The organism is Microlunatus endophyticus (assembly GCF_014646195.1).
Taxonomy (GTDB): domain Bacteria; phylum Actinomycetota; class Actinomycetes; order Propionibacteriales; family Propionibacteriaceae; genus Microlunatus; species Microlunatus endophyticus.
In genome coordinates this window covers 230,686-343,683 of the sequence record NZ_BMMZ01000005.1, presented here as the reverse complement: position 1 = coordinate 343,683, position 112,998 = coordinate 230,686, and the positions used below count along the sequence as shown (strand labels likewise).

At 66.8% G+C, this 112,998-nt stretch carries 111 protein-coding genes, 1 tRNA gene and 2 pseudogenes (2 of these 114 cut by a window edge); 59 read left to right on the top strand and 55 right to left on the bottom strand.

From position 1 onward, the window contains the following. Positions 1-1,187, top strand: partial view of a glycoside hydrolase family 10-like protein gene (locus tag IEY07_RS12705; RefSeq protein WP_188895711.1) — the 3' portion only. Its footprint begins 403 nt before the window's first position; the window shows 1,187 of its 1,590 coding nt (coding positions 404-1,590); its start codon lies beyond the left edge, outside the window; it ends in the stop codon at positions 1,185-1,187. Here IEY07_RS12705 and IEY07_RS12700 read toward each other — a convergent pair. The 4 genes from IEY07_RS12700 to IEY07_RS12685 form a co-directional block, all read right to left on the bottom strand. Beyond that, complete coding sequence (locus IEY07_RS12700; RefSeq protein ID WP_188895710.1) at positions 1,129-2,706, bottom strand: outer membrane protein assembly factor BamB family protein; 1,578 nt, start codon at positions 2,704-2,706, stop codon at positions 1,129-1,131. The two genes, IEY07_RS12705 and IEY07_RS12700, sit on opposite strands and share 59 nt — an antisense overlap. A gap of 59 nt (positions 2,707-2,765) precedes the next feature. Further along, entirely contained in the window at positions 2,766-4,136 is a 1,371-nt protein-coding gene (locus IEY07_RS12695; protein ID WP_229670050.1) for a HAMP domain-containing sensor histidine kinase, read from the bottom strand. A 119-nt stretch (positions 4,137-4,255) separates the two neighbouring features. Continuing rightward, positions 4,256-4,951, bottom strand: a complete 696-nt coding sequence (locus IEY07_RS12690; RefSeq protein ID WP_188895782.1) for a response regulator transcription factor — start codon at positions 4,949-4,951, stop codon at positions 4,256-4,258. A gap of 109 nt (positions 4,952-5,060) precedes the next feature. After that, positions 5,061-5,729 carry a TetR/AcrR family transcriptional regulator gene (locus IEY07_RS12685; RefSeq protein ID WP_188895709.1) on the bottom strand — a complete coding sequence of 223 codons (669 nt, stop codon included), beginning with the start codon at positions 5,727-5,729 and terminating at the stop codon, positions 5,061-5,063. Between the two features lie 128 nt (positions 5,730-5,857). Here IEY07_RS12685 and IEY07_RS12680 point away from each other — a divergent pair, with 128 nt between their 5' ends. Genes IEY07_RS12680 through IEY07_RS12665 form a run of 4 tightly spaced genes read left to right on the top strand, consistent with a single transcriptional unit; the run spans position 5,858 to position 12,149 of the window. Then, the gene (locus IEY07_RS12680) at positions 5,858-8,602 is read left to right on the top strand and encodes an MMPL family transporter (protein ID WP_229670030.1); all 2,745 of its coding nucleotides are present in this window, start codon (positions 5,858-5,860) and stop codon (positions 8,600-8,602) included. 34 nt (positions 8,603-8,636) lie between these two features. Further along, positions 8,637-10,904, top strand: coding sequence for a YhgE/Pip domain-containing protein (locus tag IEY07_RS12675; protein WP_188895707.1), 2,268 nt, complete (start codon positions 8,637-8,639; stop codon positions 10,902-10,904). A gap of 52 nt (positions 10,905-10,956) precedes the next feature. After that, complete coding sequence (locus tag IEY07_RS12670; RefSeq protein WP_188895706.1) at positions 10,957-11,319, top strand: BlaI/MecI/CopY family transcriptional regulator; 363 nt, start codon at positions 10,957-10,959, stop codon at positions 11,317-11,319. After that, positions 11,316-12,149, top strand: a complete 834-nt coding sequence (locus tag IEY07_RS12665; RefSeq protein ID WP_188895705.1) for a M56 family metallopeptidase — start codon at positions 11,316-11,318, stop codon at positions 12,147-12,149. The genes IEY07_RS12670 and IEY07_RS12665 overlap by 4 nt, the downstream gene beginning before the upstream one ends. 22 nt (positions 12,150-12,171) lie before the next feature. On the opposite strand, the gene IEY07_RS12660 is transcribed toward IEY07_RS12665, so the two are convergent. The 5 genes from IEY07_RS12660 to IEY07_RS12640 all read right to left on the bottom strand — a co-directional run bounded on the left by IEY07_RS12660 (position 12,172) and on the right by IEY07_RS12640 (position 16,003). Then, positions 12,172-12,861 (bottom strand): hypothetical protein, encoded by a 690-nt coding sequence (locus IEY07_RS12660; RefSeq protein ID WP_188895704.1) that lies wholly within the window; start codon positions 12,859-12,861, stop codon positions 12,172-12,174. Between the two features lie 81 nt (positions 12,862-12,942). Continuing rightward, positions 12,943-13,176 (bottom strand): hypothetical protein, encoded by a 234-nt coding sequence (locus tag IEY07_RS12655; protein WP_188895787.1) that lies wholly within the window; start codon positions 13,174-13,176, stop codon positions 12,943-12,945. Positions 13,177-13,414: 238 nt separating this feature from the next. Beyond that, positions 13,415-14,407: a phosphotransferase family protein gene (locus IEY07_RS12650; protein ID WP_188895703.1), complete on the bottom strand. Its 993-nt coding sequence runs from the start codon at positions 14,405-14,407 to the stop codon at positions 13,415-13,417. A 115-nt stretch (positions 14,408-14,522) separates the two neighbouring features. Continuing rightward, positions 14,523-15,302 (bottom strand): transglutaminase-like domain-containing protein, encoded by a 780-nt coding sequence (locus IEY07_RS12645; RefSeq protein WP_229670029.1) that lies wholly within the window; start codon positions 15,300-15,302, stop codon positions 14,523-14,525. Positions 15,303-15,424: 122 nt separating this feature from the next. Further along, entirely contained in the window at positions 15,425-16,003 is a 579-nt protein-coding gene (locus IEY07_RS12640) for a hypothetical protein (RefSeq protein WP_188895701.1), read from the bottom strand. 237 nt (positions 16,004-16,240) lie between these two features. Between IEY07_RS12640 and IEY07_RS12635 the strand changes: the two genes are divergently transcribed. Together IEY07_RS12635 and IEY07_RS12630 are read left to right on the top strand one after the other, a co-directional pair. Continuing rightward, a complete protein-coding gene (locus tag IEY07_RS12635) occupies positions 16,241-16,999 on the top strand; it encodes an SDR family NAD(P)-dependent oxidoreductase (protein WP_188895700.1) in 759 nt (252 codons plus the stop codon). 11 nt (positions 17,000-17,010) lie between these two features. Beyond that, complete coding sequence (locus IEY07_RS12630; RefSeq protein ID WP_188895699.1) at positions 17,011-17,457, top strand: MarR family winged helix-turn-helix transcriptional regulator; 447 nt, start codon at positions 17,011-17,013, stop codon at positions 17,455-17,457. Positions 17,458-17,711: 254 nt separating this feature from the next. Here IEY07_RS12630 and IEY07_RS12625 read toward each other — a convergent pair whose 3' ends face one another. The 4 genes from IEY07_RS12625 to IEY07_RS12610 are packed head-to-tail and all read right to left on the bottom strand — an operon-like array spanning position 17,712 to position 19,224. Further along, positions 17,712-18,035, bottom strand: a complete 324-nt coding sequence (locus tag IEY07_RS12625; protein ID WP_188895698.1) for a hypothetical protein — start codon at positions 18,033-18,035, stop codon at positions 17,712-17,714. A 34-nt stretch (positions 18,036-18,069) separates the two neighbouring features. Next, the gene (locus IEY07_RS12620; protein WP_229670027.1) at positions 18,070-18,570 is read right to left on the bottom strand and encodes a low molecular weight protein-tyrosine-phosphatase; all 501 of its coding nucleotides are present in this window, start codon (positions 18,568-18,570) and stop codon (positions 18,070-18,072) included. Next, entirely contained in the window at positions 18,567-18,959 is a 393-nt protein-coding gene (locus IEY07_RS12615; RefSeq protein ID WP_229670026.1) for a phage holin family protein, read from the bottom strand. The genes IEY07_RS12620 and IEY07_RS12615 overlap by 4 nt, the downstream gene beginning before the upstream one ends. Positions 18,960-19,011: 52 nt before the next feature. Beyond that, positions 19,012-19,224 carry a hypothetical protein gene (locus tag IEY07_RS12610; protein WP_188895697.1) on the bottom strand — a complete coding sequence of 71 codons (213 nt, stop codon included), beginning with the start codon at positions 19,222-19,224 and terminating at the stop codon, positions 19,012-19,014. 110 nt (positions 19,225-19,334) lie between these two features. On the opposite strand from IEY07_RS12610, the gene IEY07_RS12605 reads away from it, so the two are divergent. Next, positions 19,335-20,312: an aldo/keto reductase gene (locus tag IEY07_RS12605; RefSeq protein WP_308422940.1), complete on the top strand. Its 978-nt coding sequence runs from the start codon at positions 19,335-19,337 to the stop codon at positions 20,310-20,312. A gap of 1 nt (position 20,313) precedes the next feature. Here the strand turns inward: IEY07_RS12605 and IEY07_RS12600 are convergent, their stop codons facing one another. Continuing rightward, positions 20,314-20,913: a TetR/AcrR family transcriptional regulator gene (locus tag IEY07_RS12600; protein WP_188895696.1), complete on the bottom strand. Its 600-nt coding sequence runs from the start codon at positions 20,911-20,913 to the stop codon at positions 20,314-20,316. A gap of 97 nt (positions 20,914-21,010) precedes the next feature. Between IEY07_RS12600 and IEY07_RS12595 the strand changes: the two genes are divergently transcribed. Beyond that, positions 21,011-23,575 (top strand): glycoside hydrolase family 2 protein, encoded by a 2,565-nt coding sequence (locus tag IEY07_RS12595; RefSeq protein ID WP_188895695.1) that lies wholly within the window; start codon positions 21,011-21,013, stop codon positions 23,573-23,575. Positions 23,576-23,579: 4 nt separating this feature from the next. On the opposite strand, the gene IEY07_RS12590 is transcribed toward IEY07_RS12595, so the two are convergent. From IEY07_RS12590 to IEY07_RS12580, 3 genes are read right to left on the bottom strand one after another with little or no spacing between them, the layout of a single operon-like run. After that, complete coding sequence (locus tag IEY07_RS12590) at positions 23,580-24,113, bottom strand: hypothetical protein (protein WP_188895694.1); 534 nt, start codon at positions 24,111-24,113, stop codon at positions 23,580-23,582. A 33-nt stretch (positions 24,114-24,146) separates the two neighbouring features. After that, entirely contained in the window at positions 24,147-24,833 is a 687-nt protein-coding gene (locus tag IEY07_RS12585) for an MBL fold metallo-hydrolase (RefSeq protein ID WP_188895693.1), read from the bottom strand. Further along, positions 24,826-25,926 (bottom strand): S-(hydroxymethyl)mycothiol dehydrogenase, encoded by a 1,101-nt coding sequence (locus IEY07_RS12580; RefSeq protein WP_188895692.1) that lies wholly within the window; start codon positions 25,924-25,926, stop codon positions 24,826-24,828. The genes IEY07_RS12585 and IEY07_RS12580 overlap by 8 nt, the downstream gene beginning before the upstream one ends. 121 nt (positions 25,927-26,047) lie before the next feature. Between IEY07_RS12580 and IEY07_RS12575 the strand changes: the two genes are divergently transcribed. The 4 genes from IEY07_RS12575 to IEY07_RS12560 all read left to right on the top strand — a co-directional run bounded on the left by IEY07_RS12575 (position 26,048) and on the right by IEY07_RS12560 (position 32,160). Continuing rightward, positions 26,048-27,442: a sulfatase family protein gene (locus IEY07_RS12575; protein ID WP_188895691.1), complete on the top strand. Its 1,395-nt coding sequence runs from the start codon at positions 26,048-26,050 to the stop codon at positions 27,440-27,442. A gap of 367 nt (positions 27,443-27,809) precedes the next feature. Beyond that, on the top strand, positions 27,810-29,669 hold the full coding sequence (locus IEY07_RS12570; RefSeq protein WP_308422939.1) for an ABC transporter ATP-binding protein: 1,860 nt from the start codon (positions 27,810-27,812) through the stop codon (positions 29,667-29,669). Continuing rightward, positions 29,666-31,609: an ABC transporter ATP-binding protein gene (locus IEY07_RS12565; protein ID WP_188895690.1), complete on the top strand. Its 1,944-nt coding sequence runs from the start codon at positions 29,666-29,668 to the stop codon at positions 31,607-31,609. Before IEY07_RS12570 ends, IEY07_RS12565 begins: the two co-directional genes overlap by 4 nt. A gap of 155 nt (positions 31,610-31,764) precedes the next feature. Next, positions 31,765-32,160 carry a VOC family protein gene (locus IEY07_RS12560; RefSeq protein ID WP_188895689.1) on the top strand — a complete coding sequence of 132 codons (396 nt, stop codon included), beginning with the start codon at positions 31,765-31,767 and terminating at the stop codon, positions 32,158-32,160. 48 nt (positions 32,161-32,208) lie between these two features. Here the strand turns inward: IEY07_RS12560 and cobA are convergent. Together cobA and IEY07_RS24730 are read right to left on the bottom strand one after the other, a co-directional pair. After that, a pseudogene (gene cobA / locus IEY07_RS24130) lies at positions 32,209-32,931 on the bottom strand (uroporphyrinogen-III C-methyltransferase); the annotation flags it as partial. Between the two features lie 111 nt (positions 32,932-33,042). Next, a pseudogene (locus IEY07_RS24730) lies at positions 33,043-33,384 on the bottom strand (NAD(P)-dependent oxidoreductase); the annotation flags it as partial. Positions 33,385-33,797: 413 nt separating this feature from the next. Here IEY07_RS24730 and IEY07_RS12550 point away from each other — a divergent pair. The 4 genes from IEY07_RS12550 to IEY07_RS12535 are packed head-to-tail and all read left to right on the top strand — an operon-like array spanning position 33,798 to position 37,987. Next, entirely contained in the window at positions 33,798-35,138 is a 1,341-nt protein-coding gene (locus IEY07_RS12550; protein WP_188895687.1) for an ABC transporter substrate-binding protein, read from the top strand. Next, a complete protein-coding gene (locus IEY07_RS12545) occupies positions 35,138-36,091 on the top strand; it encodes a carbohydrate ABC transporter permease (protein ID WP_188895686.1) in 954 nt (317 codons plus the stop codon). The genes IEY07_RS12550 and IEY07_RS12545 overlap by 1 nt, the downstream gene beginning before the upstream one ends. After that, entirely contained in the window at positions 36,088-36,981 is an 894-nt protein-coding gene (locus IEY07_RS12540) for a carbohydrate ABC transporter permease (protein WP_188895685.1), read from the top strand. Before IEY07_RS12545 ends, IEY07_RS12540 begins: the two co-directional genes overlap by 4 nt. Continuing rightward, positions 36,968-37,987 (top strand): LacI family DNA-binding transcriptional regulator, encoded by a 1,020-nt coding sequence (locus IEY07_RS12535; RefSeq protein WP_188895684.1) that lies wholly within the window; start codon positions 36,968-36,970, stop codon positions 37,985-37,987. The genes IEY07_RS12540 and IEY07_RS12535 overlap by 14 nt, the downstream gene beginning before the upstream one ends. A gap of 14 nt (positions 37,988-38,001) precedes the next feature. Here the strand turns inward: IEY07_RS12535 and IEY07_RS12530 are convergent, their stop codons facing one another. After that, complete coding sequence (locus tag IEY07_RS12530; RefSeq protein ID WP_229670025.1) at positions 38,002-38,865, bottom strand: serine protein kinase RIO; 864 nt, start codon at positions 38,863-38,865, stop codon at positions 38,002-38,004. 301 nt (positions 38,866-39,166) lie between these two features. Between IEY07_RS12530 and pdhA the strand changes: the two genes are divergently transcribed. Genes pdhA through IEY07_RS12515 form a run of 3 tightly spaced genes read left to right on the top strand, consistent with a single transcriptional unit; the run spans position 39,167 to position 42,718 of the window. Further along, positions 39,167-40,327 carry a pyruvate dehydrogenase (acetyl-transferring) E1 component subunit alpha gene (gene pdhA, locus IEY07_RS12525; protein WP_188895683.1) on the top strand — a complete coding sequence of 387 codons (1,161 nt, stop codon included), beginning with the start codon at positions 39,167-39,169 and terminating at the stop codon, positions 40,325-40,327. After that, on the top strand, positions 40,324-41,298 hold the full coding sequence (locus IEY07_RS12520; RefSeq protein WP_188895682.1) for an alpha-ketoacid dehydrogenase subunit beta: 975 nt from the start codon (positions 40,324-40,326) through the stop codon (positions 41,296-41,298). Before pdhA ends, IEY07_RS12520 begins: the two co-directional genes overlap by 4 nt. A gap of 22 nt (positions 41,299-41,320) precedes the next feature. After that, the gene (locus tag IEY07_RS12515; RefSeq protein ID WP_229670024.1) at positions 41,321-42,718 is read left to right on the top strand and encodes a dihydrolipoamide acetyltransferase family protein; all 1,398 of its coding nucleotides are present in this window, start codon (positions 41,321-41,323) and stop codon (positions 42,716-42,718) included. Here IEY07_RS12515 and IEY07_RS12510 read toward each other — a convergent pair whose 3' ends face one another. Both IEY07_RS12510 and IEY07_RS12505 read right to left on the bottom strand, forming a co-directional pair. Beyond that, positions 42,719-43,336 (bottom strand): FMN-binding negative transcriptional regulator, encoded by a 618-nt coding sequence (locus tag IEY07_RS12510; RefSeq protein WP_188895681.1) that lies wholly within the window; start codon positions 43,334-43,336, stop codon positions 42,719-42,721. It lies immediately after the preceding gene. Between the two features lie 189 nt (positions 43,337-43,525). After that, positions 43,526-44,281 (bottom strand): DUF4282 domain-containing protein, encoded by a 756-nt coding sequence (locus IEY07_RS12505; protein WP_188895680.1) that lies wholly within the window; start codon positions 44,279-44,281, stop codon positions 43,526-43,528. A 238-nt stretch (positions 44,282-44,519) separates the two neighbouring features. On the opposite strand from IEY07_RS12505, the gene IEY07_RS12500 reads away from it, so the two are divergent. Both IEY07_RS12500 and secA2 read left to right on the top strand, forming a co-directional pair. Further along, positions 44,520-46,385, top strand: coding sequence for an acyl-CoA dehydrogenase (locus tag IEY07_RS12500; protein WP_188895679.1), 1,866 nt, complete (start codon positions 44,520-44,522; stop codon positions 46,383-46,385). A 760-nt stretch (positions 46,386-47,145) separates the two neighbouring features. After that, positions 47,146-49,455: an accessory Sec system translocase SecA2 gene (gene secA2 / locus IEY07_RS12495; protein WP_229670023.1), complete on the top strand. Its 2,310-nt coding sequence runs from the start codon at positions 47,146-47,148 to the stop codon at positions 49,453-49,455. Here the strand turns inward: secA2 and IEY07_RS12490 are convergent. After that, positions 49,409-49,930, bottom strand: coding sequence for an Lrp/AsnC family transcriptional regulator (locus tag IEY07_RS12490; protein ID WP_188895678.1), 522 nt, complete (start codon positions 49,928-49,930; stop codon positions 49,409-49,411). The genes secA2 and IEY07_RS12490 overlap by 47 nt on opposite strands. A gap of 67 nt (positions 49,931-49,997) precedes the next feature. Here IEY07_RS12490 and IEY07_RS12485 point away from each other — a divergent pair, with 67 nt between their 5' ends. Further along, positions 49,998-50,639: a LysE family translocator gene (locus IEY07_RS12485; RefSeq protein WP_188895677.1), complete on the top strand. Its 642-nt coding sequence runs from the start codon at positions 49,998-50,000 to the stop codon at positions 50,637-50,639. Positions 50,640-50,822: 183 nt separating this feature from the next. On the opposite strand, the gene IEY07_RS24725 is transcribed toward IEY07_RS12485, so the two are convergent. Then, the gene (locus IEY07_RS24725) at positions 50,823-50,963 is read right to left on the bottom strand and encodes a winged helix-turn-helix transcriptional regulator (RefSeq protein ID WP_373288845.1); all 141 of its coding nucleotides are present in this window, start codon (positions 50,961-50,963) and stop codon (positions 50,823-50,825) included. On the opposite strand from IEY07_RS24725, the gene IEY07_RS24125 reads away from it, so the two are divergent. Then, complete coding sequence (locus IEY07_RS24125) at positions 50,895-51,134, top strand: hypothetical protein (RefSeq protein ID WP_229670022.1); 240 nt, start codon at positions 50,895-50,897, stop codon at positions 51,132-51,134. The two genes, IEY07_RS24725 and IEY07_RS24125, sit on opposite strands and share 69 nt — an antisense overlap. Beyond that, a complete protein-coding gene (locus tag IEY07_RS12475) occupies positions 51,113-51,466 on the top strand; it encodes an MFS transporter (protein ID WP_188895676.1) in 354 nt (117 codons plus the stop codon). Before IEY07_RS24125 ends, IEY07_RS12475 begins: the two co-directional genes overlap by 22 nt. Positions 51,467-51,477: 11 nt before the next feature. Here IEY07_RS12475 and IEY07_RS12470 read toward each other — a convergent pair whose 3' ends face one another. Further along, entirely contained in the window at positions 51,478-52,335 is an 858-nt protein-coding gene (locus IEY07_RS12470) for a hypothetical protein (protein WP_188895675.1), read from the bottom strand. Positions 52,336-52,340: 5 nt separating this feature from the next. Beyond that, a complete protein-coding gene (locus tag IEY07_RS12465; protein ID WP_188895674.1) occupies positions 52,341-53,225 on the bottom strand; it encodes a VanW family protein in 885 nt (294 codons plus the stop codon). A gap of 162 nt (positions 53,226-53,387) precedes the next feature. Between IEY07_RS12465 and IEY07_RS12460 the strand changes: the two genes are divergently transcribed. The 3 genes from IEY07_RS12460 (at position 53,388) to IEY07_RS12450 (ending at position 55,629) form a co-directional block, all read left to right on the top strand. Beyond that, positions 53,388-53,831, top strand: coding sequence for a nitroreductase family deazaflavin-dependent oxidoreductase (locus tag IEY07_RS12460; protein WP_188895673.1), 444 nt, complete (start codon positions 53,388-53,390; stop codon positions 53,829-53,831). A gap of 74 nt (positions 53,832-53,905) precedes the next feature. Further along, the gene (locus tag IEY07_RS12455; protein ID WP_188895672.1) at positions 53,906-55,027 is read left to right on the top strand and encodes a Gfo/Idh/MocA family protein; all 1,122 of its coding nucleotides are present in this window, start codon (positions 53,906-53,908) and stop codon (positions 55,025-55,027) included. After that, positions 55,012-55,629 carry a DNA-3-methyladenine glycosylase gene (locus tag IEY07_RS12450; RefSeq protein ID WP_188895671.1) on the top strand — a complete coding sequence of 206 codons (618 nt, stop codon included), beginning with the start codon at positions 55,012-55,014 and terminating at the stop codon, positions 55,627-55,629. Before IEY07_RS12455 ends, IEY07_RS12450 begins: the two co-directional genes overlap by 16 nt. Here the strand turns inward: IEY07_RS12450 and IEY07_RS12445 are convergent. Then, positions 55,592-56,935 carry a mercuric reductase gene (locus IEY07_RS12445; RefSeq protein ID WP_188895670.1) on the bottom strand — a complete coding sequence of 448 codons (1,344 nt, stop codon included), beginning with the start codon at positions 56,933-56,935 and terminating at the stop codon, positions 55,592-55,594. The two genes, IEY07_RS12450 and IEY07_RS12445, sit on opposite strands and share 38 nt — an antisense overlap. 113 nt (positions 56,936-57,048) lie before the next feature. Here IEY07_RS12445 and IEY07_RS12440 point away from each other — a divergent pair, with 113 nt between their 5' ends. After that, the gene (locus tag IEY07_RS12440) at positions 57,049-57,525 is read left to right on the top strand and encodes a hypothetical protein (RefSeq protein WP_188895669.1); all 477 of its coding nucleotides are present in this window, start codon (positions 57,049-57,051) and stop codon (positions 57,523-57,525) included. A 40-nt stretch (positions 57,526-57,565) separates the two neighbouring features. On the opposite strand, the gene IEY07_RS12435 is transcribed toward IEY07_RS12440, so the two are convergent. Next, positions 57,566-58,300: a M50 family metallopeptidase gene (locus IEY07_RS12435; RefSeq protein WP_188895668.1), complete on the bottom strand. Its 735-nt coding sequence runs from the start codon at positions 58,298-58,300 to the stop codon at positions 57,566-57,568. An 81-nt stretch (positions 58,301-58,381) separates the two neighbouring features. Here IEY07_RS12435 and pgi point away from each other — a divergent pair, with 81 nt between their 5' ends. From pgi to IEY07_RS12420, 3 genes are all read left to right on the top strand, one after another. Continuing rightward, positions 58,382-60,055, top strand: a complete 1,674-nt coding sequence (pgi, locus tag IEY07_RS12430; protein ID WP_188895667.1) for a glucose-6-phosphate isomerase — start codon at positions 58,382-58,384, stop codon at positions 60,053-60,055. 152 nt (positions 60,056-60,207) lie between these two features. Continuing rightward, a complete protein-coding gene (locus tag IEY07_RS12425; RefSeq protein ID WP_188895666.1) occupies positions 60,208-60,645 on the top strand; it encodes a thioredoxin family protein in 438 nt (145 codons plus the stop codon). Beyond that, positions 60,645-61,109 (top strand): DUF4395 domain-containing protein, encoded by a 465-nt coding sequence (locus IEY07_RS12420; RefSeq protein ID WP_188895665.1) that lies wholly within the window; start codon positions 60,645-60,647, stop codon positions 61,107-61,109. Before IEY07_RS12425 ends, IEY07_RS12420 begins: the two co-directional genes overlap by 1 nt. 211 nt (positions 61,110-61,320) lie before the next feature. Here IEY07_RS12420 and abmR read toward each other — a convergent pair whose 3' ends face one another. Beyond that, positions 61,321-62,166 carry an ATP-binding transcription factor AbmR gene (gene abmR / locus IEY07_RS12415; protein ID WP_308422938.1) on the bottom strand — a complete coding sequence of 282 codons (846 nt, stop codon included), beginning with the start codon at positions 62,164-62,166 and terminating at the stop codon, positions 61,321-61,323. A 229-nt stretch (positions 62,167-62,395) separates the two neighbouring features. Further along, positions 62,396-63,097: a SanA/YdcF family protein gene (locus tag IEY07_RS12410; RefSeq protein ID WP_188895664.1), complete on the bottom strand. Its 702-nt coding sequence runs from the start codon at positions 63,095-63,097 to the stop codon at positions 62,396-62,398. Positions 63,098-63,142: 45 nt separating this feature from the next. Here IEY07_RS12410 and IEY07_RS12405 point away from each other — a divergent pair, with 45 nt between their 5' ends. Next, positions 63,143-63,928, top strand: a complete 786-nt coding sequence (locus tag IEY07_RS12405) for a DNA-formamidopyrimidine glycosylase family protein (RefSeq protein ID WP_188895663.1) — start codon at positions 63,143-63,145, stop codon at positions 63,926-63,928. Here the strand turns inward: IEY07_RS12405 and IEY07_RS12400 are convergent, their stop codons facing one another. Further along, a complete protein-coding gene (locus IEY07_RS12400; RefSeq protein WP_188895662.1) occupies positions 63,929-64,753 on the bottom strand; it encodes an aldo/keto reductase in 825 nt (274 codons plus the stop codon). It abuts the gene before it with no gap. A gap of 282 nt (positions 64,754-65,035) precedes the next feature. Here IEY07_RS12400 and argS point away from each other — a divergent pair, with 282 nt between their 5' ends. Next, positions 65,036-66,673 carry an arginine--tRNA ligase gene (gene argS / locus IEY07_RS12395; RefSeq protein ID WP_188895661.1) on the top strand — a complete coding sequence of 546 codons (1,638 nt, stop codon included), beginning with the start codon at positions 65,036-65,038 and terminating at the stop codon, positions 66,671-66,673. On the opposite strand, the gene ppgK is transcribed toward argS, so the two are convergent. The 6 genes from ppgK to IEY07_RS12365 all read right to left on the bottom strand — a co-directional run bounded on the left by ppgK (position 66,674) and on the right by IEY07_RS12365 (position 72,402). Continuing rightward, entirely contained in the window at positions 66,674-67,567 is an 894-nt protein-coding gene (ppgK, locus tag IEY07_RS12390; protein ID WP_188895660.1) for a polyphosphate--glucose phosphotransferase, read from the bottom strand. Between the two features lie 57 nt (positions 67,568-67,624). Next, on the bottom strand, positions 67,625-69,967 hold the full coding sequence (locus IEY07_RS12385; protein ID WP_188895659.1) for a PH domain-containing protein: 2,343 nt from the start codon (positions 69,965-69,967) through the stop codon (positions 67,625-67,627). Next, a complete protein-coding gene (locus tag IEY07_RS12380) occupies positions 69,964-70,494 on the bottom strand; it encodes a PH domain-containing protein (RefSeq protein WP_188895658.1) in 531 nt (176 codons plus the stop codon). The genes IEY07_RS12385 and IEY07_RS12380 overlap by 4 nt, the downstream gene beginning before the upstream one ends. 14 nt (positions 70,495-70,508) lie before the next feature. Then, positions 70,509-71,162, bottom strand: a complete 654-nt coding sequence (locus IEY07_RS12375) for a DUF1707 SHOCT-like domain-containing protein (RefSeq protein WP_188895657.1) — start codon at positions 71,160-71,162, stop codon at positions 70,509-70,511. Between the two features lie 83 nt (positions 71,163-71,245). Continuing rightward, a complete protein-coding gene (locus IEY07_RS12370) occupies positions 71,246-71,482 on the bottom strand; it encodes a type II toxin-antitoxin system antitoxin (RefSeq protein WP_229670021.1) in 237 nt (78 codons plus the stop codon). Positions 71,483-71,493: 11 nt separating this feature from the next. Then, positions 71,494-72,402, bottom strand: coding sequence for an SPFH domain-containing protein (locus IEY07_RS12365; protein ID WP_188895656.1), 909 nt, complete (start codon positions 72,400-72,402; stop codon positions 71,494-71,496). 109 nt (positions 72,403-72,511) lie between these two features. Here IEY07_RS12365 and IEY07_RS12360 point away from each other — a divergent pair. Then, positions 72,512-72,582: transfer RNA gene (locus IEY07_RS12360), tRNA-Gly, on the top strand. 85 nt (positions 72,583-72,667) lie between these two features. On the opposite strand, the gene IEY07_RS12355 is transcribed toward IEY07_RS12360, so the two are convergent. Beyond that, a complete protein-coding gene (locus IEY07_RS12355; protein ID WP_188895655.1) occupies positions 72,668-74,770 on the bottom strand; it encodes a glycoside hydrolase family 36 protein in 2,103 nt (700 codons plus the stop codon). A 186-nt stretch (positions 74,771-74,956) separates the two neighbouring features. Between IEY07_RS12355 and aroA the strand changes: the two genes are divergently transcribed. Genes aroA through IEY07_RS12335 form a run of 4 tightly spaced genes read left to right on the top strand, consistent with a single transcriptional unit; the run spans position 74,957 to position 82,070 of the window. Beyond that, positions 74,957-77,956 (top strand): 3-phosphoshikimate 1-carboxyvinyltransferase, encoded by a 3,000-nt coding sequence (gene aroA, locus IEY07_RS12350; protein ID WP_188895654.1) that lies wholly within the window; start codon positions 74,957-74,959, stop codon positions 77,954-77,956. Next, the gene (locus IEY07_RS12345; protein ID WP_229670020.1) at positions 77,956-79,137 is read left to right on the top strand and encodes an acyl-CoA dehydrogenase family protein; all 1,182 of its coding nucleotides are present in this window, start codon (positions 77,956-77,958) and stop codon (positions 79,135-79,137) included. Before aroA ends, IEY07_RS12345 begins: the two co-directional genes overlap by 1 nt. Then, a complete protein-coding gene (gene chcA / locus IEY07_RS12340) occupies positions 79,134-79,952 on the top strand; it encodes a 1-cyclohexenylcarbonyl-CoA reductase (protein ID WP_188895653.1) in 819 nt (272 codons plus the stop codon). Before IEY07_RS12345 ends, chcA begins: the two co-directional genes overlap by 4 nt. A 3-nt stretch (positions 79,953-79,955) precedes the next feature. Then, positions 79,956-82,070, top strand: coding sequence for an oxidoreductase (locus IEY07_RS12335; RefSeq protein WP_229670019.1), 2,115 nt, complete (start codon positions 79,956-79,958; stop codon positions 82,068-82,070). Positions 82,071-82,082: 12 nt separating this feature from the next. Here IEY07_RS12335 and IEY07_RS12330 read toward each other — a convergent pair whose 3' ends face one another. Continuing rightward, positions 82,083-82,820: a DUF805 domain-containing protein gene (locus tag IEY07_RS12330; RefSeq protein ID WP_188895652.1), complete on the bottom strand. Its 738-nt coding sequence runs from the start codon at positions 82,818-82,820 to the stop codon at positions 82,083-82,085. Between the two features lie 219 nt (positions 82,821-83,039). Between IEY07_RS12330 and phnD the strand changes: the two genes are divergently transcribed. The 3 genes from phnD to phnE are packed head-to-tail and all read left to right on the top strand — an operon-like array spanning position 83,040 to position 86,590. Continuing rightward, positions 83,040-83,999, top strand: a complete 960-nt coding sequence (phnD, locus tag IEY07_RS12325; protein WP_188895651.1) for a phosphate/phosphite/phosphonate ABC transporter substrate-binding protein — start codon at positions 83,040-83,042, stop codon at positions 83,997-83,999. 30 nt (positions 84,000-84,029) lie between these two features. Continuing rightward, entirely contained in the window at positions 84,030-84,860 is an 831-nt protein-coding gene (gene phnC / locus IEY07_RS12320) for a phosphonate ABC transporter ATP-binding protein (protein WP_188895650.1), read from the top strand. Further along, on the top strand, positions 84,857-86,590 hold the full coding sequence (gene phnE, locus IEY07_RS12315) for a phosphonate ABC transporter, permease protein PhnE (protein ID WP_229670018.1): 1,734 nt from the start codon (positions 84,857-84,859) through the stop codon (positions 86,588-86,590). Before phnC ends, phnE begins: the two co-directional genes overlap by 4 nt. Before the next feature lie 25 nt (positions 86,591-86,615). Here the strand turns inward: phnE and IEY07_RS12310 are convergent, their stop codons facing one another. The 9 genes from IEY07_RS12310 to IEY07_RS12270 form a co-directional block, all read right to left on the bottom strand. Next, positions 86,616-87,065, bottom strand: a complete 450-nt coding sequence (locus tag IEY07_RS12310; RefSeq protein WP_188895649.1) for a hypothetical protein — start codon at positions 87,063-87,065, stop codon at positions 86,616-86,618. 338 nt (positions 87,066-87,403) lie between these two features. Further along, positions 87,404-87,733: a DMT family transporter gene (locus tag IEY07_RS12305; RefSeq protein ID WP_188895648.1), complete on the bottom strand. Its 330-nt coding sequence runs from the start codon at positions 87,731-87,733 to the stop codon at positions 87,404-87,406. Next, positions 87,730-88,107 carry a DMT family transporter gene (locus IEY07_RS12300; protein WP_188895647.1) on the bottom strand — a complete coding sequence of 126 codons (378 nt, stop codon included), beginning with the start codon at positions 88,105-88,107 and terminating at the stop codon, positions 87,730-87,732. Before IEY07_RS12300 ends, IEY07_RS12305 begins: the two co-directional genes overlap by 4 nt. Positions 88,108-88,259: 152 nt before the next feature. Next, positions 88,260-88,739 (bottom strand): HIT family protein, encoded by a 480-nt coding sequence (locus tag IEY07_RS12295; RefSeq protein ID WP_188895646.1) that lies wholly within the window; start codon positions 88,737-88,739, stop codon positions 88,260-88,262. Positions 88,740-88,791: 52 nt separating this feature from the next. Next, positions 88,792-89,421: a class I SAM-dependent methyltransferase gene (locus IEY07_RS12290; protein ID WP_188895645.1), complete on the bottom strand. Its 630-nt coding sequence runs from the start codon at positions 89,419-89,421 to the stop codon at positions 88,792-88,794. Positions 89,422-89,431: 10 nt separating this feature from the next. Beyond that, the gene (locus tag IEY07_RS12285) at positions 89,432-89,749 is read right to left on the bottom strand and encodes a hypothetical protein (protein ID WP_188895644.1); all 318 of its coding nucleotides are present in this window, start codon (positions 89,747-89,749) and stop codon (positions 89,432-89,434) included. A gap of 1 nt (position 89,750) precedes the next feature. Further along, on the bottom strand, positions 89,751-90,512 hold the full coding sequence (locus tag IEY07_RS12280) for a GNAT family N-acetyltransferase (RefSeq protein WP_188895643.1): 762 nt from the start codon (positions 90,510-90,512) through the stop codon (positions 89,751-89,753). Beyond that, the gene (locus tag IEY07_RS12275; RefSeq protein ID WP_188895642.1) at positions 90,509-91,162 is read right to left on the bottom strand and encodes a response regulator; all 654 of its coding nucleotides are present in this window, start codon (positions 91,160-91,162) and stop codon (positions 90,509-90,511) included. Before IEY07_RS12275 ends, IEY07_RS12280 begins: the two co-directional genes overlap by 4 nt. Next, entirely contained in the window at positions 91,159-92,433 is a 1,275-nt protein-coding gene (locus tag IEY07_RS12270; protein ID WP_229670017.1) for a sensor histidine kinase, read from the bottom strand. The genes IEY07_RS12275 and IEY07_RS12270 overlap by 4 nt, the downstream gene beginning before the upstream one ends. Positions 92,434-92,683: 250 nt before the next feature. Here IEY07_RS12270 and IEY07_RS12265 point away from each other — a divergent pair, with 250 nt between their 5' ends. The 11 genes from IEY07_RS12265 to IEY07_RS12215 all read left to right on the top strand — a co-directional run bounded on the left by IEY07_RS12265 (position 92,684) and on the right by IEY07_RS12215 (position 102,066). Then, positions 92,684-92,956, top strand: a complete 273-nt coding sequence (locus IEY07_RS12265; protein ID WP_188895641.1) for an SHOCT domain-containing protein — start codon at positions 92,684-92,686, stop codon at positions 92,954-92,956. Positions 92,957-92,986: 30 nt separating this feature from the next. Beyond that, positions 92,987-94,309 (top strand): ADP-ribosylglycohydrolase family protein, encoded by a 1,323-nt coding sequence (locus tag IEY07_RS12260; RefSeq protein WP_188895640.1) that lies wholly within the window; start codon positions 92,987-92,989, stop codon positions 94,307-94,309. 58 nt (positions 94,310-94,367) lie between these two features. Then, complete coding sequence (locus IEY07_RS12255; protein ID WP_188895639.1) at positions 94,368-95,447, top strand: WD40/YVTN/BNR-like repeat-containing protein; 1,080 nt, start codon at positions 94,368-94,370, stop codon at positions 95,445-95,447. Positions 95,448-95,484: 37 nt separating this feature from the next. Then, on the top strand, positions 95,485-96,306 hold the full coding sequence (locus IEY07_RS12250; RefSeq protein ID WP_188895638.1) for a siderophore-interacting protein: 822 nt from the start codon (positions 95,485-95,487) through the stop codon (positions 96,304-96,306). Between the two features lie 54 nt (positions 96,307-96,360). After that, positions 96,361-97,164 (top strand): PP2C family protein-serine/threonine phosphatase, encoded by an 804-nt coding sequence (locus tag IEY07_RS12245; RefSeq protein WP_188895637.1) that lies wholly within the window; start codon positions 96,361-96,363, stop codon positions 97,162-97,164. 142 nt (positions 97,165-97,306) lie between these two features. Then, positions 97,307-98,518, top strand: a complete 1,212-nt coding sequence (locus tag IEY07_RS12240) for an FHA domain-containing protein (RefSeq protein WP_188895636.1) — start codon at positions 97,307-97,309, stop codon at positions 98,516-98,518. A 27-nt stretch (positions 98,519-98,545) separates the two neighbouring features. Further along, entirely contained in the window at positions 98,546-99,691 is a 1,146-nt protein-coding gene (locus IEY07_RS12235) for an RDD family protein (protein WP_188895635.1), read from the top strand. A 21-nt stretch (positions 99,692-99,712) separates the two neighbouring features. Then, positions 99,713-99,994, top strand: a complete 282-nt coding sequence (locus IEY07_RS12230) for a DUF1905 domain-containing protein (RefSeq protein ID WP_188895634.1) — start codon at positions 99,713-99,715, stop codon at positions 99,992-99,994. Between the two features lie 10 nt (positions 99,995-100,004). Beyond that, the gene (gene dcd / locus IEY07_RS12225; RefSeq protein ID WP_188895633.1) at positions 100,005-100,580 is read left to right on the top strand and encodes a dCTP deaminase; all 576 of its coding nucleotides are present in this window, start codon (positions 100,005-100,007) and stop codon (positions 100,578-100,580) included. 200 nt (positions 100,581-100,780) lie between these two features. Further along, positions 100,781-101,536, top strand: coding sequence for an alpha/beta hydrolase (locus IEY07_RS12220; protein WP_229670016.1), 756 nt, complete (start codon positions 100,781-100,783; stop codon positions 101,534-101,536). A gap of 71 nt (positions 101,537-101,607) precedes the next feature. Next, complete coding sequence (locus tag IEY07_RS12215) at positions 101,608-102,066, top strand: GNAT family N-acetyltransferase (RefSeq protein WP_229670015.1); 459 nt, start codon at positions 101,608-101,610, stop codon at positions 102,064-102,066. A gap of 1 nt (position 102,067) precedes the next feature. On the opposite strand, the gene IEY07_RS12210 is transcribed toward IEY07_RS12215, so the two are convergent. After that, positions 102,068-102,592 carry a GNAT family N-acetyltransferase gene (locus tag IEY07_RS12210; RefSeq protein WP_188895632.1) on the bottom strand — a complete coding sequence of 175 codons (525 nt, stop codon included), beginning with the start codon at positions 102,590-102,592 and terminating at the stop codon, positions 102,068-102,070. 131 nt (positions 102,593-102,723) lie between these two features. Between IEY07_RS12210 and IEY07_RS12205 the strand changes: the two genes are divergently transcribed. Further along, positions 102,724-103,842 carry an epoxide hydrolase family protein gene (locus tag IEY07_RS12205; protein ID WP_188895631.1) on the top strand — a complete coding sequence of 373 codons (1,119 nt, stop codon included), beginning with the start codon at positions 102,724-102,726 and terminating at the stop codon, positions 103,840-103,842. Between the two features lie 127 nt (positions 103,843-103,969). Then, positions 103,970-104,197 carry a cold-shock protein gene (locus IEY07_RS12200; protein WP_229670014.1) on the top strand — a complete coding sequence of 76 codons (228 nt, stop codon included), beginning with the start codon at positions 103,970-103,972 and terminating at the stop codon, positions 104,195-104,197. 125 nt (positions 104,198-104,322) lie between these two features. Here the strand turns inward: IEY07_RS12200 and IEY07_RS12195 are convergent, their stop codons facing one another. Next, a complete protein-coding gene (locus IEY07_RS12195) occupies positions 104,323-104,817 on the bottom strand; it encodes a histidine phosphatase family protein (RefSeq protein ID WP_229670013.1) in 495 nt (164 codons plus the stop codon). A gap of 128 nt (positions 104,818-104,945) precedes the next feature. Between IEY07_RS12195 and IEY07_RS12190 the strand changes: the two genes are divergently transcribed. Both IEY07_RS12190 and IEY07_RS24465 read left to right on the top strand, forming a co-directional pair. Continuing rightward, entirely contained in the window at positions 104,946-105,197 is a 252-nt protein-coding gene (locus IEY07_RS12190) for an addiction module protein (RefSeq protein ID WP_188895629.1), read from the top strand. Positions 105,198-105,378: 181 nt separating this feature from the next. Next, on the top strand, positions 105,379-105,510 hold the full coding sequence (locus IEY07_RS24465; RefSeq protein ID WP_268239213.1) for a hypothetical protein: 132 nt from the start codon (positions 105,379-105,381) through the stop codon (positions 105,508-105,510). Between the two features lie 638 nt (positions 105,511-106,148). On the opposite strand, the gene IEY07_RS12185 is transcribed toward IEY07_RS24465, so the two are convergent. Next, positions 106,149-107,192: an amidohydrolase family protein gene (locus IEY07_RS12185; RefSeq protein WP_229670047.1), complete on the bottom strand. Its 1,044-nt coding sequence runs from the start codon at positions 107,190-107,192 to the stop codon at positions 106,149-106,151. 565 nt (positions 107,193-107,757) lie between these two features. Here IEY07_RS12185 and IEY07_RS12180 point away from each other — a divergent pair. Together IEY07_RS12180 and IEY07_RS12175 are read left to right on the top strand one after the other, a co-directional pair. Further along, on the top strand, positions 107,758-108,036 hold the full coding sequence (locus tag IEY07_RS12180) for a hypothetical protein (RefSeq protein WP_229670012.1): 279 nt from the start codon (positions 107,758-107,760) through the stop codon (positions 108,034-108,036). A gap of 97 nt (positions 108,037-108,133) precedes the next feature. Continuing rightward, the gene (locus IEY07_RS12175; RefSeq protein WP_188895627.1) at positions 108,134-108,886 is read left to right on the top strand and encodes a class I SAM-dependent methyltransferase; all 753 of its coding nucleotides are present in this window, start codon (positions 108,134-108,136) and stop codon (positions 108,884-108,886) included. A gap of 125 nt (positions 108,887-109,011) precedes the next feature. Here the strand turns inward: IEY07_RS12175 and IEY07_RS12170 are convergent, their stop codons facing one another. The 4 genes from IEY07_RS12170 to IEY07_RS12155 form a co-directional block, all read right to left on the bottom strand. Next, positions 109,012-109,245 carry a hypothetical protein gene (locus IEY07_RS12170; protein WP_188895626.1) on the bottom strand — a complete coding sequence of 78 codons (234 nt, stop codon included), beginning with the start codon at positions 109,243-109,245 and terminating at the stop codon, positions 109,012-109,014. Between the two features lie 94 nt (positions 109,246-109,339). Then, on the bottom strand, positions 109,340-110,104 hold the full coding sequence (locus IEY07_RS12165) for a DUF4097 family beta strand repeat-containing protein (RefSeq protein ID WP_188895625.1): 765 nt from the start codon (positions 110,102-110,104) through the stop codon (positions 109,340-109,342). Beyond that, the gene (locus IEY07_RS12160) at positions 110,101-110,760 is read right to left on the bottom strand and encodes a hypothetical protein (protein ID WP_188895624.1); all 660 of its coding nucleotides are present in this window, start codon (positions 110,758-110,760) and stop codon (positions 110,101-110,103) included. Before IEY07_RS12160 ends, IEY07_RS12165 begins: the two co-directional genes overlap by 4 nt. A 59-nt stretch (positions 110,761-110,819) precedes the next feature. Continuing rightward, positions 110,820-112,998, bottom strand: the 3' portion of a protein-coding gene (locus tag IEY07_RS12155) for a (Fe-S)-binding protein (RefSeq protein ID WP_188895623.1). 5 nt of this gene lie beyond the right edge of the window; only the last 2,179 of its 2,184 coding nucleotides appear in the window; the start codon falls outside the window, past its right edge — the gene reads right to left on this strand; the stop codon is at positions 110,820-110,822.

Genomic DNA, 112,998 nt, shown 5'->3' with positions numbered 1-112,998 from the left:
CCGAGGCCCACCGACGCAATCTGGAATTCCACGCCTGGTTCAACCCCTACCGGGTTTCGATGCAGACCGATCCTGCGCAACTGGTACCGACCCATCCGGCTCGGGTGCACCCGGACTGGGTGTTTCCCTACGGCGGCAAGCTTTACTACAACCCCGGCATTCCTGATGTCCGCCGGTTCGTCGAGGACGCAATGCTGGACGCGGTGTTGCACTACGACATCGACGCCGCACATTTCGACGACTACTTCTATCCCTACCCGGTGGCCGGCCAGGAGCTACCGGATGCCGACACGTTCGCCACCCACGGCGGCAGCTTCACCGACATCGGTGACTGGCGGCGGGACAACATCAACCGGCTGGTCCGGGAGATGCAGCACCGCATCCACCAGCACAAGCCGTGGGTGAAATTCGGCGTCAGCCCGTTCGGCATCTGGCGCAACGCGGCCTCGGATCCTCTCGGCTCCGACACCAACGGGACCGAGTCCTACAACGCCAACTACGCCGACACCCGGCGCTGGGTCAAGGAGGGTTGGATCGACTACATCAATCCGCAGGTCTACTGGCAGATCGGGTTGACGGTCGCTGATTACGCCAAGCTGACGCCCTGGTGGGCCGATGTCGTCGAGCACACCGATGTCCACCTCTACATCGGGCAGGCCGCATACAAACAGACCAGTGGGGTCTTCACCGATCCGGACGAACTGAGCAACCACCTCACCTTCAACCACGACTATCCCGAGGTCGACGGGGACGTCTACTTCAGCGCCAAGGACGTCCGGACCGACGCGAACGACTCGATCAGCCGATTGGTCGCGACCCACTACAGCCGGCCCGCGATCATCCCGCCGATCCGCCATCTGGGCGGCAAGGCGCCACGGCGCCCGGATCCAGTCGGTGCCCGCCGTCAGGACCACGCGGTGGTGGTGAGCTGGCGATCACCGGCCGATCATGATCATGGGAGTTCCCCGGCCTCGTACGCGATCTGGCGCTTCGACGGCCACGTCCGTCCAAATGACCATGAACTGGCCGACGCCACCCATCTGCTGGCGACCGTACGCCGGACCGATGATCATCTGCAGCAGTTCGTTGATCATGATGCGGTATCCGCGGGTCGATACACCTATCTGATCACCGCGCTGGACCGGCTTTGGAATTCCAGCTCCGCTTCCCCCGCGGTTCAGATCTGATCACCGGGGGGTCAGGAGAGCCCGATGAAGCGGTAGTGGGCATTGAGTGGGCCGCCCGGGGCGTGGTCAGCGCGAGTTGCAGGATGACGCTGCCTGCAACGTCATGGATCGACGAGTCCTGGCAGCCCCACGGATCCAGCCCGTACGGCGCCAGCGGGTTCGTCCTTCGGTTGCTCCCGACGAAGGTCTCCAGTGGGCGCTCGGTGGTCGAGCCGACCAACACAGCCCGGCAGGTGGGCTCGTTGCCGGACTTCCCCATCGTCAGGGCCATCGCCCGACGATCGTCGATCGCGGCGAGGGCGGTGATCAGCGTGTTCTGCTCTCGCCGCTGCCACAGCAGCCGTCCGCTGGACAGGTCGTAGGCCAAGATCATCTCGGGGTGGTCACCATCCGCGCAGTCGTCGACGAAGATCGTCTGCGTCGCTGCACTCGCCCGGACCTTGTCGGCGCATGGCAGTCGGGCGGACCAGTCGGTCTTTCCGGTTCGCAGATCGAGACGCCGCAGCACCCCGCTGGCAGTGAACTCGATGTCGAATCCTTTCCCTACGAGGAGTTGCTCCGGCGGCCCGTCGTCCGATGGCTCGGCCAGGTTGCCGCTTCGGAGAGCTGTGATCTTGCCATTCTCCGCAGCGAGGGTGATGACTCGGTGCGGAATTTCCCGCGAGAGTTCGGTTTCATCGAAATCGATCATCACCTCTCGCCCCTGGTCTGGGGCCTCGATGACTGGTGCCAGTTGGGCTCCGTGCAGCTCGTATCGCCAGCGGGTCCTTCCGCTGACCGGATCGATCATGATCACGCCGGCACTGTGATCCCGATCCGCTCCGACGGCAACGGCCAGACCGGCCGTCGTCGAGATCGCCGCGCCGGCGCGGGCGCTGTCGTCGATGCCGACGTCGACGCTCCACCGGGCCTGGCCGGAAAGTTCGGACGGTTGGGCCTGCGAGGCCACCACGGCCGCGGAGGTCGCGCTGTTCGCGTGGATCTCCCAGGCCGCCATCTGAATGATCAACAGGACCGATGCTGCCGCCAGCGCCAGCGGCAGCACGACGGCGCTCGCGGTCGCCCAGACCGGTGGCCAATCGATCGGCATCGTCCGGGCCGATCGCCGTTCGACCAGCGCGGCCAGAGCAGCCAGGATCCAGAGCAGCACCGCTGTGGTGCCGAGCCAACCGATGCTCCAGATTCCGTGGGATGGATCGAGGCGGGCGGTCCGCAGAGCGAGTGCAGTCAGCAAGATCATCCCGACTGCGAGCAACGCAGACAGGATTGCGGACACGATCATCCAGTCACGGCGTTCGCGAGCTACTGCCCAGACCGCCAGCAGAGCAGCGCCGACGAGGGCAGCGACCCAGAGTGGCCACCGCGCTGGGTCGGACGGTCTTGTGGTCACTGTGTCAGTGAGTGCCTCAACACTGCACGACAGGGCAATCGTGCCGACGGCCGGCTGGAACGTGGCCAACCCGATCCGGAGCGTTCCGAGGCGACGGCCCGCGGAGAGTCCGGCAGGTGCGGTGATCATCGGATACATTGTGCCGTCCCGGCGGGTCAGCCAGGGCGCCGTCGGAAGTCAGGGAGAGGTCAGTGCGAGAGCCCTTCCAGGGTGGTCGAGCCGGGCAGCCGGATGGTGAATTCGGCACCGCCCTGGGCGGACCGACCGGCGCGCACGGTGCCGCCGTGGCGCTCGACGGTCTGCGCGACGATCGACAGCCCGAGCCCGGTGCCGGGGGTGTTGCGGGAGGTGTCGGCCCGGTAGAACCGGTCGAAGATGTGCGGCAGATCTTTCTCGGCGATACCGGGGCCCTCGTCGGCCACCCGCAGTCGATCACCCTCCAACTGCACTCTGACGGTGCCGCCCGGAGGGCTCCACTTGACCGCGTTGTCGAGCAGGTTGGTGACCGCCCGCTCCAGGGTGTCGGATTCGCCGACGACGTAGAAGGGATCGAGTTCGACGTCGAAGCGCAGTCCCGGACCACGCCGCCGAACCCGCTCCAGCGCGGAGTTGACCACGTCGCGGAAGTCGATCGGCTCCGGCGCCGGTGACACCCGGTCCTCGCGCGCCAGCTGCACCAGATCGCCGATCAACGCGGTGAATTCGGCCAGTTGTGCCGACACGTCATTGAGGATCTCCCGTCGCGCCTGGGCTGGCAGGTTGCCACGTTCCTGATCGGCGACCAGCAATTCGATGTTGGTGCGCAGGCTGGTCAGTGGGGTACGGAGCTCGTGGCCCGCATCGGCGATCAGCTGTCGTTGTCGTTCCCGGGACTGGGCCAGCGCCCGCAGCATCTGGTTGAAGGAATCGGCCAGCCGGGACAGCTCGTCGTTGCCGGTGACGACGATCGGAGCAAGATCATCGGTATCGGCGACGTGTTCGGCGGCCAGTGTCAGCCGGCGAACCGGTCGGATGCCGTTCTGTGCAACGGCTGAACCGGCGACCGCAGCCCAGATCACTCCGCCGGCCCCGAAGATCACCAGCACCAGCCACAACGAACTCAAGATCAGATTCGTCTGCCGCAGCGGCCGGCCGAGCATCAGGGCATAGTCAGTATTCGGGATCGGCACCGCCGCGACCCGGTAGAGCTGGCCGTTGCCGGCGACCACGGTCCGGATCGAGTGTCCCGTGCCGAGCCGGGCGATCGCGATCTCCTCGGGGCCGGGCTGCAACTCGACCTGCTGGACCTGCATCGGGAATGGCGCCCCGTCCGCACTCACCAGTTCGGCACTGGCGTTGCTGGCCTGCAGCACGCTGGTGTTGAGCAGTTCGGGATCCTGTGGATCCGAGCTCAGCGGAGCCGCGACGGTGACGGCGAGGTCGAGGATCTCGGAGTCGAGCTGCTGGTAGAGCGCCATCCGGGTGGTCAGGTAGGCGGCCGCGCCGGTTACGGCGACCGCGAGTGCGACCGCGACCGCAGTCAGCACGGTGACCCGGGTCTGCAGCGAGAAGGTGCGCAGGAAACCGCGGAATCTCAGCACCGCGTCGGTCGGGACCACCAGCCGGGTGCCGCGGATCCGCAGCGCCCGGGGCTCGGGCGGCCCCCACCGGTCCTGTTCCCCTGATGAGGGCGAACCGGTCACGGCGGAGTTTCGCGCAGCACGTAACCGACGCCGCGCACCGTGTGCAGCAGCCGCGGCTCGTTCTCCGCTTCGGTCTTGCGGCGCAGGTAGCCGATGTAGACCTCCAGCGAGTTGGCGGTCGTGGGAAAGTCGAAGCCCCAGACCTCGTTGAGCAGCCAGGAGCGCTCGAGGACCCGGCGGGGATGCTCCATGAAGGCCTGCAACAGGGCGAATTCGGTCCGGGTCAGGCTGATCGCCCGGCCGCCTCGGACGACTTCGCGGGTCTGGGTGTTCAGCGCCAGGTCGGAGAAGCTCAGGCTGTGAGCCGACGGGTCCGACGAGTCGGCGACCGTGCCGGCCCGCCGAACGAGTGCCCGCAGCCGCGCCAGCAACTCGTCCAGGGCGAATGGCTTGACCAGGTAGTCGTCGGCACCGGCGTCCAGGCCGTCGACGCGATCGTCCACCGCATCGCGTGCCGTCAGGATCAGGATCGGTACGTCGTTGCCGGCCGAGCGCAGCGCCCGGGTGGTCTCCAGGCCGTCCAGCTTGGGCATCATCACGTCCATGATGACGGCATCGGGACGAACGGTGCCGAGCCGGGCGAGTGCCGACATGCCGTCCTCGGCGGTCGTCACCTGGTAGCCGTTGTAGGCCAGCGACCGCCGCAGCGATTCACGGACGGCGAGGTCGTCGTCGACGACCAGGACGTGCATCTGGCCGCCTTGGCCGGAGGTTTCTTGGACCGACATCTGACTCCGTTCGATCATGGTTCGATCCTCAGATCGCAAAGCACCATAGTGCCGCAGAGATCGCGTGGCGTGGCTATGCCTCGCAGACCGCCGGGCCGTCGCGATCCGGACGCGGCCTGGTGATCTGCTTCAACAGCACCTCCATGGCGGAACCGTCCGGCGGCACATCGCGGAGCAGGCTCTCCATCTGCATCATGTTCGTGGCGCCGTGCAGCAGCAGCACCGCGGTCGGCACGTCGACGCTGAATTCCAGCCCGATCGCCTCCAGGGTGCCGTCCAGCAGCGTGACTACCCGGTGGTAGAGGTCCTCGGTGTAGCGCTGGTACGGTCGCCGCAGCGCCGGGTGCCGGACGGCGTACAGATGCATCTCGTGTCGCGCCAGGACGGCGCTGCGCTCGTTGCTCGGGTCGCCGAACAGCCGCGACAGGGCCATGTTGATCAGGATCCCGGGTGGATTGCCCTTCATCTCGGCGTTGCTGCGCAGCAGGTCGGTGATCTCCTCGACCTTGTGCACGTCCTGATCCGCGTAGTAGCGCAGCATCTCCAGCACCAACTCGTCCTTGTCGGCGAAGTTGGAGTAAAAGGCGCCGCGAGTGAACCCGGCCCGCTCGCAGATCTCCTCCACGCTGGCAGCGAGGATGCCACGCTCGGCGAAGACCTCGACTGCGGAGTTCATCAACCGCTGCTGGGTCTGCGCCCGACGGGCCGATCTCCCGGTCACCAGGCTCGGCGCACTGGTCATCTCATGTCCTCCTCATGGCCACACTAGTGGGCCCCAGCCTCAGACATGATTCAGCACGCGGGTGCGATGTGGTGCAGGTCTCAGCCGAATGGATACAGGTGTGTATCCGGATACAGTACTGTATCGGCGTGTCCTCGTTCCTCTATCGTCTGGGTCGCGCCGCCTTCCAGCATCGAATCCGGGTGCTGCTCATCTGGTTCGCGGTGCTGGTCGTCGCCGGCCTCGGCGCTCTCGGGCTGGGCAAGAGTTTCGACAACTCCTTCAGCCTGCCCGGCACTTCGTCCCAGCAAGCACTGGACCAGCTGAATCGCACTTTCCCGCAGGTCAGCGGCACCTCGGCGCAGGTGATCTTCGTCGCGCCCGACGGCGGTTCGGTACGCGATCACGCCGAGCGGGCCGCGATCGACGCGGCGGTTAAGGCGTACGGGAAGGTCGGCCAGGTCGACACCGTCTCGTCACCCTTCGACAAGATGATCGACGGCGCGATCGCGCCGCAGGACCGGGCCGCCCTGATCAGCATCCAGCTGGACGCCGGCCAGGGCTCGGTCACCAGCGGAACGCTGGACAAGATCACCTCCATCACCGACGACCTGCGCAAGGCGGTCCCTGGGTCGCAGGCATCGGCCGGCGGGGAGGCGTTCTCGGCCACCGGCGTGACGATCAGCGCCACCGAGGTGGTCGGCGTCGTGATCGCGCTGGTGGTCCTGACGATCACCCTCGGCTCCTTCGTCGCCGCCGGGATGCCCTTGTTGAATGCGATCCTCGGCGTGATGATCACGATGGCCGGGATCGTCGCGAGTACGGGACTGGCCAAGGTCAACTCCTCGACGCCGATGCTGGCCCTGATGCTCGGCCTGGCGGTCGGCATCGACTACGCCCTCTTCATCGTCTCCCGGCACCGTGATCAACTCCGTGACGGGATGGATCCCCGGGAGTCCGTGGCCCGGTCCGTCGCGACCGCCGGCTCGGCCGTGGTGTTCGCCGGACTGACGGTGATGATCGCGCTGGCCGGCCTGGCCGTCGCGCGGATCCCCTTCCTCACCACGATGGGCATCGCCGCGGCGGTCGGTGTCGCGATCGCGGTATGTATCGCTCTCACGCTGCTGCCCGCGATGCTCGGCTTCTTTGGTGACCGGCTGAGGCCACGGCAGAAGAAGGCGGCCAAGCCGCAGCGGAACCGATTCTTCGGCGGCTGGGTCAAGGTCGCCACCAAGTGGCCGCTGGTCACCATCCTGGTGATCGTCGCCGGGCTCGGTGCGCTGGCGCTACCGGCCCGCGGTCTCGAGTTGGCGCTGCCGGACAACGGCTCTGCGCCCGCCGGGTCGCCTGCGCGCGTCAACTACGACCTGGTCGCCAAATACTTCGGTGCCGGGCACAACGCCCCGCTGATCGTCACGGCTGACATCGTCACCTCCGACGATCCGCTCGGCGTGATGGCCGATCTCAAGAACCAGATCAAGGCGCTGCCGGGTGTCGCCAGCGTCCCGCTGGCCACTCCGAACGCCGACGCGGACACCGGCATCGTCCAGGTGGTCCCGGTCGATGCCGGCACCTCGCCGCAGACCAAGGAGCTGGTGCAGCGGATCCGTGATCTCGGACCGGCCTTCGAGCGGGAGCACGGTACCGCCATCGCCGTCACCGGATCGACGGCGATCCAGATCGACGTCAGTGATCAACTCGGTCACGCGTTGCTGCCCTTCGGCATCCTCGTCGTCGGTCTGTCGATGGTGCTGTTGACCATGGTCTTCCGCTCGATCGTCGTGCCGATCAAGGCGACCGTCGGCTATCTGCTCAGCGTCGGTGCATCTTTCGGGATGGTGACCCTGGTCTTCCAGCACGGCTTCCTCTCCGGCCCGCTCAATGTTGATCAACAAGGACCCGTGCTGAGTTTCCTGCCGATCATCCTGATGGGCATCCTGTTCGGCCTGGCGATGGACTACGAGGTCTTTCTGGTCTCCCGGATGCGGGAGGACTTCGTGCACAACGGCAACGACGCGAAGGCCGCGATCCGATCCGGCTTCATCAGCTCGTCGCGAGTTGTGACGGCCGCCGCGGTGATCATGTTCTCGGTGTTCGCCGCCTTCATCCCCGAGGGCGACTCGACGATCAAGTCGGTCGCCGTCGGCCTGGCGACCGGAGTCTTCGTCGACGCCTTCATCGTCCGGATGACCCTGGTGCCGGCGGTGCTCGCGCTGCTCGGCAAGCACGCCTGGCAGCTGCCGGACTGGATCGACCGGCGGCTGCCGAGCTTCGACGTCGAGGGCGAGGGACTGCTGCACATGGTCCAGCTCCGGGACTGGCCGGAAGCGAACAGCACCGCTCTGGTGCACGCCGAGGGCCTGACCCTGAGCATCGGGCACGGTGCCCGCAGCCGGTTGATCTTCGGGGCGACTCAGGTGTCGCTGCAACCGGGCGAGGTCCTGCTGGTCGACGGAGATCCGGTTGCGGCATCGCGGCTGCTCTGGGTGCTGTCCGGTCGGATGAAGGCCACCGGCGGGCACGTCAAGACCGCCGGTCTGGTGCTGCCCGAGGAGGCCGGAGCCGTACGCCGCCGGACCCGGCTGGTCGATCTGGCGGCGTCCTCACTGTCGACTCCGAACGACCGGGTCCGGGCGATCGTCGCGGCCCGCGACAGCGATGCCCGGGTGATCATGATCGAGCACCTGGACCGACTGTCCACCGGCCCGGAGACTGCCGCCCTGGTTGATCTTCTGCACTCCGCGGCAGCATCGGGCCGTGGCGTCCTGCTGGCGGCCGCCGATGCGTCGGCGGTCGACGGGCTATTGCCTGCCCGCTACCTGCACCTGCATCTGCCGGCGGTCAGAGAAGCCGCCGGCCAGCCGATCCGGCAACCAGTGGCGGTCGGCTCATGATCAAGAAGCTCCGAGACATCCCGAGGACGAACCGATGATCAACCTGGAACGCACGACCGGAAGCCGTCGCCTCGGGTGGGTCTCACTGATCGGCGCACTGTTGGTGCCGATCATGGTCGCCGCCGGATTCCTGGCCGCAACCTGGAATTCCACCTCGCGCTGGGACAAGGTGCAGGCGGCGATCGTCAACACCGACCAGCCGGTGAAGGTCGACGGTCAGACCGTGCCGCTGGGCCGCCAGCTGGCGTCCGGGCTCGTCAAGGGTGGCACCAGTGATCAAAAGGCTGACCAGAAAGATGATCAGAATTTCACCTGGGTGATCAGTGATGCCGACGACGCTGCCGACGGACTGGCCGATGGCCGGTACGCAGCAGTCGTGACGATCCCCAAGGATTTCTCCAAGGACGCGACCTCATACGCCGCAAACAAGGGATCACAGGCCCAGCAGGCAACCCTGGATGTCCAGACGTCGAAGGTGTCGGGCGTGACCGATTCGGCGATCGCCTCGGCGATCTCCAGTGCCGCGGTCAGCTCGCTGAACGGGGAACTGACCAAGCAGTATCTGGACAATCTGTATCTCGGCTTCAACCAGACCCAGCAGGGCATCCAGAAGTCCGCCGACGGCGCGAAGTCGCTGTCCACCGGGGTATCACAGCTCGACGACGGAATCGGGAAGTCCGCCGACGGCGCGAAGTCGCTGTCCACCGGGATGCAGCAGTTGAGCAGCGGCACCGGTCGGTTGTCGGACGGGCTCAGTCAGACCGACACCGGCGTCACGCAGCTGGCGACCGGCGTATCCGGGTTGGCGGACGGGATCCAGCAGACCGATACCGGTGTCGGCAAGCTGGACACCGGCGCAGGCAAGCTCGCCGAGGGCATGGACGACTACACCAAGGGCGTCAAGACCTACGCCAAGGGCGTGAAGAAGTACACCTCCGGCGTCACCAAGCTGACCGACGGCCTCGGCTCGTACGCCGACGGTGTCAACGAGTACGCCCAGGGCTCCGCGAAATTCGCCGGCAGTATCAAGCCGGCCATCGCAACGGCGCGTGAGGGTGTTTCCTCCGACACCGCAACAACCCAGGCTTGCGTCGCCGCCGGGTTCACACCCGGGTCCGCCAACTGCCAGATCTTCGCCGCCGGAATGAAGGCCGGAGCCGCCGGCGTCGCCGACGGCCTGCAGCAGGGGCTGGTCGGGACGAAGGCCAAGCCCGGACCGGCGATGCAGATCGAGGCGGGCGCCAAGCCGCTGGAATCCGGGTCCACCCGGCTGTCCGACTCGGCCGGCAAACTCGGCGACGCCGGCGAGCAGGTCAACACCGGCGCCAAGGGCCTGGCCTCGGGTGCGAAGTCGCTGGACAAGGGAATCGACGGTCTTCACACCGGGATCGGCAAACTGGCCACCGGCACCGGCAAGCTCTCCAAGGGAGCCGACCAGCTCAGCACCGGTGCGACGAAACTGGCGACGGGTTTCGGCAAGCTGGACGACGCGGGCAATCAGCTCGCCACGGGCACAGCCCAGTCGGCCACCGGCGCAGGCCAACTCAGCGACGGCCTGTCCAAGCTGCACGACGGAAGCGGCAAGCTCGCAACCGGCAGCAGCCAGTTGGCGACCGGGCTGAAGAAGGCCGCCGACCAGATCCCGACCTACTCCAAGAACGACCGCACGCAGTTGGCCAAGGTGGTCAGTGCGCCGGTGGCCGGTAACCAGCCCGACGGGCTCTTCGCCAATGCGACGACCACGACGTTGCTGCTCGCCCTGGCGCTGTGGGTCGGCGGCCTGGCGACCTATCTCGTCGTGCGCGCCGTCAGCTCCGATGTGTTCGGCTCGCAGAAATCCTCGGCCAGGTTGGCATTGGAGGGCGTGGCACCCGGCGTGATCATCGGCGCCGCGCAGGCGGTGATCTTGTCGGCCTTGATGTCGGTGCTGCTGGACCTGTCCGCCGGACGTGCGGTCGGCCTGCTCGGCTTCTCGGTGTTCACCGCGGTCACGTTCGCCGTGCTCAACCAAGCGCTGGTGGCCTGGTTCGGCGGCGTCGGACGGTTCATCTCAACCGCGGTCGTCGTGATGGCGGTGGCAGGGTCGCTGACCAACGCCCTGCCGGACGCATTTGCCGGCGCGCTGTCCTATCTGCCGATCACACCGGCGCTGGACGGCGTCCGGGCGATCGTCACGGGGAACTCCTCGCCCGGTCACGAGTTCGGGGTGCTGCTGGTCTGGATGGTGATCGGCGGCCTGGCTTCGGTGCTGGCGGTCGCTCGTCGGCGGGTGGCCACCGCCGTCCCCGTGTCGGCGGAATGACCGGGGCGGTAGTGTTCTACCAGCTGTAGAACGGCGGGAGAAGGAGGCATCCATGGCACGCGATCGCGGTCAGCTCGAGGCGGACGTGATGCGTCAGCTCTGGGATGCCGACCGGCCGCGTACGGCCAAGGAGATCCAGGCCGGCTTCGGCGCTGACGCGCCCGCCATCACCACCCTGCTCACGGTGTTGGACCGGCTGCGCCGCAAGGGACTGGTGAACCGGTCCGATGCCCGGACCAACATCACCTTCTCCGCCGCGCAGTCGGAATCGGACCGGATCGTCGGGGCGATGTTGCAGTCGTTGCAGGAGACCGGCGATCGACAGGCGGTGTTGTTGCGCTTCGCCGGTGATCTGGACAACTCCGATGCCGAGGTCCTGCGTCGCGCACTGGAAGGCCGGACGCGGCGCCGATGATGATCATCGCACTGGCGCTGGCGTCGTACGCCTTGATCACGCTGCTGGCCGCGCCGCAGGTGCTGACCCGCGGCGGCTGGCGGATCTTCCGGCCGCGGCTGTGTCTGACGCTGTGGTATTCGATCTTCCTGACCGGGGTGCTGGCGGCAGCCGGGTCCGGCGGGATCGGCATCTGGCTCGGCTGGCGGATCCAGGCCGAACAACCGTCGTACGGCGCCGACCTGCTCGCGACCACCTTCGGCTTCCGGTCGACGCCGGGCCTGGACACTGTCGTACGTGTCACCGGCATCGTGCTGGGTTGGACGACGCTGGCGGTCGCCGGCGCGCTGATCAGCCTGGTGGCGACCCGGGCCCGGGAGCTGATCGGCGATCAGCGTCGGCTGCGCGCCGACCTGGACGCCCTGGTGGCCCGATCCGGCTACCGCCGCGAGTTGGTCGACGGCCTTCCGGTCACCTACATCGCCGGCCGCAATTCGATCGCCTGCAGTCTCGGCGGCCTGGGTGATGGAGTGATCGTCTCCGCCGCGATCGATCTGGCGCTGACTGCGGGGGAGCGGCGGGCGATCATCGAGCACGAACGCGCCCACCTGCTCAGGCGCCATCTGATCTTCTCCCGGCTCGCGGTGCTGAACCGCGCCTGCTTCCCGGGCGTCCGCGCGGCCCGGGAGTTGACCCGGGCGACCGCGTTGCTGATCGAGTTGATCGCCGACGATGCCGCGGCGCGCCGCTGCGGTCGTACCGAGATGATATCGGCGCTGACCAAGCTGGGTGCCGACGGTCAGAATGCCACGCTGTCGCTGCGTGCGGAGCGGCTGGCGCTTGCTGCCTGATGCGGGCCTGGGCTCCCAATGGTCAGACGGGGCGCCAGAGTCCCAGTGAGAGGAACAGCAGGCCGGCCAGCAGCAAGCCGCCCGCGGCCAGCCAGTGGAAGTCCACTCGCGCAACCACGTCGTAGCAGCGGGTGACAGAGGCGGCGAACCGCGCAAGCCTGGTCCACAGGTGAGCGACGATGAGATACGGGCCGACCAGGGCAACCAGGAACACCGCGTAGAGGAGCACTCTCTCGACCAGGTCTCGACCGGTTCCGGATACCACTCGACCCGTCAGATACATCGTCGCGATGCCACTCACGCCGAGCACCGTGTTGGACATTCCGATCACGAAGTACTGCCATCGGTGGCCGCCGGCGCCGGATTGCCGGTGATGGACGGGGCCGGGCGGACGGACCCGATCCTCGTGGAGCCGAAGCGCGACAACGATCGATGCGCCGATCAACAGTGCTCCAGACACCAGGTCCACACCACGCCGCAACAACAGAGCGGCGACCTGGTGTCTCAGCAGGAGCTCGAGATTCCCGGGATCGATGAACTGAAAGAGCACGACCATCACGGTGGAACCCGCGGCCAGTCCGACGACCATCCATCGGATCGCCGACGTCGCCCTTCGATCTCGGGTCAGCAGGTGGAGCGAGATGCCGTACAACGTCGGGCTGAATCCCATCGTCAGCCCCAGGCCGAGGAGTGAGAACGCTCCCGCACCCACCTGTAACAGTCGCGCCTCATCCACGATGACCAGGAACGGGGCCGATTCGTGATCCTGGTTGCCGAGCTGGGATCGCAGCTGTCATAGATCGGCGCGAAACCTGAAGTAGAAGGCCCCGACGAGCAGGACGATGCCGATATTCGCTGCCAGCCGCGGCCAGAAGTGATGTCTGAAGAACACGATATCGACGGCGATGATCATGACCGCCATCGCCACTACCCAGATCACGACCGGCAGTGTCCTTGCCATGGCCGAAGTCTTACCACGGTCGGTGGGAATCGGCCACCGGTGGTCACGAACCAGTGCCTCGGCCAACCGTGGAGCGAGCACGACGAACCGGACAGGGCGCCTGCGCAGAACCGGTTGTGCCGCGGATTCGTCCCGACGAGATAGCTGTCAGCGGTTATGGCGCGTAGGCGGCGGGGGAAAGGAAGTGTTCGTCGCGCTCGGCGACGATGTCCTGACGGGAGAACCTCTGTCGCTGTCGATCACTTCTGGCCCATCACATCTTCTGCGTGGGGAACATCCGCAGGACTGACCTGCGTCCGGGCGGCTAGGAGACCGCCTGCCGGGCGCGAGCCAGGATCGGCCCGAAACTCTCCTCGAATGTCACATCGTTGAACCAGAGCTGATTGCGCCTGCCGTACGCCCAGATCACGAGCCAGTCGGCCAATGCGTAGAGCTCGAGGCGGTCGGCTGCACCGTCGCGAAGCGGTCCGCTGTCGGTGTAGCCGTCGATGAATGCTCGTCGCTGAGCGTCGGTCTCCACCTCCCAGAGCATGCGGACGAGATCCTCTTCCGGGTCGGCGATGTAGGCCTCGAACAGGTCGAACACGCCGGAAGGCTCGAAGGAATCCTTTGTGGGCGTGAAATTGAGGTTGCCCGGCTTGAAGTCATGATGGACGAGCGCAGGTGTGAAGGGCACGGTGAGTCCGGGCAGATCGCGCTCGACAACCCCGTCGATGAATCGTTCAGCCTCGGATGAGAGTGCATCCGCCGCCCGGCACTCGGTGCGGGTGTCATCCAGACGTTCCAGCCACCAGGTCGTGAAGTCAGTGGTCACGGGCACGAAGTCGTCGACCTGTGGGTCATAGACAGCGTGCATCGGAGCTGTCACTTCGTGCAGCATCGCCAGCCCGCGCCCCGCGGACTCGGCCAGCCCGACGCGTTCGGTTGGGTCAGCGCTCGCCCAGAGGTCCCGGCCGCAGGTACCGGGGAGCATGGGCATGATCGCGTACGTCCAGCCGAACAACGTCGCGTCGTCACTGATCCGGTACGGCCACGCCGCCGGCAATTGCGATCGCTCGTGGATCAGACGGGCAACGCGTCGTTCCTTGGTGAGGTGCGTATGACCATGTGGGTTGCCCCGGAACACGTAGCGACCGTCGGTCGTCTCCAGCATCAGGATCTGGCCGAACAGTCCGCCGCTGGGCGTCCACACGTCGACGATCGTGCCGATTCCGAACTGCTCGGCGACAGTGTCCAGCTGCGTTGCCTCGATGACGCCGAGTCGCTGCGAATACTGCCGGCGTTCCGGGAGACCCACGCGCCCGAGATTATCGCCGGCCCCACACGGTCGCGATGGGTTTAAGTCCTCTCCTTGCGAGGGAGCCAAGAGGCTGCCTCGCTTCCGGCCGGCGCATCACTTTGCCAGACAGCCATCACGGCTGCTGGCGATCGTTGGGTTCTGTTTCGATCCTGACCTGCCGGGGCGGTTTGCCGAAGGGTGACAGCTGGGTGACGGTTCCGTGCGGGCCGAAGCGGTGGTAGATCGCGGTGAGTTCAACCTCACTTGCCTTGTCTCCCGTGTCGGCCGCAACCAGAAGGCGTGCGACCCGGTCGACAAGATCAGCATCGAAGGCGTCGAGGTCCGGCCAGGTATCCCAGAGCAGCAGTTCCTGCCCACACCAGTGCGCCAGCTCCAATGCCACGTAAGCCCTGATGACATGTGCTGCGTCCGCAAACCCTGACCCGGGCGGCACCAGATAGCGATCGAGATTGTCAGGATCATGTCGACAGGACTGCCATGCCTCTGCCGCTGTCTGGAACCGGCCATCAGATTCGATCTTCATATCTGCGGGGTCGAACGGCACGGTGCCTGGCGCCATCTCCGGGTCAGTCCGGATCCAACGTCCCGCCGCCCGGTAGTCGACGACGACATGATCAACTCGTCGATCGGGTATCAAATAGTCGGCGAAGCCGACCCTGGTGCGTGCCGGTGTTCCTTGTTCCCGCAGGAGGCCGACGACGAAGACCGAGTGATCACGGCAGCAGCCGGCTACGCGGCCCTGGCGGTCGCGGGGCAAATCGAGCCCGTACGGGTGACGTGCCTGGTCGACGTCGAGGATGCGCGCCACCGATCGCAGATTGACCTCGTCACGCCGGGCCTCCGTGAGATTCACGAAGTCCGTGCCGAAGTGGCCGATCACGTTGCGCGCCACGGCGCACGCGGTCTCTGCACCCTGCGGCAACGCCCCCACAAGCTCTGCGTGCCGGCCGGGATCGGAATACGCGGTGTGGGTAGCCCATCTCGCGTGAGGTCGTTCCCATCCGTCCCGGCCCCTCAACTGTGCGGTCCTCCAAGCGTGACCTTCCAGCGGAAGTTCGGTGCGATCACGACCTCACTATCGGGTTGGACCGAGTCGTTCGACCAACGACCGAGGTCTGGATGGTGACGCTCGAAGTAGTCGCCGGACTTCAGATACCGGCTCCAGAATGCGAACGAGCACGCGAGGTGCAACCTCATCGGAGGACCGTCGCTGACCGCGACCCCGCACACCATGTGCGATGACAAGTGCTGAAACTCCGTCTGTCCTCCGTACGGGAAGATCACCACGCTATCGGAGGAGACCGCACGGCACAGGTTCACGATTCCGGCAGCCGGGTCGAGTTGGTCAACCCTGAAGGTCTCTCCCGAGTCGCTGAAGGCGTCCAGGGTGGAATCGATGTGCCGTACTGCCTCGCCATAGCTGAGCCGGGTGGCCCCCGACCCGCCGAGGAATTCCGCCGGCTCCGGCAACCGCGCGACCGCCCGATTCCAGTGCTCCCGGGTCACCTTCTTGCCGGTCAGAGCCTTGTACGCGTTCGCCAGAGCGTAGAGGAAGCAGGCACCGTCCAGGATGCCCTGGACGTAGATCTGCATACGAAGGGTCGGATCGATCTGCCGGGGAGCGACGTCGACAGTAGCAATCGAGTCGCCTGTTTGGTCCATCGTTGTCGCCCTCTCGTGAGTGCCCCCACGTTAGCGAGGTTGCTGCTTCTGTGGGCGGCCCGAAACACAGCGACGGTCGGTCTCCAAAACAGTTACGAGACTGCGACTGCACTTGATTTTCGTTTGGTACCGAACGATAATTGTTCGGTACCAAACGGAAGAGGACTCATGGAATCATCACGTATCGCCCTTGTGACAGGGGCCAACCAGGGAATCGGATTTCAGGTGGCGAAGGAGCTTGTCGCCCACGACGTCACGGTCCTCGTCGGATCACGAGACCTTGCGCGCGGCCAGGCTGCGGCCGAGCAGATCGGCGCCGGGGCGACTGCGATCCAGATCGACGTCACGGACGCCGAATCGATCGCGGCCGCCGCGGCCCGCGTGGCCGACGAGTTCGGACACCTCGACCTGCTGGTCAACAACGCCGGGATCTCCCGCAGCCGTCCGGCCGACGGCGAATTCCTCGAGGACTACGCGGCAGCCAACAAGGCGAGTACTGCGTCACTGGACGAGATCCGTACGGTGTGGGAGACCAACGTCTTCGGCACCCTCGCGGTCTACCAGGCGATGCTTCCGCTGCTGCGCAAGTCGTCCGACGCCCGCATCGTCAACGTCTCGAGCGGCGTCGGATCGCTCAGTGCCAACGCAGATCCCGGCTACCCCTACCACTCCATGTTCGGCCCGGTCTATCCCGCGTCGAAGGCCGCACAGAACGCGATCACGCTAGCGATGATGGTCGAACTGGAGTCGACCGATATCAAGGTCAACCTGGTCTCGCCCGCCTTCACCGCTACCAATCTGAACGGCTTCGCCGGCACCGAGTCGATCGAGGACGGTTCGCGCGAGGTCGTACGCGTCTGCCTGCTGGGTCCGGACGGTCCCACCGGGACGTTCACCAGATGGGAGAACACCACCATCGGTTGGTGAATACTGGCCGCATGAGCGAGCCGCCCCCCGAGCCGACGTCGATCGGCACGTGGGCCAAGCGGTACTACTACGCAAACCGCGCTGCCGTGGAGGCCGTCCTGCGCCCGCATGGCCTCGGTTCGACGCAGTGGGCGGTTCTGTACGAGCTCACGACCAGCGGTCCTACCTCGCAACGTGATCTCGGTCGTGTGCTGCACATCGAACGCGCCAGTCTCAGCGGCGTCGTGGCGACGCTCGTCCGGAAGGGTCTGGTTGAGCAGACACCCTCCGAGACGGACCAGCGCCAAAGACTCGTCATGCTGACCGATGCCGGCCGGAGCGTGTGGAAGAAGCTGCCCGACCCTTTCGCCGAAGTCCGGACGGTGGCGCTGGAAGGTGTCGACGCCGGCGAGGTGGCGACGGCCATCCGCGTTCTGGAACGGGCGACCGCCCAGGTCGAGCGGCACTCGTTCGGCTGAACTCAGCCGTGCTGGGCGCTTTTCCGCTCTGGCCCCGGACGCGTGCCGTTGACGATAGACATGGTGGGGGCGTGGCACGAAGTCCGGCTTTCTCTCCTCGTGCTTCCAGTACACGGCTTTACGCGTTCGGGAACCGCCCCGGCGACGCGACGCCGCGGTCGTATCCCACGTAGGCACGGATACCATCGCTCAGCTCGTTCACTGAGTGGCCTCTCATCGTATTGACGCCGAAGGGCACCTTTTGTCCGAGCCCTTCAGTTGAACTGCAGGTACGCGAGACGCGAGGCGAGTGCGCCAACGGCTTCATCCGTCAAGTCAGGCTGCTGAGCGTGCAAGGCAGCCTTGAGCCTGTTTCCATATTCCGTTCCCGCCCAGACTTCATCGCTCAGCCGAACAGCATCTGAGCGAGCGATGGCTTCCTTGACTGCGGACAGCAGTGACTGCTCGTGGCCTTCGGGGGCCAGACGCATCACCGCGTCCGCATGAGAGCCGGGCCGTCGGTCCACTTTCCATCCGAGGAAGGCTGCGATCGCGACCCCTAGGGTCTCTGGCGGGAAAGGCTCCCTGTCAGCGTTCATAGTTGGTCGTCGGCGAGGTCGCCCGCGGTCCATGTCAGTCCTGCAACTCCCGGACCCGGTCCAGAACCCCGGGGATCGCGGCCTCGACGGCAGCCAGGGTGTCCTCGAATCCCGCCGGCCCGCCGTACCAGGGATCCGGTACGCCGGACCCGGGCGTCGCGTCCGGATCGAAATCGGTCAGCAGCGCCATCCGATCTTCGTCCAGGGCGGTGTCGACATCACCGAGCCGACGCATCCGGTCGATGTGCAGCGGCTCCATCGCGATTACCAGGTCTGCGTCGGCGATCTCGTCCTTGGTGATCTGGCGGGCGACATGATCACCGTCGCGATAGCCGTGCCGGCGCAGCACCGCGGCCGCGCGTGGGTCCATCGGATCGCCGAGTTCTTCGGTGCTGGTCGCCGCACTGGCGAACCTGACGCCGGACAGGCCGGCTCGCTCCGCCTGCTGCTCGGCGACCCGTTCGGCGATCGGCGAGCGGCAGATATTGCCCCAGCAGACGAAGATCACTTCGACGGGCCGTTCGGATGCTGTCACCGGCGGGCCCGGTCCTCGTCCCGATCATGAAGGAACGTGTTCAGCAACCAACTGACGATGGAGACGATCAACGCACCGACAACCGCGGTCCAGAAACCCTCGACGTGCCAACCGATGCCGAGTTGTCCGGACAGCCAGGAGGTCAGCATCAACAACAGCGCGTTGATCACCAACAGGAACAGTCCGAGTGTCAGGAGCAGGATCGGCAGCGTGACGAATTTGAAGATCGGTTTCACGATCGCGTTGATGATGCCGAAGATCAGTGCGACCACCAGCATCACCAGGATGCGGTGCCAGGTCCCGTGTGCGGTCAGCGTGATGCCGCTGAGCAGCCAGGTCGCGACCGCGAGGGCGGCGGCATTGGCGAGCAGCCGCAGGATCCATCTCATGATCCCGATAGTGCCACGCGAAGTGCGGGCGGACCATCCGGGAAAGGCCTGATCAGGCCCGGTAGTGGGAGGCCTCTTCCAACTGCTGCGGGCTGAGGGAGTTGGCGTCAACGTTGCCGCACATCCCCACCTTGCCGTCGAGCGGGCACTGCATCACCCGGAACGGGCCGAGGTGGATCGAGCTGAACAGCCGGGAGCCCTGGGTCGCCACGAACAGATGGTTGTTCGAACAGCGCATGACCCGATCGCCGAAGATGTTGAACATGGTGGCTGCCTTTCCCGTGCCCGACCGCGTCCAACTACCGTAGTGTCTGGTCGGGTCACGCCCGGTTGCAGGCCGAGGTCGCGGAAACACCCGATCCACGAGTTGGGGAGATGATCATGGATTACGTACGACTGGGGAACACCGGCCTCGAGGTCTCGCCGATCTGCGTCGGCTGCATGTCCTGGGGTGATCCGACCAAGGGCCGCCCGTGGACCATCGAGGAGGACGAGGCCCGCCCGCTGATCAAGCAGGCGATCGAAGCCGGGATCAACTTCTTCGACACCGCCAATGTGTACGCCGCCGGCACCAGTGAGGAGATCACCGGCCGGGCGCTGAGGGACTTCGGGAACCGGGACAACATCGTGCTGGCCACCAAGGTGCACGGACGGATGAGCGAGGGCCCGAACGGACAGGGACTGTCCCGCAAGGCGATCCTGCAGGAGATCGACAACTCGCTGCGCCGGCTGGGCACCGATTACGTCGACCTCTACCAGATCCACCGCTTCGACCCCGTCGTGCCCATCGAGGAGACTATGGAGGCGCTGCACGAGGTGGTCAAGGCCGGAAAGGCCCGCTACATCGGCGCCTCCTCGATGTACGCCTGGCAGTTCAGCAAAGCCCAGTACACGGCGATGATCAACGGCTGGACGCCGTTCGTCAGCATGCAGAACCATTACAACCTGCTGGCCCGTGAGGAGGAGCGGGAGATGTTTCCGCTCTGCGATGATCAAGGTGTCGGCGTGATCCCGTGGAGCCCGCTGGCCCGTGGCCGGTTGACCCGGCCGTGGGAGGAGTCGACCAAGCGCTCCGAGACCGACGCCTTCGGCCAGAATCTCTACCAGGAAAGCGATCGGCAGCTCGTCGAAGCCGTCCTGGAGGTCGCCAACGCCCGTGGTGTTCCGGCCGCTCAGGTCGCACTCGCCTGGGTCAGTGCCAACCCGGTGGTGACCGCGCCGATCGTCGGGATGGGCAGGCCGCAGCACCTGACCGATGCGATCGCGTCGCTGGACATCCAGCTCACCGATGAGGAGATCGCCAAGCTGGAGGCTCCCTACACTCCGCGGTACGCGGCCGAGCTCCCGCGCTGACTCACCGCCGGGTCGCCGTCGACCCGGCAGACTGCGCGGCCAGCAGGTCGATGAGCTGTTCGGCCAGCTCGTCGTACGGCGTCGTGTCGCCGGCGGTCCGCTCGCGATCGAGGGCGATGTGGATGATCGTCGTTGCCTGGTGGGCGGTCAGGCAGACCCAGAGCTCTCGCTCGGGCACTCCCGCCCGGCGGGCGATCGCCGCCTCCAGCAGGCCGCGCTGCTGGGCCAACAGGTCCCAAAGCCTGGCCCGGGGGCCGGGCGCGGTGTCCAACTGCGCCCGGAGCCGGGCGACCTGGTCGCGGACCGCCTGCTGGGCGCGCAACTCGTCTTGGACTGTGGCCTCCAGCGCAGTCTCCAGCGACTCGTCGGGTGGCCTGGAGTCCAGCCGGGCCGCCAAGGAGCCGACCGAGTCGGCGATCGGAGCCAGCAGGATCGCGTCCTTGCTGGGGAAATAGCGGTAGAGCGTCGAGGTGCCCACCTCGGCGTGCGTCGCGATCTGCTCGACAGTGACTGCTTCGTAGCCATACTGCTCGGCCAGCTCGATCACCGCAGTATGCAGTGCGGCCCGAGTGCGCTCGGCCTTGCGCTCGCGGAGTCCCATTCCGGAATCGTACAAGTGGGAATCTGTCCGAAACGGGAAGATGTCCCAATTTGTCGCTACAGTCGGCGTGTCAGCGATGGAGCACAAGGGAGTGGACATGGCACGGTCGATCCAGGCGATCGAGGGATTCGAGGTCGCGCCGAGCAAGGTCGGTGGCGACCGACCGGAGACCGGCTGGATCCCGGCGGTGGTGCCCGGCGGTGTCCACGAGTCGCTGCTCGCGGCCGGGCAGATCGAGCACCCGTACGCCGACCGCAACGAGCAGGCGGTCCGCTGGGTCGAGGAGCGCGACTGGTGGTTCCGGACCACGATCACCGGACCGGAGGATCGGGTCGCCGGTGACCGGATACGGCTGGTCCTCCACGGCCTGGATACGGTCGCCGATCTCTGGCTGGACGGTGAGCTGCTCGGCCACCACGAGAACATGTTCCGCCCGGCGATCTTCGACCTCACGGACCGGCTCGAGACCGTCCATGATCACGAGCTGGTGATCAGATTCTCGCCTCCGCTCGCGGGCCTGGAGACGCCGCCCAACGTTGCCGATCTTTTCAGTCGGCTGGGTGACCTGATGGCAGCCATCGCCCCAGAGCAGCCCGAGGGCGACGATCGGCCGGCCGACGGCGGGATGCCGGCCGAGCTGCCGCTGGCCACCTTGCGCCGCAAGGCGACTTTCTCGTGGGGATGGGATTTCGGGCCCAGGGCGCCGTCGATCGGCATCTGGCGACCCGTTGAGTTGATCACCGAGACCGAGGCGGCGATCGAAGATCATCACGTCCGGACCGACGCGATCATCGACGGCGCCGCCGAGGTCACGATCGAGGTCGAGGTGGACGCCTTTCGCACCACCGCGCCGCTGCGGATCACCGGCAGCTTGGTCGCGCCGTCCGGCGCGACGACCATGATCGACATCCCGGTCACGGGCGGTGTCGCCCGGGAGACGATCATGATCGACAACGCCGAGCTGTGGTGGACCCACGATCTCGACGTCCCCAACCTCTACGCCGTACGCCTGGAGCTGCGCTCGGCGGACTCCCTGCTGGACAGTGTCGACGACCAGATCGGGCTACGCACGATCGCCCTCGACCGGTCGGAGGATCCGGAGGGCGGAAGGATGTTCCGATTTGTCCTCAACGGGGTGCCGATCTTCGCCCGCGGAGCCGCATGGCTGCCGGCCAGCATGCTGGTCGGCTCGGTCAGCCCGCAGCACTACCGGAAGCTGGTCGGCCTGGCCCAGGAGGGCGGCATGACCATGCTGCGGATCTGGGGTGGCGGGATCTACGAGCACGACGCCTTCTACCGCGCTTGCGATGTGGCCGGCGTGCTGGTCTGGCAGGACTTCATGTTCGCCTGCGTGGATTACCCGAGCCAGGACGAGACGCTGGCCCGCGAGATCGCCCTGGAGGCCGACTTCCAGGTGCGCCGGCTGCGCAACCGGGCCAGCATCGCGCTCTGGTCGGGCAACAACGAGGTGCAGGTACTGCACGGTTTCGCCTACCAGAATTACGATCCAGGCAACTGGGGCTGGGACTTCTTCTACAAGATCCTGCCCGAGACCGTTGAGCGACTGGATCCGACGACGCCGTACTGGCCGGGCAGCCCGTGGGGTGAGGACGAGGCCGAGGGCTGGATGGCGGCCAACGGCGTACGAGACGGCGATCGACACGCGTGGGAGGTCTGGCACGGGCTGGACATGGGCGCCGGCGGCGGTGACTTCGCCAGCGTCGGCGAGTCCCGGCTCTACCGCCGGTACGCAGCCGACAAAGGCAAGTTCATCAGCGAATTCGGCATCCACGCCTCGCCCGAGCTGGCCACGCTGGAACGCTGGATCCCGCGTGACCAGCTGGCGGTGCACAGCCAGTCCTTCGATGCGCACAACAAGGACAATCCGAAGAACAAGCACGATCCGGTCCTGGAGATCGTCACCGGTCTGCCCCAGAACCTGGAGCAGTATGTCGACTTCACGATGGCGTCACAGGCTGAGGGACTCAAATTCGGCATCGAGCATTACCGGCGCCGCCAGCCGCACTGCAGCGGCACGCTGATCTGGCAGTTCAACGACGTCTGGCCCGGCTTCAGCTGGTCGGTCGTTGATCATGATCTGGTGCCGAAGGCCAGTTACTACTTCGCCCGGCGTGCGTACGCGCCGGTGCTGGCCAGTTTTCTTCAGCAGGACGGTCGGCTGGAGTTGTGGCTGTCCAACTCCGGTGGCGGGGTCTCGGTGAGCGGATCGCTACGCATCCAGGGTTTCGACGGCACGATCCGCACCCAGCAGGACTTCAGTGCCGAGCTCGCTCCGGGCGACTCCCGGGTCGTCTGGACCACCGACGATGATCAGGACCCGGGCAGCTTCGCCTGGGTCGAGGGCGACGGCTTCCCGACCAACCGGCTGTTCTTCGGCGAGATCAAAGATGTTCCGTTCGGGCCGACCGGACTGACCTGGACCGTCACGCCGATCGGTCCCGGATCGGCAACGGTCGAGGTCGAGTCGCAGGGCTACGCCTATTTCGTGCACCTGCCGTCGCCGCACCCGGAAGTCCGGTTCAGCGACAACTACTTCGACCTGCCGCCGGGCGGCCGCGTATCGATTGCCGTCCAGGGCCCGCAGGATGCCTTCATGCCCGACGATCTCGTCGTCCGCGGCTTCGCCGGCCACGCGGGCTGACAGGTCACCAGCAGGCGACGTCGACGAATTCGGCGGCCGGCCGTCGGGTGGCCTGGGTGATCCGCATCGCCAGCGTCATCCCGGTGGCGAATTTCGCGGCCTTCAGCCCAGTCAGCTGACTGCTCGTGCAACCCAGCCGTCGGGCCGACTCGGCCCATGTCAGTCCGAGTGCACCGCGGCCGGCATCGAGCACCGCGTACAACCGGCGCAGGTTCCAGCGCAATCGGTGGGCATCGTCGGCCTCCGGCAGCGGGACACCGACGGTCTCCTCGCGAGGATCGGGCAGGAAGTCCTCCGGCGCCCGGCCCAGCCAGCGGAGCACGAAGAGCACATGCTGGCAGCTGGCTCTGCGTCGCATCCCGGACAGTGTCCCCGGACTGATCGGATGATCACCGCGCTGCTCGTTGAGCACTCGAGACTGCTCCCAGATCGCCGTCGCCAGCCCGGTCCAGCTCAGCCCCTGCTGCTGCCGCCGGCCGTCCATCGCGACGAAGAAGGCCTCATGATCGAAATCATCGGATCGGGACCGGCCGAGCATGATCGTCTCCGTCCTCCAGCGATCTGGGGTCGCCTAGAGATTCGCCCGTTCGGCGCCGATCGTGGAGTCGGGACCGTGGCCGGTCTTCACCACGGTTTCGTCCGGCAGCGTCATCAGCTGGGTACGGATCGAGTCCAGGATTTGATCATGGTCGGAGAAGCTCCGCCCGGTGGCACCAGGACCGCCCTCGAAGAGCGTGTCACCGGTGAACACAACACCGGCCTCGTAGCCGGGGAACTCCTCGGCGTAGAAACAGACTGAGCCCGGAGTGTGCCCAGGAGTGTGGATCACCCGGAGATCGATATCGGCGAGCGGGATCAGCTGATGATCACGCAGGGTGCCCGTCGGCGGGTTGCGATGGGTCAGCTTCCAGACCGGAAGATCATCGGGATGCAGCAGGATTCGCGCCCCGGTCGCCCTTGCCAGCTCCGGCGCCATCCGGACATGATCATCATGCCCGTGGGTGCACAGGATCGCGATCACCCGTCGGCCGTCGACGACCTGGAGGATCTCGTCGACATCGTGCGGGGCGTCGATCACCACACACTCGGCGTCGTCGCCGACCACCCAGATGTTGTTCTCCACCTCGAAGGTCTGACCGTCGAGGGAGAAGGTGCCCGCAACGGACGCGTGATCGATCCGCGCGACACCGTGCGGTCCGAAATCGGGATCCTCGTCAGGATCCGACCCGATCTCGAATTCCGGCTCGTATTCAGTCATCGCCGTCACCCATCACCACGACCGAGCGCAGCACCTGGCCGGAGGCCATCGTCGCGAACGCCTGCTCCACGTCGCCGATCCCGATCTCTTCGCTGACGAAGGCGTCCAGCGGCAACCGACCCTGCAGGTAGAGATCGATCAGCATCGGGAAGTCCCGGTCGGGCAGGCAGTCGCCGTACCAGCTGGACTTCAGCGAGCCGCCACGACCGAAGACGTCCAGCAGCGGGATCTCCAGAGTCATCTCCGGTGTCGGTACGCCCACCAGCACCACAGTGCCGGCAAGATCACGACCGTAGAAAGCCTGTTTCCAGGTCTCCGGGCGGCCGACCGCATCGATGGCCACATCCGTCCCGAACCCTCCGGTCAGCTCCTGGATCGCGGCCACCGGATCACCGTTGCGGGAGTTGATCACGTGGGTCGCACCGAGCGTCTTCGCGGTCTCCAGCTTCCGGTCGTCGATGTCGACCGCGATGATCTTGCTGGCGCCGGCCAGCCGGGAACCGGCGACGGCCGCTGCGCCGACCCCTCCACACCCGAAGACCGCGACGGTGTCACCCCGGGTCACCCCACCGGTGTTGATCGCCGCGCCGATCCCGGCCATGATCCCGCAGCCGAGCAGGCCCGCGGCCGCCGGCCGCGCCGCCGGATCGACCTTGGTGCACTGCCCGGCAGCCACCAGCGTCTTGTCCGCGAAGGCGCCGATGCCCAACGCAGGGGACAACTCGGTGCCGTCGGTCAGCGTCATCTTCTGGGTCGCGTTGAAGGTCGCGAAGCAGTACCAGGGCCGGCCCCGCCGACAAGCCCTGCAGGTGCCGCAGACCGCCCGCCAGTTCAAGATCACGTAGTCGCTCGGCACCAGGTCGGGGACTCCGTCGCCGACCGACTCGACGGTGCCGGCAGCCTCGTGGCCGAGCAGGTAGGGGTAGTCGTCGCCGATCCCGCCCTCGCGGTAGTGCAGGTCGGTGTGGCAGACCCCGCACGCCTGGATCCGGACCACCGCTTCGCCCGGCCCCGGATCGGGCACGATGATCGGCACCAGTTCGACCGGTGCGCCTTTGGCTCGCGAGATCACGCCGTTGACCTGCTGCGGCATCGCTGCTCCTTCTCCCACCGGAATCGTCGGTCTCCTGCGAGCATCGTAGAAGGAACATTCTGTCCCCGACAGATCACACCCGGGCGCAGCCCGCCGCCGATGATCGGCAAGAATGGTCGCGATGTCACAGTCGACCCCGCCCCAGTCCGGTTCCCAGTCCGGTTCCCTCCCGAACATCGTGCTGATCCATTGTCACGACCTCGGCCGCCACCTCGGCCTGTACGGCGCCGGCTCGGTCAGCTCGCCGCACCTGGACGGCTTCGCCGCCGATGCCGTGGTCGCGGACCGGATGTTCTGCTCGGCGCCGCAGTGCAGCCCGTCGCGGTCGAGCCTGTTCACCGGCCGCTGGCCGCACAACAACGGCGTTCTCGGCCTCACCCACGACGGCTTCGACTGGGACCTGCACGCCGACGAGCGGCATCTGGCGTCCTGGTTGTCCCAGGCGGGATACCGGACCGAGCTGGTCGGCATGCACCACGAGTCCAAGACCGGCCCCGACGATCAGGTCGCCCGGCGGCTCGGCTTCGACCGGGTGGACACCGGCGGCCTGGCCGACGTGATCGTCACCAAGACCGACGAGGCGCTCGACCGGCTCGCCGCGGCCGACCGGCGCTTCTACCTGCAGGTCGGCTTCACAGAACCGCACCGGATGTCCGGCGGCCGGGATGCGCCGGGCGTGATGGGCTTCCTCGGCGACCACATCGAGCCCGACACGAGCAAGGGGGTCGAGGTGCCGGGCTGGCTGACCGACAACGAGTCCGGCCGGGAGGAGATCGCCGAGCTGCAGGGCGCCATCCGGCTGATGGACGACGCCGTCGGCCGGGTGCTGGCCCGGATCGACGAGCTCGGCCTGGCGCAGAACACCATCACGATCTTCACCACCGACCACGGGCTGGCGCTGCCACGTGCCAAGTGCACCTTGTACGACCCCGGGCTGGAGATCGCCTTCGCGGCCCGCTGGCCGGCCGGCGGCTGGACCGGAACGGACGGGCAGGCCCGTCGGGTCGATCAATTGCTGGTCAATCTTGATGTGGTTCCGACTCTGCTCGACACCGTCGGGATCGACACCACCGGCTCGAATATCCAGGGCCGCAGTTTCCGGGCCGCGCTGGACGGGCACCCGGAGGCGTACGAGCGGAGGGCGGCGGTCTTCGCCGAGATCACCTATCACGACTACTACGACCCGCGACGCTCGGTCCGCACCGAGCGGCACAAGTTGATCATGAATTTCAGCTCGGCGCCGATCTTCATGGACGCCAGCCAGTCCTGGAACCGCCGCTGCACCCCGCGGATCTCGCCAGCAGGCAACATCGCCTCGCACCCGGCGGTCGAGGTCTACGACCTGGCCCTGGATCCGTACGAACAGCATGACGTCGCCAACGACCCGGACTACGCCGACGTCCGCCGCGACCTGCTGGCCCGGCTGGGGGAGTGGATGCGGGCCACCGGCGATCCGTTGCTGGAGGCCGCTGTCACCTCGCCGCTGCACCGCAACTCCGTGGCGCTGCTCGGCTGATTTGTCGCTCCGCCGGGACGGAATACCCCGGTGATTGCCTATCGCATTGATCACCGGATCGAATAGCTGGGCGAATCTGTCAGTGAATCGATGAATGACTTGAGGGTGTTGTCGGATAGAGTTATGACCCGGCTGTGGAGAAACCTCCGCACCAGACTCCCGGGAATCCAGTTGACCTCAACCCATGTTGAGTTTGCACACTGGTCAGGGCCCAACGACACCCCGTGAGTCCCCAAGAGCACGCCACCGCACTGCTCTCCGCCACCGAAGTACCGAGGTATGCCCCATGTCTGCCGATTTATCGGCACCGACGTCTGAGACGTCACAACAAAAGGACCTCCCGAACAACCCAACTGATCGCGGGTCGGTGACCGCCGCCCGGATTGAGACTGCGCTAGACCGTCCTGCGGCGATTCTGCCGAAGCCGGCTCCCAAGCTGGACAAGGACGGCAATCCGCTGCCGCGGGCCTCGTACGAGTCGATGTTCCGGATGCGCAGCTACATGTCGCCGTACCTGGGCCGGTTCGTCTCCATGTTCGTCTTCGGCGCGCTGAGCGTCGGTGCGACCATCGTGGTCCCACTGGTCACCAAGGCAGTCATCGACGGCCCGGTCGCCAAGTCGGACCATCACGGACTGTGGACCCTCGGCTTCGCGGCCATGGGCCTGGGGGTGGTCGAGGCGGTGCTGATCTTCCTGCGCCGTTGGACCGTTTCCAAGGCGACGCTGGGTGTCGAGTACGACATCCGCGTCGATCTGTACGCCAAGCTGCAGCGGCTGCCGATGGCTTTCCACGACCGCTGGGAGTCTGGCCAGTTGCTCTCCCGGATGATGAGCGACCTATCGACCATCCGGCGGTTCATGAGCTTCGGTCTGCTCTTCCTCTTCCTGAACTCGGGCCAGATCATCGTCGTGACGATCATCCTGCTCAACCTCTACTGGCCGCTGGGCGTGATCGTGGTCATCTCGATCGGCCCGATCGTCTGGCTGTGCTTCAAGATCAACAAGCAGTACGTGTCGCTGTCCCGCCGGATCCAGGACGAGACCGGCGACGTCGCCTCCACGGTCGAGGAGGGCGCCCACGGCCTGCGAGTGATCAAGTCCTTCGGACGGTCGCGCTACATCTTCGAGAAATTCGACCAGCGCAGTGTCCAGCTCTACGACACCTCCATGAAGAAGGTTCGGCTGCAGTCGAATTTCTGGACCTTCCTCGAGGTGATCCCGAATGCGACCCTGGTCGTCGTCCTGGCCTTCGGTGCGTATGCCGCCGGCCACAGCCTGGTGACGCTGGGCACCCTGGTCGCCTTCACCACCCTGATGACCTCGCTGACCGCCCCGATCGCGACGCTCGGCATGCAGATCTCGCAGGCGCAGGAGACCATGACGGCCTCCGACCGGCTGGCTGACATCTTCGACACCGACATCACCATCGCCGACGGGCCGGCCGAGCTGGCCCAGCCGGTCCGCGGCCACCTGCAGTTGCAGGGCGTCGGCTTCACCTTCCCGGGTGCCACCGGACCGGTGCTGCACGACATCGACCTCGACATCGCGCCCGGCGAGACAGTGGCCCTGGTCGGTGCCACCGGTGCCGGCAAGTCCATCCTGACCGGCCTGGTGCCCCGGCTCTACGACGTGACGGCCGGCAAGATCACCGTTGACGGCATCGACATCCGCGACCTGCGGCTGACCGAGCTCCGCCAGGTGGTCGCGACGGCTTTCGAGGAGCCGACGCTGTTCTCGATGTCGGCCCGGGAGAATCTCACCCTCGGCCGTCCGAACGCCACCCAGGACGAGGTCGACGAGGCCATCGACGTGGCCCAGGCACATTTCGTCTACGACCTGCCCTGGGGTCTGGACACCCGAATCGGCGAGCAGGGCATGAGCCTGTCCGGCGGCCAGCGGCAGCGGCTGGCGCTGGCCCGGGCCGTGCTGACCAAGCCGGCGGTGCTGGTCCTGGACGACACCCTTTCAGCTCTGGACATCCACACCGAGGCCCTGGTCGAACAGGCACTCAAGCGCGTCCTGGTCGGCGTCACCGGCATCGTTGTCGCCCACCGGGCCTCGACCGTGCTGTTGGCCGACCGGGTAGCCATGCTGTCCGGCGGCACGATCACCCATGTCGGCTCGCACGCCGAGCTGCTGGAGACGGTTCCCGAATACCGCGAGTTGCTCAGCGCCGACTTCAACCCGCAGGACGAGTTCGATCTGCTCGAGGAGGTCGCCCGATGAGCGCCCCAACTCAAACCGACGACGCCCAGACCAAGGACACCGACGCCAGGAAGGTGAAGACCGCCAGGGTCGGGGTGCCGAAATTCGGCGGCCTGGCCGAGCGGGTCGCCGAGGCCGAGGATGCGGTCAAGGAGTGGCGTGGCGTCGGCGCCGAGGACACCTCCGACCTGAGCGCCCGAGGCAGCGTCTTCCTCAAACAGCGGAGCCGCCGCCTGCTGGGCAGTCTGCTGGCACCGCACAAGACCACCGTCTGGATCATGATCGTGGTCGTCGTCATGGAGAACGCCGCGCGGCTGGCGATCCCGTACCTGGTCAGCCTCGGCATCGACCGGGCCGTGCCGCCGATCATGCACAACGGCAGCGCCCGGACGCTGGTCGTGATCGTCGCCGCGATGCTGGTCACGATCATCGTCCAAGGACTCAGTCGCAGCATCTTCCAGCGAATGTCGGGCCGCGTCGGTCAGGACGTTCTGCTGGAGATCCGGCGGCGGGTCTTCATGCACTTCCAGAAGCTCGACGTGCAGTTCCACGACCGCTACACCTCCGGCCGGGTGGTGTCCCGGCTGACCAGCGACGTCGAGGCGATCCAGGAGATGCTCTCCGGCGGCTTCGACACCCTGATCCGTGCGGTGCTGATCCTGATCGGCGTCGGCATCATGTTGCTGACCATGGACCTCAAGCTCGGTCTGGTCTGCCTGTGCAGTTTCCCGTTGCTGATGCTGCTGGTCCGTTGGTTCTCGGTGAACTCCTCGCGGACCTATCGCAAGGTCCGCGAGTTCTCCGCCATGGTGATCGTCCAGTTCGTCGAGACCATGACCGGTATCCGCGCGGTCCAGGCCTACCGCCGCGAGCCGCGCAACTCCGAGATCTTCGAGGATCTGTCCGGCAGCTTCCGCGACGTCAATACCACCGCCTTCCGGCTGGTCGCGCTGTTCATGCCGGGGGTCAAGATCGTCGGCAACGTCACGATCGGCATCGTCGTCCTGTACGGCGGCTACCGCGCGATCGAGGGCGACCTGACGGTCGGTGTGCTGACCGCCTTCCTGCTCTACCTGCGGATGTTCTTCGATCCGATGCAGGACATCAGCCAGTTCTACAACCTCTTCCAGTCGGCCTCGGCCGCGCTGGAGAAGCTCTCCGGTGTGCTGGAGGAGCAGCCGGCGGTCAATGAGCCGGCCGTGCCGACGCCGATGACCCGGGCCAAGGGCACCGTCGAATTCGAGCACGTCGACTTCGCCTACGTCGAGGACCGGCCGGTGCTGCCGGACCTGGATCTGACCATCCCGGCCGGACAGACTCTGGCCCTGGTCGGCACCACCGGTGCCGGCAAGACCACGATCGCGAAGATGATCGCCCGGTTCTACGATCCGACCGGCGGCCGGATCACCCTCGACGGGGTGGACCTGCGGGATCTGTCCGATGACGACCTGCGCCGCAATGTGGTGATGGTGACCCAGGAGAACTTCATGTTCGACGGCACGGTCGCCGACAACATCCTCTTCGGCAAGCCGTGGGCGACCCGGGACGAGGTGATCGCGGCGGCCAAGGCGGTCGGTGCGCACGATTTCATCTCCGCGCTGCCACAGGGCTACGACACCGACGTGGAGAAGCGCGGCGGCCGACTGTCGGCCGGCCAGCGTCAGCTAGTGGCCTTCGCCCGGGCCTTCCTGGCCGATCCGGCAGTGCTGATCCTGGACGAGGCCACCTCAAGCCTCGACATCCCCAGCGAGCGGCTGGTCCAGCAGGCGCTGCAGACCATCCTGGCCAGCCGGACCGCGGTGATCATCGCCCACCGATTGAGCACCGTCGAGATCGCCGACCGGGTGCTGGTGCTCGAACATGGCCGGATCCTCGAGGACGGCAGTCCCGCCGAGCTGATCCACGCCGAGGGCGGTCGCTACGCGGCCCTGTACGAGGCCTGGGAGGAATCCCTGGCCTGACGCCCCGGCGTCCCGTCCGGCAACCGAACCGCGGGCGTACGTCTTCCGACCGGTGTCGGGAAACGTACGCCTGTGGTCGTTGTTGCCGCTCGTTTCCCGACCGGTGTCGGATTTGTCGCTGGCCGGCTGTCGGTGGCGGGTGGTTGGCTGCACCCATGAGCCAAACACAACCGGACGCCACCGCCACGCCGGCCGGCCGCGTCGCGATGTTCACCATCGACTGTGCCGATCCGAAGCCGCTGCTGGACTTCTACTCCGCATTCCTGGGGATGGCCATCACCTACCAGGACGAGAATGTCGGGATGCTGGCTGGGGAGGACGGGACCGCCATCGGCTTCGGCAAGGTCGATCACTACCACCCGCCGGCGTGGCCGGACGAGGCCAGCGACAAACAGTTCCACCTCGATCTGAATGTCGCCGACATCGATGCCGCGACCGAGCGGGCTGTCGAGCTGGGTGCGACCAGGCCCGAATTTCAGCCGGGGGAGACCTGGCGGGTGATGCTCGATCCCGCCGGCCACCCGTTCTGCCTCACGACCTGGGGATCCTGACCGAGATCACGATGAAGATCGGGACCAAGATCACGATCAGGATCAAGATCAGCTCAGGGTGAAGCCGGCCACCGCCCCGATCACCACGGTGGCCGGGGCGCCAAGGCCGGCTTTCGCTGCCTGGGCAGCGATTTCGGCCAGCGGGGCGCGGACGCTCCGCATCGTCGCCAGGGTACCGTCGGCGACCACGGCGGCTGGTGTCTGCGCGGCCAGGCCGTGATTGATCAACGTCTCGGCGATCGACTGCAGGTTTGCCATCCCCATCATGATCACCAAGGTCAGACCGGATGTCGCCAGGGACGGCCAGTCGATCTTGGAGCGCGGATCCCCCGGCGGTACGTGTCCGGTCACCACGGTGAATCCCTGCGAGAGCTGGCGGTGGGTCAGCGGGATGCCGGCTGCGGCCGGCGCCGCGCTGGCAGAGGTCACACCCGGGATGACCGTCACCGGGATGCCGGCGGCCGCACAGGTCTGCCACTCCTCCCCGCCGCGGCCGAAGACGAAGCTGTCGCCGCCCTTGAACCGGACCACCGTCTTGCCGCGCCGGGCGCGATCGACCAGCAGCTCCTCGATGGTCTGCTGACCGACGCCCGGCCCGCGGGGGATCTTCCCGACGTCGATGATCTCGGCATCGACCCGGGCGTTCGCCAAGGCTGCCAGCGGAGCGAGCCGGTCGGTCGCGATCACGTCGGCGCTCCTGATCGCCTCCATCCCGGCGATCGTCAGCAGACCCGGATCGCCGGGGCCGCCGCCGACCAGGACGACCCGGCCGACCCGGTCCGGACCGTCCTGGCCTGGCTCGTGCCCGCCCGACTCCTGCCCGCCCGACTCCTGCCCGCCCGGGGTGAGGCGTACGGCTACGACACCCACCTTCTCCGCGGCGGCGAGCACCGCCCGGTCGGCCTCGGTGCCGCCGTCGGTGATGACGAGCGCCACGCCGTCCAGGATTCGGGCCAGGAGCGCTCCGTCTGCGGTGAATGCAGTCGGCGACAGCCGACTCAGCTGCAGCCGGACGCGGTCGGCCAGGTCCTGCACTGCCGGGCCGGGCTCGGTGGCGTACACCTGCACTCGTGCGTCGGCCTGCAGCAGTGCGGCGACCTCGGCCGGCGACGGGTTCGACGCACCGATCACCACCACTCGTCGACGGCCCACCTCAATGCCGCGCCAGGAACCCACGAAGCCTCCGCTCAGTCGACCCCGCGGACGGACGGGGACGGTTGCCATTCTCCCGTACGCGGCCTCCGACACTGACGCCGAACCAACCTCAGCGAACGTTTTCGTCCCTGGGGCGATAGTTGAGGATCCGGCCTGGAGGCCGGTGTCCGGCTCGGTCCGGTTCGTCCAGTCGGGATGTTTCGATCCTCGCAGCGAAATCATCGCAATATCCGCTCGAGTCGGCATCCTGCCTTGTCAGAGCCTAGTTAATCGTCCGATTAGGGGTGTCTCAGGTCCGTCGAAGGCAACGATTCGGTGGTGATTCAGGCGTTGAATCGTTGCAGGCGTTTGACAACTATCGATCACCGGAGCACCCTTGGTCCGTTGCCGGAAGGGGTCAATGTCGAAACGCCGGCTCCGATAAGTTTCGTTCGACGATGAACAAGAACCCGGTCAATGAAGCGGGTTCGGAAGGACAAGACATGGCAGCTCCGAATCCGCGTCCCGCGCTGTCCCGCCGGGGATTCCTCGGTTTCGCCGGCGCAGCGGGCATCGCGACCGCCGGGGTTCTGACGGGTTGCAACCGGGCCGCATCGACCGGGGGCTCATCGGGTGGCGAGAAGCCGCTCAAGTTCTGGAACATGCCCTGGGGCAATACCCAGTTCACCACGCTCGACAAGAAGATCACCACCAGCTACAAGCCGGCTTCGGGTCTGAACCCGGCCAGCTACCAGACCATCCAGTGGGCCAACTTCACCCAGACCTTCGCCTCGGCCGTTGCCTCCAACACCGGTCCGGCTGTCAGCTCGGGTGGCGGCACGCAGGCTTTCCAGTTCGAGGCGCAGGGCAAGATCGCCTACGCCGACGACCTGCTGAACTCCTGGAAGTCCAACGGTCTCTACGACGACTTCCTGCCCGGCCTGATCGACACCATGAAGGTCGACAAAGGTTATGCGGCGATCCCGTACAACCTCGACATGCGCGTGCTCTGGTACAACACCAAGCTGCTCGACCAGGCCGGTGTCGAGCCGCCGAAGACCTGGGACGACTTCGACAAGGTCTGTGCCGCGCTGAAGCAGAAGGGCATCTACGGCTACGGCACGATGGCCGGCGCCGGCGCCTACACCGGTAGCCACACGCTGGTCAGCTGGATGATCAACAACGGCGGCGGCCTGTTCAACGCCGGTCATGAGCCGGAGATGGTCACCGACGTCAACATCGAGGCGATCAACTTCGTCCTCGACTGCGTCAAGAAGGGCTACGTCGACCCGCACAGCGTCAGCTACACCAGCGACAACGCGCAGTCGCAGTGGAAGGCCCACAAGTTCGGCATGGGCTTCGACACCGCCGGTCTGGCCAACAACATCGGCGGCACGGTCGGTCCGGAGCTCACCATCGGGAGCCCGCTGACCAGCCCCTCGGGCAAGAAGGGCGCGCTCTACTTCCCGAACAACATCATGATGTACACCAACACGCCGAACCAGAAGTCGAGCGAAGCGTTCCTGACGTACTACTACAAGAACATGGCTCCGCTGTGGACTTCGAACACCGGCATCGGTCTGCCGCCGCTGAAGTCGATCACCGAAAAGACCGGGTTCCGCAAGGACAAGAACGCAGTCAAGGCAATCGAGGAATGGCAGCCGATCTCCAAGACCTGGGCCGCTCCAGGTTCGAACTCGCTGTTCCTCGGCGTCACCACGGTTGACGGCACGCCCGCCATGGACACCTTCACCCAGTCCATCCTCGGTGGCAAGGTGACCGCCAAGCAGGCACTGTCGACCCTCCAGGACACCGTAGCCAAGGCCATCAAGGCCCAGGGCTGATGTCTGCCGTCTCGGAAGGCATCGAGAGGGCGCGTCGGGGAGTCGGAGCCGGTGGATCCGGCCGTACGACTCCCCGGCGCCGCCGGCGGCCGACCGGTGGCGGACTCACCCTTCTGCTGTTCGCGCTGCCCTCGCTGATCCTGCTGCTGCTGATCAACCTGTATCCACTGGTCTACGCGGCGATGCAATCGGTCCGCTCCGGCAACCTGATCAACCTCGGCCCGTTCGTCGGGCTGGCGAACTACCGCAACGTCCTGACCGACCCGGACTTCTGGCATTCGGCGCTGTTCACGCTGATCTTCACCGTGACCGGCGTGTTCGGCAGTTGGGCGGTCGGTCTGGCGCTGGCGATGCTGTTGCGCGGCAAGGTCCCGGCCGGCGGCGTGTTCAAGGTGCTGCTGCTGCTGCCCTGGGTGGTCCCGGTGGTCGTCTCCGCGACCTCCTGGAACTGGCTGGTCGCCACGCCGCAGAGCCCGCTGCCGGAATTCTTCTCGCTGCTGGGCTTCGACAATGTGCTGTTCCTCAGCGACCCGACGCTGGCCAAGATCGTGGTCTGCGTATTCAAGGTGTGGATCAGCTTCCCGTTCATGATGATGATGATGAGTTCGGCGCTGACCGCTGTCGACGTCAACGTCTACGAGGCGGCCAAGGTCGACGGCGCGACCGGCTGGCAGTCCTTCCGCAGCATCACCATGCCGTTGATCTCGCGGTCGACCTACATCAGCTGGATCCTGATGACGATCTTCTGCGTCAACGACTTCCCGACCATCTACCTGCTCACCGGTGGCGGTCCGACCAACGCGACCACATCGCTGGTCGTGCTGGCCTATCGGACGGTGTTCCAGGACTTCCAGACCGGACCCGGGGTGGCCATCGCCTTCCTGATGACCGCGGTGCTCGTCATCGTGTCGGTCGTGCTCTACCGCCAGATCGCGAAGGTGAACATCGAATGACCGACACCAGCATGCGTACGGGCCTGCAACAGGGCGTCAGCGCCCAGAGCCCGACAGCCGCCCCGACCCGCCGGCGCCGGCCGCTCGATGAGCGGGGTAAGTGGTGGCGATTCGTCGTGGTCCTGATCGTCACCATCATCGCGATCGTGCCGATCGTCTCGGTGCTCTACCTGTCGCTGCAACCGGGACTGGGCAGCTCGGCCACCGGCCTGACCCTGGAGAATTTCGGCCTGGTCTTCTCCCAGACCCAGATCAGCTACTGGCTGGAGAACAGCCTGCTGGTCACCCTGGTCACCGTGGTCATCTCGGTCGCCGTCGCGGCGCCGGCCGGCTACGTGCTGTCCCGGGTCCGCAGCCGGCTGGTGTCGAGCTACTCGCTGGTGCTCTTCGTCGTGCAGTCGCTGCCGGTGGTGACAGCGGTGATCCCGCTGTTCATCCTGTTCTCCGGCCTTGGTCTGGTCGACAACCTCGGCGGCGTGATCATCGTCTACGTCGGCTCGACGCTATCGGTGGCGACTTGGATGCTGGCCGCCTACTACGACTCGATCCCGATCTCGCTGGAGGAGGCGGCGTGGATGGACGGGCTGTCGGTCTTCGGCAGCTTCCTGCGGGTCGTGCTGCGCAACTCCCTGCCCGGCATCCTCTCCACCGCGATCTTCAGTTTCCTGCTGTCCTGGAACGACTATCTGGTCGCGGTCGTGTTCCTGCGCTCCGATGTCAACTACACCCTTCCGGTCGGGTTGGAGACCTTCTTCCAGCAGAACGCGACCAACTGGGGCCTGGTCATGGCGGTCGCGGTGATCATGATGTTGCCGCCGGTGATACTGTTCGCGGCGCTGAACAAGTACTTCAGCGTGGGTGGTATCGGAGGTGCGCTTGCCGGCCGATGAGGCTGTGGATCTCTCCCGGGCGACGTTGTCCCGGATCGCGTCGGCCGCCGACGTCTCGATTTCGACAGTCTCGAAAGTACTCAACGGCCGGACCGGCGTCTCGGAAGCGACCCGGGCCAAGGTCGAGGCCCAGCTGCACCAGCACGGCTACCAGCGGCGTGGCCTGCGCGACAGCGCTCCGCTGATCGAGCTGGTCTTCGTACGATTCACGACCGTCTGGGCGCTGGAGATCCTTCGCGGCGTCCAGGCGGCGGCCCGGTCCCGCGGGGTCGGTGTGGTCGTCACCGAGAGCGGCGACTACAGCGGCCCGGGGCCGGAGTGGATCGACGCCGTCATGCAGCGCAACCCGATCGGGGTCGTGCTGGTGATGTCGGGAGTTTCGCAATCCCAGCTGCGGCAGTTGCGGGCACGGGGGATCCCGGTCGTGGTCGTCGATCCGGCCGGGGATCCGGCACCGGGCGTCGCCTCGGTCGGCTCCGCCAACTGGAACGGCGGGCTGATCGCCACCCGGCACCTGCTCGGTCTCGGCCACCGCAAGATCGCCGTGATCGGCGGCCCGGAGCAGATGATGTGTTCCCGGGCGCGGTTGGCCGGCTATCGGTCGGCGCTGGACGAGGCCGGCGTACCGGTCCGCTCGGACTACATCCTGGCCGGTGACTTCGAGCGCGACAGCGGACTCGAGCTGGGCAAGAAGCTCCTGAGCCTGCCGGAGCGGCCGACCGCGATCTTCTCCTGCAACGACCTGATGGCGCTCGGGGTCTACGAGGCCGCCCGGCAGGCCGGACTGAGCATTCCCGACGATCTGTCGGTGGTCGGCTACGACGACTTGAGCGTCGCCGAATGGGCCGGACCTCCGCTGACCACCGTCCGGCAGCCGCTGCTGGAGATGGGGCGGCAGGCGAGCACGATGCTGCTTGATCTGGACCTCGATGCGCAGGCGCCGCGGGTGGACCTGGCCACCGATCTGGTGGTCAGGGCCAGCGCTGATCGGCCGCCTCGGAGTTAGCTCACCGAGCCCGGCTACCAGGCGTACGAGATCAGCTCGGCCAGCAGGCCGTCGGCGTCCAGCTCCAGCCCTCGGCGGCTGAACCAGTCGCAGACATTGCGGCAGTCCCGTGCCAGGAAGTCCATTCCGTGCGGGTTGCCGACGATGTCGGTGACCTGCGGCAGGTCGATGATCACCAGGCGTTCCTCGGCGACCAGGATGTTGTACGCCGACAGGTCGCCGTGGGCCTGCTGCCGCCCGGCCAGCACCCGCATCGCCTGGTGCAGCTGCTCCCAGTAGTGGGCCAGCAGATCGGGCTCCGGCCGGGTCTGGGCCAGCCGCGGGGCACCGGAACCGTCGCTGGTGGTGATGAACTCCATCAGGATCTCGTTGTCGTCCAGCTGGACCGGATAGGGCACCGGGACACCGGCCGACCACAGCTCGCACAGCGTGCCGAATTCGGCGCCGGCCCACTGGCCGGCCTCCACCGCCCGCCCGTGGCCGGTGTGTTTGGCCATCGCCCGCCGGTCCCGGCTGTTGCGGGTCCGACGGCTCTCGGTGTAGCTGGTGTCGCGGTGGAACTGCCGCTGGTCGGGTGACCGATATCGCTTGGCCGCCATCACCACGGGGTCCTTGGCGTCCTGGACCGGTCGAAGCGCTTCGGGCACCGCTCGTTCGATCAGATTGACGTCGGCTTCCTTGCCGGTCTTCAGAATGCCGAGTTCGGTGTCGATCGCCTGGTCGGTGATCACCCAGTCGGGCACCGGCTCGGGGCCGATCGGAATGCCGGGATCGTCGTAGCGGGACCAGCGCTGGTCGGGATCGAGATGGTCGCCGAGGTCTTCGAAGTCGAAGGCGAAGAGGTCAGCTGGAGCGTGCTGCTCGGAAGGTTGGTTCACGGGAATCTCCTGAGAGGTGGGTCGGCTTGTGAGCGCGATCCGCAACGGCGATGGACACGTCGCACCTCCTCCTCTCAGGGCCGCCCCGCTCGGGCGGCATACCAGTGACGACAAGGTTGAGGCAAAAGAACTCGGTACCGCAAGTTGTTTTCTGACCTCGACCACCGCCGGGGTAGCTTGGGCGGCACAGGCCACCGCCCCGCGCCCATCCGGCCACAAGTCGACGGACGCAGGACAGGGTCCGCAACGGTTCGGCTTTCCGGCGCTGCGGTGATCCCGCAACGAGGCGAGAGGACGCAGGATGAGCGAGTTGAGTGGTCTTGCGGGGCCGCGAGCAGGCGCGCAGGCGGACGTCGACTACGTCCAGTTGCTGACACCCGAGGGTGTCCGCGTCGAGAACGATGCGTATGAATTCACCGGCGATGACGAACAGATCGCCGGCTTTTACCGCGACATGGTGCTGACCCGCAGATTCGACACCGAAGCCACAGCGCTGCAGCGCCAGGGTGAGCTGGGCCTTTGGGCGTCCTGTCTGGGACAGGAAGCAGCACAGATCGGATCCGGTCGGGCGCTCGGACCGCAGGATCATGTCTTCCCCAGCTACCGCGAGCACGGCGTCGCTCGCTGTCTCGATGTCGATCCGGTCGAGGTGCTCGGCCTCTTCCGTGGTGTCGACCAGGGTGGCTGGGACGTGGTCGGGTCGCGGCTCAACCTCTACACGGTCGTGATCGGCGCTCAAACCCTGCACGCCACCGGTTATGCGATGGGGCTGGAGCGCGACGGGTTGGTCGGCACCGGAGATCCCGAGCGCGACGCGGCCGTCGTCGCCTATCTGGGGGACGGGGCGACCAGTCAGGGCGATGTCAGCGAGGCGTTCGTGTTCTCCGCCTCCTACAACGCGCCGGTGGTCTTCTTCTGTCAGAACAACCAGTGGGCGATCTCCGAGCCGATCGAACGGCAGTCGAAGATCCCGCTGTTCAAACGGTCCTCGGGCTTCGGGATCCCCGGCGTACGGGTCGACGGCAACGACGTGCTGGCCACGTTTGCCGTTACCAGCAAGGCTTTGGAGCAGGCCCGCTCCGGAAGCGGGCCGAGCTTCATCGAGGCGTACACCTACCGGATGGGCGCGCACACGACCTCCGACGATCCCACGAAGTACCGGCTGGCAGACGAGGTCGAACACTGGCGGTTGCGCGATCCGATCGCCCGGGTGAAGGTCTACCTGGCTCGCAGCGGGGGCGTGACGCAGTCCTTCTTCGACGACGTCGACGCCGAGGCCGATGATCTTGCAGCCGACATCCGCAAGCGTTGTCTTGATCTTCCCGACCCGGCACTGGTCGACGCCTTCGACCAGGTGTATGCCGAACAGACCCCTTATCTGGTTGAACAACAGGCCACGTACACCGCCTACCTAAACAGCTTCGAGGTTGACGGCCCTGAGTCCGGTGACGGTGTCCGATGACGACGTTGACCATCGCCAAGGCGTTGAACGCCGGCCTGCGGCGGGCGTTGGAGGCTGACCCGAAGGTGGTGCTCGCCGGGCAGGACATCGGCAAGCTGGGTGGCGTGTTCCGGGTCACCGAGGGCCTGCAGAAGGACTTCGGTGAGGCCCGGGTGATCGACTCCCCGCTGGCCGAGTCGGGGATCGTCGGGACGGCTGTCGGGATGGCTCTGCGTGGTTACCGGCCGGTCTGCGAGATGCAGTTCGACGGCTTCACCATGCCAGCTTTCGACCAGATCGTGAACCAGGTCGCCAAATTCCACTTCCGGTCCGGCGGCCGGATCAACATCCCGATGGTGATCAGGATCCCGTACGGAGGCGGCATCGGCGCGGTCGAACATCACAGCGAATCGCCCGAGGCCTACTTCTGCCACACCGCCGGGCTGAAGGCCGTCGCGGTGTCCAACGCCGACGATGCCTATTGGATGATCCAGCAGGCGGTCGCCTCGGCGGATCCGGTGATCTTCTTCGAGCCGAAGCGCCGCTATCATGAGCGCGGCGAGGTCGACGTCGCCGGCGATCCGCAGCCGCTGCACAGCGCGAAGATCATCAAGGAAGGCTCCGACCTGACGCTGCTGGCCTACGGGCCGATGGTCAAGGTGTGCACCGATGCCGCCGGCGCGGCCGAGGACGAAGGCCGCAGCCTGGAGGTCATCGATCTGCGGACGCTGTCGCCGCTGGACATGGCGACGATCACCCGCTCGGCCGAGAAGACCGGCCGGGTCGTGGTCGTGCACGAGGCCGCCGGAAATCTGGGGCTGGGAGCGGAGATCGCTGCCCGCATCACCGAGAAGTGTTTCTACTCGCTCGAGGCGCCGGTGCTGCGGGTGACCGGCTTCGACCTGCCGTATCCGGCCAGCCGGCTGGAGGACGAGTACCTTCCCGATCTCGATCGGGTGCTCGATGCCGTCGACCGTTCGCTTGCCTACTGAGGATGTTGGGGAGGAGATTGCGATGAAGCAGTTCCTGTTGCCGGATCCGGGCGAGGGCCTGGTCGAGGCCGACATCGTCAGCTGGCACGTCAAGCCGGGCGACCAGATCAAGATCAACGACGTGCTGGTCGAGGTGGAGACCAGCAAGTCGATCGTCGAGCTGCCCAGCCCGTACGCCGGCACCGTCAGTGAGCTGCTGGTCAACGAGGGCGATACGGTCGAGGTGGGCGCCCCGATCATCCTGATCGAGGAATCGGCGTCTGATCCTGTCGAAGGGCAGGCGAAGGGGCAACAGACCGAGCGGGTGGCCAACCTGGTCGGCTACGGCCCGCGCACCGGTCCGTCGAAGCGTCGTCCGCGCCGTCACCCGGAGCCGGCCGAGGCACCGCATGCCGCGGTGGCTGCAAGTTTCGGCACCCATCAACCGGTCTCTCATCGTCATGATCATCGCGAACCGCTCGCACCGGGTCTGACCAAGCCGGTCGGGCCGCCGTTGCCGGCGCCAGGGACTCCTGCCGCCGAACCGGCCGTGGGTGGCGGACGCCCACTGGCGAAGCCGCCGGTTCGCAAGCTGGCCAAGGATCTCGGCCTCGATCTGACCACGGTCACCGGATCCGGTGACGACGGCGTGATCACTCGCGACGACGTCGAAGCTGCCGCGACCCGGAGCCCTGAGCCTGTCGAGATCCCTGAGCCTGTCGAAGGGCCCTCCGGTGACGAGCGCGTCCCGATCAGAGGCGTCCGCAGGGCCACCGCGCAGGCCATGGTCGACTCGGCATTCACCGCCCCGCACGTGACCGAGTGGGTGACCTGTGATGTGTCGGCGACGATGGAGTTGGTCGAGAAACTAAAGTCCCGCAAGGATTTCGCCGACGTCCGGGTCTCGCCATTGTTGATCATCGCCCGAGCCTGCCTGCTGGCCTTGCGGCGGTCGCGATCACTCAACGCCAGCTGGGACGAGGCCGCGCAGGAGATCGTCTACCACGGTGCCGTCAACCTGGGCATCGCCGCCGCGACGCCGCGAGGCCTGGTGGTGCCCAACATCAAGAACGTCGATCGGCTCGACCTGGCCGGTCTCGCCTCCGGTCTCAACGAGTTGATAATGACAGCGCGCGAGGGGAAGGCGCAGCCCGCCGACCTTTCCGGCGGGACGTTCACCATCACCAACGTCGGCGTGTTCGGTGTGGACGCCGGAACGCCGATCCTCAACCCGGGGGAGTCCGGGATCCTCGCAGTCGGCAGCATCAGCCGGCGACCGTGGGTGGTCGGCAGCGGTGCGGACGAAAGGATCGAGCCCCGCTGGGTGACAACGCTGGCGCTGAGCTTCGACCACCGGATTGTCGACGGGGAGCAGGGATCGCGATTCCTGGCCGACGTCGCAGGGATCCTCAACGATCCCGGGACCGCGCTGCTGTTCTGATCACTGCTCGAGATCCAGGGCGTTCTCCATGTCAGTCGCCAGAGCGGGATTGCGGTACGGGCCGGGAGTGCGGAGCTGCGCGATGACCCGGCGTTGGGACTCGATGTCCTTGTCCTGGCTGAGTTTGACCTTGAGCTGGAAGCGGGCGATCGGCAGCCGGATGCCGACCGTGCCCTTGGCCACCGGTCGGCCCCACTCCGGGTCCAGCAGCATCGGCTCGTCGACGTGCCGTTCGAAATGTTCGACGAGTCGCGCCAGGGTACGCAGATTCGTCTCCTCGTCGAGGATCTCCGGGATGCCGTAACAGTGGGCAGCGGTGAAGTTCCAGGTGGGCGCCCTACTGGCGCCCGGTGCGTACCAACTCGGCGAGACGTAGCCGTGGTTGCCCTGAACGATCAACAGGATCTCGGGGCTGCCGAAGCCGTGCAGCTGTTCGTCCGGACGGCCGACGTGAGTGAAGATGGCCGGTTCGGCGGAATCCTCGTCCAGCAGGATCGGGTAGTGCGACGCGACCAGCCCGTCGGCGGTGTTACTGACGAGCAGCCCCCACGGATAGTCACGGATCAGTTGCCGGACGATCTCGGGGTCTTCGCTGGCATGGAACGGATTGTGTCGCACCCAGCAAACCCTACTGATCACCTCGCCGCAGGAGTCCGACGACGGGAGCGAACGCGTCCATGAGTTCGTCGCCGACGACGAGGTAGTTGATGCCCAGCCGTTCGCGGCGTTCGCGGAGCTGATCGGCGTCCGTTCGGGACTGCCTGTGACGACTGCGACGATTTCCCGATCCACAAGCGCGATCGCGGGTCAGTCCTCGATCTTCTCCCGGATATGCCGGGCGTCGTCGGCGGTACGCGTCATGGCGATCGCGGCCTCGAGGAACACCCGCACGATGAGGATCTCGAGCAGGACCGGGATCCAGCCGAGCACCAACGACACGATCCCGATCACGGTGAATGCACTGCCGGCGTTGCTGTCGCCGCCACCGCCGAAGGGGCTGCTCAGCGAACTCGCGAGGTGGTTGATCGCCGCAGCGACCCGGAACCAGTAGATCGCACCGCCGATCCAGGCCACCACCCCCAGCACGATCGCGACGATGTAGACGATCTTGGCGATGCCCGGCGTCGCATAGGTCCTGAAGCCGAAGTCGAAGGCCGCCCGGAAAGGGTTGGCATCGCCGAACCGCTTCTGCTGCTGGGGTTGCAGCTGCTGCGGTGGCTGTGACTGCCAGGCACCGAAAGAGGAGGTGTCGGGGGCGCCGGACGGCGGCTGACCCCAGGATGGCGCGGTCGGCTGGGCGTACGGCTGCGACTGCGGTTGCGCAGGTGGCTGCGTGAGTGGCTGTGTGGGTGGCTGCCCGTACGGACTGCCTGCCGACGGCTGGCTGTAGCTGCCGGCCTGCGGTTGGGCCGCCGAACTCTGCCCGTACGGCGGCAGCTGCTGCGTCTCTTCGGGCCGGCTCGCCGACTCGCTGGAACCGGTGATCCACTGGTTGTGCTGGCCGAATTGCTGAGGGTCGTGGTGGGGCTGATTGCCGCCCGGAGGGTTGGGAGGTTGGGTCATGGCACCCATCCTGCCCATTGACGGGTCCGCTGGGCGGCAATGTGTCCACAGGCTTGCTCCGCGACCGCCGTCCCCGGCGCCCGATACGGCGCGATTTCCGTCCGGATTTTGCGCGGGACCATCTTGGCGGCGTCGCTACTTGCGAGTAATATCAGAGTGAAGTTACTCACCAGTAACAATCCCCGTGCTGCTTCCCACAGCCCGGTCGGCTCGATGAAGACCTGAGGTGAAACCAGCGATGACGCACTACAAGTCCAATCTTCGCGATATCAAGTTCAATCTGTTCGAGCTGCTGGGCCGGTCCGAGATCCTGGGCCACGGGCCGTACGAGGACATGGATGTCGAAACCGCCGAAGCGGTGCTCGACGAGGTCGATCACCTCGCGACCACCAAGCTGGCGGAATCCTTCGAGTCCGCTGATCGGCAGCCGCCGGTCTTCGATCCCGAGAGCCACACGGCTCCGCTCCCGGAGGCGTTCAAGAAGTCCTACGACGCCTGGATGGAGTCGGAGTTCTATCAGATCGGTCTTGCGGCAGAGGTGGGCGGTCAGCCGGCGCCGCCATCGCTGCGGTGGGCCATGAACGAGCTCGTGCTCGGTGCCAACCCGGCCGTCTACATGTATGCGTCGGGGCCGAAGTTCGGCGAGATGATCTTCCGGAACGGCACCGAACGGGACCAGAAGATCGGCCGGATCATGGCCGACAAGCTGTGGGGCGCAACCATGGTGCTGACCGAGCCCGACGCCGGATCCGACGTCGGTGCCGGTCGTACCCGGGCCCTGCCGCAACCTGACGGCAGCTGGCACATCGAGGGCGTCAAGCGCTTCATCACCTCCGCCGAACACGACCTGAGCGACCAGATCATCCATCTGGTGCTCGCCCGCCCGGTCGGCGTCGAGGGCTTCGGCGGCCCCGGCACCAAGGGCCTGTCGCTGTTCATCGTGCCGAAGTACGACTTCGACCTCGAGACCGGTGACCTGGGCGAGCGCAACGGCGTCAACGTCACCAACGTCGAGCACAAGATGGGCCTGAAGGTCTCCAACACCTGTGAGCTGACCTTCGGTGACGGAAAGCCGGCCAAGGGCTGGCTGCTCGGCGAGGTGCACAACGGCATCGCGCAGATGTTCCAGGTGATCGAGGACGCCCGGATGATGGTCGGCACCAAGGCCATCGCGACCCTGTCCACCGGCTACCTGAATGCACTCGACTATGCGAAGAGCCGGATCCAGGGCGCCGATCTGACCAAGAACTACGACAAGACCGCACCCCGCGTCACGATCACCCATCACCCGGACGTGCGTCGCGCGCTGCTCACCCAGAAGGCTTATGTGGAAGGGATGCGGTCGCTGGTGCTCTACACCGCGAGCATCCAGGACAAGGTCGCGATCGCAGCCGCCAAGGGCGAGAAGGACGACGACGCGATCAAGCTGAACGACCTGCTGCTGCCGATCGTCAAGGGCTACGGGTCCGAGAAGTCCTGGACCCTGCTCGGCACCGAGGCGCTGCAGACCTTCGGCGGTTCCGGCTTCCTGGCCGACTACCCGCTGGAGCAGTACGTCCGCGACGCCAAGATCGACACCCTGTACGAGGGCACCACTGCCATCCAGGGCCAGGACCTGTTCTTCCGCAAGATCATCCGCAACCAGGGCAAGGCGCTGGGTCAGTTGCAGGCCGAGATCCAGCAGTTCCTGGACACCGAGGGCGATCAGAATTCCGGCGGCCAGCTGAAGGACGAGCGCGAGTTGCTCGCCAAGGCGCTGGAGGACGTCGAGGCGATCGGCACCGCGATGGCGATGAACGCCATGAGCTCCGACGTTCGAGCCGGCGGCGATCCGCGCAACCTCTACAAGATCGGCCTGAACACCACTCGGCTGCTCTTCGGCCTGGGCGACGTCGTCTGCGCCTGGCTGCTGCTGCGCAGCGCCGACATCGCGCTGCAGGCACTGGGCACCGACCTGCCGGAGTCGGAGCAGCGGTTCTACGAGGGCAAAGTCGCTTCGGCCCGCTGGTTCGCCCGTATTGTGCTGCCGAAGCTGGCCGCCGAGCGGGTGATCGCCGAGGGCACCGATCTGGCGGCCATGGAGCTTGACGAGGCGTCCTTCTAGGCGACTCCGGGTTGTTCGGGAGCCGTACCGCGTGTGCGTGAACCTGCCCGCAGGCCTGGGCCCACAAGCGTTATAGATGTTGCGTTTGGCCTACCGTTGCGGGCAGTTGCACCGGGCGGGTCTCCGGGCGCCCCCGTTCTCCGGTGAGGCGGGGTTGTTCCGATCTGTCCGTTGGGGAACGGCTTGCGGAGTCGCTGGTTTTGTGACCGAGGATGGTCTGCCCCGGGGCGACACGCCGTGGCGGCTCGATCGTCGGCGACAGAATCAGCGGAAATGGAAACAGCGATGTTGCCCGGACCAGGATCCCCAATTGCAGCGGCCGGCCCGCCGGACCGTGCCGTCAACGCTGGCCCGAACATGGGCAGCGGTGATCCATGCGTGGTCCGGCCCGGAGCGCAAGGATCGATGGCCGACCAGCTGGATCAAGAACGGGTAGCTATGCGTGCCGTCGACGGCTAGGTCGAGCGCCTCATCATCGATGGCGCGCCCGGCCATCGTGATCGGTTCTTCCAGCGCTGCAGGGACGGCAGCGTCGCGAAAGCGACGCTGCATGGCGTGGGTGATTTGTCGAGGGTGGGCAAGCGCCGAGGTGTTGTAGCACAGTCTGGCCGGAGCCCCAGCTGCCGGTCGACGCCTTTTCATGCGCGGACGCAGACGATGAAGATCCTCGTCACGTTCCAGGTAGTCGCAGTCTTCCGTGCGTCGTGAGTCGCGGTCAGTTGAAGTGTTTGCACCGGCCCGCGCGTGTACCGTCGGTCGGGTGGGATTGAGAGACGGCCTGCGCCGGCTGATCGGGCGCGCCGGTACGACTGAGGTCGGTCGCTATGGATCGGCGATCACGGCGGCCGACGAGATCGAGGGCGAGATCGGGGATCTCGAGGACGCCGAGCTGCGGCAGGCGTACGACGACATCCGTGGTGATCTTGACGACGTGCCGACCCAGTCGGAATTCTGCGCGGTCGTTCGTGAGGCAGCCGAGCGCGGCATCGGTGAGCGGCCGTACGACGTCCAGCTGCAGGGTGCGCTGGCGATCATGAACGGCACCGTGGTGCAGATGGCCACCGGGGAGGGCAAGACCCTGGCCGGGGCGATCGCGGCGCTGGGCCTGGTGGCCCGCGGGCATCGGGCCCGGGTGATGAGCGTCAACGACTACCTGGCCCGCCGTGATGCCGAGTGGATGGCGCCGATCTACGAACTGCTCGGGGTCAGCGTCGGCTGGGTGACCAGCGCGTCCGACCATGATCAGCGCAAGGCCGCCTATGCCGCCGACATCTGCTACGGCTCGGTCAGCGAGATCGGCTTCGATCTGCTCCGCGACCGGCTGCGGACCGACACCGAGCAGATCGTCCAGACCAAACCGGACGCCCTGATCATCGACGAGGCAGATTCGGTGATGATCGACGAGGCGAAGGTGCCGCTGGTGCTGGCCGGCAGCCTGCCGGTCTCCGACGACGGTGGAAGCATGGCCGCGATCGTCACCCAGTTGGCCGCCGGCAAGGACTACGAGACCTCCGACGACAACACCCAGGTCAATCTGACCGATTCCGGTCTGGCACGGGTGGAGGCTCTGCTGGGCGTCGACGATCTGTACGCCGAGGGCAACGAGTTGCTGCTCACCCGGGTCAATGTCGCCCTCTACGCTGAGACGCTGGTGCAGCGCGACGTCGACTACATCGTCACCGATGATCATGTCCGCCTGGTCGATCCCAATCGCGGCCGGGTCGCCGAACAGCAGCGCTGGCCGGACGGCCTGCATGCGGCGGTCGAGGCCAAGGAGGGCCTGCAGCCCAGTGACCGGGGCGAGATCCTGGACACCATCACCGTGCAAGCATTGATCAAGCACTACGGCACCGTCGGCGGGATGACCGGTACGGCGCTGGCCGCGGCCGAGCAGTTCCGGGAGTTCTACGACCTGGAGACTGGCGCGCTGCCGCCGCACCGACCCTTGATCCGCACCGACGAGGCGGATCGGATCTACGAGACCGCCGAGGACCGCGATGCCGCGATGGTCGAGTTGATCAAGGAATCCCATGATCGACAACGCCCGGTGCTGATCGGCACCCACAGCGTCGCCGGGTCGGAGAAGATCGCCGAGCTGCTCGCCGAGGTCGGCGTCGAAGCCGCAGTGTTGAACGCAAAGAACGACACCGAGGAGGCGGCGGTGATCGCGGCCGCCGGCCAGCTGGGCGCGGTCACGGTGTCCACCCAGATGGCCGGGCGCGGCGTGGACATCAAACTCGGCGGCGGGGACGAGCATGAGCATGATCAGGTCGCGGAGTTGGGCGGCCTGCTGGTGATCGGCCACGGTCGCTATCACACCAGCCGACTCGATGATCAACTTCGCGGTCGGGCCGGGCGTCAGGGCGATCCAGGCACCTCGGTGATCTTCGTCAGCCTCGAGGACGATCCGACCACGGCCGAGTTGCACCCTCGCGGGGCCGAGATCGACGACGAGACCGGGGAGATCACCTCGCCCCGGATCGCCGGCCAGGTCGACCACGCCCAGCGGATCACCGAGGGTGCTCTGCTGGACACCCACCGCAACAGCTGGAACTACAGCCAGCAGCTCGACGCACAGCGCACCGACGTCCTGAGCTATCGCGACCGGGTGTTGAGGACCGGCCTGGCTGCCGAGGAGTTCCAGCGGTTGCGGCCGGACCGCTGGAAGGAGCTTGCCGAGGAGGTCGAGGACGAGGTGCTGGCCGAGGCGGCCCGGCAGCTGCTGCTGCACCAGATCGACCGGGCCTGGAGCGACCACATCGCCTTCACCGAGGACCTGCGCGAGGGGATCCACCTGCGCGCCCTCGGCCGCGAGACGCCGCTGATGGCTTACCACTCCGCCAGTGATCAGGCCTACCGGGAACTGCGCAAGAAGCTGCTGGACGACGCCGCGGAAGCCTTCGAGAAGGCGGTGATCACCGAAGACGGCCTGGACGAGGCGGCCTCCGGGATCGACCGGCCCACCTCGACCTGGACCTATATGGTCGACGACCAGGCGTTCGGCTCGCCCGAGGACCGCTTCCTCAACGCGCTCGGCGGCGTGATCCGCCGCGCCGTCCGCGGCGACTAGCCGGCCCGGCGCTGTCCGACCGCTGGATCACCGACGTCCACGGTTCGCCGAAGATCAACTGGGTGCGGCAGTGGGCCACCTGTTGGATGGCGAGCATCCGATCGATGATCAGCGACTGCAGGGCCGCGCTGTCAGTGACCGCGACGTGCACCAGGTAGTCGTCGCCGCCGGCCACGTTGTAAAGGGCGATTGTCTCAGGTAGGTCGAGTGCCTGGCGGGCGAAGTCGTTGGCAGTCTCGCGGGAGTGCGGGCGAATCTGGATGGCCAGGAAGGCCTGGACGCCGCGGCCGATCGCCTCGGGGTCGATCACCGCCCGGATCGCCGAGATCACACCGGCCGACCGCAGTCGGCGGATCCGCTCCAGACAGGTGCTCGGGGCCACGCCGACGCGGGCCGCGATCTCCTTGTTGGGGGTGGTGGCGTCATTCTGCAGGATGTCGAGAATCTCCCAGTCGACCGAATCCAATTCGGTCATTGTCCGATTCAGGGACGGATATTCCTCCATCCCTCGATCTTATCGAACACAGGCTTAGCTTCGGGTCGTGACCTTCTCGACCTGGATCGGATTCGTTCTCACGCTGCTGGTGGCGCTCGCCGTGCCCGGCCCGGACTTCGTCGTCGTGGTCCAGGCCGCCGGCCGCGGACGGCGGGCCGGGGTGCGGACCGTGGCCGGGATCATGACCGGCTTGTGCGTGCACGCCGGGCTGGCGACGGCAGGCCTGGCCGCGATGTTGGCGGCCTGGCCGCAAGCCCTTGACCTGCTGCGGCTTGTCGGTGCCGCCGTGCTGGTCTGGCTTGCCCTGAGGGTGATCAACAGCGCTCGCCGCGGCGGGGACCCCAACGCACTCGAGCATGATCACCTACACCCGTACCGGCGCGGTTTCGTCGTCGATGTCAGCAATCCGAAGGCCCCCATCTTCTTCGGCGCGGTGTTGCCGCAGTTCATCGGCCGCGGACCCGGCATCACCACCGACACGGCAATCCTGGGACTGACCGTCGTGCTGGTCTCGGGTGCGTTCTGGCTCGTCGTCGCTGTCGTCGCGCGCGTGCTGCGCGTCGGTCGTTCGCCGAGGGCCGGCCGTCCCGCCGCCGCCGTCAGCGGCGGCCTACTGCTCGTCGTCGCCGTCGGGCTGGCGGTGCCGACCCTCGGGCACGTCCGCGACTACGCGGCCCGGATGATCTAGCGCGGGATCAGCGGCCGACGGGCTCCAGGAGCCGCTTCGGATGCCGCAGTGCGACCGAGACCGGATCCGTACGACGCCCTGGATGCTTCGGATCCGGGGCGCTGATGACGTCGGCCGGCTCGGCGATGACATCGCAGCTGGGGCAATGCCCGGAGGCTTCCAGGACTGTCCCGCAGATGTGGGTCAGGCTCCGCTCGGACGGTGCTCGGGATTGGCGTACTCCCGGCCCCAGGAGCTCAACGCGACCAGCACCGGGTGCAGGCCGATGCCGACCTCGGTGAGTTCGTATTCGGCGTGCCCGGTCCCGGTGGTCCTGGCGACCAGTCCGCGGTCGACGAGATGGTTGAGCCGCTCGCTCAGAACACCTTTCTGGTCGGCTTCCGGTCAGCCACGTCGGCAGTACTCCCGGCGATCATGAGCACGATCGCCGGTGCGCTCTTCGTGGTCTTCGTGATCAGGGCTGGGGGCTGCTGGTGCTCGCCGCAGGCCAGTTGATCATGATCGGCACGGCGAGTCTGGCGCCGATGGTGATCGGGCTGTTGGTCTCCGGTATCGCAGCCGGCGTGGTGAATGCCGGTCTGGGCCGGGAGACCGCGGCCAGTGCGCCGGCAGGGCGCAGCGGTCTGGGCAGTGGCGTCAACAACACAGCGCGCTATCTCGGCTCGGCGATCGGGGCGACGGTGGCCGCAACCCTGTTGTTGCACGGCGGCCACGATGCCCGGGTGCTGGAGCACGGCTGGAGCTCGGCGGTAGTGGTCTGCTCGCTGGCCGCAGCGGTCGGCGGGGTGCTGGCCCTCGGTCGGCGGGCTGCCGGGCTCGCGCGCTGATCGGACCGCCGTCAGTCGCCCGCCAGCCGCGACAGCGCTTGCGAGACCTGCTCCTCGGCCTCTTCCCTGGCCGAGCGTAGATCATCGCGCTCGCTGCTGAGACGCTCGAGTTCGGCATCGGCGCGGTCGGCCTCGCGCTCGGCCCGTCGGAGTTGATCGCGAAGCTCGGTCAGCCGCTGCGACCGCCGGTCGGCGTCCTCGGCGGCCCGTTGCACCTGCTCCTCGACCCGGGTGAGCTGGACCTCCAACCGGTCCAGGGCCTGCTGCGCTGTTGCGAGTTCGTCGAGTCGCTGCTGGTGCAGTCGCTCGTCGGGGGTGGCTTGATCATCCTCGGGCGCGGTGCCGGGAGCAGGCTCGGGAGGCTCGGCACGCGATTCCGCCGGGGCGAAGATCATCTCCGGTCCGAATCCGCCGTACGACTGCGGCTGGGTCAGCCGTCCGTTGCGGACGACCTCGGCTACGCCGGGATCGGACAGCGCAGCCTGCAGCGTGTCGGTGACCTCACGCAGTGTCGCCTCGGAGGGCCGGTGTCCACGCACCTGGGCGAGTTGGCTGCCCCGCCGGACCAGCGCCGAGATCGCCGTGTTGCGCTGCCGGGACAGCTGACGGAGATCATCACCGGACAGCCGCTGCTGGGCCTGCGCCAGTGCGGCACCGAGATCCAGCAGGCCGGCCAGCTCGTCGTCCGCCTGGAAGGACAGCAGGTTGACGACCCAGGCTGATCGGGTGGGCCGGCGCAGAGCGGTGATCTGTTTGGCCAGCTCCCGATCTCCGGCGGACCGGGCTTCGGCGGCGCGGGCCTTGCGGATCTCGACGAAGTCGTCCGGCGAACCGTCGTACAGCTCGCGGGCGACTTCGTCCAGCTCCATGAGGCCTATTGTTGCTGATCTGCGGCAGCGTCGGCGTCGGGCCGATACTTCACCAGGGCGCAGTTCTTCTTGATCAACTCGCTGCGGACCCTGTTGCCGGATCGCCGGTCGATCACGTCGCGCCAGATCTCGTTGCGCCGGAACCAGTCGTCACCACGTCGTACGAAGTCCTCGTCGCGGGCACAGACCGAGTAGGAGTACGGCAGCGCACGGTCGGCACGGAGGTCTCCTTCCAGGTAACGGGTGCCGACCCGCGTTCGGAGTTGGAAGGTCGCGTCGGTGTCGTTGCGGAACCGCAGATCGACGTAGTTGTAGTAGACCGCACAGCCCACTCCCCAGGGCAGCACCCGCCCGTTGTCCGGGAACGGGTCGAAGGAGTGCTCGGACCGTTCGGTGACGGTGAGCGGGGAGTGCAGCACCATCCAGTGCAGCAGATTCGCCAGCTGGCAGATGCCGCCTCCCGGCCCGGCCTTGGCCTCTCCGTTGTCCAGCAACATGCCGTCCAGGTAGCCTCTGCGGCGACTGGCCCGGCCAACCAGCCGGCAAAAGGAGAATTCCTCACCCGGCCGGAGCAGAATCCCGTCCACCCGCGCGGTGGCGAGTTCGAGATTGCGCACTTTGTTGTGCTGCATCCACATCTCGGAGTCGCCGAGCGTCCGTAACAACAGCGACTTGTGCTGCTTGACCCGGACCGGAAGATCGTCGGTCGCCCGCTGGGTCGCCCACTCGATGCCGGAGCGCTGCCACTGCCAGAGACGCCGCAGCCGCAACAGCTCGACGGCGATCGGATAGAGCACCGGCAGCCGCTCCGTCAGCCGGGTCCCGCGCTCCTGCAGTGCCGGTGGAGTGTCTGGGCCGGATGCTGCACGGGACGGTGTTGCGATGGACATTGTGACCCCCTCTCGTCGATTCGACGGTAGGGACGCCGGGGGTCGCGGACCGGCGCGTCCGACCGACCGCGGCAGGAATTGTCCTGGTCGTGACGCGCCCGAGGGCTGCCTGTGAGAAGTCCCTGTGTGAACCGCCCTGGAACGCCTTCCTACAGTGGAACCATGGCATTGACTGGCGAATACGCACCGAGTCCCGAGAAGTGGGTCCGCGATCAGGTCGAGCTGTACGAGCGGACGGGTGGCCGCGAGGGCTACCTGCTCGCCGGCACGCCGTACCCAGTGGTGATCTTCACGACCCGCGGCAACAAGTCCGGCAAGATCCGCAAGTTCGCGCTGATGCGGGTCGAACACGACGGCAAGTATGCGATGGTCGCCTCCAAGGGCGGAGCTCCGAAACATCCCGTCTGGTACCACAACGTGAAGGCTGATCCGGACGCGGTCACGGTCCAGGACGGCGAGCAGGTCATCGACGGTCACGCCCGTGAGCTGGAGGGCGCGGAGCGCGAGGAGTGGTGGCAGCGCGCGGTCCAGGCGTACCCGCCGTACGCGGAGTACCAGACCAAGACCGACCGGCTGATCCCGGTGTTCCTGATCGAGCCCCGCTGACAACCGACCCGGGCAGCCGACCCGATTCACGGGGCGGCACGAACGGGACGGCCCGCGCGCACTAAATTGACGCCATGACCAATGGCGTACGCAAGGTGGCGGTGCTCGGCGCGGGCATGATCGGCGAGGTTCATCGGCGGGCAGCTGTGCTGGCCGGTGCCGAGGTCGTCGGGGTCCTGGCCTCGACACCGGAGCGCTCCCGGGAAGTGGCGGCGCAGTGGGGCGTTGCGAAGGCGTACGCCGATATCGACGAGGTCGTGGCCGACGATCTTGACGTCGTCCACATCTGTACGCCCAATGCCTCGCACGTGCCCTACGCGGTCGCGGCCCTGGAGGCCGGCAAACACGTGATCTGTGAGAAGCCGCTGGGTGTCAGCCTGGACGACGCCCGGCACGCCGCTGAGGTGGCCGAGCGCACCGGGCTGGTCAACACCATGCCCTTCGCCTACCGCTTCCATCCGATGGCCCGGGAGATGCGGGCGCGTGTGCAGGACGGATCCTTCGGCGCTCCGAATCTGATCCACGGCAGCTATCTGCAGGACTGGCTGCTCGACCCGCGGGCCAGCAGCTGGCGGGTCGATCCGCAGGCCGGCGGCCCGTCGCGGGCCTTCGGCGACATCGGGTCGCACTGGTGTGACCTGGCCGAGTGGGTCACCGGCGAACGGATCGTCGAGGTAGTCGCCGACACCTCGATCGCGATCAAGCAGCGCCCTGCCGCGACGGCAGCCTCCTTCAGCGCGGCTGCCTCGGACGCTCCGCTGGCCGATGTGACCACCGAGGACAGTGCGCTGATCCTGTTCCGGACCGACAGGGGCACCTCAGGCTCCGCGGTGATCAGCCAGTTGTCCGCTGGTCGCAAGAATCGGCTGTGGCTCGAGGTCGACGGCGCTCAGCACAGCGCGGTCTTCGACCAGGAGCATGCGGAGGAGCTCTGGATCGGCGGTGAGGACCAGTCCCTGTTGCTGGTCCGCGATCCCAACCACGGGGGGAGCGAACAGCGCCGGCTGTCCCACCTGCCGGCCGGCCACGCGCAGGGGTACGCGCAGTGCTTCGAGAATTTCGTCGCCGACACCTACGCGGCGATCGACGGAAACACACCCGAAGGGCTGCCGACCTTCGCCGACGGCTTGCGGGCGGCCGAGATCTGCGATGCGATGCTGCGCTCGGCGGAGTCCCGGAAGTGGGAGACGGTCTGAGTTTCGATCTTGACGGCGATGTCGTGATCGCCGCCCGGTCGGTGCTGGGCGGTGTACTCCGGCATGGCCAGGTCGCCGTCCGGATCTGCGAGGTGGAGGCGTACGACGGGCTGACCGACCCGGCTTCCCATGCCTACAACGGAAAAACTGACCGCAATTTCGTGATGTTCGGTCCGGCCGGTCATCTCTACGTCTACTTCACCTACGGCATGCACCATGCCTGCAACGTCTCGGCCGGACCGGTCGGGCACGGCTGCGGGGTGCTGATCCGGGCCGGCCAGGTGGTCTCCGGGATCGAGGTGGCCCGCGAACGGCGGGGGATGAGGATCTCCGATCGTGATCTTGCTCGGGGACCGGGCCGCTTGGCCCAGTCGCTTGCCATCACCCGTGCCGACAACGGCGCCGATCTGCTGGCCTCCGACGAGATCTCGCTGACCCCGCCGGACCAGGCGCCCACCAAGATCAGCAGCGGGCCGCGGGTCGGCATCACCAAGGCGGTTGATCTTCCGTGGCGCTTCTGGCTCACTGACGATCCGTACGTCTCCGCCTTCCGGCCGGGGACGATCAGAGCTCGGTCAGCGAGGAGAACAGCGTCGGAATGAATTCGGCAACCGTGGGATGGATCGGCAACGCGTCCCGTACGGTCTTGTAACCGATCTTGGCCTGCATCGCGAGCCCGATCTGCTGAGCAAGATCGTCTCCGCCCAGCCCGAAGAAGGTGGCGCCGAGGATCTCCTCGGTGTCGGCATCGGCCAACACCCGCATCAGCCCGATGGTCTCGCTGTCCAGCACCGCCCGGCTGACACTCGACATCGGCAATTCGGCCTTCAGCACCCGCCGACCGGAGGCCGCTGCCTCGGCCTGGGTCATGCCGACCCGGCCCAGCGGCGGGTCGGTGAACATCGCGTAGGCCGTGATCCGGCCGTCGACCGTACGCTCCGGGTCCAGCAGTATCTGGCTGTCCTGATAGGCCGTGTGGGTGAAGGCGCCGTGGCCGTTGACATCGCCCAACGCCCAGATGCCCGGTACCGAGGTCGCGAACCGCGAGTCGATCGCCAGGTAGCCCCGATCATCGATCGCCAGACCATGCTCAGCGCCGAGCAGGTCGACATTCGGCCGGCGGCCCGCCGCAACCAGCAGCTGGCTGCCGATCACCGCCGTCCCGTCGTCGCAGAGCACCGCGACGTCCTCACCGGATGCCTCGACCCCCGTTGCTCGGGCCGGCACGATCCGTACGCCCTCGGCGCGGAGGGTGTCGACGACCGCCTCGGCGACATCGTCGTCCTCCCTCGGTGCGACGGGACCGACGATCGTCACCTGGGCACCGAAGCGGGCGAACATCTGGCCGAATTCGCAGCCGATGTAGCTGCCCCCGATGATGATCAACGACTCCGGCAACTCGGTCAGCTGCAGCAACTCCACCTCGGTCAGGTAGTTGACTTGATCAAGACCTGGAATCGGGGGCGCGACTGCGCGGGCCCCGAGATCGAGGTAGATCTCCGGAGCCTGGAGTTCTCGATCGCCGACCGTGACCCGATGCGGGCCGTCCGCCGAGCTGTGCAGTTCTGCCCGGCCGATGATCAACTCCAGATTGTCCACCGACTCCATCCAGTCGCGCAGGCCCGTCACCCAGCTGTCGATCATGGTGTGCATCCGCCGCATCACGGCGCCGAAGTCAACGGTCACGTTGCCGGTGTGCACCCCGAAGTCGGCGGCCCGTCGAGCCCGGTGCGCTGCTGCGGCGCTGGCCCGCAGCGCCTTGGTCGGCCGGCAGCCGTGATTCAGACAGGTACCGCCGACCTGGTCCAGCTCGATCACGGCGACCTTCCGTCCCCGTCCGGCAAGGTCGGCAGCCACTCCCGGGCCGGCCTGGCCGGCCCCGATCACAATGGCATCGAATTGCTCCATGGCACCCAACGTACGCCCGGGCCCAGAGCTGCGTCTTCGTCCCATTGGACCCACCCGTCACGGCGGTCACGTCGGGCTTTCAGTGCTACCGCTGTGAGTCGTAATCTGATGGCATGGGCGTCCAGCTGGGGTTGTGCCTGCTTGCCATTCTGATCATGGCCGGCCTGCCGATCCTGGTCCTGCTCGGTCATGAGTCGGCGATCCGCGGCCTCGAGCGGGTGATCGCGCAACTCGGCGGCCGCCGGATCGAGCAACGGCGCGAACATCACCGCAATGTCCGGGCGCTCAAACACCAGCACGGCACGCCGATCGAACGGTTGAGCGCCGACCTGCGACGGCTGCGGTTCCTGATCCAGCACAGCGAACACCACTCGGCGAGTCAACAGGAGGCGCTGCGCCGGGCCTACGACGCGGTACTGGCCGACACCTGCCGGATGCTGTCGCTCGAGCATGAACTCGACCGGCCGACGGCCGGCCTGGAACGCGATATCGAGCGCGTCCGGATCGAAGCCAATCTGGAATCCCGCGGCATCGTCCTGACACCACCGCGTCGGCACGACCAGAACCACGACCAGAACGCCGACCACTGATCCCTGGGGCGGTTGAAGCGCCCCTGAGCCTGTCGAAGAGTCAGAACATCGGCCGGAACAGGGCGATCAGGCTCGGCAGCAGCACCGCCGTTCCCAACGCCAGGCCGGCCAGCGAGCAGAGCAGGAAGAGCCCGAGCCAGAAGGCGCCCGGCATCGACGTCAGGCGGACCAGCTGCGCCACATCCGAACCATGATCACGACCCTGCCTGCGTTGCATGATCAACTCGATCACCGGCTTCGGTGCCGCGATCAGCAGCACCCAGGTGATCAGGTAGGCGATCGCCGACTGCCAGCCCGGCGTCAGATACCAGCTGATCGCGAACACCCCGCCACCGGCGACCAGCAGCACCAGGAGTCCATAGAAGTTCCTGATCATCAGCAGCATCAGCGAAAGCAGCACGACCACGAGCCAGAGCAGCCCGATACTGCGACCCGCTGCCAGCAGCCACGCCGCCCCGATGCCGGCCAGTGCCGGACCGAGATAACCGACGGCCAGCATCACGACCATGCCCGGTCCGCGCGGCTTGCCGCGGGAGACGGTCAGTCCGGAGGTGTCGGAGTTGAGCCGGATGCCGGAGAGCCGGCGGCCGACCAGGACGGCCGCCACCGCATGCGCGCCCTCGTGGGTGATCGTCACCAGCAACCGGGTGATCGGCCAGCACCGGCGGTAGAGCACCAACACCAGCCCCAGCACCGCGATGGCGCCGACCAGGCCTGGTGCAGGTGCCGGCTGCACCGCCGTCGCACGGTGCCAGATCTTGGTGACCACCTCCACACCGCCAACCCTGCCGCATCGGCCCAAGCCTGTGCTGTGCGCGTCACCAACTCGTCACCGGCAATCAGTAGTGTGGGAGCCATGTCATCTCCGGTCGATCCCACCAGCACCCCGGCCTGGGCCAAGCTCGCCGACCTGCACAAGAACCTCCAGCCGGATCTCCGCGGCTGGTTCGCCGCCGATCCCGATCGGGCGAAGACCTTCAGCCTGACGGCGGGCGAGCTGTTCGTGGATCTGTCCAAGAACCTGATCAACGCCGAGATCAAGCAGGCGCTGGTCGAGCTCGCCGAGCAGGTCGGCCTGCGCGAGCGGACCGAGGCCATGTTCACCGGCGAGCACATCAACGTGACCGAGGATCGGGCCGTGCTGCACACCGCGCTTCGGGCACCGCAGGGCACCTCGCTCGTTGTCGACGGCCAGGATGTGGTCTCCGATGTGCACGAGGTGCTGGCCAAGGTCTACGACTTCGCCACCAAGGTGCGCAGCGGCGCGTGGACCGGCGTCACCGGCAAACGGATCGAGACCGTCGTCAACATCGGCATCGGCGGTTCCGATCTTGGTCCGGTGATGGCGTACGAGGGGTTGTTGCCGTACAAACAGGAGGGTCTGAGCGCGCGGTTCATCTCCAACATCGACCCCACCGATGCGTACGAGAAGACTCATGATCTTGATCCGGAGACGACGCTGTTCATCGTCAGCTCCAAGACCTTCGGCACCCTGGAGACGCTGACCAACGCCCGGCTGGCGCGCAGCTGGCTGCTCGACGGGCTGACGGCGTCCGGCGCGATCTCCGGCGACGAGGACTCCGGCAAGGACGCAGTGGCCAAGCACTTCGTCGCGGTCTCCACCGCGCTGGACAAGGTCGCCGCCTTCGGCATCGATCCGGAGAATGCGTTCGGCTTCTGGGACTGGGTCGGCGGCCGCTACTCGGTCGATTCGGCCATCGGCACCTCATTGGTGGTCGCGATCGGGCCGGAGAATTTCGCCGACTTCCTGGCCGGGTTCCACGCCATCGACGAGCACTTCCGCACCACCCCGATCGAGGACAACGTGCCGGCCCTGATCGGGCTGCTCAATGTCTGGTACAACAACTTCTTCGGCGCCCAGACCCACGCCGTGCTGCCGTACAGCCAGTATCTGCATCGCTTCCCGGCCTACCTGCAGCAGCTGACCATGGAGTCCAACGGCAAGGGTGTTCGCTACGACGGCACCCCGGTGGTGACCGACACCGGCGAGGTCTTCTGGGGCGAACCGGGCACCAACGGCCAGCATGCCTTCTACCAGCTCATCCACCAGGGCACCCGGGTGATCCCGGCCGATTTCATCGCCTTCGCCAACCCGGCCCACCCGCTCACCGACGGCGACAAGGACGTGCACGAGCTCTTCCTGGCCAACTTCTTCGCCCAGACCCGGGCGCTGGCGTTCGGCAAGACAGCCGACGAGGTGCGGTCCGAGGGGACGAAAGAGGGGATCGTCCCGGCCCGGGTCTTCACCGGAAACCGACCGACGAATTCGATCTTCGCGCCGGCCCTGACGCCGTCGGTGCTCGGCCAGTTGATCGCCCTCTACGAGCACATCACCTTCACCGAGGGCACGGTTTGGGGCATCGACAGCTTCGACCAGTGGGGCGTCGAGCTGGGCAAGCAGCTTGCCCAGGAGCTCACCCCGGCCGTCGGCGGTGACGAGGACGCACTGGCCAAGGCCGATTCCTCGACCCAGTCGCTGATCGGCTACTACCGCGCCCACCGCTCCTGACGCCGAGGGGTCAGTAATTCCTTATCTGTGCGCCGTGTCGTTCGGAGGTCCCCACGACACGCCGCGCGGATTGAGGAAAATGTGACCCCTCGCGGTCTTGGGGAGTGGACATCGGGTCTGGGATTTGATATTGCCTACTACTCTGGTGGGCTATGTGGCCAGGTCTCATCGCACTGCTGATCGCGGTGCTGGCGGCGGCAGCGTTCGCGCTCTATCGCCGCCGCGTCGACGGGCGATTCCGTACGACGGCCGCGGCTGTGACGGCTGAAACGTCCCCCGCCGAGCGGCTGACCGAGGGCGATCTCGGGGCGCCGTTGGGCCGTTCGGCCACAGTGGTCCAGTTCTCCAGCGAGTTCTGCGCGCCCTGCCGGGCAGCCGAGAGGGTCATCACCGATGCGGTCGCCGGGCTCGACGGGGTCCGCTACCTGGACATCGATTCCGAAACCAAGCTCGACCTGGTCCGCCGCCTCAACATCTTGAGGACCCCGACCGTCGTGGTCACCGACGACGGCGGTCGGATCGTCGCCCGGACCGCCGGTGTGCCGACCAAACAGTCCCTGCAAGCCGTACTCCCGGCAGGAGCCAGCTGATGAGCACTGAAACCCAACCCGAGGGCCTGTCCGCCCAGCGTGCGGCGGGCTGGATCGACCAACGTGGCCAGCGTTTCGCAGCCGCCATCACCACCGTCGTGCTGGCGGTGGCGCTGGTCCTGCAGAATCCCTGGGTGCTGCTGTTCCAGGCGGTCGTCTTCGCGATCACCGTCGTCGCCGGACCCGCGAAAGGACCGTACGGCTGGATCTTCCGCGCATTGGTGCGGCCCCGGCTGTCGGTCCCGCACGAGTTGGAGGATCCGCGGCCACCGCGTTTCGCCCAGCTGGTCGGCCTGATCTTCAGCATCCTCGGCCTGATCGGCTTCTTCAGCGGGGTCTGGGTGCTCGGCCTGGTCGCCACCGGCTGCGCGGTCGTCGCCGCCCTGTTGAATGCGGTGATCGGCTTCTGCCTGGGCTGCGAGCTCTACCTGCTCGGGCTCCGGGTGCTGCCGTCGCGCAGCTGAGTCAGGGCATCAGGTAGCGCCTGCACCGATCCGTCGGCGGTCTCGTACGACACCAGCAGCCGTCCGCCGTGCCGCGGACATGCTCCACAAGCCGGGCGGGCAGCTGATCACCACCGATTGATCACGTTGGAACCACAAGATCAAACTCCGCAGCCCTCTGCCCGCCCGTCTGCCCCTGAGCCCGCCGATGACCCCTGAGCCGGTCGAAGGGTCAGTCCTCGCCCTCGCCGCCGGACTCGTCCGTGTCATCGGATCCGACATTCGGACCCTGGGAGCGGAGCTTGTCGACCTCGGCCATCGCCGCACGCAGGTCGGTGAGCCAGGTCTCGGTGTGTTCGCCGACCAGCTTGACTGCCCACGACAGTGCCTCGGAACGAGACCGGGCCACGCCGGCATCGACCAGCGTGTCGAGTACCCGGCGCTCCGGCTGCCGCAGCCGGGTCATCACCGGTACGGAGACGTTGGTGAAGAGATCCTCGGCGTCGCCCGCCGCAGCGCCCCAGGAGACCTTGCGCCCGTAACGGGACTGGGCCTCCTCGGCGATCTGCATCCGGGTGTCGCGGCTCTCGGACCGGAACCGGCTGATCCGGCCCTCGGCCTCGGCGCCGGTCAGTTGGTCGGTATCGGCCAGGGTGCCGACGACAACGATCTCCTCACGGTCGACGGTCACGTCCACCGTAGAGAACCAGTCCGCCGGCAGCCGGCCACTGAACCAGTCGGTGGCATCATCGGCGGGCGGCAGATCGCTCTGCTGCCAACCGCCCGGCCGACCGAAGCCGCGTGGTCCGCGACGGCGTCCGCCTCGTCCCCACGGCACATTGGCCGGGTCGCTGAGAAACTCGCGGAGGGCTTCGGGGCCCCCTTCGAAGAACGGAGGCCCGGGATGGCCCGGGTGTCCGCCTCGGTGCCGGCGCCGCTCCGGGCCCGGCTCGTCGTTGTTGTCGAAGTCATCGCGGCGCCTGCCACGACCTCCGCCACGGCCGTCCGGGCCGCGCCGTCCGGGCCCTGGTCGACCAGGGTTGGGGCCGAAGCCTCCCGGGAAATCACTGTTACGCATCATGCCCTCCTTCCTCCGTACGGCATGTACGTAATTACATGATTACACAGTTACAAGGTAATCGGAACCCGGAGTGAACCCTGGTCCGGCCGAGGCTGCTGCTCTCATCGTGCGTTTCCCTGCCAGCGTCGGGTTGCGGCGGCCCGCAAGGCACTTTCCGCGTCCGCTTTCCGACCCGCGACGGAATCCGCGCGCCGCTGCCGTCCCAACACCGACCCTCATGCCGGCTTCAGTCGGCGGTGAGCGGGGCGACCCTGTCCGGGAGCCGTGCCGACCCCTCCTGCATCGGGCGACGCTTCGTCGCCAGGTCGTAGACCGTCTTCACGCAGGCCAACTGATCGCGGATCAGTCCTTTCGTCCAGGCGATCCGCCGCACGCGTACGGACGTGTCGCCGACCCCGACCGCATCCAACCCGACGGCCCGGGCTGTGGCAACGGCGCGCGGCAGGTGGTAGCTCTGCGTGATCATGGTCGCCGCAACCGCCCCGTAGACATCCCGAGCCCTGACAACCGTGTCGTAGGTGTCGAAACCGTACGGATCGACGATGATCCTGTTCGCCGGCACACCATGATCAACGAGGTAGTCCCGCATGGCGGCGGTCTCGTCGTAGAACTCCGCATCATGATCACCGGACACCAGGATCGAGTCGATCTTCTTGCGTCGCAGGAGTTCCAGGCCGAGATCGAGACGGCCGCGCAGGAAACTGGACGGTGTGCCATCGGCGTAGGTCAAGGCACCGAAGACGATTCCGACCGGGGTCCCGGGCACCCTGTCAACGGGGTAGATGTGTCCGCTTGCGAGGCGGCGGATGTAAAGGACCGACGGGACGGCCGGTGCAACCCCGGCACCGGCCGCCAGCAACCCGACTAGCCCGACCCGGGGGATTCGGCCGGACCGCCGATGATGCTTGCGGACCCGGTGTCGAGGCATAGCTCAATGGTAGGTCGGTACTGGTCGGGCCGATACGGTGAAGTTGTGCCAGAGGGTGACATCGTGTGGCGTACCTGCCAGTTGCTGGATGCGTCGCTGGCAGGAAAGCCGCTGACCCGTTGTGAGTTCCGGGTGCCCACGCTGGCGACGGTCGACCTGACCGGGATCAGCGTCACCGAGGTGGTGTCCCGCGGCAAGCACCTGCTGGCGCGGTTCGACAACGACCTGACATTGCACAGCCATATGCAGATGGACGGCGCCTGGCGGGTCTTCGCTGACGGGCGGCGCTGGTCGGGCGGCCCGACGTACGAGATCCGCGCGATCCTCGGGGTGACCGGCAGCGCGGCGGTGGGATACCGGTTGCCGGTACTGGAGTTGATCAAGACCGCTCGCGAGCCAGAGGTCGTCGGACATCTCGGACCCGACCTGCTCGGTCCGGACTGGGACCTGGCCGAGGCCGTACGACGGCTCCGTTCCCAACCGGACCGTACGATCGGCGAAGCGCTGCTGGACCAGCGCAACCTGGCCGGGATCGGCACCGTCTACCGTGCCGAGATCCTTTTCCTCCAAGGAATCAATCCCCGCAAACCGGTCGGCGACGTCCGTGATCTTGGACGGCTCTGCGACCGGGTGCGACAGATCATGATCAGGAACCGCACCGGATTCGAGCAGAACACCACCGGTGATCCCCGGCCCGGCCGCAGTCATTGGGTCTACGGCCGGTCCGGTCGGGAATGTCGCCGGTGTGGAACGCCGATCAGGGTCGAGGAGTTCGGGCCGCAGGGCCAGGAACGGCTCAGCTACTGGTGCCCGCACTGCCAACCGGGATGATCAGCCGAAGATGTCGGGATTCCCGCCGGTCCGGTTGCCGGCATCCAGAGCATCGATCGCGGCGAGGTCGTCGGTGGTGAGCTCGAAGTCGAAGACGTCGAAATTCTCCTCGATCCGCGAGGGTGTTACCGACTTCGGGAAGACGATGTAGCCCTTCTGCAGGTGCCAGCGGATGATCACCTGGGCCGGGGTCTTGCCGGTCGCCGCGGCGATCCGGGCCACCGTGTCATTGCCGAGGTCCGCGCCGAGTCCAAGCGGGCTCCAGGACTCCACCTTGATGCCGTGCTTGAGGCTGCCGTCGACGGCCGCCTGGTTGGCGAAGGTCGGGTGCAGCTCGATCTGGTTCACGGCCGGGACCACGCCGCCGTCGGCGACCACCGCGTCCAGGTGGGCCGGCTGGAAGTTGGAGACGCCGATGGACTTGGCCAATCCGGACTCGAGTGCGTCCTGCATTCCGCGCCAGGTCTCGACGAAATCGCCCTTGGTCGGCGTCGGCCAGTGGATCAGGTAGAGATCCACGTAATCCATGCCGAGCTTCTCCAGGCTGATCTTGAGCTCGTCGACAGCATCGGTCCGGGAATGCTTGCCATTGGCGAGCTTGGTGGTCACCCAGACGTCATGGCGGGACAGCCCGGAAGCGGTGAAGGCGTCACCGACGCCCTTCTCGTTCTGGTATCCCTGCGCGGTGTCGATGTGCCGGTAGCCGACCTCGAGGGCCTTGGCGACGGTCGCCTCGATGTCGTCGTTGGACACCTGCCAGACGCCGATGCCGAGCTGCGGGATCGCTCGCCCGTCGTTCAGCGTGACGGTAGGTACCTGTGCCATGAAATGTGCTCCTTGGTTCGGACGGAGTTGGTTGAACGATCTGTCCCGGGCTTGGCGCCCCACCGTAGCCGAGTCGGCGTACGCATCCGGCTTCCGGCCCGCAGAGCGAGTTCTTGCACGAGTTGACCCTTCTCGCCTGCAATGGCCGGGTCCCGCGGCAGCTGCCGTTGGTGCGGGATCGAGCACGGCGCACTCGGCCGAGCAATTCGTGCGGGACGTGCTCGCCGGCCCAGTGGCGGCGAGGAAAACCCGATCGCGGACGGATGAGATAATCGAGGAATCATGTCCTCGCTTCCTCAGACGCTCAGCGCTCGGCTCCAGGCCGTTGCCGGGATCGATCCCGAGCTGCGCCCCGCGACCAAGCCACAGTTCGGCCACTTCCAGTCCAACGTCGCCCTGCGCCTGGCCAAGCAGGAGGGCAAACCGCCGCGCGAGGTTGCTCAACAGATCGTCGACCAGCTGGATCTGGATGACATCGCCGAGCCGCCGGAGCTGGCAGGCCCGGGCTTCATCAACCTGCGATTGAAGGCCGAGACCCTGGCAACGGCAGCATCGGAGCAGCTGGCCGATCAGCGGATCGGCCTGCCTATCGCCGAGCATCCGCAGATCGTGGTGATCGACTACCCGTCGCCGAATGTCGCCAAGCAGATGCATGTCGGCCACCTGCGGACCTCGATCATCGGCGACTGCTTCAACCGGGTACTGACCTCACTCGGGCACACGGTCATCCCGCAGGACCACATCGGCGACTGGGGGACCCAGTTCGGGCTGCTGGTCGAGGAGATCCTGGACGCCGGGATCGATGCCGGCAGCCTCGACTTGGTGGCCGCGGAGGACCTGTACAGGCGGGCCAACGAGCACTTCAAGGCCGACCCGGCCTTCGCCGCTCGCGCCCGGAGCCGGGTGGTGAAGCTGCAGTCGGGTGATGCGGAGACGCTGAAGATCTGGCGCCAGTTGATCGACATCTCGACTGCGGCGTTCCGGAAGATCTACGCGCGGCTCGGGCTGCGCGTCACCGAGGAGAACCTGGCGGGTGAGTCGAGTTACAACGACGACTTGGAGAAGGTGGTCTCCGAGCTCGAGGGTAACGGGACCGCCGTGATCGATCAGGGTGCTTTGTGCGTCTTCGTCGAGGGATTCAACTCGCCCATGATCATCCGGAAGTCGGACGGCGGGTACGGGTATTCGACGACTGATCTGGCCGCGATCCGCCGGCGGGTGCGGGAGTTGCACGCCAACCGGATCATCTATGTCGTCGGTGCCGAACAGGGATTCCACTTCGACCAGGTCTTCGCCGTCGCTCGCAAGGCCGGCTACCTGCCGGACGGGGTCGAGGCGCGGCACGTCGCGTACGGACTGATCCTGGGCAACGACGGCAAGCGGCTGCGGACCCGCTCCGGTTCGACCATGAAGCTCGTCGACCTGCTGGACGCCGCCGAGGCCAAGGCGGCGCCCGCGGTCGCGATGGCGGCGATCAAGTACGCCGACCTGTCCAGCGGGCTCAACAAGGACTACGTCTTCGACATCGACCGGATGGTCGCCACCACCGGGAACACCGGGCCCTATCTGCAGTACGCCCATGCGCGGACCCACCAGGTGCTGCGCAAGGCGGAGGCCGAAGGTATCGCGGTCCCGGACAAGATCACCGTCCTGGACGAGCCGGCCGAGCAGAGCCTTGCCCTGCTGCTGCCGCGCTTCGGGGAGATCGTCGAGGAGGTCGCGCAGACTCTGCAGCCGCATCGGCTCTGCGGTTACCTGCACGACGTCGCGGTCGCGTACTCGACCTTCTACGAGCAGTGCCCGGTGCTCAAGTCCGAGGGCGAGGTACGAGCCTCCCGGCTGGCGCTGTGCCTGGCCACCCAGCGAGTGCTCGCGAAGGGGCTCGACCTGCTCGGCATCCAGGCTCCCGACCGAATGTGATCAATCGCCGCCGTTCGGATCGACGGCGGCGTGCACCAGCGGCTCGGACCGGTGGGTGGCGTAGTCGTTGGCCAGCCAGGCCGCGCCGACGATGCCGGCCTGGTTCTGCAGCTTCGCCGGGATGATCTCGGCATTCAGCTTCAGCAGCGGCAGGAACTTGTCGGCTTTGCGGCTGACACCACCGCCGACCACGATCAGATCCGGCCAGATCAGTGCCTCGATGGTCTCGTAGTAGCGCTGCAGGCTCTTGTGCGCCCAATCCTTGTACGACAGGCCCTTGTCTTCCTTGTACTTGGCTGACGCGCGCTTCTCGGCATCGTGACCGTCGATCTCGATGTGGCCGAATTCGGTGTTGGGGACCAGCACCCCGTGATGGATCAGCGCGCTGCCGATGCCGGTGCCCAGGGTCGTCAGCAGCACCAGACCCGGATGGTCCTTGGCGGCGCCGTACTTGACCTCGGCCACGCCGGCGGCATCCGCGTCGTTGACCAGCACCACGTCGCGGCCGATGACGTCCTCGAAGGTCTTCTCGGCCGGGTGGTTGATCCATGACTTGTCGATGTTGGCCGCCGAGCGGGTCACGCCGTGGGTCACGACCGCCGGGATGGTGATGCCGACCGGCCCGTCGCCGATCTGATCGGCGAATTCGTTGACCACCTGGAGGACGACCTTGGCGATCTTCTCCGGGGTGGACTCGGCCGGCGTCTCGAAGCGGACCCGCTCCGCCGCCAGTTCTCCGGTCGCCAGGTCGACGGGTGCGCCCTTGATGCCGCTGCCGCCGATATCGATGCCCAGAACCGGGCGACCCGACTCTGAAGGCGTCTGAGAAGGCGATTCTGAAGGCGATTCTGAAGGCGTCGTCGATGGCGTTGCTGCGGATCCCTCATCGGTCATGGGGGCAGCCTAATGGTCCAGGGTGGCCGACCGGTGCCGGAGTGCGACCGGGGCCGCTCATCGCTCCAACGCCGCGACCGAATGCGGATAGACCGCCGGGTCGGCGGCGTAGTAGATCGCGTAATAGCGCCGGTAGACGTCCAGCCAGTAGTCGATATCGGGTTCGGCGTTGCCGTAGAGGGCGATTGCCTGCTGGTGCACGAAAGCTTGGTCCTCGGCGACCTCGGGATAGTCCTCCAGTCCCATCAGTGAGACCGCCCCGGCGATGTCCATCAGCGGATCCGCGGCCAGCGTGTGCGGGCTGAAGTCGCCGACGCCGGTGATCACCGCCGAGCCGTCGGCGGCGATGTCGACGAAGACGTTGCCCGGGTAGTAGTCGCCGTGCACGACCGCCGGTCGGCACCGTCGCTGCCGCACCTCCTCGATCACCCGCTCCACGGCTGCGGCCGGCAGGTCCTTCTGCAGCCATTGTTGGGTCTGGCGGACCGCCGTGCGGAGTTGGTCCTCCAGCAGCGATCCCAGCGTGGGGAACCGGCGGGGATCGGTCCCGAAGAGCCGCCCGAAATCTTGGGCCGGCAGCGGCAGCAGCCGGATCCTGCCTGCCACCTGGAGGTATCGGAACAGGGCAGTACGGCGCTGGTCGCGCGCCGCCGTCGGCAGCCAGGCCGACAGCGAGGTGCCAGGGATCCGCCGGTCGATTGTGTAGGTCCGGCCGAAGAGCTCGCCGGATTCGACGATCAGTGGCGTACGGAAGCCGAGGTCGTACTGGCCGAACGCGTCGTAGGCCGAGCGCAGTTGCTGCACGAGATCCGTCGCCCCACCATGATCACCCTGATGATCACCCTGATGATCACCTTTGTAGATCCGGAGCACCTGATCATCGCCGCGCGGATAGACCGTGGACTCGCCACCGGCGCCCAGCGGCGTGACACCGACCAGGCCGAAGCGTTCGAGCACCGGAATGTCGCCGGGCCCCGGTGGCAGCCGACGGCGAGCGGCCCGGGCCCGGTCCAGCTCGCTCAGCGCGAGCGTCCGGGCCGCGGCGGGATCGAGATGGTTGGCCACCAGCGTAACCGGGCCGCGCGGGGTGTCCACGTGCACGCTGGCCAGCTGCAGCCAGCGTTGCAGCGGACCGCGGGTGATCCGTACCGACTGCACCTTGGCGTGCGGCACCAGATCCGTGGTGCGGTCGATCCACCCGTGCCGGCTGGCGATCACCGAATCGTTCCAGCCCCAGCGCAGGGTCCAGCCGTCGAACCAGCGGATCACCTGCGCCCGCCGCGGCGACGGGTGCAACTCCAGTCGATCAAGGTCGAGACCCGGCAGCACCCGGCTGAGCGCGGTGCGGACCTGGGCGGCATCGGCGATCGGCAACAGGATGCTGGAGACGTCGCTGCGGTTCTCGTTGCGATTGCTCGCCGTGCCGTAGCCGAGCACATCGATGTCAACCCGTGACCAGCCGAACCGCCGCCACAGGATCGGCTGCGAGATTCGTACGCCCTGGATCCGGTCCAGTGGCAGCGACTGGCTGGTCAGATTCGTCAGGCCCCGGGTGATTCTCAAGCCTCGCGACGATTCCGCCAGGGTGTAGTTGAACTGGCTGGCCACCCGGCGGCTGACCAGACCGAAGGCGGCGAAGATCATCGGGATGAGTGCGGCCAGTCCGACGACCGGTTGGCCGATGACGGCACCGACAGCGAACAGCACGATCCAGACCAGCAGCGTCCATCCGAATTCAGTGGAGAGTACGAATCCGCCGATCAACCGTCCCGGTCCGATCTTGACCAACGGATGCTCGGATTCGCTGAGATCGGTGAGCGCACTGGCCTGGGGCAGCGTTGAGGAGGCGGCGCGGGTGACCCGGTCACCGTGGGCACGGGCCAGCAGATAGTCGCGGATCTGGGTGCCCTCACGCCGGCTGAGGTAGCGCAGGACGGTTCTGCTGTCGCCGGCCCCGGCTTCGATCCGCAGTTCCACCAGGCCGAAGATCCGCGCCGCCAGCGGCTGCACGATATCAACCGACTGGATCCGCTCGAAGGCGATCCGCCGCGACCGTTTGGCCAGCCAGCCGGTCTCGATCCGCAACTCTTCATCGTCGATCACGAAGCGGGTGAAATACCAGGACATGAAGCCGGCGCCGGCGGCCAGCACGACGATGCCGAAGATGATCAACAGCAACCAGGCGATACCCAGCCGAAGCAGGTTCTTGACAGGAGATTCTCCGGAGCCGTCGGGAACCAGCTGTCGCCCGACGCCGAAGATGATCACCAGCAGCACGATCCAGCCCCGGATCAGCGGTGTCAGCGGATGCGGTCGGGCCGTCTCCTTGACCGGTCGGCCGCCGAGCGGCTGGGGGTCCTCCGGACGGCTCGGGGTCGGCGATGCAGTCGGGAACGTCATAGCCCGGAGGCCCTGGCCTCACCCAGCTCGCTGAGCCGATCCCGCAACCGGGCCGCCTCGTCGGGCAGCAGGCCCGGGATCGCGGCGTCGGTGGACGCACTCGCGGTGACGAGCTGGACAGTCGCCAGTCCGTACCAGCGCTGCAGCGGGGTGCTGCGGACCTCGACCAGCTGCATCCGGCCGTACGGGACGGTGATCATGGTTCGGAACAGCACGCCGTGGGTGAGGTAGAGATCCTCCTGGCGTTCCAGATAGCCCCAGGACTGCCAGTTGCGGCCGACGACGATCCAACGGGCGATCAGGATCGCCAGTCCGACCAGCACGATCACCACGGCCAGCCACCACACTCCGGCGAGCAGCCCGACCAGCAGCGCGCCGGCCAGGAAGATCACTCCGATGCCGATCACCGAGGTGAGCCGGCGCATCGAGCGGTAGTTCGGGGAGAGGCGTCGCCAGGGATCGCCGGGTGAGGCGAACAAGGAATCCACCGCAGCTGCCGTCGGCCGGGAGGTCCCTGGTGCAGGCATTGTGGGGTCCGGGTTCATCGTTTGAAGCGCTTGGTGCTGCCCTTGACGCTGACCCCGCCGAACAATGCCACGCCCTTGATCACCAGAATCGGTGCGCCCGGTGCATGGTCGCCGACCTTGGAGATGTCAGTGCCGCCGAAGATGCCCATCACCTGGTCGTGCACCTCGATGCCTTCGGGCACCTTGATCTCCATCCCGCCGAAGCACCAGAAGCCGGAGATCTCGGTCACCGGGCTCTCGAAGGTTGCCTCCCGCATGTCCAGGTCCTGGCCGCCGAAGAGCGCGTACGCCTCGATCTTGCGCCGGACCCGCCACTTGCCCTTGCGGCTGGTGCCGCCGAAGACGGCGACCATCCGGTCCGGCTCGGGGTTGGGGCTGGTGGTGTCGAGGAGGGCGGAACTCTGCGGATTGGTGCTGGGTGCCGGCGCCGGCGCCGCACCGGTGTAGACGAGGTCCTGGGTGAGCGGGATGAGCTCCTCGAAGGTCTTGGCCGCCATCACCTGGCCCAGCCGCTCGTCGTGCTCCTCGCGGGTCAGCCGGCCCTCCGCGTATGCGGTGCTCAACACATTCGCGACCTGGTCGCGATCGGCGTCGGACGCGCGCAGGGCTCCGGACTGCGATCCCCACCGGGGTGCCGGTGGCCGGGATTCGGGCTGGGACGTGGTCACCCTCCCAAACTAGTGCCAGCCGGCGCTCCAGGCGAGGAGTTGCCGACGGGGCTGGGGTGTAGATCAGGTCGATCCCCGAGTCGTCAGGACGGATCCTCGTCGCGAGCCGACCGCGGCCGGCCACGCCGCGGTGACGGGCCGGCGTTCTTCGGCATCCGGCCCGCCTCGGTCAGCGCGCGCCGCAGCAGCATGTCGATCTGGGCGTTCACACTCCGGAACTCCGAATCGGCCCAGCGCATCAGCGCATCGTGGATTGCCGGGTCGAGCCGAAGCAGGACCTGGCGCCGGTCCTGGCGTCGTTCGCGCGGGTTATCGCTCAACGGGCCCCGCCTCAGGTGTAGAGGGTCCCGGCGTTGACTACCGGCGACGGTGGTTGGTCGCCACAGAGTACGACCATCAGGTTGCTGACCATGCTGGCCTTCCGTTCCTCGTCGAGTTCGACGACCTCGTGCTCGGTGAGCCGGGCCAGGGCGAGCTCGACCATGCTGACCGCGCCCTCGACGATCCGGCCGCGGGCCGAGACGACCGCGCTGGCCTGCTGGCGGCGCAGCATCGCCTGGGCGATCTCCTGGGCGTAGGCGAGGTGGGAGATCCGCACCTCGATGATCTCGACGCCGGCCACCGCGACCCGCTCGGCGACCTCACGGGCCAGTTGCGCCGCCACATCGTCGGTCGATCCGCGCAACGAGGTGCCGACCTCGTCCGACTCGTCGGTGTAGGTCTCGTACGGATAGCTGTTGGCCACGTGCCGAAGTGCGGATTCGGACTGCACCCGGACGAAGTCGTCGTAGCTGTCGACCGCATAGAGCGCCTTCGCACTGTCGGTGACCTGCCAGACCACGATCGCGGCGATCTCGATCGGATTGCCTCCTGCGTCGTTGACCTTGAGCCGGCCGGTCTCGAAGTTGCGGACCCGGACGCTGATCTTGCGTCGGTTCGTCAGCGGCAGCACGCTGACGAAGCCGGCCTTCTGGACCGAGCCGACGTAGCTGCCGAAGAACTGCACCGCGGCCATCTGGCCCGGAGCGACGACGACGAACGTCGTGCAGACCAGCACCAGGATGACGGCCGGGATCCAGAGCAAACCCCCGCCGACGCCATTGCTGATCAGATACCACCCGACGGCGATGCACAGGGCGCCCACCAGCACGCCGAGCCAGCCGTTCACGGCGAAGGTGGGGTGTTGGCTCACGCTGACTCGTGCGCCCTGGTGGCCGACCGGCTGTGCGGTCTCGTTCATGGCCACTCCTTTCAGAAAGTGATAGCTAATTTGTATCACTTTTCTGAGGTCGTGGCAGGGGTTGCAGGAAAATCTGTGTAGACTTCGAGGCCGCGGTCGAGTGCTGCGCGCGGGTGTAGTTCATCGGTAGAACGTGACCTTCCCAAGGTCGAGAGGCGGGTTCGACTCCCGTCACCCGCTCCGGAGCGTCAGCCGACCACACCCGCATCGGCTACCGAGATCTGCACCAGCTGCAGGTGGTGCGGATCTCGGGTACTGGTGCGGATCAGCGGAGCGTGAGGCGGAAGAGCCGCGCGGACACCCCGGCAGCGGCCGTCAGTTCGAGTCCGGAACCTGAGAGTTCCGCATGCCAGTCGCTGCCGACACCCGGTGCCGGATAGAGCTGCTCGACCGCGGTCGCTTCGCCGGTCAACCCACCAAGATCAAGTCGTACGCTCTCGGGCGCGTCCGCCTGCCGCCAACAGATCACGTACGCAACCTCGCCGGCATCCAGCGCGACCGTGGTCCACGGGTCATCCCAGCTGGGCAGGCCGGTCGGGAAGCGCGGCGTCGATCGTACGAGATCGCCCCGGATCTCTTTGTGCACGGCGATTCCCACCGCCACCAGCTGCCGCTGCTGCGGGGTCATCCGGTCCAGATGGCCGGACTGGTAGAGCCGTCCGGCCAGACCCGTACACATCGTGAAGACGATCTCCTCGTCGGTCATCTCCGGCTGGGCGTAGGCCCAGTTGCCGGCCTGCTCGGGCAGGATGTGCACCAGAGCGCCCACCGCGATCGCGGGGTAGAGCCGCGGGTCCTCCTGGTCGGAGGTGGATTGCAGCGCCAGCCGGGACAGCATCGCGAAATCCGACCGCATGGCGCCGGAACCACAGTTCTCGATCACCAGGTCTGGGTGCCGGTCCAGCAGCGCGTCCAGCCAGGCCAACAAGGCGCGGTTGTGCTCCAGCAGCCCGTGACCGACCGATGGGGTGTCCAGGTCGGTCCCCGGGCCCGGTGTCACGTTGTAGTCGAATTTGAAGAAACCGACACCAAGATCGTTGATCAAGCGGTCGACGGCGGCATTGAGATGATCAACTGCGGCCGGGCTCCGCAGGTCGAGCAGGTAGCGGTCCCGCTCGGTGATCCGTACGCCGCCGCGTTGCAGGAAAGCCGAGTCAGGCAGCGATCGCGCGGCGTTGCTGGTGATCCCGACGACCTCGGGCTCCATCCAAACGCCGGGTACCATGCCCCGATCCCGGATGTGGTCGAGGATGAACGTGAGGCCGCGGGGGAAGCGTACGGTGGACGGCTCCCAGTCGCCGACGCTGGCCCACCAGCCGGCCGTGTCGTCGTACCAGCCGGCGTCGATGCAGAAGTATTCGCTGCCGACCTCTGCTGCGGCGTCGATCAGCGGCAGCAGTTTGTCCTCACTCGGGTCGCCGATCAGCGTGTTCATGTAGTCGTTGAAGATCACCGGCAGCGTGCTGTTCTGCCGATGATCCCGACGAGCGGCGCGGCGATGGTCGGCCAGCCGGCCGAAGGCGTCATCGAAGGAGTCGGCGACCGCGATCGTCACCGGGACCGTCGTGAAGCTGTGCTCGGCATCGACGACGAAGGACCAATGGTGCCGGGCATCCGTCGGGCCGAGCAGTGCCAGATAACCGCCGTGGCCGTGGGCGTTGCGCAGCTCGCCGACCTCGGCCAGCCAGCCGCCGTTGTGCTCGATCTGCCAAGCCAGGGTGCGGCCGGTTGCCTGGTCGCGTACGGCGCCGGCCGGGTTGACCGCGCCCGAGCTCCAGGTGCCGATCGACGAGATGGCCACCGCATCGCGGATCAGCTCGCCCCGGGCGGATGCGTCGATCCGCGCCAATCCCCGGGCCCGCAACGGCTGTGAGCCCCAGCGGTTTTCGGCCGCCCATGACGACTTCGCCGACCACACGTCGAGGTTGTTGAGATCGGGGCTGATCACGACGTCGGCAGCAAAGCTCGTCACCGCCCACAGGGTGACCGGGGCGGCTCCGTCGAGAGCCGACACCGAGGTCTGGGAGCGTACGGCCGCAACCCCGGGGAGACTGCTGAGGGTGCTCATCACCTGCAGTCCGGAAGCCGGATCGGCCTGGGTGATCGTCAGCCTGTCGGCATCGACCGTGTGCGAGACGTAGCGCAACTGCTCGCCGACCCGGGTGCCCGAGTGCCGGGCAGAGGTCCCCCAGGTCTGGTTGCCCCAGCGCGGGGTGAGGATCTCGACCAGCGGCTGACCCGGACGGCCCGTGACCGGGGAGGCCTGTGCGCCATCGGCGTCGCGGATATCGACCAGCCGGATCGGGCCGTCGTCACCGCCCTGGAAATCCAGAACCGAACTGCCGTTGTCCCAGCTGATCGCGACCACGGCGACAAACCTAGGACAGCCCCGGCGCCGACACTCCGGGGGCCCCGGGTTCAACTCCGGCACAGAAAGGCGTATGTTCACGACTGGCAGTTAGCGCACGGTCGGTCGCTAAACTGCCTGGCCCCGGGCGGAGAAGCTTGTCCGGGCCAGAACGGCGCACCACAGAACGGACGGGAGTCGATCTCCATGCATCTGCTCGTCAAGGGAACCAGCGGTCGGCTGACCGGTGAAGCACTCGTGCCGAACTCCAAATACCACGCACACCGTGCCCTCATTCTCGCTTCGCTGGCGCCGGGGGTCAGCCGGATCACCGGACTCTCCGACGCGCGCCACGTCCAGTACACCGTCGGCCTGCTCCGCGGCCTGGGCGTCAAGATCGAGATCGAGGGCGACACCTTCATCGTGCACGGCCTCGGCGGGACCTACCGGCCGGCCAAGGACAGCGTCTCCGCCGGCAGCTCCGGCACCACGCTCTATTTCATGATCGGCCTGGCGGCGCTGTCGGAGAAGGACGTCGTCGTCACCGGCCAGAAATACTTCCAGCGTCGGCCCGTCGGCCCACTGCTCCGCTCACTCGAACAGATGGGCGTGGAGCTCGAGTCGGCCAATGACTGCCCGCCGATCAGCGTCAAGGCCAAGCGTCCCGCCGGCGGCCACGTCACCATCGCCGGCACGCTGTCGCAATGGATCTCCGGTCTGATCCTGCTGGCGCCCTTCGCCACCGGCAAGACCGTGATCGAGGTCCAGGGTGAGCTCAACGAGCAGCCCTACATCGAGCTGACCGTCGAGATGATGAAGCAGTTCGGCCTCAAGGTCAGCTTCTCCCCGGACTGGCGCCGGTTCGAGATCGAGCCCAACCAGCAGGCGACCACCTGCGATCTGGTGATGCCGCCGGACATCGGCTCCGCGGCTTTCGGCATCGCCGCTGCGGCGCTGCACCCCTCTGACATCCTGCTGCGCGGGATGAACCAGCTCTCCGGAGGCCCGGCCGACCACCCCGAGGTGCACTTCCTCGACATCGCCCGCGAGATGGGCGTGCCGATGGAGCTGACCGACGAGGGCGTACGGATCAGCCACGACGGCATCCGGTTGAAGCCGGCCGCTATCGACTGCCGTGGTATCCCGGACATGCTGCCGATCTTGTCCGTGATGGGGTCTTTCGCCGACGGCGAGACCACCTTCAGCAACATCGCCCACGTCCGGTTGAAGGAATCCGACCGGGTCTCGGCGATGCTGCAGCTGAACCAGATGGGCGGCAATCTCGATCTTGACGGTGACGTCCTGCGGGTCCGCGGCATTGATCAGCTGCACGGTGCGAAGTTGTCGTCCTTCAACGATCACCGGGTGCTGATGTCGCTGGCGATCGCCGCGTCCACGGCGACCGGCGAGTCTACGCTGACCTATCCGAACGCGTACCGGATCTCCTATCCCACCTACCTCGAGGCGATGAACGGTTTCGGCATTCCGATGACCGTGGAGGGTGGCACGCCCAGCCGCGCGACCCGCGGACATCGCAAACTGCCCAAGGAAGCCGAGCATCCCGATCTTGCTGCACAGCTGACACTGTCGGACTGGTTGACCCGCTGGGCGACCGAACGTCCGGACGACGTCGCCGTGATCGACGCCCGGCCGCGCGCCACCAACAAGATCACCTGGGGTGAGCTCGACCAACAGGTCAACCAGGTCGCCTCACAGCTGATCAGACTCGGCGTACAGCCGGGCGAACCGGTCGCGCTGCAGTTGCCGAACTGGACCGAATTCGTGATCATCGCGTTGGCGACGATGCGGATCGGCGCGGTGTGCTGCCCGCTGATGCCGATCTTCCGGCAGCGTGAGATCGCCTTCATGTTGCGGCGGGCCAAGGCCCGGGTGCTGTTCGTGCCCGACACCTTCCGCGGTCGCGCTCATGCCGAGGAGATCGCCGGCATCGTCAACGGCGACTACGGTGACGTGCCCGAAGACCTCCGGCATGTGGTGGTGTTGCCGGGCGATGTGCAGATCGGCGCCGACTGGTCCCCGGGCGACGTGTCCTGGCACGACTGGAGCGACCTGCTCACCGGCGACGTTGACACCCAGGCACTTGCCGACCGGAAGCCGACGCCGGACCAGACCGCTCAGTTGCTCTTCACATCCGGTACCACCGGCGAACCCAAGGGCTCCCTGATGACCGGCGGCACGCTGTCCCGGGCGGCCTCCATGGAGATCCGTCATCTCGGACTCGACGCCTCGGACGCGGTCTACATCCCCAGCCCGCTGGCCCACCAGACCGGCTTCCTGTACGGGATGTGGGTCGCGATGACGCTCGGCGTGCCCGAGATCATCCAGGCCGTCTGGGACCCGCGGCGGGCGCTGCAGGCGCTGCGCGAGGGTGAAGGAACTTTCGTCCAGGCTGCGACGCCGTTCCTGGCCGACCTGGTCAAGGCGGTGGAGAACGGCGAGGAGGCTCCGGGCAAGCTGCGGATCTTCGTCGCCACCGGTGCTGCCGTGCCGCGCGGTCTCGCCGAGCGGGCCACCCGAGTGCTGGGCACCGCGGTCTGCGGAGCCTTCGGCACCACCGAGACCTGCCTCGGCGCGCTCAGCGTGCCGACCGACGAGCCGGTCAAGGTGTGGGGTACCGACGGTCGCCCGCTGGAGGGCATCAAGCTGCGGATCACCGACGACAACGGTGTGGTCCTGGCGGCGGATACCGAGGGCAACTTCGAGATCCTCTCGCCGACGAAGTTCCAGGGCTACCTGGACCGGCCGGATCTGACCGCGGAGGCCTTCACCGAGGACGGCTGGTACAAGACCGGCGACCTCGGGATCATCGACGAGTCCGGCTACATCCGGATCACCGGCCGGGTCAAGGACGTGATCAACCGCGGTGGCGAAAAGGTGCCGGTCGCCGAGATCGAGAACCTGCTCTACGAGCATCCGTCGGTCGACGATGTCGCGGTGGTGGCGATGCCCGATGATCGGCTCGGCGAGCGGGCCTGTGCTTTCGTGGTGGCCAAGTCCGGGTCCAAGATCAGCTTCGACGAGATGATCGCCTACCTCGATGATCATCAGGTGGCCAAGTACTACTGGCCGGAGCGCCTCGAGGTGATCGACGTGCTGCCGCGCAACGCTGCCGGTAAGATCCAGAAATTCTTGTTGCGGGAGCAGGCGAAGGGCTTGAAGCCCCAGCGCGTGGGAGGGAAGCAGTAGTGAGTCAGAGCACGGAGCCTGTCGTAGTGCACGGCATCGCCCAAGGTGACCACGACAAGCTCGTCACCGAGGTGACCGAGTGGGTCCGTGGCCCCGGCGAGGACTGGACGGACCGGATCGAGGCCACCGGCGAAGTGCCGGAGGAGCTCTGGACCGAGTTGCGCGAGCGCGGCTACCTCTCGATGGCAGCACCGCAACGCCTTGGCGGCAAGGGACTGTCCTTCGAGCAGTGGATGGGCCTGATGGAGATCTTCTCCGCCTCGCACGCCTCGGTCCGGATGATCGTGCACGTCGTCAACGGCACCTGGCGGGCGATGGATCCCTTCGCAACCGAGGAACAGCGTGATCAGTTCGTCCGGCCGTCGGTCGCCGGCACCAAGAAGGTCGCCTTCGCACTGACCGAGCCGGGCAACGGCACCGGTGCCGACATCACCTGTTCGGTCGAGAAGGAGGGGGACACCTACTACCTCTCCGGTGAGAAGCACCTGATCACCTTCGGGGTCCGCTGTGACTACTGGTTGCTGGCGGCCCGCCTCGCCGGCTCGACCGGCCATCAGGGCACCGTCGCGCTGATGGTGCCGCGGGATGTTCCCGGCGTGACGGTCAAGGACACCTCCCAGACAATGGGCGTGACCGGCACCGATCACGCGCACATGATCTTCGACCGTGCTCCGGTCCCGGTGGCGAACCGGCTCGGTGACGAGGGTCAGGGTCTTGAGGTCGCGCTCGGCGGATTCCTCACCCCGTCACGGATCTCGGTCGCGATGAGCTGCGTCGGCCTGGCCCGCAGGGCGCAGGAACTGGCCTACGACTACGCCAGCAAGCGGACCACCTTCGGCAAGCCGCTGACTGCGCGCCAGGCGATCCAGTTCATGCTGGCCGAGAACGAGGCCGACATCGAGGCCGCCAAGCAGTTGATCCTGCACGCGGCCCGGGAGTGGGAGGCGGGCTCACCGCGCGGGTCGGCGCTGTCCTCGATGTCGAAGATGACCGCAGTCGAGATGCTGGCCCGGGCCACCGACAAGGCGCTGCAGATCCATGGCGGGTTGGGCTACTGGAAGACCGAGAAGATCGAAAGGGTCTACCGGGACGCCCGCGCCCAGCGGTTCGAAGAGGGCACCAACGAGATCCAGAAGATGGTTGTTTTCCGCGAACTCCAGAAGTCGAAGGATGTCTTGTGAGCAAGTTGCATGAGGGCAAGATCGCGCTGATCACCGGTGCGTCCCGTGGCATCGGCCGGACGCTGGCGCTCACCCTGGCCAAAGAGGGGGCGACGATCGTCGTCAACTACAAGAAGAGCGCCGACCTGGCGGAGAAGACCGTCGCCGACGTGGTCGAGCTGGGCGGCCAGGGTATCGCGGTGCAGGCCGATGTCGAGGCCGACGGGGGAGTCGCGTCGTTGTTCGACGCGGTCGCCGACAACTACGGCCGGCTGGACTACTTCGTCTCCAATGCTGCGGCCAGCGCATTCAAGAACATCGTCGACCTCAAGCCCCATCACCTGGATCGCTCGTACGCGATGAATCTGCGTCCGCTGGTCTTCGGCGCCCAGGAGGCCGTCAAGCTGATGGACCAGGGTGGCAGGATCCTGACACTGACCTCGTACGGCAGCATCCGCGCCTACCCCACCTACGCCACGCTCGGTGCGATGAAGGCGGCGGCGGAGGCGTGGGTCCGTTACATGGCGCTGGAATTCGCGCCGTACGGGATCAATGTCAACGCTGTCAACGGCGGCTTGATCGACTCCGACTCGCTCGACTACTTCTACGGGGTTCCGGGGATGGCGTCGATGCAGACCGTGCTGGACCGGATCCCGAAGGGCCGGCCAGGCACTCCGCAGGAGGTCGCTGACACCCTGGCCTTCCTGCTGTCGCCGGGTGCGGAGTACATCACCGGACAGACGATCGTCGTCGACGGCGGACTGAGCATCGTGGCGCCGCCGTTCTTCGCCGACACCGAGGCCCCGCTGACCCTGCCCGAACGCCCGACGAGGTAGCCCATGTCCGCCGAGGGGTCACATATTCCTCAATATCCGCGGCGCGGTGCCGAGCCGGTGACCTCTCGCCAGATGTGGGACCGGCCCGGGCAGCTCGGAAGCCTCCGGCTCGACCACCGGTTGATCATGGGCTCGATGCACCTCAACCTCGAGGCCCGCGATGATCACGGTGCGGCTCTGGCCGCCTTCTACGCCGAGCGGGCCCGGGGTGGCGCGTCCCTGATCGTCACGGGTGGCATCGCGGTCAACCGGGTCGGCGCCGGCGGCAGGATGTACGCGATCATCGGCGATCCTGAGCATGAGCAAGGGCTCGCCCGTGCGGTAGCCGCTGCCCACGAGGGCGGCGCCAAGATCGCGGCCCAGCTGTTTCATGCCGGCCGGTACGCCTTCGAGTCGGCCTTCGGCCTGACCCCGGTGGCACCCTCGGCGGTCTACAGCAGATTCTCCCGGTGTATGCCGGAGGCGATGACCGAGGATCAGATCCGGCAGACGCTCGCGGACTTCGCCCGTGCCGCTGCAACCGTACGGGCGTTGGGTTTCGACGCGATCGAAGTGATGGCGTCCGAGGGCTACGTGGTCAACCAGTTCCTGTCGCCGCTGACGAACCAGCGGGATGATCACTGGGGCGGTGACGCCGTACGGCGACGGAACTTCCCGCTCGAGCTGCTCCGGATGATCAAGCACGTCTCCGGCGAGCTCCCGGTGATCTTCCGGATCTCCGGCGCCGACCTGGTGCCGGACTCGAGCACTCCGGAGGAGATCGCGGACTTCGCGGTCGCGCTTGCGGACGAGGGTGTCGACGCGATCAATGTCGGCGTCGGCTGGCACGAGGCGCAGATCCCGACCGTGCAGACGCTGGTCCCGCAGGGGGTCTGGGTCCCCGTCGCCGAGTCGATCAAGGATGCGCTGGTCGCGGCCGGCCATGACGTGCCGGTGATCGCGTCCAACCGGGTCAACCATGTCGATCATGCCGAGCAGATCCTCGCCGGCGCAAAGATCGACTTCGTCTCGATGGCTCGCCCGTTCCTGGCCGATCCGGCGTTCGTCTCCAAGGCACGTAACGGCCGGCTTGAATTGGTCAATACCTGTATCGCCTGCAACGAGGCCTGTATCGACCGGTCGATCGGGGACACACCGGTGTCGTGCCTGGTCAACCCACGCGCCGGCCGCGAACTCGAATTCCCCCAGGGCGCCGGGGCAACGGGCCGGTTCGCCGTGATCGGCGGTGGCCCGGCCGGCCTGGAAGCCGCCCGGGCGCTGGCGGACCTCGGCAACCAAGTGACTCTCTACGAGGCCGAGGACGAGCTTGGCGGCCAGTTCCGGATGGCCCGGCGGGTGCCGGGAAAACGCGACTTCGGTGAGACCATCCGCTACTTCACCGCCGAGCTGGCACGCCTCGGCGTTGACGTACGCCTCGGCCACCCGATCACCGATCGGGACGAGGCGGAGCTGAGCGGGTGCGGAGGCATCGTGCTGGCCACCGGCGTACTGCCTCGCGAAGTCGAGCTGCCGGGGGCAGACCGCGCAAATGTGATCAGCTATCACCAGGCGTTGGCCGATCCCGAGTCGATCGGCGACCGGGTGGCGATCATCGGCGGTGGCGGAATCGCCGTCGATCTTGCCCACCTGCTCGTCGATGACGGCACCGGGGACCTTGCAGGACGCCAGCAAGGCTTTCTAGGCGAATGGGGCCTTGCCGAACCGGCCGCTGAGCACCAGCCGCCGAAGCCGACTCGAACCGTGACGCTGATGCGCCGGACGGGGCGCGTCGGGTCCGGGATGGGGCTGACCACTCGCTGGGCTGTGGTCGGATCGATCCGGCACCACGGTGTCAGGATGTTGACCGACATCGACTATCAGGAGATCACCGACGACGGTCTGGTGATCACCGACGCCGACGGCGAGCGTCAGCTGATCGCCGCGGACACGGTGATCATCGCAGCGGGTCAAGAACGCAACGACTCGCTGGTCGCGATGATCGCCGGTCTCGGAGTGCCGTACCGCGTCGTCGGTGGCGCAGAGTCCACCGCCGGACTCAACGCGGTACGCGCCACCAGCCAGGGATTGCAGGCCGCCTACGAGCTTGCCCGGTCAAAGGATCGGGTCGGTAGCTTCTGACGCGGGCAGGCCTCAGTAGCTGGGCCCGCCCGGATATCCTCCCGGAGCCTGTCCGTATCCCCCGGCGTTCTGGACGCGATCGAAACGCTGACCCTCGGGATTGCTGTCCATGATGCACATGATCAGCGGGACGATGCCGCCGATCCCGCAGGCGAAGTTGAGGAACCACCAGGCGCCGGACCGGTTGGTGTCGTGCAGCCGGCGCCAGGTGATCCCCAGCGTCGGCAGCAATACCGCCAGGGTCCAGATGTAGACCGGGATCTGAGCGAGATAGACAGTTCCCAGATGTGGGGTGGTGCCGTTCGACGCCGCCGACACCGACTGGCTGATATTCACGATCTCGGACGGGATCGACAGCACGAAGCCGACGAGGGCGTTGAACAGGTAGAACCACCAGAACTCACTCCGGCTGGCCCGGCCGTCGAAGCGGACGTACTTCTGGAAGGCGCGCTTGATCGCCTGTCCGAAACCGATGCCGTACCAGGGCAGGTCGAGTGTCCCCGGATCGCCGACCGGCTTGAAAGAACTCTGCCCGTAGGGCATCTGGCCCGGGCCGACCGGGGGAGCCGGCTGATAGCCACCGGACTGCTGCCAACCGGACTGCTGATCGCCGGGCTGTTGATAGCCGCCCGACTGGTGCCCGGGCTGCTGTTGCCCCGGTTGCTGATTCGGCTGGTTCGGATCCTGCTGCCCGTACGGGTTCTGCTGTCCGTACGGGTCCTGTGGTCCACCGTATCCCTGGTTGCTCATCCCGCTCCTCGTGAGTTCGATCACCCGACCCTATCGTGCCGCCCACGGGGGCCAATCGGTCAAACGGCTCTCCGCCCCGGCGCGGATCGCCCGGCTCGCGACTGATTCAGACGGGATTTCCTTCGCTGTCGATCACAGTTGCCACGCGGTTCATGCCCGGCTCCTATGGTCGGCGCGTCCTGCTGTCCGGCTCGGGCCGGAACATCCGAAAGGCAACCCATGCGTTTGCGCACCCAGGCCGTCGGTCTCGCAGCTGCCAGCGTCGCAATGATCGCGACTCTCGCCGCCTGTGGGACATCGTCTGCCGCCGACACCCCCGGATCCTCGAGCCAGAAGGGGACTTTCGCCGCTGACTCGGGCACGATCGTGGTCGGCAATCTGCCCGACGAGACCAGCGGTGAGTCGGGCTACCAGCCGGTGGCCGACTACCTCGCCAAGCAGACCGGGCTGAAGGTCAAGTTCTTCCCGACCACCTCCTATCCGAGCCTGATCGCGGCCGCGGTCGCCGGTAAGGTCGACGTCTTCACCGCCGGGGCGTTGGAGTACGAGACGGTCAAGAACAAGGGCGGCAAGTTCACCCCGGTCTCGCTTCAGATGTCCCCGGGCGCCACGCAGCCGGGCTACTACTCCGAGGCATGGGTGCCGAAGAACTCTCCGATCACGAGCGTGTCCCAGTTCAAGGGCAAGAAGGTCTGCTTCGTGGACCCGACCTCGACCTCGGGTTTCCTGTTCGGCCTGAACATGCTCAACGAGGCTGGTATCAGCGTCAAGCAGGATGGTCAGGACGCCTCGGGTAATCCGAAATTCGACGACTTCACCGCCGTCTTCGCCGGGTCGCACCCGAAGTCGGCCCAGGCGGTCGCTGCGGGCCAGTGCGATGTCGGATTCGCCGATGACATCGACACCAAGGACTACGTCTCGGGGCTGAAGTCGATCAAGAAGGAGTTCGTTCCCGGCGTGCCGTGGGAGGTCTCGGACACTCTTCCTGCCGGCGTCAAGGCCAAGGTGACCAAGGCCCTGCAGACCGCCAACCCGGACACGATGAAGGCCGCCGGAGTCACGATCACCAAGGCGTACTCCGCCTCGAACGCCGGTGTCGTGCCATTCAAGCCGTCGTACTACACGACCATCGACAACCTCTGCAAGAACATCCCTGCTGCCAACTGCGCACCCAGCTGATCCGGTTGGGGACGACTGCGAAGGAGCACGATGAACCGTACGACGACCTCCTCGATCATCACGATCACCGACCTGACCAAGGACTTCGGTGAGACCCGGGCGCTCCGGGCAGTGAATCTCACCGTCACGAGAGGAGAGGTCGTCGTCCTGCTCGGCTTGTCAGGGTCCGGCAAGTCGACCCTGCTGCGCCACATCGACGGCCTCGAGATGCCCACCGAGGGCGACGTGACGGTGCTGGGTCAATCCGTGCGGTCGCTGCGACCGACGGCTTTGCGGAGCCTGCGCGGACGGGTCGCGATGATCTTCCAGCAGTTCGAGCTGGTGCCGTCGCTCACGGTGGTGGAGAACGTGTTGACGGGTGCCCTGGCGCGAGTCAGAGGGCCGCGGCTCGGGCTGTCGACGTGGCCCAAGAATCTCAAGCAGGAAGCGCTCACCCACCTCGATCGTGTCGGACTGCTGCACCGGGCGTACAACCGGGCCGATCAGCTCTCCGGCGGTCAGCAGCAGCGGGTGGCCATCGCCCGTGCCCTGATGCAGAATCCGGAGGTGTTGCTCGCCGACGAACCGGTGGCTTCGCTGGACCCGGAATCCTCCGACGTCGTGATGAATCTCATCCGGGAGATCGCAGCCGAGCGCGGACTGACGGTCGTGTGCTCGCTGCACCAGGTTGATCTGGCACTCGGCTGGAGCGACCGGATCGTCGGGCTGCGGCACGGCGAGGTCGTGCTCGACACCCCGACCACGGGTCTCTCGAGAGACAGGGCCATGGAGATCTACGGCCACGTCAGCGTCTCCACCAGCGAATTCGCTGCCATTGAGAGCGAGCTGAGTGTCGCCGGGGCCGTCGGGGCCGGGTCGTGACCGCTACTGCGGTCGATACTCATCCGGAGGACGCACGTCAGGCGGAGGTCCGCCGTCCGAGGATCTCGACGAACAAGATCATCGCGTCGATCCTGCTGGTCGCCATGACGGGCTTCGCCATCTGGTCGCTCACCCGGATCGACTTCTCGCCGCACAACTTCCAGTTGTCGGTGCAGAACCTGCAGAAGACCATCGCACAGATGGACCCGATCTCGTTTCCCTCGACGCCCGATCTGGTCTATCTGATCTCGGTCACGTTGGGTGTGGTGATCGCCGGTACCGTCGTCGCCGCAGTCATCTCGATCCCCGTGGCCTACCTCGCGGCATCGAACACCACTCCGGCGCGCTGGACGCGGATCATCGGTCGTGCGATCGGTGTCATCACCCGCGCCGTCCCGGACGTGATCTTGGCGATGGCGGTGTCGTTGATGTTTGCGCTGGGCGCCACCTGGCCCGGCGTGATCGCCATCGGGTTCCATTCGATCGGCATGATCTCCAAGCTTTTCGCCGATGCCGTCGAACAGATCGACGAAGGGCCGCGGATCGCGATCCGGGCCGCGGGTGGGTCCAAGCCGCAGGAGTTCTGGTCGGGTGTCTTTCCGCAAGTGTTTCCCAGCTGGGTCGCAACCGCATTGCACCGCTTCGACATCAACCTGCGCGGCTCGGTGATCTTGGGCTACGCCGGAGTCGGCGGCCTGGGCTACCGGATGAATCTCGACTTCCAGCGATTTCCTGAGGGCTTCGGGCCGGCGCTCGGAATCGCGATCGTGATCTTCCTGCTCTGTGTGGTGACCGAGATCATCGCCTCGACCATCCGGGTGATGCTGCTCGGGGCGACCCCGACGCGCCGGACCCTCGGCGAGACGATGATGCGCAGGCTTCGGCGGGGCAGCCGGCCCAGGGACGTCGTCGCAGACACTCTGGCGCAGGCCGACCTCACCGTGGAGAAGGCGATGCACCGGCCCTGGAGCCGCGGTCGGATCTCCACCACCGCCTGGGCCTGGGTCGGAGTGCTGGTCGTCATCGGCGGCTTCGTGATGTCGCGGCTGGATCCCAAACAGATCACCTGGAAGTACGTCTGGTCAACGATGCAATCCTTCTGGCCGCCGAGCCTCGGATCGTACGACGTGGGGACGTATGTGACCGCCATCGAGCAGACGCTTCAGATCGCGTTCGCCGCGGCGTTGCTCACCTTCGTCTTCTCGTTGATCTTCGGTCCGCTGGCCGCGCGCAATGTCGCGCCGAACCGCTGGGTGCGTAACGTCTCTCGGGTCTTCCTGGTGATCTTTCGCGGTGTGCCGGAGCTCGTGCTGGCCATCGTGTTGATCATCATCACCGGCCTGGGGCCTGAGGCCGGGGTGCTTGCCCTGGCCTTCGGGGGTATCGGCTTGCTGGGCAAATTGATCGCCGACTCCTTCGAGGAGGTCAATGCCGGTCCGGAGCAGGCGGTGCGCGCCACCGGCGCTGGGCGACTGCAGGTGTTCAGCTCCGCGACGCTGCCGCAGGGGCTGCCCTCGTTGCTCGGTAACACTCTCTATCTGCTGGACACCAACATCCGCTCGGCCACGGTGTTGGGCATCGTCGGTGCGGGCGGAATCGGCTACTACCTCACCCTGGCCGCCGGCCTGACCGCGACCCATCCGATCGTCACCGCGATCATCGCCATGGTCATCGTGATGGTTCTGGTTGTCGAAGGCCTCTCGAACTACCTGCGCCGCGTATTCAAGTGACATCGGCGTCGGCCGTGTGATGCGATCACGGTCGGGGCATCTCGCTCGCGTCGGGCGATCGGACATGTAGCTGCACCGCGTCGAGAATCAACCGGGCGACTTCTGATGGCCGCTGTCCGTCGACGGGGATGATCACGTCGCCGACGCCTCTTTCGATCATCATCGACTGGAGCTCGACGCTGCGGTTCAGATGCCATTCCAGGGAACTGCCCACCTCACGACCGCGGAGTTGTGGATGGACGCGATCGATGGGCACGTCCAGTCGGACGATGATCACTGCTGCGTCCGGAACGGCGCGTTCGTACACGGCGCGCTGCGCGGGACGCTCGACTGCGTCGGTCAGCAGCAGCCAGCGCGCGCCGCGTGCGGCGAACTGTGGCCATATCGCTTGAAGGTTCTCCACGCCAAGTCCGGCGTGGAAAGGATCGGCGGGGTCGTCCGGGCTCAGCGCGCGCAGGCTGTCCATGTCGACCATCGCGGCAGCTTCACCCTCGCGATCGAGCAACTCCCAGAGGGCCCGCATACTCGTGCTCTTCCCTGATCCGACAGGTCCGGTGATCACGATGACCGTTGGTGCCACGATGCCACCCTTCTACGCGACTCGGCACCAGCATCACGCGAGCCGAAGCCGGCGGCAACAGCATTTCGTCGGCGGCCCGGCCATGACCGCTGATTTTGTAGCCGAGGATTGGCTGAACCGGGGTCGACACGCCGGACCGGCGGGATCGTCGGTGACAAAGTCGGCGAACGCGGAGCTAGAGAAATGGCCCGACCCACAGCCGGCCCATCTCTGCTGGCACCCTCGAGGCTGCCTCAGCCGGCCTCGATCAAGAAGACGCCGATCATGATCAGCAGCGTTCCGATGATCATCGTCCGGGTGAAGGTTTCCTTGAAGAAGACCCGCCCTGCGATGGCCGTCAGCGCGACGCCCGCCGCCGTCCAGATGCCGTAGCTGATCGCCAGGCCGATCCCGAGCCGCAGCACGACGGAGAACAGCACGAACGACAGCCCATAACCGGCGACGACAGCCAGGTACCAGCGGCGCGTCGGCGACTTGCCCTCGCGCGGCGTGCTCGCCATCCGCAACGCCAGGGTTGCCCCGACCTCACACAGGATCGCCAGCGCGAGAAGCACCCAGCTCATGTGCCGCGCCCCCTGTCATCCGGATCGGATGCACTCGTGGCGCCGGAACGGGTCTCGCCGTGGCCGCCGCCAAGGTTGATGACCACGACGCCGGTGATGACGACGACCAGACCGATGATCGTCGTGGTGCTCAAGTACTCGTCGAAGATGATCGCGGCCAACACCGCTGTCAGCGCGACGCCCACCGCGCCCCAGATGGCGTACGCGGTGCCGACCGGCATACCCGCCCGCAGCACCCGTCCGAACAACCAGAACGAGACCAGGTAACCGAAGCCGACGACGACGTACAGCCACGGATGATCGATCGCACCCTCGAGGCTGAGCGATGCAAACACCTCGCAGATGATCGCGCACGCCAGCAAGAGCCACCTCACAGGGCAACGCTAGCTGCGGCCCGCACCAACACCGACGCCTTCCGCGCGCAGGCGCCGGGTCGTCGTGGAACTCACTCACCCTGGCCAGCTGTGGCTATGCCATGTAGCTCGGCTACCGGGGCGCAACATCAGCCCGTCGTGCCGGGCAGACTTCAGGCGGAGTTTGACCTCAGCCGGTCCAGTTCCTCGCCCAGTTCGACGCGAAACCGATCATGGCTGGGGCCGAGTCGAGTATCCGGGTCGCGCCAGTGGCTGTCGGGATAGAGCGCGACGGGACCCATGACCAGGTGGTCGGGCTCCCAGTCGTATCGCGGCCAGATGTGGGCGTGTAGTAGTGGCAAGAGGTTGCCCTGGATCTCGAGATTGATGCGTCGGAACGCAGGATCGAGGCGGCGGCAGACGATCTCGACTGCCTCACCCAGCATCTCCATACTCCCGAGGAAGGCGAGGCGGCGGTTTCGAGGTAGATCGGTCAGTCGGTCAGTTCCGGGCTGATCGGTGAGCAGCAGGCTGTAGCCGGGGAGGAACTGGACGTCGCCGGCGACGGCGAAGCCCGCGTCGAGATGCCTGACGACGGTTGGGTTGGTCCCGTCGAGCGCTGAGGCCACCCGGTCAGTGCGCCAATCAGTCACGAATGCCACATTAGGGCACTGGTTGGGCAGGCCTTCCGTCCGACTACTGCCGTCAGCCGCCCGGCTTGATCGCCACCAGCCGCTCGATCACACCGGCCAGGAAGCGCTGTTGCTCGGTGATCTGCAGGCCGGCGGCGTACACCTGCCGGATCGGTCGCCGGGTGAAATGCTCGCCGGCACTGCGGATGCTCCAGAGCTCAACCGCCTGCTGCAGCCAACGGACCGGGGCGAGTGACGACGCGACGTGATCGGCCAGCACCAGTCGTCCGCCCGGGCGCAACACCCTGATCATGTCCGCGACGGCAGCCTTCTCATCCGGGATCGAGCACAGCGCGAGCGTGCAGATGACCGTGTCGAAGCTGCCGTCGGCGAAGTCCAGCGGAGTTGCCGTCCCTTCCCTGAACTCGACCTGGAGACCAAGATCAGTTGCCCGCTGCCGGGCGACGGCGAGCATCCTCGGGCTCAGGTCGATCGCCGTGAGGTCGATACTTGGCGGGTAATGGCGCAGATTGAGACCGGTGCCGACCGCGACCTCCAGCGTCTTCCCGGTGGCCCGGCTGCATGCCCAATCCCTGGTGTCCCGCAGGATCCGCCGCTCCGCGAACTGCATGCCGCGGTCGTAGGTCCCGGCATGCTCGTCCCAGTAACGGCGCTGTTGATCATCAGGTGACGGCGTCGCCATGGTGTACCGGCTACGAGCGGCGGTCGACGAGCGCCCAGGATGCGGCGGCCGACGCAGCGCTGACCGCGAAGACCGCCGGCCAGGCGCCGATCCTCTTCGCCAGCGGGTGGGACAGCCCGAAGCCGCCGACGTAGATCGCGCCGAGCGCCGCCGTCACTGTCGGTCCGCGCCTGGCCAGCCAGGTCCGCCCGGCGTACGCCCCGGCCAACCCGAGCAGGACGCCGCCCAGCGGCCGGATGCCGGTCTCCCGGGCGGCCAGATAGCCGCTGATCAGTCCGGTCGCCACCAGCGGCGCAGTGGACACTGACTCAGCCGTACGAAGTCGCATGTCACGACCGTACCCGCGACAGCGTCCACAGCCGCGACTGCAGGGGTCCGTCGCCCTCAGCGGCTGCGCGGAATTTCCACAGCTGGCCGATCAGCGGCAGTCCGAGCCTGGCCGCAACCCGCTGGGAGGCCCGGTTGTTGATGTCGGTGCTGTAGAAGACGAAGCCTGGCAAGGCCCGGCAGGCCCGCGCCCAGGCCGACGTCGCCGCCGCAGCCAATCCGCGCCCTCGAGCGTCGTCGACGGTCCAGGTGCCGGCCTCGACACCCTCCGGCGCCAGCCGGGCACTGTGGCAGATCGACAGCACCCGGTTGCCGTCGATGACCATCGCCCACGGCCCGTACGCCCCGGACAACAGGTCCACCCAATCGTCGTCCTCCCAGGTGATCGGGATTCTGAGGCCGTCGACAGCAGGATCGACCACCGCCGAGCTGATCAGCCGGCCGATCACTGGGTCCGGCTGGTCGGCAGGGTGTCGGGCGTCGTAGCCGGGCCCGACCGTGGCCTCGATCGTTCCAAGGGATGGCTCGAGCGTCCGGACGATCGCCGTCGAACCATCCGGAAGTCCTTGTTCCGTGGCGATCCGGAGCACCTCGTCGGCAAGCCCCGGATCAAGATCATCACGGACCTGGATGATCAACTCTTCGTCGGCCTGTCCGATCACCACCGATGGCGGCGCCTCGGGTGCACGGCGGGTGGGACCCCAGATCACGCTGATCTCGGCCTGCAGCAGGTCGAGCCGCGACTCACTCGCACTGCCCGTCACGAGACGAGCCCCGCCTGGAAGGCGATCACCACGAGCTGGGCGCGGTCGCGGGCCTGGAGTTTGATCATGGTGCGACTGACGTGGGTCCGCGCGGTGGCGGGGCTGACCACGAGACGTTCGGCGATCTCGTCGTTGCTCAGCCCTTCGCCGACCAGGCCGAGGACTTCCCGCTCGCGGTCGGTGAGCTCGCCTAGCAGCGGATGCGGCTTGTGACTGGCCGGTCGGCTGCCGGTGAAGGACGAGATCACCCGTCGCGTCACTGACGGGCTGAGTAGTGACTCTCCGGCGGCCGCGACCCGGATGGCTCGGACGAAATCTGCGGGATCGCTGTCCTTGATCAGGAAGCCGCTGGCGCCGGAGGCCAGAGCCTCGAAGACGTACTCGTCCAACTCGAAGGTCGTCAGCATCACCACCTTGGTGGCGGACAGGGCCGGATCCGATGTGATCTTCGCGAGTGCCTGCAGCCCGTCCGACAGCGGCATCCGGACATCCATCAGGACGACATCGGGACGGGCGCGCCGGACCAGCTCGACCACCTCGTGTCCGTTGCCTGCCTCGCCCACCAACTCAAGATCATCCTCGGCCTCGACCAGCACCCGCAGTCCCATCCGGACCAGCGGCTGATCATCGGCGAGAGCGACTTTGATCATGATGCAGTCTCCGATGGTCGCAGCGGGAATTCGGCCCGGACCGAGAAACCACCTTCGGGTCGGGGCCCGGCGGTCACATCGCCGCCGACGGCACGGGCCCGCTCGCGCATCCCGATCAGCCCGCTTCCCTGTGGCTGCTGGGGATCTGCCCGCGAACCGGCACGCGACGACCGGCGGCCGTCGTCGGTGACCTGGATGATCAATCGTTCAGCGGATCGGGCGATCAGCACGGTGGCCGTCGCATCGCCGGCATGTCGGGCAACATTGGTCAATGCCTCCTGGAGTACGCGATAGGCGGCATTGTCGACCGGGCCCGGAAGGTCATCGAGATCACCGTCGACCTGCACGCTGACGATCCGTCCGGCGGCGCGGAAGGTGTCCACCAGCTCGGACAACCGTGCCAGCCCGGAGACCGGCGCCCGCTCCCCGGTCGTGTCCGGTTCGGTGCCTTCACCCCGGAAGACTGCCAAGGTGGCCCGCAGTTCGTCCAATGCATTCTTACTGGTGGACCGGATCGCCTGCAGTGATTCCTCGACCCGGTGGTCGTCCTCGGCAGGTGCCGCGTCCTTGTCCAACACATAGAGCGCCACTCCCGCCTGCATGTTGATCACCGACAGACTGTGCCCGATCAGATCGTGCACGTCCCGGGCGATCCGCAGCCGCTCCTGGTAGGCGACCCGGCGCAACTCCAGCTCGTGGGCCCGGCGACTCTCCTGACTGCGGATCCGGCGGATCGTCGCGATCAGAGCCGGGACCATGATCAGCGGCGGGCCGAGGATGATCGCGGTCCAGAAATTCGGATCGGCCAGCCCGGCGTAGTCTCCGCCGACGAAGCCGGCCCAGATCATCGGCAGCAACAGTGCGCCCCACGGCAGCCACTGCCGGACGGGCATCCGGGTCGCCAGAGCGAGCAGTCCGATCGCCGGGCCGAGCAGCACCGGCCCGAACGGCAGGCCGGCGGCTAGATAGCCGGTGGTGGCGATCACCGTGATGCTGTAGCCGACCAGTGGCCGGACCCGGCGGATCGCGATCCCGAAGCCCAGCAGCACCGACCAGACCACCGCCGCCCAGGTGTAGGGCTCGTGCAGATCGACGCCCGGCGGAAACGGGACCTGGTGCTGCCGGAAGCGGGGCTGCATCCACGGCGGACCCATCGTCGGGTTGATCTGGCGGACCACGGTGGCCTGGACGCGGGCCGTACCGATCGAGACCAGGGCGATCACCAGGCCGATGGGTGCGTCCAGCAGCCAGGGCCGGGATCGTACGGTCATCGCCTCACCTCCCGGGCCGCCGTCTGTTCAGGTCGGGACCGAGCCTAATCGGGTCAGCAGCCTCGGGCGTCGGGTCGCGTGCGTAGCTGTCGTACGTCACCGGGCGTAGTGAAGGTGTCGCTTGACGACCGATGCGCGGCGTCCGGGTGGCGGGAATGGTTGAGGCATGAATCCACACGGATGGGGCCCACCCGTCGGGCCCGGTTTCCACCAAGCAGTCCCCGTCGTTGCACCACTGTTAGGAGCCATCGTGCCTTTCCTCGTTCTGCTGCTGATCGCAGCCGTTGTCGTCTTCCTGGTCCGCCGCGGCAGGATCGGACCGCCACCCTGGATCGCCGCTTCGCACGGTGGTTTCGGGCCCGGACGATTCGGAGCCATGAGTCCGGAGTTCGAGGCGCGCAAGGTGCTGGCCACCCGATTCGCCAACGGGGAGATCTCGCCCGAGGAATTCCTCGAACGAGCCGCTGCCCTCAACTGGACGCCCGGAGTTGATCATCGTCCGGAGCCCGGCAAGAAGGCCTGAACCAAGATCATCTGCACTAGTCTTGCCGGCATGCACGATCCGTTGAGTTCGTACGATCTGGTCCACGACGAGCTGGCGCAGGCGGCGGAGACCGGCCACCCGGTCGCCGAGCTGCAGGCCCGCTTCGCCGGGGCCGATCGGGACGACAGCCCTGGCAATGTCGCCGGCAACGTCGCAGCGCTGGAAGCGTTGTACGCCGAGGTGATCAACACTCCGCGCGGCAGCGATTGGCCGTACGACGAGCCGGACGATCGTGACGCGATCATCGCGACCCTGCCCGACGATCCGGCCGAACCGGCCGATCCTGACACGCTGGCCGATCGGGTGCTCGGAGGTTGGCTCGGGCGGATCGCCGGGTGCAACCTCGGCAAGCCCGTGGAGAGCGGGGACTACTGGACCAGTGCCCGCCTCGAGGACTACCTGCGGCGCGCGGATGCCTGGCCGCTGCGGGACTACATCCCGGTCCTCGACCCGCTGCCCGAGGGCTTCGTCTTCCAGGACAACTGGCCGCAGACCACCCGCGGAAGGGTCAATGGCTCGGCCCGCGACGACGACATCGACTACGCGATCCTCGGTCTGCACCTGCTCGAGACCCACGGTCGCGAACTCAGCCCGGCGAAGGTCGCCGACGCCTGGCTGACGCTGTTGCCCTACCAGCAGGTCTACACCGCCGAACGGGCCGCCTACTGCAATCTGGTGCACGGGATCGCGCTCGACCAGGTTGCTCGGACCCGCAACCCCTACCGGGAGTGGATCGGCGCGCTGATCCGTGGCGACGCCTTCGGCTGGACCAACCCGGGCGATCCGCGCTCGGCGATCATGATCGCCTACCAGGACGCGGCGCTGTCCCACGTCGGCAACGGGATCTACGGCGAGTTGTGGTCGGCGGCACTCGTCGCGAGCGCATTCACCGCGGGCTCGGCGCGCCAGGCGTACGACAGGTCGTTGCGGTCGGTGCCGCCCGGCTCCCGGCTCCACGAGGCGCTGGTCGCCGTCCGCGAGCTGTACGACGCGGGCAGCACCTGGTCGCAGGCGCTGGCCGAGACCCAGCGTCGCTGGGGCCACTACAGCTGGGTGCACACCGTCAACAACGCTGCGCTGATCGCGGCCGGCGTGCTGTGGGGCGACGGCGACTACGCCGCGACGGTCGGGCTGACTGTCCAAGGCGGCTGGGACACCGATTCTAACGGCGCCACCGCAGGATCGGTGGCCGGAGTGCTCAATGGTGCTGCGCGGCTGCCACCGCAGTTCGTCGAACCGCTGCACGATCGCACCCGTTCAGCGCTGTTCGGCTTCGACAATTCGATCATCTCCGAACTCGCCGATCGCACCCTGCGGCTGATCGAGTCTTGACGGGCCCCGGCGCCGGTGGAAGTGTCGTCGACAGAACGAACCGGCCCGGGGAGGGGCGATGGGCGAGGCAGTGCTGCTGGTCGGAACCCGCAAGGGACTGTGGATCGGCAGGTCCGACGAGGATCGCCGGACCTGGACCTTCGACAGCCCGTACTTCCTGATGCAGTCGGTCTACGGGGTCGGTATCGACGCCCGTGGTGGGACGCCGCGGCTCTTCGCCGGAGGCACAAGTGAGCATTGGGGCCCGGGAGTCTATCGTTCCGATGATCTTGGGCGGACCTGGACCGAGACGCAGGGTGCGGCGGTGCGCTTCAGCCCGGACATCGGCTCCAGCGTCGAACGGGTCTGGCAGATCCAGCCGGCCGAACCCGATGTGATCTTCGCGGGGACGCAGCCCTCGGCGCTGTTCAAGTCGACCGATCGCGGCGAGTCGTTCAGTCTGGTCAGACCGCTCTGGGATCATCCGCACCGGCCCACCTGGGATGCCGGCTACGGCGGCCAGGCGATCCACACGATCATTCCGGACCCGACCGATGCGCAGCGTCTGACGGTGGCGATGTCGACCGGTGGCGTCTATCGCACGGCCGACGACGGTGCGAGCTGGTCTCCGGCCAATGTCGGCATCAAGGCATACTTCCTGCCCGACCCCTGGCCGGAATACGGACAGTGCGTGCACAAGATCGCGATGCATCCCTCCGATCCGCGGCGGATGTACGCGCAGAACCATCACGGCGTCTACCGCTCCGACGACGGCGGCGACAACTGGACCTCGATCGCCGACGGCCTGCCCAGCGATTTCGGATTCCCGATCGTCGTGCATCCGCGGGATCCCGACACGATCTTCGTCTTCCCGCTGGTGGCCGACGGCCTCCGCATCCCGCCGGAGGGGCAGGCCAAGGTCTGGCGGTCCCGCGATGCGGGCACCACCTGGACGGGTCTGGACGACGGACTTCCGGCCGACTTCTACACCGCCGTGATGCGGGATGCGTTCGTTGCCGACGACGGCGGACAGACCGGGCTCTACTTCGGCGCCCGCGACGGCACCGTCTACGCCAGCCTGGACGACGGCGAGCACTGGGAGCAGATCGCGGCCCATCTTCCGGACGTGTACTCGATCAGGGCGACTGTCCTGGCGTGAGTTAGGCTGGCCTAAGTCGTACATCCTGAGGAGTGTCATGTCCGCAGACCAGCCTGCGCCGCAAGCCGCACCCGAAGCGCCGCGCCGCCGCGGCGGCCCGCCGAAATCGGCGACCCTGGTGCGCAAGGAGTGGCTCAACGACGCGATGGTCCGGCTGTTCTTCGCCGGCCCGGACGTCGATGCGCTTCCTGATCTTCCGTTCACCGATCACTACGTCAAGATCCTGTTTCCCGGGCCGGTGACCCGCACCTACACGCTGCGCTCCCTGGACCGGCGGACCGGCGAGCTGGCCATCGACTTCGTCGTGCACGGCGACGAGGGGCTGGCCGGGCCCTGGGCCGCCAACGCCGAGCCGGGCGACGTGATCGAATTCCGCGGCCCGGGCGGCGCCTATGCGCCCGACCCGGCCTACGACACCCAGCTGCTGGCCGGCGACGAGGCGGCGATCCCGGCCATCGCCGCCGCGCTGGACCGGCTCCCCGAGCAGACGAGGGCGATCGTCTTCGTCGAGGTCGCCGACGCCGACCATCACCTCGAGCTGACTGCCGCCGAGCTGCCGACCGATCGCACCGAGATCGTGTGGGTGCATCGCGACGGCCATCCGTACGGCGAACAGCTGGCCCGGGCCGTACGCTCCCGGCCGTTGCCAGACGGCCGGGTGCAGGTCTTCGTGCACGGCAACGCCGGGATGGTCAAGGACCTGCGCCGGCTCTTCTTCGTCGAATTGCAGCTGGACCGCGCGGACGTGTCGATCTCCGGCTACTGGCGGACCGGTCAGAACGAGGACGCCTGGCAGTCCGGCAAGCGCGATTTCGTTGCCGAGATGGAAGCCGAGGAGGCCGAACGCCTTTCGGTGTGATTGTCGGTGTGAATGTCGGCCTGATCGCCGGTCGGACCACTAGAGTCACCTGTCGTGCATCTGCTGGACTTCGGCGCCCAGACCGACAAGGGGGCGATCCGCGCCCTCAACGAGGACAGCATCCTCGCGGTGCCGCCGGTCTTCGTCGTGGCCGACGGTGTCGGTGGCAGTGACGGCGGCGAGGTGGCCAGCGCGCTGGTGGTCGAGGAGTTCGGCGAGCTCGCCCGCCGGCCGGTGATCGACGCCGACGGCGTACGGGAGGCGATCGAGAAGGCCAATACCCGGGTCCGCGCGTTGCACGGCGACCAGTTGCACGGCGCCAGCAGCACTGCTGTCGGTGCAGTCGGGGTGATGAGTGAGGACGAGCCGTACTGGGTGGTCTTCAACATCGGCGACAGCCGGATCTATCGGTTGCCGGCGCTCGCGCCCGACGATGAGCCCGACCGGTCGCGCGAGCTGGTCCAGATCAGCGTCGACCACTCCCACGTGCAGGAGTTGGTCGATGCCGGCGTGATCACCGCCGAGGAGGCCGAGACTCACCCGGACCGGAATCTGGTCACCCGGGCCGTCGGTGGGGAGGAGACCGCCGAGGCCGACTTCTGGATGATCCCGATGGTGCCGGGGGACCGATGGCTGATCTGCTCGGACGGGCTGCTGGCCGATCTCTCGCTCGAGGCTGTGCAGGATCGCGTGAGGCAGCCGACCTCGGCCGACGAGACCGCACGGGACCTGATCGCGATGGCGTTGCGGGCCGCGGTCAGCGACAACGTGTCGGCCATCGTGATCGATGTGGTCGGCTCATCGGAGCATTCGGACGCGGTGGAGCCGACCACGGTTCAGCCTCACCCTGGCAAGTAATTGGGCGACGGCAACGTAGCCTTTCGACGGTGCACGGATTTGGCGGTGAACAATGACATCGCACAATGACGTGCGAGAGATGACGTCCCGAAAGTGGCGACCAGACAGTGACGATATCGACCAGGCACGGAAAGATAGGACGATGAGCGAGCCCCAGACGGAGGCCGACCAGGCCCGAGCCGCGCATTGGACCAGCCAGTGGCGCGCCCGCTATCGCCGCGGTGACTGGTTGGTGCTGTCCGGACCGACCTCGCTGGTGGTCATGCAACCGGCCGCACCCCAGTGGTCCGATCTGATCAGCGAGGTGTGGGAGGAAGTCGTCTCCGCCGCGTCGATCGGCGATCTGGCGGCGCGGCTGGCAATCTTCAACCTGGACCGGATGCCGGATTTCGCGGCCCTGTTCTGGGAGCGTGGTGAGATGCGGTCGCTGGTACGCGGCCGGGTGAGTCTGGTCGACCCGGCCACTGGCCGGCCGATCGCCGACGGCGAAGGGATCCGCACCTGGACCGAGATCGGCCTCGGCGGCCTGCAGCGCGTGGAGGTCCGGGCCGGTGAGCAGTCGGACGACGAGGAGCTGGAACTGCCGCTGGTGATCGGCGCTGTCGGCGCCTCCCGGGTCGTGATCGACTGTTCCGAGGAGGTCCAGATCCACTCGCCACAGGGCACCCTGGTCGGTGATCCGGCGTCGCTGCGGCTGCTCCAGGCACCCGCGCCGGAGCCGGTGCCCGTACCTGCCTCGGAACCTGTACCTGCCACGGAACCTGTACCTGCCCCGGCGCCCGTACCTGCCCCGGAACCTGCGACCGCCCCGCAGCCGGCACGCGAGCCCGAACCCGAGCCGACCATCGCGCTGCCGGTGCCGCCCGCCGAACCGCAGCCGAGTCCGATGGAAACGGCCGAGACGCTGCACGGCCAGCCGCCGGTACCGCCGGCCGGCAGCGAGGACGAGGTCGCCAAGACGATCTTCGCCACCAACCTGCCGGGGTTGCCGGTCGCGCCGCAGGCGCAGCGTCCGGTGCTCGGAGTGTTGCATCCGTCCAGTGGCGGCCGGATCGAGATCGACCGGCCGGTCGTGATCGGCCGGTCCCCGGCAGCCAACCGGGTCAGCGGGGACCAGTTGCCTCGGTTGCTGACCGTGCCGAGCCCGAGCCATGACATCAGCCGGACCCACGTCCAGGTGGCGCCGATCAACGACCGGATCGTGGTGACCGATCTCAACTCGACCAACGGCACCGTCCTGATCGCCCCGGACGGGCGTCGCATCGATCTGCGCCCAGGCGTCGGGGTGCCGGTGGATGCGGGCAGCGTCATCGATCTTGGCGACGGTGTCACGATCGCGGTCGACCGGTCCTGACGTGGCGAGCCGAAGGAAGGTGTGGTCATGAGCAGCGTTGCGCCCTCGCCGCGGGTCGGAGGGGCTGCTGTCGGGTTGCCCGACGGGGTCTATCTCGCGCCGGCGGGACGCCGCTTCGTCGCCTTTCTGATCGACGCAGTCGTCCCACAGCTGCTGGCCCTCATCAGCCTGCTCGTCCTGGCGCTGGGAGGCCCGGTCTGGATTGCGGTGATCTTGTGGCTGCTGGTGGTCGCATGGCTGCTGGTGCTCGTCTGGATGTACGGCAAGCTCGCTGCCGGTCCGGGGATGCGGTTGATGGGTCTGCAGGTCGTCGGCCTGCACAATGGCCGGCCGATCGGCCTGGGGCGGGCGTTCCTGCGGGGTCTGGTGCTCGCTGTGCTCGACGACGTCCCGGTCGCGCTGATCGTGATGGTGGTGATGATGTGGATGCACCCGCGCCGCCAGGGCTGGCACGACCTGCTCGCCGATTCGGTGGTCATCGAGGCACGGCCGCTCGCGCCACCGCAGCCGGGCGAGACCCGCGACCCGCGGGTCTGGCTCCGCAGGTTGATCGCCCGCCCGGCCGCCCCGGCGCACCAGCAGCAGCCCGCGGTGCAGGCGCCCGCTGCGCGGCAGGCGATCGAGGCCGGTCCGGTTCCGCCGCAGCCGCAGTACCAGGACCTCTACCAACCGCACCAGGGTTACCCGCCGCCCGTTCAGACCCCGCCGCCCGTTCAGACCCCGCCGCCCGTTCAGACCCAGTCACCGGTCCAGCCCGACCCTCAACCGGAACCGGACCAAGCGACCAGGGTGCAGGCCGCGGCGGCCGAGGTCCCGTCGACCCCGGCCCCGCCGCCGAATGTCGGCTGGGCGGTCGTGCTGGACGACCAGCGGGAAATCCCGATCACCCGGCTCACGCTTTTCGGTCGCAACCCGCAACCGCGGCCGGGCGAGGACGATGCGCAGCTGATCAAGGTCGTGGACGAGGCCCGTACGGTCTCCAAGACCCATGTCGCGGTCAACGTCGACTCCCGCGGGGTGTTCGTCGCTGACCGCGGCTCGACCAACGGCTCGGCAGTCACCGATCCTCGCGGGGTCTACAACCTGATCGCCGCCGAGCAGCCGGTCCGGTTGCCCGGCGAGGGTTATGTGATCTCCTTCGGCAACCACCATCTCCGGCTCGTCCGGCACTGAGTCGGCGGGATCAGGCCGGCGATGCAGGTCAGCAATGAGGTGATCATCTGGCGCGGACCGGCGCCCTTCTATTTCCTGCCGATCCCCGACGAGGAGAGCCTCGACATCCGGGAACTGGCCAACGAGCTGACATACGGCTGGGGTGTCATCCCGGTCACCGTACGGCTCGGCGATACCGAGTGGACGACGTCGCTGTTCCCCAAGGACGGCCGCTACCTGGTGCCGCTGAAGGACAAGGTGCGCCAGGCCGAGGGTGTCGGTGAAGGTGACACCGTGAGTGTCGAGCTGACCCTGGGCCGTTAGGGTCTGCTCCATGCTGCTTTCGGATCGCGATATCAAGGCCGAGGTCGAGTCCGGCCAGATCGCGCTCGACCCGTACGACCCGTCGATGATCCAGCCGGCCAGTATCGATGTCCGGCTGGACCGCTACTTCCGGGTCTTCGAGAACCACCGCTATCCGCACATCGACCCGGCAGAGGACCAGTCCGAACTGACGCGGATGGTCGAACCGACCGGCGACGGCCCGTTCATCCTGCATCCGGGCGAATTCGTATTGGGCTCGACCTTCGAGACGATCACCCTCGGCGACGCGATCGCCGCCCGGCTGGAGGGCAAGTCCTCGCTGGGACGTCTTGGGCTGCTCACCCACTCGACGGCCGGTTTCATCGATCCGGGTTTCTCCGGTCACGTCACCCTGGAGCTGTCCAATGTCGCGACGCTGCCGATCAAGCTCTGGCCGGGGATGAAGATCGGCCAGTTCTGCTTCTTCCAGCTGTCCTCGCCGTCGCAGGAGCCGTACGGTTCGGCGTCGTACGGCTCCCGCTACCAGGGTCAGCGCGGGCCGACCCCGAGCCGGTCCAGCATCAACTTCCACCGGACGCAGGTCTGACCTCGACCAGCCGCCGCGCGGGCACGCGGCGCGCTGAAAGTGTGACCACCGATGCGCCCTGACCCGGCGTGTCGCCCGGGATCGGGCCTTGTTCGGTCACAATTTCAGCAGGACGCCTTGGTGACGACGAAAGGAACTACTCCCGCCCTGTGTCGAGTGCGGTGCCGCTGGGGCGAGGGCGTGACGAGGAGGCTGTGCCCATGGCCGAGCAGGACAGTTCGAATCCATCAACGCCGGGACCCGCACGCAGGGCAGGGATGTTGTGGCACCCCGGCGCCGCGCCGATAACGTCGCCGGCCGAGCCGATCGCGGGGAAGCTGATCACTGAGACCTTCCACTACGACGGCGGCCGCCAGGTCACGGTGTACGTGCCGCCGGAGCCGACCCGGGCAATCGTGTACGCCGGTGACGGCCAACTGATCTCACAGTGGGGCGGATATCTCGAGGCCGCCGGCATCACGTCGACAATGATCGTCGGGGCACATCGGACCGATGCCGAGGATGAGATGGTGCGTATCAAGGAGTACTCACCATCCTTCGACGAAGATCGCTTCGCAGCCCACGAGAGGTTCTTCGTCGGGGATGTCCGTGAATGGGTACGGTCGCACCTTGGCGTCGCATTGCCCGCCGAACGCACCGCGGTCTGCGGTGTGTCGGCCGGCGCTGAACTCTCCCTCGCCATCGGTCTCCGACATCCCGACGTCTATAGTGCGATCTTCGCAGCCTCGCCGGGCGGTGGCTACCGACCACCCGAGACCCTGCCGCAACAACTACCGCGTGCCTATCTGCTCGGCGGCACCGAAGAGCCGTGGTTCCTCGAGAATGCCACCCGCTGGGCCGATGCGTTGCGCGATGCAGGTGCGGATGTCATGATCACCAAGCGGGCCGGCGATCACGGGGATCCCTTCTGGGCAGAGGAATTCCCGCTGATGGTCGGGTGGGCCTTCTATCGATGATGCGGGCCCCGCCGGGGCGCCGCGCGGAAAGCCGGTGGACAGGACCCCGACCTCGGCGATTCACTGCCTCGGTGATCACTGTTGAGCAACGTCAGGACCCACAAGCAACCGAGCAGATCCTGCGCGCTCTGCCCTCCTGGTTCGGTATCGAGGACGCCATCCGGAGCTATGCCGAGGATGCGGCGACCAAGATCAGCTACCTTGCCGTCGACGCCGGCAGGACCGTCGGTGTAGCTCTCCTCGAACCACATTTCCCCGAGCCGGTGGAACTCTGGCTGATCGCGGTTCACCCGGACTATCGGGGACAGGGAGTCGGCACGAAGCTTGTGGCAGAGATCGAGCAGGATCTGCGCCAACAGGCGGTGTCGTTTCTCCAAGTCAAGACGGTCGGCGAATCGTTCGAGCACGCCGGCTACGCCGGAACGCGAGCGTTCTACCGATCATGCGGGTTCCAGCCGCTGGAGGAGATGACGGGTCTCGGCTGGGATGGGCCAACGGTGATCATGGTGAAGTCCCTGCATACCGTTTGATCTATCGCTGCCAGGAAGGCACGTAGACCAGGTCGTCGTACGTCTGTCCCGTTCCCTCCACGAAGCTGCGGCGGATGCCAACGAATCGGTATCCGCACTTCTCGGCCACCCGGAGCGAGGCCGCGTTCTGCGCAGCGATGACCAGCTCATACCGTCGCGACTCGCCCTGGTCCTTCGCCGCCCGTGTCACGCCGTCCAGCATGGCGGTGGCGAGTCCGCGACCACGCCAGGCCGGGGCGACGCCGTAGACGATCTCGATGCTGTCGGGTCCGTGCTCCTGTGCGCCGATCATGCCGACGATCGCATCTGATTCCTTCAGGACAGCGAGATGGACCAGACCGAAGTCACCGCCGGCGCCCTTCACAAACTCCCGTACGACATGGTGCGCTCGCTCCGGCGGCGACGACGGGCCGATCCCGATCCACCGCGGATCCGGCCCGTGTCCGTGCTCGGCGATCGCGGGTTCGTCCGCCCAAACCGCAGGCCGCAGGCGCCACCAATCCCCATCGATCTCCTCCCAGTCCATCGGGCAAGACTTCCATCCCGACTTGTCCCTCGCAATGTCGTAACGGAATGAGGCTGACCGAGAAGGAAGCAGCCATGCCGCCCCGAACGAGCACTGAATAGGTGTCGGAGGCTCGCCGTAGCGTGCAGCGCATGGCCACGCCAAGCCCGTTCTCGATCGCCGTAAGTGATGACGTCCTTACCGACCTCACCGACCGGCTGGCACGGTCACGCCTGCTCGACGACTCGCCGCGACGGCCGAGATCCGGGATGACCGCGGCATACTTGCGTGAGCTCGTCGCAGCCTGGCAGACCTGGGACTGGCGTGGGCGGGAGGCGTGGCTGAACCAGCACCCTCAGTTCACCGCGGACGTGGGTGACACGAAGCTGCACTTCGTGCACGCGCGTTCGGCCCGCGCCGACGCGCCCGCGCTGCTCGTGATGCACGGATGGCCGCACACGTTCGCACTCCAACTCGACTTCGTAGACCTGTTGCCCGACTTCCATGTCGTGGTTGCCAGCCTGCCCGGTTTCGCGTTCTCGACACCGTACGCAGATGGCCCGATGACCGAATCCCGGCTCGCGGAGACGATGCACAGTCTGATGACCGAAACTCTCGGCTACGACCGCTACCTCACCTACGGCGAGGACGTCTCGGCAAACGTGAACGACCTGATCGCCGCCACCCACTCGGATGCCGTTGCGGGCATCCTGGTCACGCACGCGCACTTCCCATCGTCGGAGGAGCGCGAACGGCTCACGGCCCCCGACGAGGTCGCCTTCTTCGAACGCCTCTGGTCGCACCATCTGTCCGACGGCGGGTACGGGCATCTGCAGGCAACGCGACCGGACACGCTTGCCGCCGCGCTCAACGACTCCCCGGCCGGCTTGCTCGCCTGGATCGCCGAGAAGCTCGTGGAGTGGAGCGACACGGCTGCTGATGGCCCGGCTTCTGTTGAGCGCCGGATCTCGCGCGACCGCATCCTGACCGAGGCAATGCTCTACTGGGTTTCTGAGTCGATCGGTACGTCGTTCCGGCCCTACTACGAGGGCGCCGACCAGCCCGAACCCATGCCCCCGGTCGAAGTACCTGCTTCGATCCATATCCAGCGGCACGAGGCTGACTACCCGGAATCGCTGGCACGGGCCTACTACCGCGACATCCGTACGTTCGAGCGGTTGAGCGAGGGTGGGCACTTCGCGGTCGCCGAGGTCCCGGACGCGATGGCCGATCGAGTACGAGCGTTCGCTGGCGAACTCGGTTTGCTCTGAGTCGCACTTGGGCAACACATCGTTGCCAGACGGTCGAACCGCCAGTTACGCTCCTCCGAAGGATCTGCTGTATCCCTTTGTCGCAACGGATTTATCACAGGATTCTGTCCAACTATGATCAGTGGTTGTGAGGTTTGTCGTCGGCAGCGTCATCAGCTGGAACGCTGAGGAGGGCTGGGGCGTGCTGGTCTCCGACGAGGTCGAGTCAGAAATCTTCGCCCACTTCTCCGAGCTCGTTGTCGATGGCTACCGATCGCTGCAGCCTGGGCAAGTCGTCCGCTTCGAATGCGAACACTTTCCGAGTGGCCAGGACGGATACGGCTATCGCGCAAACAACATTCGGTTGGTCGACTGACTCGATCTCGTGCAGTCGTCCCGCCACGCAAGCGGACTCTGTATCGGGCAGTCCTCATCTGCATCGGCTGGCTGAGACTAAACGGCGGCGTACGACGACGCCAACGCAAGCCGGGCCATCAAATGTCATCGTGGCCCGTCCAGTTGATGAAGAGCAGAACCCCAGCCTGCCAGCTCATCGGACGCGAACGCTGCAACCAAGACCGGCTCGATCGATCCACCCGACGAGATCACCAACGCAGCCTCGCCCTCGCGAATCTGATCAAGCGCTCGGCGCCAATGTGCCAAGTGCGTCTCCGCAACGTCGCGAAGCGCTGGACTGGCATGCAGCAACGCCCGGTACCGAACGAACGGCTGGTCCCAGCGCCACTGGTCATGATGATCAACTACGCCCTCGACATATCCAGACGGCCACTCGACCAGCTCATCGACCGCGTATCCCATCGCGATCGCGGTCTCAACGTGTCGCCGATCGGGTCCGGTCAACACGTAGCCGCAATCAGGCAACGCCTCACCTACCGCGCGGGCGGCACGCACCCCCTCGGTCGACAGCAACGAACCGCGCTCACGCTCGGTCCGCTGCTTGGTCAGCGAGTGCCGCCGAACCTCCAGAGACTTCACCCATGCAGCCTACGGATTCGCGCGAGCGCGCAGGTCGCAATCGGATCCCTGACCGGGCAGTTCCAAGGTCATGGCCGTGCAGGTGTCGGCCACGGTCGATTGTCGTCGTGCGGTCCTACACTGGCGCCATGACAACGAGGCTCGCGGACTACATCGAGGCAGGTTACGGGCTCACTCCCGAGGAACGCCTCGAAGCCGCCCGAATGCTTCGACTCAGCGTGGACCAGGACACCGACGGCGGCCAGAGCGAGATCGACGCAGCATGGGACGAGGTCATCGACCGTCGCGTCGCCGCCGTCGTCAACGGAACCGCCGCTCTCGTCGACGGCCCCGAAAGCCTCGCCCAGGTCCGAGCCGCCCTTGCCGCCCGCCGCAAGTGACCTACCGCTGGCGACACCTCGACGAAGCCCGAAACGAACTCTACGAGGCCGCCAACTTCCTCGACGATGAGCGGGAAGGCTGGGGCGACCGATTCATCGACGCAGCGGAGGCCGCGATCGCTTCCATCGTTGAGTCACCACATACCTGGGCACTCCACCGAGGCAGTCGCGAACCCCGCCTGTGCGCACACGCAGCGTCGCCGGATTCCGCTACGACATCAAGTACATCATCCACAATGGCGAAGTCGTCATCATCGCCTACGCCCATGAGCGTCGCCGACCCGATTACTGGGCACGCCGACTCAACAGCTGATCGATCGGGCGCGACTGGAAGCGACCGGTCGAGGACCCGCATTCGGGACAGGTCTTGGTCAAGCGTCAGTCGGAAGCCGTGCCAGTAGACGAACCGCTTGCGGGACGGCGTTGGAGCTTAAGTCGACGGGTGGAGCCGCCGCATCTGAATACTGTTCACGAGCCTGTCGTTGGTGGTGTAGACCACGCGCTGCCCTTTGATCGAGCCCCTTTGCAGTTCGGCCAGGGCGGGCCGACGCCGGGTGGTTCAGTGTTCTTCGAAGCCGGTTGCCTAGTCCGGGCCCAGCTGCGTGACGGGGATTGTGCTTAGGACGTCCACGCCGCGATAGACGTCGACATAGACGGCGACGCCACCATCCTTCGTGGATTCTGCACGATAGGAGGCCTGGAGCTCGTCGTCGAAGCTCTCAAGCTCGACGCCACTCTGGTGGTTGCTTTCCGGCGCGGCCGGTGACGGTGATGCGCGACAGGTGACCTCCAAGCTTCCCGAACGCGGGCTAACCGACCTACCAGGACTTGACCGATCATCCAGGAGTGCGCACGTGGCAACGTCAAACCATGGTCCGAGAGTGCCCGACATCGGGGTGTCCGGTCATCGATCCTCACCGGGCCGATGGTTGGGCCTGTTGGGCGATTCGCTCAGGCGTCGGTGGCTGATTGTGCCGCTTTCGTTCGTTCGGCGACTGCTGCTTGGTGGCGTTGCCGGTCAAAGGCTTCGCCGCCGCGCCAGATCTGTCGAATGTCCAGGGTGGCGTTGATGTCTGTGGTCGGGTCGCCGTCGACCAGCAGGAGGTCGGCATGCATCCCCGGCGCGATCCGGCCCCGATCGGGCAGTCGGTAGACATCGGCCGCCGCGGAGGTAGCCGCCGTCAGCGCGGCGACCGGCGTCAACCCGCCCCGGACAAGATGCCGCAGCTCCAGATGCAGACTCACACCATGAGTTGTGCCCGGCAGTGGGGAATCGGTGCCAGCAATGATCCGTACGCCGGCATCACGCAGCACCGCCACCGCGCCCCGAATGTTCTGGGTGTGGGCCAGGCTCGGCTCATGCTTCACCAACCCGGTTGCCAAGCTGTTCAGGAACCAATGCTCGACAAACGGCGCCACCCGCGGATCTGCGGCCGCGTCGACGGCCATAGCCTGGTCCCGGACCACCTGCAACGTCATACAGACGAAGGTTCCACTCTCGGCGATCCGTCGGGCGATCTCAGGCGTTTGCGGCACATCCTGGTACTGATGAGCCAGTCCGTCGACACCGGCGTCCAGCGCCTGCAAGGCCCCGGCCTCGCTCGAGACGTGACACACCACCAGCAGCCCGTGCCGGTGCGCTTCGGCGGTAGCCGCTGCCGAAAGCTCAGGAGGCACAGAAGGCATCGGCCGATTGAACGGCGAACCGTCCTCGATCACGATCTTCACCTGGTCCATGCCCGCGGCGATGTGGTCCGCAATGAACCCGGGCACATCCTCGGGGCCGTGGAGGACCGGATACGGACCCGGACTCAGGTGTGTCGGATGCCCTCCGGCGACAGTCACCAGACGGCCGGCCGAACGCAGATCCGCGATATCCGATCCATCAGCGGCCCGGCGCTTCATCGCCCTAGCCGTATCAGGATTCGTCTGCAAACAGATCACCGTCGTCAGCCCGAATGCGAGGGCCTGAGCCAACTGCTGCTCGGCGATCACCGGATCGGGTGGCGTATGCGTGTGGCCATCGATCAAACCAGGAAGCACCGTCGCCCCAGCACCGTCGACCACAAACTCATCACCCACAGGGCTCAAACCGGCACCGACCTCGGAGATGACACCGTCCTTCACCCGGACCGAATCGGCGGCCACGACCTCAACGCCATCGAAGACCCGGACCTGCTGAAGAAGAAATGACTTGGTCGGACTCACGACGACACTCTTGCACGCGCGCGGCCCCACTTCTGCGGACCAAGCACTGTTTCAAGCCCACTGGACCCGACTCCGGGCGCCCGGGGATCGTTCCCCGATGGACGACCAAGATCACGAGTTCGCATCCTGCACACAAGGGATCCGGTTGCGGGCGCCGATAGCGACCGCTTGGGCTGGTCGTCCGCTGGTTGGCGGAAGTCACGCGAGCATCGCTATCGTCCGACTTGTCTTGTCGCAGCGAGGAGATTCTTTAGTGGACGCCGTCGAACGACCCAGGGTGGTCTGCTTGTGTGGCTCGCTGCGTTTCGAGCCTCTGTTCCGGTTGGAGCGGCGTCGACTGACCTCACTGGGCGTGATCGTGCTCGGACCGGAGCCGATCGACGAGGACCTGACGCCAACCAGGCGTGCAGCGTTGAGAGAGCTGCATCTGAGACGCATCGACCTGGCAGACGAGGTCCGCGTGGTGAGCGAGGGCGGCTATGTCGGATCAGCGACGCGGCGCGAGATCGAGTACGCACGCGAGAGACGCAAAGCGATCACCTCAGTAGAGCCGAGTCTCGACCTGGATGACACGGTGAGCCGGGCCCGCAACCGCCATCCTCGACCGTGCAGCGTCGCCACAGACCACTGATCTATGTCCACAAAGCGGATGATCCCTGTTGGTTGCCCTGCCAAACTTGTCAGCGGCATCACCGCCACCGATGGCCACGAAGGGATCTAGCAACAGGATGGGCGACGAGTTCTACTCACATGCCAGGCTGTACGACCTGATGTTCCCGAACATCAGTCCGGCGGTCGCGTTCTACCGGTCCGAAGCCCACCGCCAAAGCGGTCGCGTACTGGAACTCGGATGCGGAACCGGGAGCAAGCTGATCCCCATCGCGTCCGACGGGCATCCATGCGTCGGACTCGACCTCTCGACAGAGATGCTGGCCGAGGCTGAACGGAAGGCGAGCCAGCTCGCCGTAACCGCGGAATGGGTGCACGGCGACATGCGGGACTTCGATCTGGACCGCACATTCAACCTAGTCTTCAGCACAGCAAACTCGCTACTGCACTTGCATTCGACAGAGGACCTGGTGAGCTGCCTGCAGTCGGTTCGACGACACCTGGCCCCCGGAGCGCGATTCATCTTCGACGTATTCAACCCGAACATACAGCTGCTCGCGCAAGCCGACGGTGCGCGGCGCACACGCGAGTCACTGTCGTTCGTAGATCCGGATCGTGGCAACGTGAGCGTCGATACTGCGGACACCTATGACGCAGCCGCGCAGGTCACGCGTGGGACATGGTTTCTCTCGACCGATGCTGAGGCCGACTTCGTCGTCGCGCCGCTCGAACTGCGGAGCATCTTCCCCCAAGAACTGCTCATGCTGATCGGCCATGCCGGCCTCCGGCTGATCGATCGTTTCGGCGACTGGTCTGGCCGGCAGTTCACGGGTGACGCCCCACTTCAACTCTGCATCTGCGAAGCGGCGTGACGGACGACCGGCGGGCAAGCTTCAACGGATAGCAAGCAAGTTGAGCGTTTGGGTCGGCGGTCCCGCCCAAGGCGATCGACCTGTGCCATAAGGGGTTCCGCTGGCCCGACCCTTCCTGAGGATGATCAAAGTGGGCGGGCGACCGGACGGGTCTTGATCGGCTGGGCCTGTTCCGGGGCCAGCCGGTCCGCGGCCCGGCGCAGAACGCGCGCAATCCTGGCCGCCGGCCGCAGCTCTGGGTGGGCGGCACGGAATTCCTTGATCATTCGATGCTGCTCAGCTTCCGCCAGCCTGTCGTTCAGCTGCTGACGGAAGACGTAGTCGTGGGTGTAATCGGTGAGTCGATCGCTGTTGATCATGATCGTTCTCCTGCCTGTTTGAGGGCGCGGTCGACCGCCGCATGGCGGTTACGCCGTGGATGGAGTGGGTGAAGGGGTTGGTGCAGGCCTGTGGTCAGGCGCGGGAGATGGAGATGTCTCCGCTTGCGGTGGTGGCTCGGATGCTGACGAACGGGTCGCCCTCGGCCGGGCGGTCGGTGGCGTCCAGGCCGATCAGCACCTCGCCGCTGACCGAGCTGAGCTCGAGCCAGGTCGGGAGGTCGTCACCGACGGCGATGTTGATATCGCCCGAGGCGCTACGGCCTTCGACCGATCCGACCGTACGGCCGACGTTGACGTCGCCCGAGGCGGTGTTGACCCGCAGCGCTCCGGTGAGTTCGCCGATGCTGACGTCCCCGGATGCGGACTTCGCCTGCAACGCGCTGGCCGCGCCGCCGATGGAGATGTCGCCGGAGCCGCTGGTCACTTGGCCCGCGGTCCCGTTGATGGTCTGGATGCTGACATCGCCGGAACCGGTTGTCACCTGGACGTCGTTGACCGAGTCCAGCGACACGTCGCCGGATCCGGTGGTGATCTTGGTTGCGGAGAGGCCGACCTCGGCCGACACCTCGGCCGAGCCGGTGGTGGCCTCGAAGTCGATGCCGTCGGGAACGGAGAGGTGCAGATCGGCGTCGGCATCGTTGAAGCTGCGCGGGAAGCTGATCACCAGCCGACCGCCGTCCTCCGAGAGCCCGATGCGGTCCAGGAAGTCCTCATTGTGGCTGGTCACCGCACCGGAGACGCCGCCGTCGCTGGATTCGTGGAGTCGGATCTCGCCGCTGCCGAGATTGCGGACGATGATCCCGATGATGCCGGTGTAGACGAAGTTGCGCGTGCTCATTTGACCCATCCTTGGACTTGGTTGCCGGTCTGCGGTGGCCGCGGAGGACGCGGCGGGCGGGGTGGACGTGGTGGCCGGGGCGCGCGGGGCGCAGGTTCACCGAAGACGCCTCCGTCGCCGAACAGACCTCCGGGGCCGAAGATCCCGTTCGGCCCGAACGGGCCGTTGGGGCCCAGGACGCTGTTGACGGCGCCGGTCGGACGTCCGGGGCTGAGAGCGTTCTGGATGGCCTTGACCAGCCAGGCGTTGGTGGAGATGCCCTCCGAGTCGGCGGCCTCGTCGACCCGCCGCTTGACCGATGCCGGCAGCCGGAGGCTGACCCGGATCATCGGCTCGTCCTCTTCGATCTCGGCGGTCGGCTCGTTGTCGGCCTCGTCGACATCCGGAAGGATCACCGTGGGCTCGCCGGCGGGTCGTGGTGCGTGCACCGTGAAGGTCGGATTGCCGTCGACCACCCGGACCTCGATCGACCCGGGAGCCAGTTCGGCGCTGATCTCGCTGGTGGCGTCGGTGATGGCACCGAACAGCGCCAGTCGGGCCGGGGACTCGACCGCGTTGCCCAGCCGCCGGGCGACGTCCTGGGTGTGTTCGTCGGCCAGAGAGGCCGCGCTGACGATCCCGTTGCGCACGGTCTCGACATGCTTTGAAAGATCCATGACGCCAGCATGACACCACCATGGTGCCATTCGCAAGTTCTATGGCGTCATCAGTGGTGTCACCGGCGTCGTACGGACTCCAGCAGCAGTTGCGCGACGTCGAGCACCTCGACCGATTCCGGAGCCTGGCCATCCGCCTGCCGGGCCGTCAGCCCGTCGGACAGCATCACCCGGCAGAAGGGGCAGCCGGTCGCGATCGCTGCCTGCCCGTCGGTGCGGCCGTCGGCGTGGCCGTCGAGTGCCTCGAGCGCCTCGTCGGTACGGGTCAGGTTGATCCGGGTGCCGATCTTCTCCTCCATCCACATCCGGGCACCACCGGCGCCGCAGCAGAAGGAGCGCTCCCGGCTGCGCGGCATCTCGGCGTACGTCGAATTCGGGATGACCGACAGCAGCTCACGCGGCGGGTCGTAGACCTGGTTGTGCCGGCCGAGGAAGCACGGGTCGTGATAGGTGATCGTCCGGCCGGCCACCGAACCGGCCGGCGGTGCGACGGGCGTCAGCTTTCCGTCGCGGACGAGCCGGTTGAGCAGTTGGGTGTGGTGGACGACTTCAAGCTCGACTCCGACCTGCGGATACTCGTTCTTGAGGGTGTTCAGACAGTGCGCGCAGGTGACCAGCACCTTGTGCGCCTTGGCTTCCTTCAGGGTCTCGGCGTTCTCCAGCGCGAGTTGCTGGAAGACGAATTCGTTGCCGGAGCGGCGGGCCGGGTCGCCGGTACAGGTCTCGCCGTTTCCCAATACCGCGAAGGAAACCCCGGCCGTGTTGAGCAGCTCCGCGACTGCCTGGGTGGTCTTCTTGGCGCGATCCTCGTACGCGCCTGCGCAACCGACCCAGAAGAGGTACTCGACCTCGGTCAGGTCCTCGACGTCCTCGCCGACGACCTTGATGGGGAAATCCAGCTCCTTGGCCCAGTCCATTCGCCTGCGAGCATTCATGTTCCAGGGATTTCCCTTGCTCTCCAGACCTTTGAACAGGCCGTTGAGCTCGCTCGGGAACTCGGATTCGATCATCACCTGGTAGCGGCGCATGTCCATGATGTGATCGACATGCTCGATGTCGACCGGGCATTGCTGGACGCACGCGCCACAGGAGGTGCAGGACCACAGCACATCGGGATCGATGATGCCGGCGTGGCCCTCGGTGACCTGGATCGGTCCGACCAGCGGCCGCTCGGCCTCCTCGAGCACAGCGGTGCCGAGGCTGCCGCGGGCCTCCTCGGCCGCTTGCAGGTAAGGGGCCTTGGCGTAGGCATGATCACGAAGGTCGGTGATCAACAGCTTCGGCGACAACGGCTTGCCGGTGTTCCAGGCCGGGCACTGGCTCTGGCATCGGCCGCACTCGGTGCAGGTGGTGAAGTCGAGCAGGCCTTTCCAGGTGAAGTCCTCGACCTTGCCGACGCCCAGGGTGGCGTTTTCGTCAAGATCATCGAGCTCGGCGAAATCCAGCGGCTTGCCGTCGATGATGATCGGCTGCAGGGCGGCGAGCGCCGGCGTACCGGAGGCGTCCCGGCGGAACCAGATGTTGAACCAGACAACGAATCGGTGCCAGCCGACGCCCATCGTGGTGTTCAGGCCGAAGACCGCCAGCATCGCCATTGAGATCAAGATCTTGATCAGCGCGACGATCCGGATCGCATGCGCCACCGAGTCGTACGCCATCCCGCCCGGCATCAGGAAGCTGCTCAGCGGGAAGTGCCAGCGGGTGGTCTCCTCGCCGAGCAGTTGGTATTCCAGGCCGCGCAACAACAGGACACAGATCACCACCGAGAGCACGGTCGCCTCGATGTAGTAGGCCTGTCCGGCGTTGGAACCGTAGAAGCGCGAATGGCGGCCCTTACGACGCTGGATCTGACGGTAGATGATCAAGAAGAGGATGCCCAACAGGCTCAGCCAGGCGATGATCTCGCTGAGCCACTCGTAGACCACCCAGTGGCCGATGATCGGCAGCGCGAAGGCCGGGTCGAAGATCTGGCCGTACGCAGTTGCGAGGCTGAAGAGCAGGGCCGCGAAGGCGACGAAGACGAACCAGTGAGCGATGCCGTTGCGGGACCACTGCAGCATCCGGGTGTGCAGCAGGGTCTCCCGAAGCATCGTCGCCCAGCGCTTACCGCGCTGATCGCTGCGCCGTCCGTCCTCCGGGCGCCCGAGCCGTACGACCGCGACGATCCGGGTGATGCCGTGGACGAACAACCCGAAGCCGGCCGCTGTTGCGGCCAGGCCCAGCACGATCGCCAGAATC

What these genes read in the sequence shown, in the direction of transcription:
- IEY07_RS12515 (WP_229670024.1), top strand. Translation starts at nt 41,321, where the DNA reads ATGAAGCAGTTCCTGTTGCCGGATCCGGGCGAGGGCCTGGTCGAGGCC.
- IEY07_RS12440 (WP_188895669.1), top strand. Translation starts at nt 57,049, where the DNA reads ATGGGCGTCCAGCTGGGGTTGTGCCTGCTTGCCATTCTGATCATGGCC.
- IEY07_RS12240 (WP_188895636.1), top strand. Translation starts at nt 97,307, where the DNA reads ATGAGCGAGCCCCAGACGGAGGCCGACCAGGCCCGAGCCGCGCATTGG.
- IEY07_RS12605 (WP_308422940.1), top strand. Translation starts at nt 19,335, where the DNA reads ATGATCATGGATTACGTACGACTGGGGAACACCGGCCTCGAGGTCTCG.
- IEY07_RS12235 (WP_188895635.1), top strand. Translation starts at nt 98,546, where the DNA reads ATGAGCAGCGTTGCGCCCTCGCCGCGGGTCGGAGGGGCTGCTGTCGGG.
- IEY07_RS12365 (WP_188895656.1), bottom strand. Translation starts at nt 72,402, where the DNA reads ATGAACGAGACCGCACAGCCGGTCGGCCACCAGGGCGCACGAGTCAGC.
- IEY07_RS12190 (WP_188895629.1), top strand. Translation starts at nt 104,946, where the DNA reads ATGACAACGAGGCTCGCGGACTACATCGAGGCAGGTTACGGGCTCACT.
- IEY07_RS12380 (WP_188895658.1), bottom strand. Translation starts at nt 70,494, where the DNA reads ATGCCTGCACCAGGGACCTCCCGGCCGACGGCAGCTGCGGTGGATTCC.
- IEY07_RS12615 (WP_229670026.1), bottom strand. Translation starts at nt 18,959, where the DNA reads ATGAGATGGATCCTGCGGCTGCTCGCCAATGCCGCCGCCCTCGCGGTC.
- IEY07_RS12170 (WP_188895626.1), bottom strand. Translation starts at nt 109,245, where the DNA reads ATGATCAACAGCGATCGACTCACCGATTACACCCACGACTACGTCTTC.
- IEY07_RS12580 (WP_188895692.1), bottom strand. Translation starts at nt 25,926, where the DNA reads ATGCCGCAGCAGGTCAACGGCGTGATCTCGCGAGCCAAAGGCGCACCG.
- argS (WP_188895661.1), top strand. Translation starts at nt 65,036, where the DNA reads ATGTCCTCGCTTCCTCAGACGCTCAGCGCTCGGCTCCAGGCCGTTGCC.
- ppgK (WP_188895660.1), bottom strand. Translation starts at nt 67,567, where the DNA reads ATGACCGATGAGGGATCCGCAGCAACGCCATCGACGACGCCTTCAGAA.
- IEY07_RS12410 (WP_188895664.1), bottom strand. Translation starts at nt 63,097, where the DNA reads ATGCCTCGACACCGGGTCCGCAAGCATCATCGGCGGTCCGGCCGAATC.
- IEY07_RS12590 (WP_188895694.1), bottom strand. Translation starts at nt 24,113, where the DNA reads ATGCTCGGCCGGTCCCGATCCGATGATTTCGATCATGAGGCCTTCTTC.
- pdhA (WP_188895683.1), top strand. Translation starts at nt 39,167, where the DNA reads ATGAGCGAGTTGAGTGGTCTTGCGGGGCCGCGAGCAGGCGCGCAGGCG.
- IEY07_RS12250 (WP_188895638.1), top strand. Translation starts at nt 95,485, where the DNA reads ATGTCCGCAGACCAGCCTGCGCCGCAAGCCGCACCCGAAGCGCCGCGC.
- pgi (WP_188895667.1), top strand. Translation starts at nt 58,382, where the DNA reads ATGTCATCTCCGGTCGATCCCACCAGCACCCCGGCCTGGGCCAAGCTC.
- IEY07_RS12420 (WP_188895665.1), top strand. Translation starts at nt 60,645, where the DNA reads ATGAGCACTGAAACCCAACCCGAGGGCCTGTCCGCCCAGCGTGCGGCG.
- IEY07_RS12205 (WP_188895631.1), top strand. Translation starts at nt 102,724, where the DNA reads ATGGCCACGCCAAGCCCGTTCTCGATCGCCGTAAGTGATGACGTCCTT.
- IEY07_RS12595 (WP_188895695.1), top strand. Translation starts at nt 21,011, where the DNA reads ATGGCACGGTCGATCCAGGCGATCGAGGGATTCGAGGTCGCGCCGAGC.
- IEY07_RS12685 (WP_188895709.1), bottom strand. Translation starts at nt 5,729, where the DNA reads ATGACCAGTGCGCCGAGCCTGGTGACCGGGAGATCGGCCCGTCGGGCG.
- IEY07_RS12500 (WP_188895679.1), top strand. Translation starts at nt 44,520, where the DNA reads ATGACGCACTACAAGTCCAATCTTCGCGATATCAAGTTCAATCTGTTC.
- IEY07_RS12600 (WP_188895696.1), bottom strand. Translation starts at nt 20,913, where the DNA reads ATGGGACTCCGCGAGCGCAAGGCCGAGCGCACTCGGGCCGCACTGCAT.
- IEY07_RS12310 (WP_188895649.1), bottom strand. Translation starts at nt 87,065, where the DNA reads ATGGTCGACATGGACAGCCTGCGCGCGCTGAGCCCGGACGACCCCGCC.
- IEY07_RS12540 (WP_188895685.1), top strand. Translation starts at nt 36,088, where the DNA reads ATGACCGACACCAGCATGCGTACGGGCCTGCAACAGGGCGTCAGCGCC.
- IEY07_RS12230 (WP_188895634.1), top strand. Translation starts at nt 99,713, where the DNA reads ATGCAGGTCAGCAATGAGGTGATCATCTGGCGCGGACCGGCGCCCTTC.
- IEY07_RS12455 (WP_188895672.1), top strand. Translation starts at nt 53,906, where the DNA reads ATGACCAATGGCGTACGCAAGGTGGCGGTGCTCGGCGCGGGCATGATC.
- IEY07_RS12220 (WP_229670016.1), top strand. Translation starts at nt 100,781, where the DNA reads ATGGCCGAGCAGGACAGTTCGAATCCATCAACGCCGGGACCCGCACGC.
- IEY07_RS12445 (WP_188895670.1), bottom strand. Translation starts at nt 56,935, where the DNA reads ATGGAGCAATTCGATGCCATTGTGATCGGGGCCGGCCAGGCCGGCCCG.
- IEY07_RS12585 (WP_188895693.1), bottom strand. Translation starts at nt 24,833, where the DNA reads ATGACTGAATACGAGCCGGAATTCGAGATCGGGTCGGATCCTGACGAG.
- aroA (WP_188895654.1), top strand. Translation starts at nt 74,957, where the DNA reads ATGCATCTGCTCGTCAAGGGAACCAGCGGTCGGCTGACCGGTGAAGCA.
- IEY07_RS12160 (WP_188895624.1), bottom strand. Translation starts at nt 110,760, where the DNA reads ATGGATCTTTCAAAGCATGTCGAGACCGTGCGCAACGGGATCGTCAGC.
- IEY07_RS12505 (WP_188895680.1), bottom strand. Translation starts at nt 44,281, where the DNA reads ATGACCCAACCTCCCAACCCTCCGGGCGGCAATCAGCCCCACCACGAC.
- IEY07_RS12545 (WP_188895686.1), top strand. Translation starts at nt 35,138, where the DNA reads ATGTCTGCCGTCTCGGAAGGCATCGAGAGGGCGCGTCGGGGAGTCGGA.
- IEY07_RS12520 (WP_188895682.1), top strand. Translation starts at nt 40,324, where the DNA reads ATGACGACGTTGACCATCGCCAAGGCGTTGAACGCCGGCCTGCGGCGG.
- IEY07_RS12575 (WP_188895691.1), top strand. Translation starts at nt 26,048, where the DNA reads ATGTCACAGTCGACCCCGCCCCAGTCCGGTTCCCAGTCCGGTTCCCTC.
- IEY07_RS12165 (WP_188895625.1), bottom strand. Translation starts at nt 110,104, where the DNA reads ATGAGCACGCGCAACTTCGTCTACACCGGCATCATCGGGATCATCGTC.
- IEY07_RS12330 (WP_188895652.1), bottom strand. Translation starts at nt 82,820, where the DNA reads ATGAGCAACCAGGGATACGGTGGACCACAGGACCCGTACGGACAGCAG.
- IEY07_RS12610 (WP_188895697.1), bottom strand. Translation starts at nt 19,224, where the DNA reads ATGTTCAACATCTTCGGCGATCGGGTCATGCGCTGTTCGAACAACCAT.
- IEY07_RS12290 (WP_188895645.1), bottom strand. Translation starts at nt 89,421, where the DNA reads ATGGCGACGCCGTCACCTGATGATCAACAGCGCCGTTACTGGGACGAG.
- IEY07_RS12640 (WP_188895701.1), bottom strand. Translation starts at nt 16,003, where the DNA reads ATGCAGATCTACGTCCAGGGCATCCTGGACGGTGCCTGCTTCCTCTAC.
- IEY07_RS12275 (WP_188895642.1), bottom strand. Translation starts at nt 91,162, where the DNA reads ATGATCAAAGTCGCTCTCGCCGATGATCAGCCGCTGGTCCGGATGGGA.
- IEY07_RS12270 (WP_229670017.1), bottom strand. Translation starts at nt 92,433, where the DNA reads ATGACCGTACGATCCCGGCCCTGGCTGCTGGACGCACCCATCGGCCTG.
- IEY07_RS12635 (WP_188895700.1), top strand. Translation starts at nt 16,241, where the DNA reads ATGGAATCATCACGTATCGCCCTTGTGACAGGGGCCAACCAGGGAATC.
- IEY07_RS12400 (WP_188895662.1), bottom strand. Translation starts at nt 64,753, where the DNA reads ATGGCACAGGTACCTACCGTCACGCTGAACGACGGGCGAGCGATCCCG.
- IEY07_RS12690 (WP_188895782.1), bottom strand. Translation starts at nt 4,951, where the DNA reads ATGCACGTCCTGGTCGTCGACGACGACCTCGCCGTCCGTGAATCGCTG.
- IEY07_RS12460 (WP_188895673.1), top strand. Translation starts at nt 53,388, where the DNA reads ATGGCATTGACTGGCGAATACGCACCGAGTCCCGAGAAGTGGGTCCGC.
- IEY07_RS12465 (WP_188895674.1), bottom strand. Translation starts at nt 53,225, where the DNA reads ATGTCCATCGCAACACCGTCCCGTGCAGCATCCGGCCCAGACACTCCA.
- IEY07_RS12550 (WP_188895687.1), top strand. Translation starts at nt 33,798, where the DNA reads ATGGCAGCTCCGAATCCGCGTCCCGCGCTGTCCCGCCGGGGATTCCTC.
- IEY07_RS12305 (WP_188895648.1), bottom strand. Translation starts at nt 87,733, where the DNA reads ATGAGCTGGGTGCTTCTCGCGCTGGCGATCCTGTGTGAGGTCGGGGCA.
- IEY07_RS12425 (WP_188895666.1), top strand. Translation starts at nt 60,208, where the DNA reads ATGTGGCCAGGTCTCATCGCACTGCTGATCGCGGTGCTGGCGGCGGCA.
- IEY07_RS12560 (WP_188895689.1), top strand. Translation starts at nt 31,765, where the DNA reads ATGAGCCAAACACAACCGGACGCCACCGCCACGCCGGCCGGCCGCGTC.
- IEY07_RS12385 (WP_188895659.1), bottom strand. Translation starts at nt 69,967, where the DNA reads ATGACGTTCCCGACTGCATCGCCGACCCCGAGCCGTCCGGAGGACCCC.
- IEY07_RS12470 (WP_188895675.1), bottom strand. Translation starts at nt 52,335, where the DNA reads ATGGAGCTGGACGAAGTCGCCCGCGAGCTGTACGACGGTTCGCCGGAC.
- IEY07_RS12625 (WP_188895698.1), bottom strand. Translation starts at nt 18,035, where the DNA reads ATGAACGCTGACAGGGAGCCTTTCCCGCCAGAGACCCTAGGGGTCGCG.
- IEY07_RS12630 (WP_188895699.1), top strand. Translation starts at nt 17,011, where the DNA reads ATGAGCGAGCCGCCCCCCGAGCCGACGTCGATCGGCACGTGGGCCAAG.
- IEY07_RS12255 (WP_188895639.1), top strand. Translation starts at nt 94,368, where the DNA reads ATGGGCGAGGCAGTGCTGCTGGTCGGAACCCGCAAGGGACTGTGGATC.
- IEY07_RS12700 (WP_188895710.1), bottom strand. Translation starts at nt 2,706, where the DNA reads ATGATCACCGCACCTGCCGGACTCTCCGCGGGCCGTCGCCTCGGAACG.
- IEY07_RS12285 (WP_188895644.1), bottom strand. Translation starts at nt 89,749, where the DNA reads ATGCGACTTCGTACGGCTGAGTCAGTGTCCACTGCGCCGCTGGTGGCG.
- IEY07_RS12210 (WP_188895632.1), bottom strand. Translation starts at nt 102,592, where the DNA reads ATGGACTGGGAGGAGATCGATGGGGATTGGTGGCGCCTGCGGCCTGCG.
- IEY07_RS12260 (WP_188895640.1), top strand. Translation starts at nt 92,987, where the DNA reads ATGCACGATCCGTTGAGTTCGTACGATCTGGTCCACGACGAGCTGGCG.
- IEY07_RS12670 (WP_188895706.1), top strand. Translation starts at nt 10,957, where the DNA reads ATGGCACGCGATCGCGGTCAGCTCGAGGCGGACGTGATGCGTCAGCTC.
- phnC (WP_188895650.1), top strand. Translation starts at nt 84,030, where the DNA reads ATGAACCGTACGACGACCTCCTCGATCATCACGATCACCGACCTGACC.
- IEY07_RS12565 (WP_188895690.1), top strand. Translation starts at nt 29,666, where the DNA reads ATGAGCGCCCCAACTCAAACCGACGACGCCCAGACCAAGGACACCGAC.
- IEY07_RS12665 (WP_188895705.1), top strand. Translation starts at nt 11,316, where the DNA reads ATGATGATCATCGCACTGGCGCTGGCGTCGTACGCCTTGATCACGCTG.
- IEY07_RS12175 (WP_188895627.1), top strand. Translation starts at nt 108,134, where the DNA reads ATGGGCGACGAGTTCTACTCACATGCCAGGCTGTACGACCTGATGTTC.
- IEY07_RS12335 (WP_229670019.1), top strand. Translation starts at nt 79,956, where the DNA reads ATGTCCGCCGAGGGGTCACATATTCCTCAATATCCGCGGCGCGGTGCC.
- IEY07_RS12675 (WP_188895707.1), top strand. Translation starts at nt 8,637, where the DNA reads ATGATCAACCTGGAACGCACGACCGGAAGCCGTCGCCTCGGGTGGGTC.
- IEY07_RS12490 (WP_188895678.1), bottom strand. Translation starts at nt 49,930, where the DNA reads ATGACCGAATTGGATTCGGTCGACTGGGAGATTCTCGACATCCTGCAG.
- abmR (WP_308422938.1), bottom strand. Translation starts at nt 62,166, where the DNA reads ATGCGTAACAGTGATTTCCCGGGAGGCTTCGGCCCCAACCCTGGTCGA.
- phnD (WP_188895651.1), top strand. Translation starts at nt 83,040, where the DNA reads ATGCGTTTGCGCACCCAGGCCGTCGGTCTCGCAGCTGCCAGCGTCGCA.
- dcd (WP_188895633.1), top strand. Translation starts at nt 100,005, where the DNA reads ATGCTGCTTTCGGATCGCGATATCAAGGCCGAGGTCGAGTCCGGCCAG.